This window comes from Streptomyces sp. SDT5-1 (genome assembly GCF_052245995.1).
In the GTDB taxonomy this organism is placed as follows: domain Bacteria; phylum Actinomycetota; class Actinomycetes; order Streptomycetales; family Streptomycetaceae; genus Streptomyces.
On the sequence record NZ_CM125963.1, the window covers coordinates 3532914 to 3644782 of the forward strand.

The 111869-nt window shown below is 71.3% G+C and carries 99 protein-coding genes, 1 tRNA gene, 1 other RNA gene and 2 pseudogenes (1 of these 103 only partly in view); 36 read left to right on the forward strand and 67 right to left on the reverse strand.

What is annotated here, in order from left to right:
* Positions 1 to 1383 carry the 5' portion of a transglycosylase domain-containing protein gene (locus ACTWJ8_RS16410; protein ID WP_356376321.1) on the reverse strand. 891 nt of this gene lie to the left of the window's left edge, so 1383 of the gene's 2274 nt are visible here — the first part of the coding sequence; it begins with the start codon at positions 1381 to 1383; the stop codon falls past the left edge of the window.
* Between the two features lie 167 nt (positions 1384 to 1550).
* On the opposite strand from ACTWJ8_RS16410, the gene ACTWJ8_RS16415 reads away from it, so the two are divergent.
* From ACTWJ8_RS16415 to ACTWJ8_RS16430, 4 genes are read left to right on the forward strand one after another with little or no spacing between them, the layout of a single operon-like run.
* Positions 1551 to 2354 (forward strand): ABC transporter permease, encoded by an 804-nt coding sequence (locus ACTWJ8_RS16415; protein ID WP_356376318.1) that lies wholly within the window; start codon positions 1551 to 1553, stop codon positions 2352 to 2354.
* 49 nt (positions 2355 to 2403) lie between these two features.
* Positions 2404 to 3168 (forward strand): ABC transporter permease, encoded by a 765-nt coding sequence (locus ACTWJ8_RS16420; protein ID WP_443264909.1) that lies wholly within the window; start codon positions 2404 to 2406, stop codon positions 3166 to 3168.
* Between the two features lies 1 nt (position 3169).
* Positions 3170 to 4162, forward strand: a complete 993-nt coding sequence (locus tag ACTWJ8_RS16425) for an ABC transporter ATP-binding protein (RefSeq protein WP_356376315.1) — start codon at positions 3170 to 3172, stop codon at positions 4160 to 4162.
* A 25-nt stretch (positions 4163 to 4187) separates the two neighbouring features.
* Positions 4188 to 4865, forward strand: a complete 678-nt coding sequence (locus ACTWJ8_RS16430; protein ID WP_356376312.1) for a DUF1707 SHOCT-like domain-containing protein — start codon at positions 4188 to 4190, stop codon at positions 4863 to 4865.
* Positions 4866 to 5735: 870 nt separating this feature from the next.
* Here ACTWJ8_RS16430 and rdgB read toward each other — a convergent pair.
* The 4 genes from rdgB to ACTWJ8_RS16450 form a co-directional block, all read right to left on the reverse strand.
* Positions 5736 to 6341: an RdgB/HAM1 family non-canonical purine NTP pyrophosphatase gene (gene rdgB, locus ACTWJ8_RS16435; protein ID WP_356376309.1), complete on the reverse strand. Its 606-nt coding sequence runs from the start codon at positions 6339 to 6341 to the stop codon at positions 5736 to 5738.
* Between the two features lie 25 nt (positions 6342 to 6366).
* Entirely contained in the window at positions 6367 to 6759 is a 393-nt protein-coding gene (locus tag ACTWJ8_RS16440; protein ID WP_443264278.1) for a hypothetical protein, read from the reverse strand.
* A 144-nt stretch (positions 6760 to 6903) separates the two neighbouring features.
* The gene (gene rph / locus ACTWJ8_RS16445) at positions 6904 to 7638 is read right to left on the reverse strand and encodes a ribonuclease PH (RefSeq protein ID WP_356376303.1); all 735 of its coding nucleotides are present in this window, start codon (positions 7636 to 7638) and stop codon (positions 6904 to 6906) included.
* A gap of 79 nt (positions 7639 to 7717) precedes the next feature.
* Complete coding sequence (locus tag ACTWJ8_RS16450) at positions 7718 to 7951, reverse strand: PTS glucose/sucrose transporter subunit IIB (RefSeq protein ID WP_356376300.1); 234 nt, start codon at positions 7949 to 7951, stop codon at positions 7718 to 7720.
* A 200-nt stretch (positions 7952 to 8151) separates the two neighbouring features.
* Here ACTWJ8_RS16450 and ACTWJ8_RS16455 point away from each other — a divergent pair, with 200 nt between their 5' ends.
* Both ACTWJ8_RS16455 and ACTWJ8_RS16460 read left to right on the forward strand, forming a co-directional pair.
* Positions 8152 to 9435 (forward strand): PTS transporter subunit EIIC, encoded by a 1284-nt coding sequence (locus ACTWJ8_RS16455; RefSeq protein ID WP_443264279.1) that lies wholly within the window; start codon positions 8152 to 8154, stop codon positions 9433 to 9435.
* 154 nt (positions 9436 to 9589) lie between these two features.
* On the forward strand, positions 9590 to 10840 hold the full coding sequence (locus ACTWJ8_RS16460) for a PTS transporter subunit EIIC (RefSeq protein WP_356376294.1): 1251 nt from the start codon (positions 9590 to 9592) through the stop codon (positions 10838 to 10840).
* A 92-nt stretch (positions 10841 to 10932) separates the two neighbouring features.
* Here the strand turns inward: ACTWJ8_RS16460 and ACTWJ8_RS16465 are convergent, their stop codons facing one another.
* Positions 10933 to 11685 carry an MBL fold metallo-hydrolase gene (locus tag ACTWJ8_RS16465; protein ID WP_356376291.1) on the reverse strand — a complete coding sequence of 251 codons (753 nt, stop codon included), beginning with the start codon at positions 11683 to 11685 and terminating at the stop codon, positions 10933 to 10935.
* Between the two features lie 211 nt (positions 11686 to 11896).
* Here ACTWJ8_RS16465 and ACTWJ8_RS16470 point away from each other — a divergent pair, with 211 nt between their 5' ends.
* Positions 11897 to 12340 (forward strand): type II toxin-antitoxin system PemK/MazF family toxin, encoded by a 444-nt coding sequence (locus ACTWJ8_RS16470; protein ID WP_356376288.1) that lies wholly within the window; start codon positions 11897 to 11899, stop codon positions 12338 to 12340.
* 38 nt (positions 12341 to 12378) lie between these two features.
* Here the strand turns inward: ACTWJ8_RS16470 and ACTWJ8_RS16475 are convergent, their stop codons facing one another.
* The 7 genes from ACTWJ8_RS16475 to clpS all read right to left on the reverse strand — a co-directional run bounded on the left by ACTWJ8_RS16475 (position 12379) and on the right by clpS (position 17089).
* Complete coding sequence (locus tag ACTWJ8_RS16475; RefSeq protein WP_356376285.1) at positions 12379 to 13329, reverse strand: PLP-dependent cysteine synthase family protein; 951 nt, start codon at positions 13327 to 13329, stop codon at positions 12379 to 12381.
* 8 nt (positions 13330 to 13337) lie between these two features.
* Positions 13338 to 13616, reverse strand: coding sequence for a MoaD/ThiS family protein (locus ACTWJ8_RS16480; protein WP_356376282.1), 279 nt, complete (start codon positions 13614 to 13616; stop codon positions 13338 to 13340).
* Positions 13617 to 13711: 95 nt separating this feature from the next.
* A complete protein-coding gene (locus ACTWJ8_RS16485; protein ID WP_317453331.1) occupies positions 13712 to 13813 on the reverse strand; it encodes a putative leader peptide in 102 nt (33 codons plus the stop codon).
* Positions 13814 to 13893: 80 nt separating this feature from the next.
* The gene (locus ACTWJ8_RS16490) at positions 13894 to 14310 is read right to left on the reverse strand and encodes a M67 family metallopeptidase (protein WP_356376279.1); all 417 of its coding nucleotides are present in this window, start codon (positions 14308 to 14310) and stop codon (positions 13894 to 13896) included.
* Positions 14311 to 14386: 76 nt separating this feature from the next.
* A complete protein-coding gene (locus tag ACTWJ8_RS16495; RefSeq protein WP_356376276.1) occupies positions 14387 to 15823 on the reverse strand; it encodes an amino acid permease in 1437 nt (478 codons plus the stop codon).
* Between the two features lie 332 nt (positions 15824 to 16155).
* The gene (locus ACTWJ8_RS16500; protein WP_356376273.1) at positions 16156 to 16761 is read right to left on the reverse strand and encodes a DUF2017 domain-containing protein; all 606 of its coding nucleotides are present in this window, start codon (positions 16759 to 16761) and stop codon (positions 16156 to 16158) included.
* 10 nt (positions 16762 to 16771) lie between these two features.
* Entirely contained in the window at positions 16772 to 17089 is a 318-nt protein-coding gene (clpS, locus tag ACTWJ8_RS16505; protein ID WP_356376271.1) for an ATP-dependent Clp protease adapter ClpS, read from the reverse strand.
* Between the two features lie 80 nt (positions 17090 to 17169).
* Here clpS and ACTWJ8_RS16510 point away from each other — a divergent pair, with 80 nt between their 5' ends.
* On the forward strand, positions 17170 to 18498 hold the full coding sequence (locus ACTWJ8_RS16510) for a nicotinate phosphoribosyltransferase (RefSeq protein ID WP_443264280.1): 1329 nt from the start codon (positions 17170 to 17172) through the stop codon (positions 18496 to 18498).
* A gap of 92 nt (positions 18499 to 18590) precedes the next feature.
* Entirely contained in the window at positions 18591 to 19181 is a 591-nt protein-coding gene (locus ACTWJ8_RS16515) for an isochorismatase family protein (protein ID WP_356376266.1), read from the forward strand.
* A gap of 4 nt (positions 19182 to 19185) precedes the next feature.
* Here ACTWJ8_RS16515 and ACTWJ8_RS16520 read toward each other — a convergent pair whose 3' ends face one another.
* Positions 19186 to 19503, reverse strand: a complete 318-nt coding sequence (locus ACTWJ8_RS16520) for a hypothetical protein (protein ID WP_356376263.1) — start codon at positions 19501 to 19503, stop codon at positions 19186 to 19188.
* 124 nt (positions 19504 to 19627) lie between these two features.
* Positions 19628 to 22033, reverse strand: coding sequence for an immune inhibitor A domain-containing protein (locus tag ACTWJ8_RS16525; protein WP_356376261.1), 2406 nt, complete (start codon positions 22031 to 22033; stop codon positions 19628 to 19630).
* Positions 22034 to 22348: 315 nt separating this feature from the next.
* Between ACTWJ8_RS16525 and ACTWJ8_RS16530 the strand changes: the two genes are divergently transcribed.
* Positions 22349 to 22636, forward strand: coding sequence for a hypothetical protein (locus ACTWJ8_RS16530; RefSeq protein WP_356376258.1), 288 nt, complete (start codon positions 22349 to 22351; stop codon positions 22634 to 22636).
* A 37-nt stretch (positions 22637 to 22673) separates the two neighbouring features.
* On the opposite strand, the gene ACTWJ8_RS16535 is transcribed toward ACTWJ8_RS16530, so the two are convergent.
* Positions 22674 to 23330, reverse strand: a complete 657-nt coding sequence (locus ACTWJ8_RS16535; RefSeq protein ID WP_356376256.1) for an RDD family protein — start codon at positions 23328 to 23330, stop codon at positions 22674 to 22676.
* Positions 23331 to 23396: 66 nt separating this feature from the next.
* Positions 23397 to 24800 carry an RDD family protein gene (locus ACTWJ8_RS16540; RefSeq protein ID WP_443264282.1) on the reverse strand — a complete coding sequence of 468 codons (1404 nt, stop codon included), beginning with the start codon at positions 24798 to 24800 and terminating at the stop codon, positions 23397 to 23399.
* A gap of 232 nt (positions 24801 to 25032) precedes the next feature.
* Between ACTWJ8_RS16540 and ACTWJ8_RS16545 the strand changes: the two genes are divergently transcribed.
* On the forward strand, positions 25033 to 25506 hold the full coding sequence (locus ACTWJ8_RS16545) for an SsgA family sporulation/cell division regulator (protein ID WP_356376250.1): 474 nt from the start codon (positions 25033 to 25035) through the stop codon (positions 25504 to 25506).
* A gap of 19 nt (positions 25507 to 25525) precedes the next feature.
* Here ACTWJ8_RS16545 and ACTWJ8_RS16550 read toward each other — a convergent pair whose 3' ends face one another.
* From ACTWJ8_RS16550 to hppD, 6 genes are all read right to left on the reverse strand, one after another.
* On the reverse strand, positions 25526 to 25720 hold the full coding sequence (locus tag ACTWJ8_RS16550) for a hypothetical protein (RefSeq protein WP_443264284.1): 195 nt from the start codon (positions 25718 to 25720) through the stop codon (positions 25526 to 25528).
* A 159-nt stretch (positions 25721 to 25879) separates the two neighbouring features.
* A complete protein-coding gene (locus tag ACTWJ8_RS16555; RefSeq protein WP_443264286.1) occupies positions 25880 to 27250 on the reverse strand; it encodes an FAD-binding oxidoreductase in 1371 nt (456 codons plus the stop codon).
* A gap of 58 nt (positions 27251 to 27308) precedes the next feature.
* Positions 27309 to 27896, reverse strand: a complete 588-nt coding sequence (gene nthA, locus ACTWJ8_RS16560) for a nitrile hydratase subunit alpha (RefSeq protein WP_356376242.1) — start codon at positions 27894 to 27896, stop codon at positions 27309 to 27311.
* Positions 27886 to 28179, reverse strand: a complete 294-nt coding sequence (locus ACTWJ8_RS16565) for an SH3-like domain-containing protein (protein ID WP_356376239.1) — start codon at positions 28177 to 28179, stop codon at positions 27886 to 27888. Before ACTWJ8_RS16565 ends, nthA begins: the two co-directional genes overlap by 11 nt.
* Positions 28172 to 28456: a hypothetical protein gene (locus ACTWJ8_RS16570; protein WP_356376236.1), complete on the reverse strand. Its 285-nt coding sequence runs from the start codon at positions 28454 to 28456 to the stop codon at positions 28172 to 28174. Before ACTWJ8_RS16570 ends, ACTWJ8_RS16565 begins: the two co-directional genes overlap by 8 nt.
* 22 nt (positions 28457 to 28478) lie before the next feature.
* The gene (gene hppD / locus ACTWJ8_RS16575) at positions 28479 to 29624 is read right to left on the reverse strand and encodes a 4-hydroxyphenylpyruvate dioxygenase (protein WP_356376233.1); all 1146 of its coding nucleotides are present in this window, start codon (positions 29622 to 29624) and stop codon (positions 28479 to 28481) included.
* 136 nt (positions 29625 to 29760) lie between these two features.
* Here hppD and ACTWJ8_RS16580 point away from each other — a divergent pair, with 136 nt between their 5' ends.
* Genes ACTWJ8_RS16580 through ACTWJ8_RS16600 form a run of 5 tightly spaced genes read left to right on the forward strand, consistent with a single transcriptional unit; the run spans position 29761 to position 34002 of the window.
* Positions 29761 to 30231, forward strand: a complete 471-nt coding sequence (locus ACTWJ8_RS16580; protein ID WP_443264288.1) for an Lrp/AsnC family transcriptional regulator — start codon at positions 29761 to 29763, stop codon at positions 30229 to 30231.
* A gap of 34 nt (positions 30232 to 30265) precedes the next feature.
* Complete coding sequence (locus ACTWJ8_RS16585; protein ID WP_356376228.1) at positions 30266 to 30913, forward strand: ABC transporter permease; 648 nt, start codon at positions 30266 to 30268, stop codon at positions 30911 to 30913.
* The gene (locus tag ACTWJ8_RS16590; RefSeq protein ID WP_356376225.1) at positions 30906 to 32171 is read left to right on the forward strand and encodes a betaine/proline/choline family ABC transporter ATP-binding protein; all 1266 of its coding nucleotides are present in this window, start codon (positions 30906 to 30908) and stop codon (positions 32169 to 32171) included. The genes ACTWJ8_RS16585 and ACTWJ8_RS16590 overlap by 8 nt, the downstream gene beginning before the upstream one ends.
* Positions 32168 to 33037 (forward strand): ABC transporter permease, encoded by an 870-nt coding sequence (locus ACTWJ8_RS16595; protein ID WP_356376222.1) that lies wholly within the window; start codon positions 32168 to 32170, stop codon positions 33035 to 33037. The genes ACTWJ8_RS16590 and ACTWJ8_RS16595 overlap by 4 nt, the downstream gene beginning before the upstream one ends.
* Positions 33034 to 34002: a glycine betaine ABC transporter substrate-binding protein gene (locus tag ACTWJ8_RS16600; RefSeq protein ID WP_356376219.1), complete on the forward strand. Its 969-nt coding sequence runs from the start codon at positions 33034 to 33036 to the stop codon at positions 34000 to 34002. Before ACTWJ8_RS16595 ends, ACTWJ8_RS16600 begins: the two co-directional genes overlap by 4 nt.
* A 21-nt stretch (positions 34003 to 34023) precedes the next feature.
* Here ACTWJ8_RS16600 and ACTWJ8_RS16605 read toward each other — a convergent pair whose 3' ends face one another.
* The 4 genes from ACTWJ8_RS16605 to ACTWJ8_RS16620 form a co-directional block, all read right to left on the reverse strand.
* Positions 34024 to 34815, reverse strand: coding sequence for a S16 family serine protease (locus ACTWJ8_RS16605; RefSeq protein ID WP_356376216.1), 792 nt, complete (start codon positions 34813 to 34815; stop codon positions 34024 to 34026).
* A 47-nt stretch (positions 34816 to 34862) separates the two neighbouring features.
* Positions 34863 to 35504 (reverse strand): IclR family transcriptional regulator, encoded by a 642-nt coding sequence (locus ACTWJ8_RS16610; RefSeq protein WP_356376214.1) that lies wholly within the window; start codon positions 35502 to 35504, stop codon positions 34863 to 34865.
* Positions 35505 to 35825: 321 nt separating this feature from the next.
* Positions 35826 to 37628: a DEAD/DEAH box helicase gene (locus tag ACTWJ8_RS16615; protein WP_356376211.1), complete on the reverse strand. Its 1803-nt coding sequence runs from the start codon at positions 37626 to 37628 to the stop codon at positions 35826 to 35828.
* Between the two features lie 147 nt (positions 37629 to 37775).
* Positions 37776 to 39218: an MFS transporter gene (locus tag ACTWJ8_RS16620; protein ID WP_443264290.1), complete on the reverse strand. Its 1443-nt coding sequence runs from the start codon at positions 39216 to 39218 to the stop codon at positions 37776 to 37778.
* A gap of 184 nt (positions 39219 to 39402) precedes the next feature.
* On the opposite strand from ACTWJ8_RS16620, the gene ACTWJ8_RS16625 reads away from it, so the two are divergent.
* A tRNA-Cys gene (locus ACTWJ8_RS16625) sits at positions 39403 to 39477 on the forward strand.
* A 57-nt stretch (positions 39478 to 39534) separates the two neighbouring features.
* On the opposite strand, the gene ACTWJ8_RS16630 is transcribed toward ACTWJ8_RS16625, so the two are convergent.
* The 6 genes from ACTWJ8_RS16630 to ACTWJ8_RS16655 all read right to left on the reverse strand — a co-directional run bounded on the left by ACTWJ8_RS16630 (position 39535) and on the right by ACTWJ8_RS16655 (position 47613).
* Complete coding sequence (locus tag ACTWJ8_RS16630; RefSeq protein WP_356376205.1) at positions 39535 to 41844, reverse strand: xanthine dehydrogenase family protein molybdopterin-binding subunit; 2310 nt, start codon at positions 41842 to 41844, stop codon at positions 39535 to 39537.
* Complete coding sequence (locus ACTWJ8_RS16635; protein ID WP_356376202.1) at positions 41841 to 43118, reverse strand: 2Fe-2S iron-sulfur cluster-binding protein; 1278 nt, start codon at positions 43116 to 43118, stop codon at positions 41841 to 41843. The genes ACTWJ8_RS16630 and ACTWJ8_RS16635 overlap by 4 nt, the downstream gene beginning before the upstream one ends.
* A complete protein-coding gene (locus ACTWJ8_RS16640) occupies positions 43115 to 44014 on the reverse strand; it encodes an FAD binding domain-containing protein (protein WP_356376200.1) in 900 nt (299 codons plus the stop codon). Before ACTWJ8_RS16640 ends, ACTWJ8_RS16635 begins: the two co-directional genes overlap by 4 nt.
* Positions 44015 to 44334: 320 nt before the next feature.
* On the reverse strand, positions 44335 to 45984 hold the full coding sequence (locus ACTWJ8_RS16645) for a beta-N-acetylhexosaminidase (RefSeq protein WP_356376198.1): 1650 nt from the start codon (positions 45982 to 45984) through the stop codon (positions 44335 to 44337).
* Positions 45985 to 46107: 123 nt separating this feature from the next.
* Positions 46108 to 46407, reverse strand: coding sequence for a DUF3039 domain-containing protein (locus ACTWJ8_RS16650; protein WP_356376195.1), 300 nt, complete (start codon positions 46405 to 46407; stop codon positions 46108 to 46110).
* A gap of 15 nt (positions 46408 to 46422) precedes the next feature.
* Positions 46423 to 47613, reverse strand: coding sequence for an MFS transporter (locus tag ACTWJ8_RS16655; protein ID WP_443264292.1), 1191 nt, complete (start codon positions 47611 to 47613; stop codon positions 46423 to 46425).
* 112 nt (positions 47614 to 47725) lie between these two features.
* Between ACTWJ8_RS16655 and ACTWJ8_RS16660 the strand changes: the two genes are divergently transcribed.
* The gene (locus ACTWJ8_RS16660) at positions 47726 to 48604 is read left to right on the forward strand and encodes a LysR family transcriptional regulator (protein ID WP_443264293.1); all 879 of its coding nucleotides are present in this window, start codon (positions 47726 to 47728) and stop codon (positions 48602 to 48604) included.
* Here the strand turns inward: ACTWJ8_RS16660 and ACTWJ8_RS16665 are convergent.
* Positions 48597 to 49166 carry a YqgE/AlgH family protein gene (locus ACTWJ8_RS16665; protein ID WP_356376188.1) on the reverse strand — a complete coding sequence of 190 codons (570 nt, stop codon included), beginning with the start codon at positions 49164 to 49166 and terminating at the stop codon, positions 48597 to 48599. The two genes, ACTWJ8_RS16660 and ACTWJ8_RS16665, sit on opposite strands and share 8 nt — an antisense overlap.
* Before the next feature lie 251 nt (positions 49167 to 49417).
* On the opposite strand from ACTWJ8_RS16665, the gene murA reads away from it, so the two are divergent.
* Positions 49418 to 50758, forward strand: coding sequence for a UDP-N-acetylglucosamine 1-carboxyvinyltransferase (murA, locus tag ACTWJ8_RS16670; protein WP_356376186.1), 1341 nt, complete (start codon positions 49418 to 49420; stop codon positions 50756 to 50758).
* A gap of 140 nt (positions 50759 to 50898) precedes the next feature.
* Here the strand turns inward: murA and ACTWJ8_RS16675 are convergent, their stop codons facing one another.
* The 8 genes and pseudogenes from ACTWJ8_RS16675 to ACTWJ8_RS16710 all read right to left on the reverse strand — a co-directional run bounded on the left by ACTWJ8_RS16675 (position 50899) and on the right by ACTWJ8_RS16710 (position 58572).
* Positions 50899 to 51180: an HU family DNA-binding protein gene (locus tag ACTWJ8_RS16675; RefSeq protein ID WP_016645140.1), complete on the reverse strand. Its 282-nt coding sequence runs from the start codon at positions 51178 to 51180 to the stop codon at positions 50899 to 50901.
* A gap of 298 nt (positions 51181 to 51478) precedes the next feature.
* A complete protein-coding gene (locus tag ACTWJ8_RS16680; RefSeq protein ID WP_356376184.1) occupies positions 51479 to 52912 on the reverse strand; it encodes an NAD-dependent malic enzyme in 1434 nt (477 codons plus the stop codon).
* A gap of 324 nt (positions 52913 to 53236) precedes the next feature.
* The gene (locus tag ACTWJ8_RS16685) at positions 53237 to 55600 is read right to left on the reverse strand and encodes a HelD family protein (protein ID WP_443264295.1); all 2364 of its coding nucleotides are present in this window, start codon (positions 55598 to 55600) and stop codon (positions 53237 to 53239) included.
* A gap of 80 nt (positions 55601 to 55680) precedes the next feature.
* Positions 55681 to 56487 carry an anti-sigma factor family protein gene (locus ACTWJ8_RS16690; RefSeq protein WP_443264297.1) on the reverse strand — a complete coding sequence of 269 codons (807 nt, stop codon included), beginning with the start codon at positions 56485 to 56487 and terminating at the stop codon, positions 55681 to 55683.
* Positions 56484 to 57059, reverse strand: a complete 576-nt coding sequence (locus ACTWJ8_RS16695; protein WP_207829144.1) for a sigma-70 family RNA polymerase sigma factor — start codon at positions 57057 to 57059, stop codon at positions 56484 to 56486. Before ACTWJ8_RS16695 ends, ACTWJ8_RS16690 begins: the two co-directional genes overlap by 4 nt.
* A 113-nt stretch (positions 57060 to 57172) precedes the next feature.
* Positions 57173 to 57283, reverse strand: a pseudogene (locus ACTWJ8_RS16700) (CGNR zinc finger domain-containing protein); the annotation flags it as partial.
* A gap of 72 nt (positions 57284 to 57355) precedes the next feature.
* A complete protein-coding gene (locus ACTWJ8_RS16705; protein WP_356376178.1) occupies positions 57356 to 57964 on the reverse strand; it encodes a CGNR zinc finger domain-containing protein in 609 nt (202 codons plus the stop codon).
* Positions 57965 to 58029: 65 nt separating this feature from the next.
* A complete protein-coding gene (locus ACTWJ8_RS16710) occupies positions 58030 to 58572 on the reverse strand; it encodes a GNAT family N-acetyltransferase (protein ID WP_443264299.1) in 543 nt (180 codons plus the stop codon).
* A gap of 92 nt (positions 58573 to 58664) precedes the next feature.
* On the opposite strand from ACTWJ8_RS16710, the gene ACTWJ8_RS16715 reads away from it, so the two are divergent.
* A complete protein-coding gene (locus tag ACTWJ8_RS16715; protein WP_443264300.1) occupies positions 58665 to 59168 on the forward strand; it encodes an anthrone oxygenase family protein in 504 nt (167 codons plus the stop codon).
* A gap of 14 nt (positions 59169 to 59182) precedes the next feature.
* Here the strand turns inward: ACTWJ8_RS16715 and ACTWJ8_RS16720 are convergent, their stop codons facing one another.
* The 7 genes from ACTWJ8_RS16720 to ACTWJ8_RS16750 all read right to left on the reverse strand — a co-directional run bounded on the left by ACTWJ8_RS16720 (position 59183) and on the right by ACTWJ8_RS16750 (position 68300).
* Positions 59183 to 60346, reverse strand: coding sequence for a uroporphyrinogen-III synthase (locus ACTWJ8_RS16720; protein WP_356376172.1), 1164 nt, complete (start codon positions 60344 to 60346; stop codon positions 59183 to 59185).
* A gap of 125 nt (positions 60347 to 60471) precedes the next feature.
* Entirely contained in the window at positions 60472 to 61830 is a 1359-nt protein-coding gene (locus tag ACTWJ8_RS16725) for a nitrate/nitrite transporter (protein ID WP_356376170.1), read from the reverse strand.
* Positions 61831 to 61984: 154 nt separating this feature from the next.
* A complete protein-coding gene (locus tag ACTWJ8_RS16730; protein WP_443264302.1) occupies positions 61985 to 62728 on the reverse strand; it encodes an MHYT domain-containing protein in 744 nt (247 codons plus the stop codon).
* Between the two features lie 134 nt (positions 62729 to 62862).
* Entirely contained in the window at positions 62863 to 64221 is a 1359-nt protein-coding gene (locus tag ACTWJ8_RS16735) for an acyltransferase family protein (protein WP_443264304.1), read from the reverse strand.
* The gene (locus tag ACTWJ8_RS16740; RefSeq protein ID WP_443264305.1) at positions 64218 to 66410 is read right to left on the reverse strand and encodes a polysaccharide deacetylase family protein; all 2193 of its coding nucleotides are present in this window, start codon (positions 66408 to 66410) and stop codon (positions 64218 to 64220) included. Before ACTWJ8_RS16740 ends, ACTWJ8_RS16735 begins: the two co-directional genes overlap by 4 nt.
* Positions 66411 to 67175, reverse strand: coding sequence for a hypothetical protein (locus ACTWJ8_RS16745; protein WP_443264307.1), 765 nt, complete (start codon positions 67173 to 67175; stop codon positions 66411 to 66413).
* A 159-nt stretch (positions 67176 to 67334) separates the two neighbouring features.
* Entirely contained in the window at positions 67335 to 68300 is a 966-nt protein-coding gene (locus ACTWJ8_RS16750) for a LysR family transcriptional regulator (RefSeq protein ID WP_356376155.1), read from the reverse strand.
* 83 nt (positions 68301 to 68383) lie between these two features.
* Between ACTWJ8_RS16750 and ACTWJ8_RS16755 the strand changes: the two genes are divergently transcribed.
* Positions 68384 to 69580, forward strand: a complete 1197-nt coding sequence (locus ACTWJ8_RS16755; protein WP_356376153.1) for an MFS transporter — start codon at positions 68384 to 68386, stop codon at positions 69578 to 69580.
* Between the two features lies 1 nt (position 69581).
* Here ACTWJ8_RS16755 and dacB read toward each other — a convergent pair whose 3' ends face one another.
* From dacB to ftsE, 6 genes are all read right to left on the reverse strand, one after another.
* Positions 69582 to 71165, reverse strand: coding sequence for a D-alanyl-D-alanine carboxypeptidase/D-alanyl-D-alanine endopeptidase (dacB, locus tag ACTWJ8_RS16760; protein WP_443264309.1), 1584 nt, complete (start codon positions 71163 to 71165; stop codon positions 69582 to 69584).
* A 181-nt stretch (positions 71166 to 71346) separates the two neighbouring features.
* Positions 71347 to 71735: a transfer-messenger RNA gene (gene ssrA / locus ACTWJ8_RS16765) on the reverse strand.
* Positions 71736 to 71839: 104 nt separating this feature from the next.
* Positions 71840 to 72382, reverse strand: coding sequence for an SsrA-binding protein SmpB (gene smpB, locus ACTWJ8_RS16770; RefSeq protein ID WP_356377886.1), 543 nt, complete (start codon positions 72380 to 72382; stop codon positions 71840 to 71842).
* Positions 72383 to 72413: 31 nt separating this feature from the next.
* Positions 72414 to 73586 (reverse strand): S41 family peptidase, encoded by a 1173-nt coding sequence (locus tag ACTWJ8_RS16775; RefSeq protein WP_356376150.1) that lies wholly within the window; start codon positions 73584 to 73586, stop codon positions 72414 to 72416.
* Positions 73587 to 73664: 78 nt separating this feature from the next.
* A complete protein-coding gene (gene ftsX / locus ACTWJ8_RS16780; protein ID WP_356376147.1) occupies positions 73665 to 74582 on the reverse strand; it encodes a permease-like cell division protein FtsX in 918 nt (305 codons plus the stop codon).
* A gap of 51 nt (positions 74583 to 74633) precedes the next feature.
* Entirely contained in the window at positions 74634 to 75323 is a 690-nt protein-coding gene (gene ftsE, locus ACTWJ8_RS16785) for a cell division ATP-binding protein FtsE (RefSeq protein ID WP_356376145.1), read from the reverse strand.
* Positions 75324 to 75624: 301 nt separating this feature from the next.
* Here ftsE and ACTWJ8_RS16790 point away from each other — a divergent pair, with 301 nt between their 5' ends.
* Positions 75625 to 75816: a hypothetical protein gene (locus ACTWJ8_RS16790; protein ID WP_306322396.1), complete on the forward strand. Its 192-nt coding sequence runs from the start codon at positions 75625 to 75627 to the stop codon at positions 75814 to 75816.
* A gap of 69 nt (positions 75817 to 75885) precedes the next feature.
* Here the strand turns inward: ACTWJ8_RS16790 and ACTWJ8_RS16795 are convergent, their stop codons facing one another.
* The 4 genes from ACTWJ8_RS16795 to ACTWJ8_RS16810 all read right to left on the reverse strand — a co-directional run bounded on the left by ACTWJ8_RS16795 (position 75886) and on the right by ACTWJ8_RS16810 (position 81214).
* Positions 75886 to 76695 carry a hypothetical protein gene (locus tag ACTWJ8_RS16795; protein ID WP_356376141.1) on the reverse strand — a complete coding sequence of 270 codons (810 nt, stop codon included), beginning with the start codon at positions 76693 to 76695 and terminating at the stop codon, positions 75886 to 75888.
* A 342-nt stretch (positions 76696 to 77037) separates the two neighbouring features.
* A complete protein-coding gene (gene prfB, locus ACTWJ8_RS16800) occupies positions 77038 to 78144 on the reverse strand; it encodes a peptide chain release factor 2 (RefSeq protein ID WP_356376138.1) in 1107 nt (368 codons plus the stop codon).
* Between the two features lie 57 nt (positions 78145 to 78201).
* Entirely contained in the window at positions 78202 to 79443 is a 1242-nt protein-coding gene (locus ACTWJ8_RS16805; RefSeq protein ID WP_356376135.1) for a serine/threonine-protein kinase, read from the reverse strand.
* 133 nt (positions 79444 to 79576) lie between these two features.
* Entirely contained in the window at positions 79577 to 81214 is a 1638-nt protein-coding gene (locus ACTWJ8_RS16810) for a serine/threonine-protein kinase (RefSeq protein ID WP_443264310.1), read from the reverse strand.
* A 427-nt stretch (positions 81215 to 81641) separates the two neighbouring features.
* Here ACTWJ8_RS16810 and ACTWJ8_RS16815 point away from each other — a divergent pair, with 427 nt between their 5' ends.
* The 6 genes from ACTWJ8_RS16815 to ACTWJ8_RS16840 all read left to right on the forward strand — a co-directional run bounded on the left by ACTWJ8_RS16815 (position 81642) and on the right by ACTWJ8_RS16840 (position 91246).
* Positions 81642 to 84728: an FHA domain-containing protein gene (locus tag ACTWJ8_RS16815; protein ID WP_356376129.1), complete on the forward strand. Its 3087-nt coding sequence runs from the start codon at positions 81642 to 81644 to the stop codon at positions 84726 to 84728.
* Between the two features lie 431 nt (positions 84729 to 85159).
* Entirely contained in the window at positions 85160 to 86545 is a 1386-nt protein-coding gene (locus ACTWJ8_RS16820; protein WP_356376126.1) for an ABC transporter substrate-binding protein, read from the forward strand.
* Between the two features lie 7 nt (positions 86546 to 86552).
* On the forward strand, positions 86553 to 87956 hold the full coding sequence (locus ACTWJ8_RS16825; RefSeq protein ID WP_443264312.1) for a carbohydrate ABC transporter permease: 1404 nt from the start codon (positions 86553 to 86555) through the stop codon (positions 87954 to 87956).
* Positions 87953 to 88834, forward strand: a complete 882-nt coding sequence (locus tag ACTWJ8_RS16830) for a carbohydrate ABC transporter permease (protein WP_356376124.1) — start codon at positions 87953 to 87955, stop codon at positions 88832 to 88834. Before ACTWJ8_RS16825 ends, ACTWJ8_RS16830 begins: the two co-directional genes overlap by 4 nt.
* 192 nt (positions 88835 to 89026) lie before the next feature.
* Entirely contained in the window at positions 89027 to 89869 is an 843-nt protein-coding gene (locus ACTWJ8_RS16835; RefSeq protein WP_356376121.1) for a class I SAM-dependent methyltransferase, read from the forward strand.
* 69 nt (positions 89870 to 89938) lie between these two features.
* Positions 89939 to 91246, forward strand: a complete 1308-nt coding sequence (locus ACTWJ8_RS16840) for a hypothetical protein (protein WP_443264314.1) — start codon at positions 89939 to 89941, stop codon at positions 91244 to 91246.
* A 10-nt stretch (positions 91247 to 91256) separates the two neighbouring features.
* Here the strand turns inward: ACTWJ8_RS16840 and ACTWJ8_RS16845 are convergent, their stop codons facing one another.
* Positions 91257 to 91670 carry an organic hydroperoxide resistance protein gene (locus ACTWJ8_RS16845; protein WP_443264316.1) on the reverse strand — a complete coding sequence of 138 codons (414 nt, stop codon included), beginning with the start codon at positions 91668 to 91670 and terminating at the stop codon, positions 91257 to 91259.
* 120 nt (positions 91671 to 91790) lie between these two features.
* Between ACTWJ8_RS16845 and ACTWJ8_RS16850 the strand changes: the two genes are divergently transcribed.
* A complete protein-coding gene (locus ACTWJ8_RS16850; RefSeq protein ID WP_443264317.1) occupies positions 91791 to 92276 on the forward strand; it encodes a MarR family winged helix-turn-helix transcriptional regulator in 486 nt (161 codons plus the stop codon).
* Between the two features lie 103 nt (positions 92277 to 92379).
* Here the strand turns inward: ACTWJ8_RS16850 and ACTWJ8_RS16855 are convergent.
* Positions 92380 to 93717: pseudogene (locus ACTWJ8_RS16855) on the reverse strand (threonine/serine ThrE exporter family protein); the annotation flags it as partial.
* A gap of 79 nt (positions 93718 to 93796) precedes the next feature.
* Here ACTWJ8_RS16855 and ACTWJ8_RS16860 point away from each other — a divergent pair.
* The 3 genes from ACTWJ8_RS16860 (at position 93797) to ACTWJ8_RS16870 (ending at position 95622) form a co-directional block, all read left to right on the forward strand.
* Positions 93797 to 94240 (forward strand): helix-turn-helix transcriptional regulator, encoded by a 444-nt coding sequence (locus tag ACTWJ8_RS16860; protein ID WP_443264319.1) that lies wholly within the window; start codon positions 93797 to 93799, stop codon positions 94238 to 94240.
* A 96-nt stretch (positions 94241 to 94336) separates the two neighbouring features.
* Positions 94337 to 94771, forward strand: a complete 435-nt coding sequence (locus ACTWJ8_RS16865) for a VOC family protein (protein ID WP_356376107.1) — start codon at positions 94337 to 94339, stop codon at positions 94769 to 94771.
* The gene (locus tag ACTWJ8_RS16870; protein ID WP_443264321.1) at positions 94768 to 95622 is read left to right on the forward strand and encodes a class I SAM-dependent methyltransferase; all 855 of its coding nucleotides are present in this window, start codon (positions 94768 to 94770) and stop codon (positions 95620 to 95622) included. The genes ACTWJ8_RS16865 and ACTWJ8_RS16870 overlap by 4 nt, the downstream gene beginning before the upstream one ends.
* A 16-nt stretch (positions 95623 to 95638) precedes the next feature.
* On the opposite strand, the gene ACTWJ8_RS16875 is transcribed toward ACTWJ8_RS16870, so the two are convergent.
* The gene (locus ACTWJ8_RS16875; RefSeq protein ID WP_356376101.1) at positions 95639 to 96262 is read right to left on the reverse strand and encodes a TetR/AcrR family transcriptional regulator; all 624 of its coding nucleotides are present in this window, start codon (positions 96260 to 96262) and stop codon (positions 95639 to 95641) included.
* Positions 96263 to 96420: 158 nt separating this feature from the next.
* Here ACTWJ8_RS16875 and ACTWJ8_RS16880 point away from each other — a divergent pair, with 158 nt between their 5' ends.
* Together ACTWJ8_RS16880 and ACTWJ8_RS16885 are read left to right on the forward strand one after the other, a co-directional pair.
* On the forward strand, positions 96421 to 97341 hold the full coding sequence (locus ACTWJ8_RS16880; protein WP_356376098.1) for an ABC transporter permease: 921 nt from the start codon (positions 96421 to 96423) through the stop codon (positions 97339 to 97341).
* Positions 97334 to 98188 carry an ABC transporter ATP-binding protein gene (locus ACTWJ8_RS16885; protein WP_356376095.1) on the forward strand — a complete coding sequence of 285 codons (855 nt, stop codon included), beginning with the start codon at positions 97334 to 97336 and terminating at the stop codon, positions 98186 to 98188. The genes ACTWJ8_RS16880 and ACTWJ8_RS16885 overlap by 8 nt, the downstream gene beginning before the upstream one ends.
* Positions 98189 to 98259: 71 nt before the next feature.
* On the opposite strand, the gene ACTWJ8_RS16890 is transcribed toward ACTWJ8_RS16885, so the two are convergent.
* On the reverse strand, positions 98260 to 103206 hold the full coding sequence (locus tag ACTWJ8_RS16890) for an NAD-glutamate dehydrogenase (RefSeq protein WP_443264323.1): 4947 nt from the start codon (positions 103204 to 103206) through the stop codon (positions 98260 to 98262).
* A gap of 461 nt (positions 103207 to 103667) precedes the next feature.
* Here ACTWJ8_RS16890 and ACTWJ8_RS16895 point away from each other — a divergent pair, with 461 nt between their 5' ends.
* Complete coding sequence (locus tag ACTWJ8_RS16895) at positions 103668 to 104237, forward strand: DJ-1/PfpI family protein (RefSeq protein ID WP_356376089.1); 570 nt, start codon at positions 103668 to 103670, stop codon at positions 104235 to 104237.
* A 284-nt stretch (positions 104238 to 104521) separates the two neighbouring features.
* On the opposite strand, the gene ACTWJ8_RS16900 is transcribed toward ACTWJ8_RS16895, so the two are convergent.
* The 3 genes from ACTWJ8_RS16900 to ACTWJ8_RS16910 form a co-directional block, all read right to left on the reverse strand.
* Entirely contained in the window at positions 104522 to 106819 is a 2298-nt protein-coding gene (locus tag ACTWJ8_RS16900; protein WP_443264325.1) for an ATP-binding protein, read from the reverse strand.
* Positions 106820 to 106963: 144 nt separating this feature from the next.
* Entirely contained in the window at positions 106964 to 107644 is a 681-nt protein-coding gene (locus tag ACTWJ8_RS16905; RefSeq protein ID WP_443264326.1) for an HAD family hydrolase, read from the reverse strand.
* Between the two features lie 34 nt (positions 107645 to 107678).
* A complete protein-coding gene (locus ACTWJ8_RS16910; RefSeq protein ID WP_356376080.1) occupies positions 107679 to 108194 on the reverse strand; it encodes a DUF6912 family protein in 516 nt (171 codons plus the stop codon).
* Between the two features lie 270 nt (positions 108195 to 108464).
* Between ACTWJ8_RS16910 and ACTWJ8_RS16915 the strand changes: the two genes are divergently transcribed.
* Complete coding sequence (locus tag ACTWJ8_RS16915) at positions 108465 to 108920, forward strand: Rv3235 family protein (protein ID WP_443264328.1); 456 nt, start codon at positions 108465 to 108467, stop codon at positions 108918 to 108920.
* Positions 108921 to 108973: 53 nt separating this feature from the next.
* Here ACTWJ8_RS16915 and secA read toward each other — a convergent pair whose 3' ends face one another.
* Positions 108974 to 111787, reverse strand: coding sequence for a preprotein translocase subunit SecA (secA, locus tag ACTWJ8_RS16920; RefSeq protein WP_356376075.1), 2814 nt, complete (start codon positions 111785 to 111787; stop codon positions 108974 to 108976).
* Between the last annotated feature and the right edge of the window lie 82 nt (positions 111788 to 111869).

Sequence of the window (111869 nt, forward strand, 5' to 3'; positions counted from 1 at the left end):
GTCCTCGTTGGCGGGGGCGTACGCGCCGCCGGACCAGCCCTGCACGGGGCGCTTGTTGGTGCCGTCGTAGATGGTGCTGGGGGTGATGCGGCGGCCGTCCTGGGTCTGCGAGGCGTTCTCGACGGCCGAGGTGAACACGAACGGCTTGAACGTGGAACCGACCTGGTAGTCGCGGCGCGTGGCGTTGTTGACGTACTGCTTCGTGTAGTCGACGCCGCCGTACATGGCGCGGACCTTGCCGTTGGACGGGTCGATGGCGGCGCCGCCCGCGCGGACGTTCTTGTCGATGTCGCGGGAGCCCTTGTCGAGTTTCGACATCAGCTGGTCGTCGACGGCTTTCTTGAAGGCGTCCTGTTTCTTCTTCTGGAGCGTGGTGGTGATGCGGTAGCCGCCGGACGCGAGCGTGTCCTCGTCGAGGATCTTGTTGTCGATGATGTAGTCCTTCACGGCCCGCACGATGTATCCGCGCTGCCCTGAGAGACCCGACGGTGCCTTCGCCTGATCGGGCGTCGGGAACTTCATGTTCTTCCGGTCGGAGGCGTCGAGCCAGCCCTCCTTGACCATTCCGTCGAGGACGTAGTTCCAGCGGGCGGTGGCCGCCGACTTGTTCTCCGGGTGGGCGACCACGTCGTACGCGCTGGGGGCGTTGACCAGGGCCGCGAGATAGGCGCCCTCGGCGGCCGAGAGGTCCTCGACGTCCTTTCCGTAGTACGCCTGGGCGGCGGCCTGGATGCCGTACGCGTTGCGCCCGAAGTAGCTGGTGTTGAGATAGCCCTCGAGGATCTCGTCCTTGGACTTCTCGCGGTCCAGCTTGATGGAGATGAAGAACTCCTTCACCTTCCGGGTGACGGTCTGCTCCTGGCCCAGGTAGTAGTTCTTCACGTACTGCTGGGTGATGGTGGAGCCGGACTGCTTGCCCTTTCCTGTGACCGTGTACCAGGCGGCGCGCAGCATGGCCTGCGGGTCGATCGCGGACTCGGAGTAGAAGTCGCGGTCCTCGGCGGCGAGCACGGCGTGCTGCACGGTCTTGGGGATCTGCGTGAGGCTCACGTTCTCCCGGTTGACCTCGCCGTCGCGGGCGATCTGGTCGCCGTTCGCGTACAGGTACACGTTGCTCTGCGCGGTGGCCGCCGAGTTGGCGGCGGGGATGTCGACGAGGACGTAGCCGAGCGCGAAGAGGCCGACGCACAGCAGGACGAAGCCGATGAGGCCGCCGAGCACCATCCGCCAGGTGGGGATCAGGCGGCGCCAGCCGGTGCGCCTGGGCCGCTTCGGGCGCTTTCCGTCGCCGGCCGCGGCGTCGGTGGAGGGCGCGGTGGCGGGGCCGGTCGTCCCCTCGGACGGCTCCGGCTGTTCGGACGGGTGCGGCTCGTCGCTGCTCATGTCCTGTGGAACTCCTGATCCGCGTCGTACGTCACGTACGCCTCGTATGACACATATGACCACCAAGACTGCTACATGACACCGAAAAACCGTGGCAGGCGACGCGCGGGCTGGCTAGGCTCCTGCGCTTCGGCCCATTCCGGTTCGGCGCGGCGGGGGGAGTCTTCGTGGGAGCGGTGCGGCTGTACGCGACGGTGGCCGCGGGCGGCTTTCGCAGATACGCCACCTATCGCGGGGCGACGCTCGCCGGGGTCTTCACGAACACCGTGTTCGGCCTGATCATCGCGTGCACGTACATCGCGCTGTGGGACGAGCGACCGCACCTGGGCGGGTACGACCAGGCGCAGGCGCTGACGTTCGTGTGGATCGGGCAGGCGATGTTCGCGGTGATGGTGCTCCAGATCGGGGGCGGTTTCGAGACCGATCTGATGGAGCGGATCCGCAGCGGGGACATCGCCGTCGATCTGTACCGTCCGGTGGATCTCCAGTGCTGGTGGCTGGCGCAGGATCTGGGGCGGGCCGCGTTCCAGTTCCTGGGGCGCGGGGTGGTGCCGATGGCCGTGGGGGCGCTGGTCTTCGAACTGGCGCTGCCCGCCGACCCGTTGCGCTGGGTGGCGTTCCTGCTGACGCTGATGGCGGGGGCGACGGTGAGCTTCGCGATCCGCTATCTGGTGGCGCTGTCCGCGTTCTGGCTGCTCGACGGCAGCGGGGTGGTGCAGATGTCGGGGCTGGTGTCGACGTTCCTTTCGGGGATGCTGCTGCCGCTGAACGTGTTCCCGGGCGGCTTCGGCGAGTTCGCCCGCGCGCTGCCGTGGTCGGCGCTGCTCCAGGTGCCGGCGGACGTGCTGCTCGGCGAGCGGGGCGTGGCGGGGGCGCTGCTGTTCCAGGGAGCGTGGGCGGTGGTGCTGCTCGGCGCGGGGCGGCTGCTTCAGGTCGCGGCGGCGCGGAGGGTGGTGGTGCAGGGTGGCTGAGCGGGGTGTGGTCGCGGAGGCGGCACGGACGTACCGGCTGGTCGGCGGGATGTGGATCAGGTCGACGATGGCGTACCGGGCGTCGTTCCTGATGACGGCGTTCGGGAACTTCGCGGTGACCGGCCTGGAGTTCGTCGGGATCCTGCTGATGTTCACCCAGGTGGACCGGCTCGGCGGCTACGGGCTGCCGGAGATCGCGTTCCTGTACGGGGCGGCGGGCACCTCGTTCGGGCTCGCCGACCTGGCGTTCGGCTCGGTGGGGCGGCTCGGGCAGCGGGTGCGGGACGGGACGCTCGACACGTTCCTGGTGCGGCCCGCGCCGGTGCTCGCGCAGGTGGCGGCGGACCGGTTCGCGCTGCGCAGGCTGGGGCGGGTGACGCAGGGCGTGGTGGTGCTCGGGTACGGGGTCGCGGCGGTCGACGTGGCGTGGACGCCGCTGAAGGTGCTCCTCGTGCCGGTCCTGGTGGTGAGCGGCGCGGCGATCTTCGCGGCGGTGTTCGTCGGGGGCGCGGCGTTCCAGATCGTGGCGCAGGACGCGTCGGAGGTGCAGAACGCGGCGACGTTCGGGGGCAACGCGATGCTCAGCTACCCGCCGACGGTGTTCGGGGACGCGCTGCTGCGCGGTGTCACGTTCGTGCTGCCGCTGGCGTTCGTGAACTGGCTGCCCGGCCTCTACATACTGGGCCGCCCCTATCCGCTCGACCTGCCGCGGTGGGTGGCGTTCGCGCCGCCTCTGGTCGCGGCGGGGTGCATGGCTCTCGCGCTGTTCGCCTGGCGGGCGGCGCTCCGTACGTATCGCAGCACGGGGAGTTGACGTGGAAGTGGCACCGGCCGGCGACGAGTTCATCCGGCTTGACGGCGTCGAGAAGGTCTTCGACGTGCGGCGCAAGACGGGGTTCATGCGGCGGGAGCGGCGCCGGGTGCGGGCCGTGGACGCGCTCAGCTTCACGGTGCGGCGCGGCGAGATGGTCGGGTACATCGGGCCGAACGGCGCGGGCAAGTCGACGACGATCAAGATGCTGACCGGCATCCTCACGCCGAGCGGCGGCCGTCTCCGCGTCGCCGGCATCGACCCCTCACGCGAACGGGCGCGGCTCGCCCGGCGCATGGGCGTGGTGTTCGGGCAGCGGACGACGCTGTGGTGGGACCTGCCGCTGATCGACTCGTACCGCCTGATGCGCCGCATGTACCGCATCGAGGAGGGTCGCTACGAGGAGAACCTGGCCCGCTGTGTCGAACTCCTGGAACTGGGCGACCTGTTGGAGACGCCGGTACGTCAGCTGTCGCTCGGGCAGCGGATGCGCGGGGACATCGCGGCGGCGCTCCTGCACGACCCGGAGGTGCTGTACCTGGACGAGCCGACGATCGGCCTCGACGTGGTGTCGAAGGTCAAAGTGCGGGAATTCCTGCGGAACTTGAACGCCGAGCACGGCACCACGGTCCTCCTCACGACGCACGACCTGACCGACATCGAGCAGCTGTGCCGCCGGGTGATGGTCATCGACCACGGGCGACTCATGTACGACGGCGAGCTGGAGGGCCTGCACGGGGTGGGCGGCGCGGCGGCGGAGCGGACGCTCGTCGTCGACCTGGAGCGGGAACTTCCGCCGCTGGACGTGGAGTTCGCGCGGGTCGTGAAGGTGGAGGGGGCGCGGCAGTGGCTGGCGTTCCCCGCGGGGCAGTCGGCGGCGCCGCTCGTCGCCGGGATCGCGGAACGGTATCCGCTCGTCGACCTCTCGGTGCGGGAGCCCGACATCGAGGCGGTCATCGCGCGGATGTATGCGCGGGACACGTCCGTAGCGCCGTGACGGCGACCTTCGTACGCTGACTGGCATGACGGACGAATCCGGCCTCCCGAGGCCCTCCGCCGAGTCCCAGCCCGAACTGCGCGCGTCCGACGCCGACCGTGAACGGGTCGCCGAGCGGCTGCGGGACGCCCTCGCGGAGGGGCGGCTCGACATGGAGGAGTTCGGGGAGCGGCTCGACGCGGTGTATCAGGCGCGTACGTACGGGGAGTTGGCGCCGCTCACGAAGGACCTGCCGGTGGTGAGCTTCGTGAAGGAGCCGCTGCCGGAGGGGGCCGTCGACTGGAGCGCGCGGATCCGGGGCGAGGCGACGTCCACGTGGGGCGTGGGGGTGATGTCCGGGTTCCAGCGCAAGGGTCGGTGGACGGTGCCGCGGCGGTTCAACTGTTTCGCGTTCTGGGGTGGCGGTGAGCTCGATCTGCGCGAGGCGGACTTCGAGGCGCGCGAGGTCGTGATCAACTGCGTGGCGCTCATGGGTGGCATGAACGTCGTCGTGCCGCCGGGCGTGGAGGTCGTGGTGCGCGGCATCGGCATCATGGGCGGCTTCGACCACAACCAGGAGGGCGTCCCCGGCGACCCGGGGGCGCCGCGCGTGGTCATCACGGGGTTCGCGTTCTGGGGCGGGGTGGGGGTGGAGCGCAAGCTGACGCGGGCGCAGAAGCGCGACCTCAAGGCGTCCCGCCGGCGCGGGCGGCTGGACGGCTGAGCTCCGCTCGGACTGGGGGTGTGGTGGCGGTCGACCGGGGGCGGTTGGGGTTGGCCGGGGTGGGGTGGCGTTGCTGGAGCGGGGTCGGCGCCTGCCGTGCCGCAGAACCCACAACGTGCGACTCCCGGGAGCCGAAACCAGCGCGGGTTTCGCCCCCGCTCATCTCCCAGCCGCCCTCTCCGAGGCCGTCGTCCGGGGCCGTTGAGGTTGGCCGACATGGCGTGACGCTACGGAGACGGGGGGGCGCCGCCTGCCACACCGCGGGGCCCGCAACATGCGGCTCCCGGGAGCCGAAACCAGCACGGTTCTCTCTCCCCCGGCCATCTCCCACCCACCCGCCCCCTCCGGGGGCGTCGGCCCCACGGGGTTGCGCCCTGGGGCTCCGCCCCAGACCCCGCTGCTCAATCGCCGCAGGGGCTTGATCTTGCCCAGCTTCCCGGACCGTGTCCGGTAACCGTTGAACGGCGCTCAGCGCCCGGTACTGGCCGCAGCAACGCCCCGGCACCGGGCCTGCCACGTCCGACCCACCGCCCCAGTGCAGCCCGCGACTCACGGGGGCCGAGCCCCTGGAGGGGGCGGGTGGGTGGGAGATTGGGCGGGTTCCGGGGCAGAGCCCCGCAGGGCCTGGGGCAGAGCACCGCAGGAGAGACGTGAGGCGTTGTCGCCCGGTGCGGATGAGGGCCCCGGCGCCGGGCGCTCAGCGGCCAACCCACGGCTTCAGCGCGGCCCGTCACCCCCGGGGCCCCGGAGGGCCGGGCGGGGCGGTGCAGGCGGGTGGATCGAGCCCCTGCGGCGATTGAGCAGCGGGGGCCGGGCGGGGCCCCGTGGCGTGAGAGCCGGTGGCCGTTGGCAGACGTGAGGCGGATGGACCTAGCCCAAGAGGTCCTGGATGGCCGGGACGAGGGCGCGGAAGGCCTTGCCGCGGTGGGAGATCGCGTTCTTCTCGGCCGCCGTGAGCTCCGCCGCGGTACGGGTGTCCCCCTCGACCTGAAGGATCGGGTCGTAGCCGAAACCGCCCGACCCCGCCGGGGCGTGCCGCAGGACGCCCCGGAGCTGCCCCTCCACCACCCGCTCCGTCCCGTCGGGAAGCGCGAGCGCCGCCGCACACGCGAAGTGGGCGCCACGGTGGACGTCGTCGTCGATGTCGGAGAGCTGCGCGAGCAGCAGGTCCAGGTTCGCCTTGTCGTCGCCGTGCTTTCCGGCCCAGCGGGCGGAGAAGATACCGGGCGCGCCCCCGAGGACGTCGACGCAGAGCCCGGAGTCGTCGGCGACGGCCGGAAGCCCGGTGGCCTTCGCGAGGGCGTGCGCCTTGAGCAGCGCGTTCTCGGCGAAGGTCACACCGGTCTCGCGGACGTCCGGCACCTCGGGGTACGCGTCGGCGCCGACCAGCTCGTGGGGCAGTCCGGCGTCGGCGAGGATGGAGCGGAGTTCGACGATCTTGCCGTTGTTACGGGTGGCGAGGATGAGGCGGGTCATGCCACCCAGTGTTCCAGGCGCCCCGCTACGACGACGTGCAGACCTTCGTCAGCTCGCCCGCGGCGTCGGTGACGGGGGTGACGTCGGGCGTCTCGTCCCCGTTCCTGATCGACGTACGGACGTTGTCCACCGCCTTGTTGAGGTCGTCGACGGCCTTGGACACATCCGCGTTGTCGGTCTTGTCGCCGATGGCGTCGAGGTTCTTGTCGATCTTGTCGAGCGACTCGTCGGCCTGCGTCGGATCGTTGGACGCGTTCTCCACGGCCTGCTGGAGGTCGGTCACGCTGTCGGCGATGGAGTCGGCGGTGCGGGCACAGTCGAGTGCCTTGTCGACGGCCGAGCAGCCGACAGTGACCGGGATCGCGACGAGCGCCGCGGTGGCGGCCAGGAGGGCGATACGGCGGTGGCGCGCGGGCATGGAAGGGTCCTCCCCCTGAAGTACGGACGGCGGACGGCCGTTGGTGTCGTTCGCCGTCCGCCCACCCGTAGTGACGCAGTCGGTGGCTGTGCGGTTGCTGTGCCCGGCCACCCTACTTGGGGAGTTCTTTACCTCCGCAAGCCGTTATCCGAGGGTCTCCTCGAGCGCCTTGCGCTGGATCGCCGCCAGCTCGTCGCAGCCCGCGACGGCCAGGTCGAGCAGGGAGTTGAGCTCGTCCCGGGCGAACGGCTCGGCCTCGGCGGTGCCCTGGATCTCGACGAAGCGGCCGTCGCCGGTGCACACGACGTTCATGTCGGTGTCGGCGCGCACATCCTCCTCGTAGGGGAGGTCGAGCATCGGCACGCCGTCGATGATGCCGACGGAGACCGCGCTCACGGACCCGGTCAGCGGCTTGCGGCCGGCCTTGATGATCTTCTTGCCCTGGGCCCACGCCACGGCGTCGGCGAGCGCCACGTACGCGCCGGTGATGGCGGCCGTACGCGTACCGCCGTCGGCCTGGAGGACGTCGCAGTCGAGGACGATCGTGTTCTCGCCGAGGGCCTTGTAGTCGATGACGGCGCGCAGCGAACGGCCGATGAGCCGGCTGATCTCGTGCGTGCGGCCGCCGATCTTCCCGCGCACGGCCTCGCGGTCGCCGCGGGTGTTCGTGGAGCGCGGCAGCATCGAGTACTCGGCGGTGACCCAGCCCTCTCCGCTGCCCTTGCGCCAGCGCGGGACGCCCTCAGTGAAGGAGGCGGTGCAGAAGACCTTGGTGTCTCCGAAGGAGACGAGGACGGAGCCTTCGGCGTGCTTGCTCCACCCTCGTTCGATGGTGATCGGGCGGAGCTGTTCGGGGGTGCGGCCGTCGATGCGAGACATGGGCACGAGCGTATCCGGTACGCCGAAGGCCCCGCCCCCGGCGTCGGGGGCGGGGCCTTCGGCGGCGGACCTCAGTGGGTCACATCATGTCTTCGATGTCGGCGGCGATGGGGTCGGCGTCGGTGCCGATGACGACCTGGATCGCGGTGCCCATCTTGACGACGCCGTGGGCGCCGGCGGCCTTCAGGGCGGCCTCGTCGACCAGGGCCGGGTCGACGACCTCGGTGCGCAGGCGGGTGATGCAGCCCTCGACCTCTTCGATGTTGTCGAGCCCGCCGAGGCCGGCGACGATCTTCTCAGCCTTCGTGGCCATTTCGTTCTCCCTGTGTTCTCCGGGCCCGCCTTTGGGCCGCTTTGTCACGGTAACCCACGGTTGGCCCATCTTCGCGAGCGGTGATCCCGCCCGTGACGAAAGATGACGAGCAACGGACCGACCCGTCCCCGTAACTGGTCTACACCAGTAGCCAGACTATCCGACGCCCGCCCACCGTGGTTTGTTCCTGGAGGACGCCCATGAGCGCCAATGCCGCTGCCGCGCCGAGGCCGAGCCCCTGGAGGAATTTCTTCCAGGGGCTCCAGAAAATGGGGCGCAGCCTCCAGCTCCCCATCGCGGTGCTTCCCGCGGCCGGCATCGTCAACCGTCTCGGGCAGCCCGATGTCTTCGGCGACGACGGCCTCGGCTGGACCAATGTCGCCAAGGTCTTCTCGGGTGCGGGCGGCGCGCTGCTCGACGCCGACCTCGGCCTGCCGCTGCTCTTCTGCATCGGTGTCGCGATCGGCATGGCCAAGAAGGCGGACGGGTCGACGGCCCTCGCGGCGGTGGCGGGATTCCTCGTCTACCGGGGCGTGCTGCACCAGTTCCCGATCGACTGCCCGGCCGGGTCGAAGACGGTGGCGACGGGCTGTCTGGCGGACGGGGCGGTGACCGCGGCGACGTACCAGAACCCCGGCGTGTTCGGCGGCATCATCATGGGGTTCCTGGCCTCGTTCTTCTGGGTCCGCTATCACCGCACCAAGCTGGTCTCCTGGCTCGGCTTCTTCAACGGCCGCCGGCTCGTCCCGATCATCATGGCCTTCGTCGGCATCGTCTTCGCGGCGCTGTGCCTGTGGATCTGGCCCGCGATCGGTGACGCGCTGGAGAGCTTCTCGAACTGGCTGGAGAGCCTGGGCGCCATCGGCTCCGGCATCTTCGGTGTCGCCAACCGCGCGCTGCTCGTGATCGGCCTGCACCAGTTCCTCAACGTCCCGCTGTGGTTCCAGTTCGGCTCGTACACGAAGCCCGACGGCACGACCGTGCACGGCGACATCAACATGTTCCTGAGCGGCGACCCGAGCGCGGGCATCTATCAGTCGGGCTTCTTCCCGATCATGATGTTCGCCCTCCCCGCGGCCTGTCTCGCGATGGTGCACTGCGCGCGGCCGGAGCGGCGCAAGGCGATCGCGGGCATGATGCTGTCGCTCGCGCTGACCTCGTTCGTCACCGGTATCACCGAGCCGATCGAGTACTCCTTCGTCTTCATCGCCCCGGCGCTGTACGCGGTGCACGCGGTGCTCACAGGTGTGTCGATGGCGGTGACCTGGGCGCTCGGCGTCAAGGACGGCTTCAGCTTCTCCGCGGGACTGATCGACTACTTGATCAACTGGAATCTGGCCACGAAGCCATGGATGATCATTCCGATCGGCCTCGTCTTCGCCGCCCTCTATTACGTGATCTTCCGTTTCGCGATCACGAAATGGGACATCAAGACTCCGGGGCGCGAGCCCGAGGAAGAGGTCGAGGACATCACCAAGGCATAACGCTTTTCGGCTCGGTCGCGAAGGGCCCCCGGACCACTCGGTCCGGGGGCCCTTTGGTGCGGGAATCGAGGGTTCCTTATCCCGCCTTCACCGTGCTACAACAGGTCTACACCACTGAGTGGTGTAGACCATCTGCTTTTCATGGAGGAAGTTGATGAGCACCGCCAGCGCTACGGCGGCCCCCGCGAAGAAGCGGGGATCCGGCCTGTTCCAGGGCCTCCAAAAGGTGGGCCGCAGCCTGCAGTTGCCGATCGCGGTGCTCCCTGCCGCCGGCATCATGGTGCGGCTCGGCGCCGACGACGTCTTCGGCAAGGACGGTCTGGGCTGGGGCACGGTCGCCACGGTCTTCGCCAACGCCGGTTCGGCGATCACCGACAACCTGCCCATTCTGTTCTGCATAGGCGTCGCCATCGGCTTCGCCAAGAAGTCCGATGGCTCGACGGCGCTCGCCGCCCTCGTCGGCTTCCTCGTCTACAACAAGGTCCTCGAGGCGTTCCCGGTCCACGAGGCCGTCGTCAAGAAGGGCGAGGACGTCGCCGCCGTCTACAACAACCCCGGTGTCCTCGGCGGCATCATCATGGGTCTGCTGGCGGCCGTGATCTGGCAGAAGTACCACCGCACCAAGCTGGTCGACTGGCTCGGCTTCTTCAACGGCCGCCGCCTCGTCCCGATCATCATGGCCTTCGTCGGCATCGTGGTCGGCGTCTTCTTCGGCCTGATCTGGGAGCCCATCGGCGACGGCATCACCAGCTTCGCGGAGTGGATGACCGGCCTCGGCGCCGGCGGCTCGGCCCTCTTCGGCCTGATCAACCGCGGCCTGATCCCGATCGGCATGCACCAGTTCGTCAACACGGTGGCCTGGTTCCAGCTCGGCGACTACACCAAGCCCGACGGCTCCGTCGTGCACGGCGACATCACCCGCTTCCTCGCGGGCGACCCGTCGGCCGGCATGTACCAGTCCGGCTTCTTCCCGATCATGATGTTCGGCCTGCCGGCCGCCGCCATCGCCATCGCGCACTGCGCGCGCCCCGAGCGCCGCAAGGCCGTGATGGGCATGATGGTCTCGCTCGCGCTGACCTCGTTCGTCACCGGTGTGACCGAGCCGATCGAGTTCACGTTCATGTTCATCGCGCCGCTGCTGTACGTGCTGCACGCGATCCTGACGGCCATCTCCATGGCGATCACCTGGGCCCTCGGCGTGCACGCCGGCTTCAACTTCTCGGCGGGCTTCATCGACTACGCCCTGAACTGGAACCTCGCGACCAAGCCCTGGCTGATCATCCCGATCGGCCTGGTCATGGCGGCCCTCTACTACGTGGTGTTCCGCTTCGCGATCACCAAGTTCAACCTCACCACCCCGGGCCGCGAGCCCGAGGAGGAGGTCGAGGACCTCACGAAGGCGTGAGCCCCTCCCCCGTACGCGAAGGGGCCCCGGAACCACTGCGGTTCCGGGGCCCCTTCGCGTGTGCCGTGCGGCTCGCGGAGCGGGTACGTCGCTCAGAGCGTGTACGTGCGTCCGGGCGCGGCCAGGTCGACAGGACCGTCGTACACCGCGCGCGCGTCCGCCAGGTTCACCTGCGGGTCGGTCCACGGCGGGATGTGCGTCAGGACGAGCTTGCGGGTGCCCGCGCGCTGCGCCGACTCCCCCGCCTCCCGGCCGTTGAGGTGCAGGGCCGGGATGTTCTCCTTGCCGTCCGTGAACGCGGCCTCGCACAGGAACAGGTCGCTGTCCTCGGCGAGTTCGTCCAGCGCGGCGCACGGCCCGGTGTCCCCGGAGTACGTCAGGGAGCGGCCCTCGTGCTCGACCCGGATCGCGTACGACTCCACCGGGTGGCAGACCTTCTCCATGCGGACGGAGAAGGGCCCGATCTCGTACGAGCCCGGCTTCACGGTGTGGAAGTCGAAGACCTCGCTGAACGCGGAGGCCGAGGGCGCGTCCGCGTGCGCGGTGGTCAGCCGCTGCTCGGTGCCCTCGGGGCCGTAGACGGGGATCGGGGCGCAACGGCCGCCGTCGTGGCGGTAGTAGCGCACGACGAAGTACGCGCACATGTCGATGCAGTGGTCCGCGTGCAGATGCGAGAGGAAGATCGCGTCGAGGTCGTACAGACCGATGTGGCGCTGCAACTCGCCCAGGGCGCCATTGCCCATGTCGAGGAGCAGCCGGAAGCCGTCGGCCTCGACGAGGTAGCTCGAGCAGGCCGAATCCGCGGACGGGAACGACCCCGAGCAGCCGACGACGGTGAGCTTCATAAGAGCCTTCAACCTCCGCGCTGGCGGTCGGAAATGCGTGGATGGAGCCATGGGCCATGGGCCAAGGGGGTCAGTCGAGCGTAAGGCGCAAAAGGTCGGGTGGCTCCTCCGTCACGGGCCGTTGTGGGCGAACTCACCTGCGCTGTCACCGGTTCGGACGGCTTCCGGTCCGCGTGCGCACCCCTGGCGCCCCACCGGTACCGTCGTCCCTATGGACACGTCCTGGTGGCTCGCGCTCGCTGCCGTCGTGCTGCTCGCGCTCGTCGCGACGCTGGTCGACGGGTGGGGGCGCGGCACGCGCCATCGCCGCCGTGACCGGCACGTACCTCGGGATGCGCACGCGCGGGGGCCCGAGCCCGGCGACATCTGGTGGGCGCTCGTGCCCTACGAGGACGGGCCCGGCGGGAAGGACCGGCCGTGCCTGGTCCTGTCGGTGCGGCGGGGTGTGGCGACCGTCGTCAAGATCACCAGCCGCTATCACGACGAGCGGCCGGGTGTGATCGCGCTGCCGCCGGGGGCCGTGGGCGATGCGCGGGGGCGGGCGAGCTTCCTGGAGACGGACGAGCTGCGCGAGGTCCCCTTGGGCGACTTCCGCCGCCGGGCGGGCGTCATCGATCCCGGTCTCTGGGACCAGGTCCGCCACTTGGGCCACTGAGAAGCCCCTCCGGCGTCGTGCCGGAGGGGCTCAGTTCATCAGGCCCACAGCTGGCCGTGCAGGACCTCGATGGCCTCTTCCGTGGTCGCGGCCGTGTAGACGCCCGTCGACAGGTACTTCCAGCCGCCGTCGGCGACCACGAACACGATGTCGGCGGACTCCCCCGCCTTCACCGCCTTCTTGCCGACGCCGATCGCGGCGTGCAGCGCGGCCCCCGTGGAGACCCCCGCGAAGATGCCCTCCTGCTGGAGGAGGTCGCGCGTGCGGGTCACGGCGTCGGCCGAGCCGACCGAGAACCGGGTCGTGAGCACGGACGCGTCGTACAGCTCGGGCACGAAGCCCTCGTCGAGGTTGCGCAGCCCGTAGACGAGGTCGTCGTAGCGCGGCTCCGCCGCGACGATCTTGACGTCGGGCTTGTGCTCGCGCAGGTACCGGCCGACGCCCATGAGGGTGCCGGTGGTGCCGAGCCCGGCCACGAAGTGCGTCACGGACGGGAGGTCCTCGAGGATCTCGGGGCCCGTCGTGGCGTAGTGCGCGCCCGCGTTGTCCGGGTTGCCGTACTGGTACAGCATCACCCAGTCCGGGTGCTGCTCGGCCAGCTCCTTGGCGATCCGGACCGCCGTGTTCGAGCCGCCCGCCGCGGGCGAGGAGATGATCTCCGCTCCCCACATGGCGAGCAGGTCACGGCGCTCCTGCGAGGTGTTCTCCGGCATGACGCAGACGATCCGGTAGCCCTTGAGGCGGGCGGCCATCGCGAGCGAGATGCCCGTGTTGCCGGAGGTCGGCTCGAGGATGGTGTCCCCGGCCTTGATCCGGCCCTCCTTCTCGGCCTGCTCGATCATGTGGAGCGCGGGGCGGTCCTTGATCGAGCCGGTCGGGTTGCGGTCCTCGAGCTTCGCCCAGATCCGTACGTCGTCGGAGAGCGAGAGCCGCGGCAGGCGCACCAGAGGGGTGTTGCCCACCGCGGCCAGCGGGCTGTCGTAGCGCATGGGCCGGCTCAGCGCATTCCGCCGGCCACGGCCGGCAGGATCGTGATGTTGTCGCCGTCGGCGACCTTGGTGTCGATGCCGTCGAGGAAGCGGACGTCCTCGTCGTTCAGGTACACGTTCACGAACCGGCGCAGCTGGCCGTTGTCCACGATGCGGTCGGCGATGCCCGCGTGCCGCGTGTCCAGGTCGGCGAAGAGCTCGCCGAGGTTGGCGCCGCTGCCCTGGACGGCCTTCTCGCCGTCGGTGTAGGTGCGGAGGATGGTCGGGATGCGGACCTCGATGGCCATGCTGGGCTCCTGTCAGGAGTCGGAAGTCTGGTGGGTGAGCGCGCGGCGGCGCTTCCGTACGGGCCGATGGGCGGCCTGCGGTACGGCGGTGCGGCTCAGCGCGGACAGATGGCGCTGGCGAGGCGGCACAGGTCGACGTGCAGCCGCGCAACGAGCAGCATGCCCGGCGTCTTTTCGCTCACGTCGTGGAAAACCATGGGCTCATCGTATCGATTCCCGTCCCGGATCCCGGAGTGTGATCTCATCATGCGGTCGTTTCGCGTCCGCCGATTGAGATTCAGGCCGTGACCTGGACTTCTTCCTCGGTGATCTCGCCCTCGACGATGCGGAAGGAGCGGAACTGGAAGGGGCCCGCGTCGTCGGTGTCGGCGGTGGAGACGAGGACGTAGTGGGCGTTCGGCTCGTTCGCGTACGTCACGTCGGTGCGCGAGGGATAGGCCTCGGTGGCGGTGTGCGAGTGGTAGATGACGACGGGCTCCTCGTCGCGGTCGTCCATCTCGCGGTAGAGCTTCAGCAGGTCGCCGGAGTCGAACTCGTAGAACGTGGGCGAGCGCGCGGCGTTCAGCATCGGGATGAAGCGCTCGGGGCGGCCCTCGCCGACCGGGCCCGCGATGACGCCGCAGGCCTCGTCGGGGTGGTCCTTGCGGGCGTGCTCGACGATCTGGTCGACCAGGGTCTGGGAAATCTTCAACATGCGGCCAGCATAAGCAAGTGGGCCTCCCCGTACCGGAGTGCGGTACGGGGAGGCCCACTTGGTGAGACGAGGTGCGTCAGCTGCGCTTCGAGAAGGCGGCGGCCTCCGGGTTGCGCTTCTTCAGGATGAAGTACGAGACGCCCAGGATCGCGGCCCACACCGGGGCGGCGTACAGGGAGACGCGCGCGTCCGGGTCGATGCCCATGAGGACGATGACGAGGAAGATGAAGCCGAGCGCGAGGGCGCTGACCCAGACGCCCCAGGGGGCGCGGAACTCGGACTTCGGCAGCTCGCCGCGGTCGGACTTGATCCGGTAGCGGATCTGGCAGATCAGGATGATGATCCAGGCCCACATGCCGGAGATGGTGGCGAAGGAGACGACGTAGTTGAACGCCTCGCCCGGCCACTGGTAGTTGATCCAGACGCCGACCAGCATCATCGCGGCGGAGAACGTGGTGCCGACGACCGGCAGGCCGTTCTTGCTCAGCTTGGTGAAGAACTGCGGGCCCTGGCTGTTCTGCGCGAGGTCGCGCAGCATGCGGCCGGTGGAGTACATGCCCGAGTTGCAGGAGGACAGCGCGGCGGTCAGCACGACGAAGTTGACGATGGCGGCGCCGATGCCGAGGCCCATCTTGTCGAAGGCGTGCACGAAGGGGCTCTCGCCGGCCTTGAAGGAGGTCCACGGCACGACCGAGAGGATCATGATCAGGGCGCCGACGTAGAAGACGGCGATGCGCCACGGCACGGTGTTGATCGCCTTCGGCAGGACCTTCTTGGCGTCCTTGGCCTCACCGGCGGTGACGCCGACGAGCTCGACCGCGAGGAAGGCGAACATCACCATCTGGAGGGTCATCAGCGTCGAGCCGATGCCGTTCTCGCCGGCGAAGAAGCCGCCGAGGTCCCACAGGTGCGTGAGCGACGCGGTGTCACCGGCGTCGGAGAAGCCGATGGTGAGGATGCCGGCGCAGATCAGGATCATGCCGATGATGGCGGTGACCTTGACGGTGGAGAACCAGAACTCGAGCTCACCGAAGAGCTTCACGGAGATCAGGTTGGCGCCGTAGAGGATGACGGTGAAGACCAGTGCGGACACCCATTGCGGGATGTCCCACCAGAAGGTCATGTAGGTGGCCGCCGCGGTGACCTCGGTCATGCCGGTGATGACCCAGAACAGCCAGTACGTCCAGCCGGTCGCGAAGCCCGCGAAGGGGCCGATGAACTCGCGCGCGTACTCCGAGAAGGAGCCGGACACGGGGCGGTACATGAGGAGCTCGCCGAGAGCCCGCATGATGCAGAAGATGACGACGCCGGCGACCGCGTACGCCAGGATCAGGCTGGGCCCCGCCTTGGAGATGCCCTTGCCCGCGCCGAGGAAGAGGCCGGTCCCGATGGCGCCGCCGATGGCGATCATCTGGATCTGGCGGGCCCCGAGTCCTCGCTGATAACCCTCGTCGGACTCGGCCTGCGCGGCCTCATTGCCGTCGTGCTGCTCGTCGACCTGCACTGAGGTCATGGTGTGCGCCTTTCTCCATGCCGATCCGTGCCGTACTCGGCTCGGATCGACTGTGACGATCCTTTGGGGTCAGGGCCCCTGGATGGATGGAGCTTGTGCCTACCGGCGGTCGGCCGGTCGGGGCGCCCCCTGGGAGGACAGGGGTGGCGTCCTTCAGGTGGTCGTGAAGATTTATCACGCGGTTCACGCGGGTTGGCCGAGGCACGTGTGGCGTACGCCACCAGCAAAACCGGACAAAACGATCACCGCGCCGCATTCCAGGGCGGCTCGGTGACGCGATCGTTATACGGATTTGAGGGCCCGCTGAGCGAACAGGACAACCTGACCGAAGGTCAGGGCATCAGGGTCTCGACGAGGGTCTCCTGGAGCCCGCCGAGCCACAGGTACGCCATCACCATCGGCTTGCGCGCGTCGTCGTCGGGGAGCCGGTACAGGAGGTCCGTGTCCTCCTCGGCCGTGATGTCGAGGCGGGTGCCGATCGCGAGCCGCAGATCGTTCAGGGCCCGCATCCACTGGACGGACTCGCTCTGGGACAGCTTGAGCACGGCGCCGCCGTCGCCCGCCGGGCTGAGCGTGTCGAGCGTGCGGATCACGACGAGGGCGTCCTCGCGCTTGCCCGCCCGCAGGTCGTTCTCGGTGAAGCGGCGGAACTCCGAGGAGTGGGCGCGCTGCTCGTCGGCCTCCTCCGGGCTCTCGGCCTCCGCACCGGGACCGCCGTACGCGTCGGGCAGCAGGCGGCGCAGCACCGCGTCGGTGGGCGGTTCGCTGGGGCCCTCGGCGAAGAGCTCCGCGAGCGGGTCGTCGTCCGCCTCGCCTCCCGGGCCCGGCCCGATCAGCTCGAGGAGCTGCACCGCGAGCGAGCGGATGATGGAGATCTCGACGTCGTCGAGGGCGACGGCCGCGCCGCCACCGGGGATCGGTTCGAAATGTCCTGGCATCGGGATGCTGTTACTTCCGATCCTGTTGAAGCGTGGCCCACAGGCCGTATCCGTGCATCGCCTGCACGTCGCGTTCCATCTCCTCACGGGTCCCCGTGGAGACGACAGCCCGGCCCTTCTGGTGCACGTCCATCATGAGTTTGGTGGCCTTGTCCTTGGAGTACCCGAAGTACGTCTGGAAGACATACGTCACGTAGCTCATGAGGTTCACCGGATCGTTGTGGACGAGCGTGATCCATGGCACGTCCGGCTCGGGCACGACGGACGCCTCCTCCGTCGTCTCGGGCCTTTCGATCTCAATGGGTGCTGGGGCCGTCACAGGGCCCATGCTGCCACCACCACCCGCCCCACGCACAAACGGACGCAGAAATCGTCACCTTGACGCTAATCCGGGGTAGCATCCATCCTATGAACACAGCGGACCTTGGCCTGCCGGTGGACGTCCCGTCGACAGCCCTCTTCACGGATCACTACGAGCTGACGATGCTGCAGGCCGCCCTGGCCGCGGGCACCGCCGACCGGCACTCGGTCTTCGAGGTCTACACCCGGCGGCTGCCCGAGGGCCGGCGCTACGGCGTCGTCGCGGGCACCGGGCGCGTCCTGGACGCCGTCGAGAACTTCCGCTTCGACGCGCAGGTGCTCGACTTCCTGCGCGAGCGCGGCGTCGTCGACGAGCCGACGCTCCAGTGGCTCGCGGACTACCGGTTCTCCGGCGACATCTGGGGCTACCCCGAGGGCGAGGTGTACTTCCCCGGCTCCCCCGTCCTGCGCGTCGAGGGCTCCTTCGCCGAGTGCGTGCTCCTGGAGACCGTGATCCTCTCGATCCTCAACCACGACTCGGCGATCGCCGCGGCGGCCTCCCGGATGTCGTCGGCCGCGGGCGACCGGCCGCTGATCGAGATGGGCGCGCGCCGCACGCACGAGCTGGCCGCCGTGGCCGCCTCGCGCGCCGCGTACGTGGGCGGCTTCGCGACGACGTCGGACCTCGCGGCCGGGTTCCGGTACGGGATCCCCACCGTGGGGACGAGCGCGCACGCCTTCACGCTGCTGCACGACTCCGAGCGGGACGCCTTCCGCGCCCAGGTCGACTCGCTCGGCGGCTCGACAACGCTGCTCGTCGACACGTACGACGTGAAGGAGGCCGTCGCGACGGCCGTCGAGATCGCGGGGCCCGAGCTGGGCGCGGTCCGGATCGACTCCGGCGACCTGCTGCTCGTCGCGCACCGGGTGCGGCAGCAGCTGGACGAGCTCGGCGCGAAGAACACCAAGATCGTCGTCACCTCCGACCTCGACGAGTACGCCATCGCCTCGCTCGCCGCCTCCCCCGTCGACGCGTACGGCGTCGGTACGCAGCTGGTGACCGGCTCCGGGCACCCGACGTGCTCGATGGTCTACAAGCTGGTGGCGCGCGCCGACTCCGCCGACCCGAAGGCCCCGCTGGTGCCGGTGGCGAAGAAGGCGGCCGGCGGCAAGACGTCCATCGGGGGCCGCAAGTGGGCGGCCCGCCGCCTCGACGCGGACGGGGTCGCGGAGGCCGAGGTCGTCGGCACCGGGGCCGTCCCGGCGGACCTCGCCGACCGGCAGCTCCTCGTCGAGCTGGTCAAGGGCGGCGAGGTGCTGTCCCGTGAACCGCTCGACGCGGTGCGCGAGCGGCACATCGCGGCGCGCGACGGGCTGCCGCTCTCGGCGACGCAGCTGTCCCGCGGCGAGGCGGTCATTCCGACCGAGTACGTCTGAGGCGCCGCGCTGCCGCGGGGCGCCTCATGCCCTCTCCCGCAACGCACGTGAAGCTTCTACGCTCGTAGTCTCCAAGCAGAAGGACAGCAATCATGCGCCGCGCCCTGATCGTCGTAGACGTGCAGAACGACTTCTGCGAGGGCGGCAGCCTCGCGGTGGCGGGAGGTGCCGACGTCGCTGCCGCGATCACCGACCTCGTCGGGCAGGCCGGTGGCGGCGGCTACCAGCACGTCGTCGCCACGCGTGACCACCACATCGACCCCGGTGACCACTTCTCGGACGCGCCGGACTTCGCGCACAGCTGGCCCCGGCACTGCGTGGCCGGGACAGAGGGCGTGGGGTTCCACCCGAACTTCGCCCCCGCGGTCGCCTCGGGCGCGATCGACGCGGTGTTCGACAAGGGCGCGCACTCGGCCGCGTACAGCGGGTTCGAGGGCACCGACGAGAACGGGGTGCCGCTCGCGGAGTGGCTGCGGCGGCGCGAGGTGTCCGAGGTCGACGTGGTCGGCATCGCCACGGATCACTGCGTGCGGGCCACGGCCGTGGACGCGGCGCGCGAGGGGTTCCGCACCCACGTGCTGCTCGACCTCACGGCCGGGGTGTCCGCCGCCTCCACGGAGGCGGCCCTCGAGGAGCTGCGCTCGGCCGGGGTCGAACTCAGCGGCAAGCCCGTGGTCGCCTAGGCCCCTAGGCCGCCGGGCTGGTCCGCAGCAGCGCCCTGATCGGGTGCCACAGCTCGCCCGATCTCGTGTCCGGGGCCGTGCGCCATATCAGGCCGTCGGGGTGGTGCAGGACCGCCGTTATCTCGTCCGGGGTCGGCGGCTGGGCGTTGCCCCGGAGATAGACCGCGCGCAGGCCCAGATTGCGCAGGCGGGTCAGGGCGCGGGGCCGGTTCGCGGCGTGCACCAGGACCCGTACGGCGCCGTCGGCCGAGCCCGGCGCGGGCAGGGTCAGGGCCACCACCACGGTGCCGCCCGGCAGCTTGCAGAACCCTCCTGCGGACATGACTGTCACACCCCCGTGAGACGTAGTGTCAATAAGGAACTCACAGGACGCACCTAAGCACGACCGGCCGCGACCCCGCTAGAGGGTCGCGGCCGAATCGCTTCTGACCTGGGCTTTTACCGTTTTACTTGCCCGAGGGGCCCACCTTGACCGTGATCGAGGAGCCGTCGAGCGGCTGCTTCACGATGCTGATCCTGGTGTTGGTGTCAGTTGTGCGCACGCTCCCCGTGGGGTTCTCGGGGTACCAGTACGTGCCCTTGTGATCGTCGAAGACCGGGACGCCGGCCTGCGCCGGGATCTTCGTCTCGACGCCCAGCTTGTGGAGCGTCATGCCGGGGACCGGGTAGCGGCCGAAGGCGGCGTCGTACGGCGTGATCTTGTTGGTGATCAACTTGCCGTCGGCCCACTTCAGCGGCTTCGCGTGCGCGTCGACCGGGAGGATCAGGCCCTGGCCCGGGTGCTGGCCGACGTTGTTGTTGCGCTGCGAGGTGTCCCACTGCCAGATCATGAGGCCGGGGCGGTACGCGTAGTGCTCGACCCAGTTCTGCTTGGCCCCGCCGTCGCGCCAGCCGAAGTTGTACGGGCCGACCTTCAGGGTCTTGTCGTACGACACGTACTGACGGTTCTCCGCGAGGTAGAACTGCGGGTAGTCGCCGGAGATGGACGCGCCGATGCGGGAGAAGCCGCGCGTGGTCCAACCGGACTGCTCGGACTCGGCGTTGTCGGTGAAGACCGCCGAACCGTCCGCCTTGACCGTGAAGTTGTCGAAGGCGAAGCCCATCTGGGCGACGCCGCCGTCGGTCTTGTAGCGGAAGCGGACGTCGATCTTCTGTCCGGCGTAGGCGTCCAGCGGGTAGACGAGGTGCTGGAACTTTCCGTTGGTGCCGGTGAGGGCGGGCTTGTCGCCGCCGTCGCGCGGGATCGGCTGACCGTCGGCGGTGCCGTCGATGGTCTTCCAGCTCGCGCCGCCGTCCGTCGACACCTGCGTGTACAGGTAGTCGTAGTCCTTCTCGATGTCGTACCAGCCGTCGAGTTCGAGCGAGCCGGACTTCTTGCCGGTCAGGTCGACCGTGCGCGACAGCGTGTTGTCGAGGTCGTCGCCGTAGTCCGACCACCACTGCTTCGTGCCCTCGGCGGGCTTCACGATGTCCGTGGTGACGTTCTTCTTCGGCAGTTCGACGACGAGCGCCTGCTTCAGCTTGGTGTTGTACTCGGCGACGCCCAGCTTGTGCGTCGACCGGGTCGCGGCCTTCGCCTTGTCATAGTTGAGCCAGCCGAGCTGGAGCTTGTCCCAGGCGGTCATGTCGCCCGGCATGTCGCCGATGGCGTCCTTGCCGGTGCCGAGCCAGGAGCCCGCCGACATCAGCGACCAGAAGCCGACCGAGTTCTCGCCGGTGTACGTGGTGTCGTACAGGTCGGGCAGGCCGAGGTCGTGGCCGTACTCGTGGGCGAAGACGCCGAGGCCGCCGTTCTCCGGCTGCATCGTGTAGTCGCCGACCCAGATGCCGGTGTCGCCGATCGGGGTGCCGCCCGCCTTGAAGCCGGCCGGGCCCGTCTCGCCGTCGTCGCGGGAGTAGGCGTAACCGCGGTGCGCCCACAGGGAGTCGCCGCCCTGCGCGCCGCCGCCCGCCGAGCCGTCCTCGCCCGCGTGCACGATCTGGAAGTGGTCGATGTAGCCGTCCGGCTCGTTGAAGTTGCCGTCGTTGTCGTGGTCCGTGCGGTCCCACTGGTCGTACTGGGCCATGTCGGCCTTGATGTCGGCGTCCGTCTTGCCGGCCGCCTTCTGCTGCGCGACCCAGGCGTTGACGCCGTCGCGGACCAGGTCCTCGACGTTCGGGCAGTTGTCGGCGCCGCAGTAGTTGGAGCCGTAACGGGCCTCGTTCCACTCGACCTTGACCCAGTCGGAGACCTCGCCCTCGACCGAGTAGCGGCCCGAGGAGGTCTTCTCGTAATAGGTCTTGAGGGAGTCGGCGCCCTTGCCGGATGCGGTCTTGCCGTCCCCGAAGTACAGGTCCTTGTAGTGCTGGGAGTTGTAGTCCTTCTGCCAGGCCGTGCTGTTGTCCTTCGCACGGTCCGGCTCGGCTATCTGGTTGTGCAGCGGGCCCGGCGTGCCGCCGTACTTGGGCTTCAGCTCGTCCGTGTCGTCGTCCGCGCGGTCCACCAGGGTCGTGTTGTCGACCTTGTCGCCGAACTCGGCCAGGATCGTGAAGATCTTGTCCGTGCGCTCGCGGCCCAGCTCGACGTACTTGCCCTTGGACAGCTCCACGACCTTGGAGCCGTGCTTCTCCTGGACCTTCGACGTGCCCTGGAGGACCTGCTGGAGTGCGGCCTGCCGCTGCTTCTCCTGCTGCTTGCTGAACGGGCCGTCGAAGACGTGGCCCTTGCCTCCGTAGGTCTTTCCGGAGGTCGCGCTCGTGGTGGCCGGGGTGTCGGCCTGGGCGGTGGTCGCCGCGAGCGAGCCGGTGGCCGCGGTGGCGGCGAGCGTCGCGATGACGGCGACGGATCTCAACGCCCGTCTCTTGGTGGTCACTTGAGTGGTCCCCTCCTCCGTGGCCTGACAGCCACGCGTCACAAGTGACGTCATTTGACCGGAAGTAGAGGAGAAATAACAGACCTTGACTGAGACCTTCACATTGCACTATGCAGAGCGCTCGGTTCGTATTCCGGACGCGCTGTGACGGCAGGCCCCACGAGCAACGGGCGCGCCGTCCCGTCCATTTGGTGGACCTGATGACTCCGTGCGCCCCCCATGCTCCGGCGGCAGTGCTTAGGGCATGCTTACCGGGCGCTCGCCTCGGGCACAGGTCCGAATAGTTCCCCCGATGTCACGAGGACGGATGTCGCCATGCCTCGCCCGACTGTCGCACAGCTCGCCTACGGATCGGCCACCGTCGTCTGCTCGACCATCGCCATGGTTCTGCTGTCCCGGACGGAATCGGGCCCCGGCATCCCGGTCATCGCCGTGTCGGCGCTCATCCTGGGGCTGTTCGTGGCGATGTCGGTGCCCACCCGCAGGCGGGAGACCGCCGCCGAGGAGCGGGTGCCCGCGCAGCGCCTCGGCGCCACGCTCCCCTCCCCCACGGCCCAGAGCCCCACCGAGCCCGCGCGCACGCGCGAACCGGCGGGCCCGTGAGGCACGGACCCGCCGGTTCGCCGGTGCGGTCTTCCGATCAGGCGGTGCTGACCACCACGGTCTTCGCCGCCTTGTCGTGCAGGCCCTGCTTGTAGGGCTTGTCGAAGAAGCTCCAGCCGCCGCTGATCGCCGTCCAGATGCAGGCGCAGCAGAACACGGCGGGCACCCACAGCACGATCGCGCGCAGCAGGCTGGTCTGGGTGCTCGGCGTCGCGCCGTCGCTCAGGTTCGCGACGCGCAGGTGCAGCCACTTCTTGCCGAGCGTCTGCCCGGTCCTCGCCGTCATCAGCGTGTCGTAGCCGACGTAGAGGATCGCGCCGAGCAGCGACTGGCCGAAGCGCTTGCCGTAGTCCATGTCGTCGGGGTCGACGTTCGCCTGGAGCAGGCCGAAGGCCCAGGAGAGCAGGCCGACGACGATCACGACGAGGATGATGTCGATGATCCGGGCGAGGACCCGCTTCCCGCTGTCGGCCAGCGGCGGCATCCCGGCGAGCGGATCGGCTGCGCCGTACCCGCCACCGTAGGGATCACCGCCGTACGGAGGCGGGGGCGGGGGCGGCGGGGGGCCCGAGCCGTAGGGGTTCTGCGGAGTGTCGTACGGCGAGCCGCCGCCCTGGTCGGAGGGCGGCGGCTTGCGGAACGGGTCGTCGTCCGGCGGCTGGCCGGACCCGGAGGGCGGCGGTTGGGTGCTCATGGCCCGAGTGGACCGCGAACACCGGGGCCACGCACGTGGCGGGCCGCCGTCCGGATGACCCGGTCGTCAGTCGGCGGCCACGAAGGTGCCCGCCGCCTTGTCGTGCAGGCACTGGCGCCACGGGCGGTCGAAGGCGCCCCACAGGATGCCGAGGAGCCCCACCGCGAAGACGGTCGGCACGCTGTAGACGAGCCAGCGCTTGAGGGCCGCGAGGAACGTCGGGGCGTCGTGCTCCTCGATGTCCTGGACCGTCAGGCCGAGCAGCTTCTTGCCGAGGGTGTGGCCCCACTTCGACGTCGGCAGCGCCTCGTAGAGCGTGCCGACCACGAGCAGCATGGCGAGCACGATGCCCAGGTAGGTGCCGGTCGTGCCGTCGAGCAGCCAGACCGTGACCTGGTGCCCGGAGGCCTTGGCCTCGTCGATCTTGCCGTTGATGTGGTCGACGGCCTTGGTGCCGAGCGGCACGGCGACGGTCGCGGTGACCCCGCCGACGATCACCGAGTCGATCAGCCGGGCCAGGAACCGCTTGCCGAGTCCTGCCGGGCGGGCGGCGGCAGCGGCCTGCGCGGCGGCGAGGAACGGGTCGGTGGAGACCGGCTTGAACGGGGTGACGGGACCGTTCGGATCCGCGGCGGGCGCGGGGGCCTGGCCCTGCGGCTGCCCCTGGCCCGCCAGTTGGTGCACCTGCTGCGGCCAGGACGGAGAACCACCGCCGGGGCCCTGCGTCATGGGCGTCTGGAGGGGCGCCTGCGCCTGCTGCGGCGGCTGCGGGGCCTGCTGCTGCGCCGGGGCGGGCTGCTGGGGCTGCTGCTGCGGGACGTTGGGCTGCGGCTGGGCCGGGGCGGGCGCGGGGGCCGGCTGCGGGTTCAGGCCGGCGCGCGCCTGCGCCTGGGACTGCGCACCGCTCTGACCCGTCCGACCGCTCTGGCCGCCCTGCTGCCCGTCCTGCTTCGGCAGCGCGCGGAACGCCATCGTGCCGTCGGAGTCCGGCTGTTGCATGGCGCGGAGCTTGACCGTGCCGTCCGGGCGCTCGGGCGGGGCGGACGCCTCCGCCTCCGGCGCCTGCGCGTTCGGATCCGCGCCCCAGGAGACGCGGCGGGCCTGCTCGGCGCCGAATCCGGACTGGTGCGCGGCGTCGGCGCCCCAGGCGGACGCGGGCTCGGGCGCCACGGGGGCGGTCTGCCCCGTCTGGTCGGGAGGCCCCATCTCCGTGCGGACGGACGGCTCCTCGTCGAGGAAGACGGGTCCCGTCTCCTCCGCGGGCGGGGGCTCGTGGGCCACGGCGGGGGCGGGCACGGCGCCCGCTCCGGCAGGGGTCGGCAGCGACTCTCCGTCGGCCGGGGCGGGGCGACTGGTGCCCGGCACCCACGCGGCCCCGTTCCAGTACCGGACATATCCGGGAATGGACGGATCGGGGTAGTAGCCTTCGCGGGGCCTGTCGTCGCCGGGGGCCGGGGTTGGGGCACTCATGTCCGTCGTCCCGTATCTGCTCGGGGGTCTTGTTGTGAGGTCCACATCTATCAGACGGCCGCGCCCGCCCGTGCCGCTCCGCCGTTACGGACCACTTTCCGGGGAACCTGACGCCCCCGCGCGAGGTCCGAAGAAATTCTTCTGGGAACTCGCGTAATGCTCCGGGCCGATCGTGCTCTCACCTTCCGACGGACCCGCTCCGGGTCCGCGCGGACGAGAGGAAACGCACGACATGAACACCGTGGTGGAACGCGAACTGGAGATGAAGCTGGTGCTCTCGCCGGAGCGCAGCATCCCCGTCCCCGCCCGGCTGACGTACCGCGTCGCCGACCCCTACGCCGTCCACATCACCTTCCACATCGGGTCGCACCACCCGGTCAACTGGACGTTCGCGCGCGAGCTGCTCGTGGAGGGCGTCTTCCGGCCCTGCGGGCACGGCGACGTGCGGGTGTGGCCGACGAAGGTGGACGGGCGCAGCGTGGTCCTGGTGGCGCTGAGCTCGCCGGACGGGGACGCGCTCCTGGAGGCGCCGACCGCGCAGGTCTCGGCCTGGCTGGAGCGCACGCTGCGGGCCGTGCCGCCCGGCACGGAGGCGGATCAACTCGGCCTCGACGACGCCCTGGCCGAACTGCTGACGCCGACCCCGGCGACCGACGACCTGTACCTGTGCGACCCGTGGCCGGGCGACGAGTCCGAGGACCTGTGAGCGGCCGCGCGGAGGCGGATCACTCGGCGGCGTTACCGGGCTGGACGGTCCCGGTGAGCGAGGTGCCCGCCGGGGCCGGGCCCGGGTCCGCGACCGCGGTGCCGACGGCGAGGCCGATGGAGGAGAGCGCGAGCGCGCCGACCAGCACGGCTGCGGTGGTCCTGCGGCGGCGGGCGGACTTGTCGTGGTGGCGGCCTGCGGTGCTGTGGCTCATCGGCGGGTTCTCATCTGGCTGCGGGATGCCGGCCGGCGCCCTGACGGCCGACCGCGCGACCTCTCAAGGGTGCCGCCGGAGCACCCCCGGCCACCTGAGGCTTTCGTCCTTTATGTGGGCGATACGTGACCGGGGACGCACTCCCCGCGACCGGTGCGGTCAGAACAGCTTGCCGGGGTTGAGCAGGCCCAGCGGGTCGAAGGCCGCCTTCACCGCCTGCTGCATCTCGACCCCGACCGGGCCGAGTTCGCGGGCGAGCCACTCCTTCTTGAGGACGCCGACGCCGTGTTCGCCGGTGATGGTGCCGCCGAGGTCGAGGCCGAGCGCCATGATCTCGTCGAAGGACTCGCGGGCCCTGCGCCCCTCGTCGGCGTTCTGGGCGTCGAAGCAGACGGTGGGGTGCGTGTTGCCGTCGCCCGCGTGCGCGCAGACACCGATGGTCAGGTCGTACTTCTCGGCGATCCGCTCGACGCCCTCGAGCAGTTCGCCCAGCTTGGAGCGGGGCACGCAGACGTCGTCGATCATCGTCGTGCCCTTGACCTCCTCCAGCGCGGTGAGCGAGAGGCGGCGCGCCTGGAGCAGCATCTCCGATTCGGCGGCGTCCTCGGCGGGCACCACCTGGGTCGCGCCCGCGGCCTCGCACAGCGCGCCGACGGCGGCGAGGTCGGCGGCCGGGTCCGGGGTGTCGAAAGCGGCGAGCAGCAGCGCCTCCGTGGTCTCCGGGAGGCCCATGTTGGCCATGTCGTTGACGGCCTTGACCGTCGTACGGTCCATGAGTTCGAGCAGGGACGGGACGTGCCCGCCCTCCATGATCCGGCAGACCGCGTCGCAGGCGGCGTCCGCGGTGGCGAACTCGGCGGCGAGCACGAGCTGCTGGGGCGGCTGGGGCTTGAGCGCGAGCGTCGCCTTCACGACCACGCCGAGGCTGCCCTCGGAGCCCACGAAGAGCCGCGTGAGGTCGTAGCCCGCGACGCCCTTCGCGGTGCGCTTGCCGGTCTGGAGCAGTCGGCCGTCGGCGAGGACGACGTCGAGCCCGAGCACGTACTCCGCCGTCACGCCGTACTTCACGCAGCACAGGCCGCCCGAGGCCGTGCCGATGTTTCCGCCGATGGTGCACATCTCCCAGCTGGACGGGTCCGGCGGGTAGTAGAGCCCGTGTTCGTTGACCGCGCGGGAGAGCGTGGCGTTGATGACGCCCGGTTCGACGACGGCGATCCGGTCGACCGGGTTGATCTCCAGGATGCGGTCCATCTTGACGAGCGAGAGGACGATGCAGCCCTCGCTCGCGTTGGCGCCGCCGGAAAGGCCCGTGCGGGCGCCCTGCGGGACGACCGGGACGCGCAGCGCGGTCGCCGTGCGCATCACGTGCTGGACCTCTTCGACGGTGCGCGGCAGGACGACGACGGCGGGGGCTCCGGCGTCGCAGAAGCTGGCCATGTCGTGGGCGTACGAGGCGGTGACGTCGGAATCGACGATGATCGCTTCCGCGGGCAGGCCCGCGCGGAGCTCTTCCATGAGTGTGCGGCTCATGATCACACCCTCGCACTCCGTGCGGACGGTGTGAACCCCTCGGTTCCGCCGCGACGCGTCACACCAGAGCGGTGCCGATCAGGCCGTTGCGGGTGACCAAGGCGGCCAAGTCCGGCTCGGTCAGACCCTCCGTTCCGGCGGGACGCCGCGGCAGGACCATGTAGCGGGTCTCGGCGCTGGAGTCCCAGACGGTGATCTTGACCTCGTCGGGGAGCGAGACGCCGAACTCGCCCAGGACCGCCCGTGGTTCGCGCACCACGCGGGAGCGGTACGCCTCGCTCTTGTACCAGCCGGGGGACGGGCCGAGGAGGCGCAGCGGGTAGCAGGAGCAGAGGGTGCACACGATGACGTTGTGCTCGTCCGCGGTGTTCTCGGCGACCCGCAGCCGCTGGGGCTGGACTCCCCCGGCGGCGAAGCCCAGTTCGGCGACGGCCGCCGAGCCGTCCGCGAGCAGCCGCTCCTTGAACGCCGGGTCGGTCCAGGCGCGGGCCACCACCTTCGCGCCGTTGACCGGTGACGCGCCCGCGAGGAAGCCGTCGATGACCTCGTCGACGGTCTCGCCGCCGACGATGCCCTTGGCCTCCAGGATGCTCTCCAGGGCCCGTACGCGGCGGGAGATCACCGCGTCGTCGTGGTTACCCGACATCGTCCGTCCCGGCCTTCCTGAGGTAGCTCTCGGACAGGTCGAGGACGACGTCGTGCCCGCCCTCGCCCCACAGTTCGCGGGCCGTGAACCGCACCGCGTAGATCATCTCGACGGGGGCGTCGTCGCGCCCCTGCGCGCGCACGTCGGCGAGCGGCGCCCTGCCCTCCGGCTCGACGACGACGCCGAGCTTTCCGCGGGCGTAGCGCGGGAGGCGGGTGTGGTGCGGCGGGTCGTGGCGGTAGGTGCGGACCCGGTCGCCGGGCGCGAAGGCCGGTTCAGACATGGTCGAGGGCGCCTTCCTCGATGACGCCCTTGCGTTCGAGGAGCACACGGATCGCGTGGAACCAGCGCTCGTAGTACGAGGCCGCGAGGTACTCCCGGGGCGGCATCGTCTCGATGGCGTCCCGGAACTCGTCGAGGTTGAAGACCTTCTGGACGAGCAGCGCGCGCTGGAGCGCGAAGACCCGCGCCTCCCAGTCCGCGTGGAAGGGTTCGGCGTCATCGCTGGTGTCGATGGCGCCGAACCCCGTTGTCCCGCCTACGTCGTTCATCCTGGCCATGCGGCCAGACTAGGCGCGGAGGCTACAGATTTCCGCGCTTCTCCTGCTCCCGCTCGATCGCCTCGAAGAGGGCCTTGAAGTTGCCCTTGCCGAAGCCCATCGAGCCGTGCCGCTCGATCATCTCGAAGAAGACGGTCGGCTTGTCCTGGACCGGCTTGGTGAAGATCTGCAGCAGGTAGCCGTCCTCGTCGCGGTCGACGAGGATCTTCAGCTCGCGCAGCGTCTCGACGGGCACCCGGGTCTCGCCCGCCCATTCGCCGAGGGTGTCGTAGTACGAGTCGGGGGTGTCGAGGAACTGGACTCCGGCCGCGCGCATGGTCCGTACGGACGCGACGATGTCGTTCGTGGCGAGCGCGATGTGCTGGACGCCCGCGCCGCCGTAGAACTCCAGGTACTCGTCGATCTGGGACTTCTTCTTGGCGACGGCCGGCTCGTTGATCGGGAACTTGACCTTGAGCGTGCCGTCGGCGACGACCTTCGACATCAGCGCGCTGTACTCGGTCGCGATGTCGTCGCCCACGAACTCCTTCATGTTCGTGAAGCCCATGACCTTGTTGTAGAACGCCACCCACTCGTTCATCCTGCCGAGTTCGACGTTGCCCACGCAGTGGTCGATGGCCTGGAAGGTGCGCTTGGCCGGGGGCTCGACGATCGGGTCCGCGGCGACGAATCCGGGCAGGTAGGGGCCGTCGTAGCCGGAGCGCTCGACGAGGGTGTGGCGGGTCTTGCCGTACGTGGCGATGGCGGCGCGCACGACGGTGCCGTGCTCGTCCTTCGTCTCGTACGGCTCCTCGATGCCGCGGGCGCCGTGCTCGACGGCGTACGCGTACGCGGCGCGGGCGTCCGGGACCTCGATGGCGAGGTCGACGACGCCGTCGCCGTGCGCGGCGACGTGGTCCTGGAGGAAGCTGCCCCACTCGGTGGAGGCCTTGATGACGGAGGTGAAGACGAAGCGGGCCGAGCCGTTGGTGAGGACGTAGGACGCCGTCTCGCGGCTGCCGTTCTCCGGTCCGGAGTAGGCGACGAGCTTCATGCCGAAGGCGGTCGAGTAGTAGTGCGCGGCCTGCTTGGCGTTGCCCACGGCGAAGACGACCGCGTCCATCCCCTTGACCGGGAAGGGGTCGGCCTGCCGTGCGGTGTCGGGGGTGTGGTGTGTGGTCTGCGTCATACGGTGAGGTTCCCGCCGCTCCGCAAGGTGCGCAATAGTTTGCGTTTTCGCTGGGCAATCTGACCAGTGGAAGCCGCGCTGTGGCGGGCTTTGTGTACAGGATGACCACCAGGAGACGCGAGAGACGGAGTCGCGCATGGCGATCGACGATCTGGACGGGCGGCTCATCGTGCTGCTCGCCCGCGAACCGCGCATCGGGGTCCTGGAGATGTCGCGCCGCCTCGGCGTCGCCCGCGGCACCGTGCAGGCCCGCCTCGACCGGCTTACCTCGAACGGAGTCATCCGCGGCTTCGGCCCCCAGGTGGACCCGGCCGCGCTCGGCTATCCGGTCACCGCGTTCGCGACGCTCCAGATCAGGCAGGGGCAAGGAGCCGATGTCAGGACCCATTTGGACGGCGTCCCCGAGGTCCTGGAGCTGCACACGACGACCGGCAGCGGCGACATGCTGTGCCGCCTCGTGGCCCGCTCGAACGCCGACCTTCAACGTGTGATCGACCGGGTTGTCGGCTTTGATGGCATCGTCCGGGCTTCCACGGCGATTGTCATCGAAAATCCTGTTCCGCTGCGCGTCATCCCTCTGGTGGAACAGGCGTCAGGAGATTCCTGACGGCTATCCGAGCACCGCCCGGAAGTGAGGTGCGATGAACTTCTGGGACTATCTGACGGCCCGGCACCAGCAGCTGCTCGCCGATGCCTACCAGCATGCGAGCGCCGTCTTCCAGTGCATGGTCCTCGCGACGCTGATCGGCATCGTCATCGGCGTCATCTCGTATCGCAGCGAATGGGCCGGGAACCTGGCGACGACCGCCACCTCGACCATTCTCACCATCCCCTCCCTCGCCATGATCGGTCTGCTGATCCCGATCGTGGGCCTCGGCGTCGCGCCGACCGTCATCGCGCTGACCCTGTACGGGCTGCTGCCGATCGTGCGGAACGCGATCGTGGGCCTGCGCGGCGTCGACCCCGCGCTGATCGACGCGGCGAAGGGCATCGGCATGTCCCGCACGGCCCGCCTGTTCCGGGTGGAGCTGCCGCTCGCCTGGCCGCCGATCCTCACCGGGATCCGGGTCTCCACGCAGATGCTGATGGGCATCGCCGCCATCGCCGCGTTCGCCTCGGGCCCCGGCCTCGGCAACGAGATCTTCCGCGGCATCGCCTCCCTGGGCAGCGCAAACGCGCTCAACCAGGTGCTCGCCGGAACGCTCGGCATCATCATTCTCGCCCTGCTCTTCGACGCCGCGTACGTCCTCATCGGACGGCTGACCATCCCGAGGGGGATCCGTGCCTGAGACCGCAACGACCGAAGACCCCCAGGCGTCCGGGGCCAGCATCGAGCTGGAGAACCTCACCAAGCGCTACCCGGGCTCGGCCACCCCCGCCGTGGACAGCGTCAACATGGAGATCAAGGCGGGCGAACTGATCATCTTCGTGGGCCCCTCCGGCTGTGGGAAGTCCACGACGCTGAAGATGATCAACCGGCTCATCGAGCCGACCGGCGGCCGGATCCGGATCGGCGGCGAGGACGTCACCGACATGGACCCGGTGAAGCTGCGCAGGAAGGTCGGGTACGCGATCCAGTCCTCCGGGCTCTTCCCGCACATGACGGTCGCCCAGAACATCGCGCTCGTGCCGAAGATGGTCGGCTGGTCCAAGTCGAGGATCAAGTCGCGGGTCGAGGAGATGCTCGACCTGGTCGGTCTCGACCCCGCCGAGTTCCACAACCGCTACCCGCGCCAGCTCTCCGGCGGCCAGCAGCAGCGCGTCGGCGTGGCACGGGCGCTCGCCGCCGACCCGCCCGTCCTCCTGATGGACGAGCCGTTCGGCGCGGTCGACCCGATCACCCGCGACCACCTCCAGGACGAGCTGATCCGGCTCCAGCACGAGCTGCACAAGACGATCGTCTTCGTCACCCACGACTTCGACGAGGCGATCAAGCTCGGCGACCGGATCGCCGTACTGCGCGAGAAGTCGCACATCGCGCAGTTCGACACCCCGGAGGCGATCCTCACCAACCCGGCGGACGACTTCGTGTCCGGGTTCGTGGGCGCGGGCGCCGCCCTCAAGCGCCTCAATCTGACCCGCGTACGCGACGTGGAGGTCACCGACTACCCGACGGTGCACGTCGACGACCCGCTCCAGGACATCTTCAACAAGCTGCGGGCGGCGGGCACGAACGAGCTGCTGCTGCTCGACAGGCGCGGCCGGCCCTACAAGTGGCTGCGGCGCGGCGACATGATGCGCGCCAAGGGCTCCCTGGCCCGCGCGGGCACCCTCGTGCACGACACCGTCACCCGCGACGCCACCCTCCGCGACGCCCTGGAGGCGGTCCTCACCGACAACGCGGGCCGCGTGGCGGTGACCGGGCGGCGCGGCGCGTACGAGGGCGTCGTCGACATGGAGACGCTGATGAACTCCGTGCACGAGCTCCTGGAGGCCGACCGGCTCGAAGCGGTCGAGCACCAGCACGAGCTGGAGGAGAAGCGCGCCGAGCAGACCCACCTGGAGCAGGAGGGCTCCCTGGGCACCGAGGGGGAGGCGAAGGCGTGAGCACTCCGTCCCGCAAAGCGCCCCCGAAGGGCGAGCGCCCCGAGGGCGAGCACGAGGTCAAGGGCCTCGCGTTCCGCGACGAGGGCGAGGCCGAGCAGGAGTCGCGCTCGCCCATCCAGAAGGAGCCGTCGCGGATCACCTGGAAGAAGCTGACGTTCCTGCCGGTCTTCCTGGTCCTGGTGCTGCTGATCACGTGGCTGTGGTTCCGCAACGCCGACCTCGACACGATCTCCCAGAACGCCATCTCCGGCGGCAATGTGGGCAAGGCGCTGCGCCAGCACATCAGCCTGACCGTGATCTCCACGTTCTTCGTGCTGATCATCGCGATTCCGCTGGGGATCCTGCTGACCCGCAAGATGTTCCGCAAGGCGACCCCGGTCGCCCTGGCGATCGCCAACATGGGGCAGGCGACCCCGGCGATCGGCCTGCTCGCCCTGCTCGTCATCTGGCTGGGCATCGGCGAGCGTTCGGCCCTGATCGGCATCATCATCTACGCGATCCTGCCGGTGCTCTCCAACACCATCGCGGGCCTCAAGGCCAACGACCCGACGCTCCTCGAAGCGGCGAAGGGCATCGGCATGTCGCCGATGGGCGTGCTCCGCAAGGTCGAACTCCCCCTCGCCGTACCGCTGATCCTCGCGGGCGTGCGCACGGCCCTCGTCCTCAACGTCGGCACGGCGACCCTCGCCACCTTCGGCGGGGGCGGTGGCCTCGGCGTCCTCATCACGACCGGCATCACCAACCAGCGGATGCCGGTCCTGATGCTCGGCTCGATCCTCACGATCGCGCTCGCCCTGCTCGTCGACTGGCTGGCCTCGCTGGCCGAACTGCTGCTGCGCCCGCGCGGGTTGGAGGTGCGCTCATGAAGTACCGCGTACGAGTGGCCGTGGCGGCGGGCTGCGGGGTCGCGCTCCTCGCGGGCTGCGGGCTGACCAGCGGCAGCCCGCTGGTCGACGACGTGCAGCCGGGGTCCATCGGCAAGGGCAAGCCGCTGGACGGGGCGAGCATCACCGTCACGTCCAAGGAGTTCACGGAGCAGCTGGTGCTCGGCGCGATCATGGGCATCGCGTTCAAGGCGGCGGGCGCGGACGTCCTCGACAGGACCGGCATCCAGGGCTCCATCGGCGCCCGCGAGGCCGTCAAGTCCGGGGACGCGGACGCCATGTACGAGTACACGGGCACGGCCTGGATCACGTATCTCGGCAACTCGGACCCGATCCCGGACCCGCAGAAGCAGTTCGAGGCGGTGCGCAAGGCCGACAAGAAGAACGGCCTCACGTGGCTGCCGCAGGCCGAGCTGAACAACACCTACGCGCTCGCCGCGAACAACGCCAACTTCAAGAAGTACGGCACCAAGACGCTCTCCGACGTCGCCGCGCTCGCCAAGAAGGACCCGAAGGCCGTCACGCTGTGCGTGGAGAGCGAGTTCGCCAACCGGGCCGACGGCCTGCCCGGCATGCAGAAGGCGTACGGGATGAGCCTGCCGCCCGGCAACATCACGCAGATGGACAGCGGCATCATCTACACGCAGGCGTCCAAGGGCAGTTGCACGTTCGGCGAGGTCTACACGACCGACGGCCGCATCAAGGCGATGCACCTGAACGTCATGGAGGACGACAAGAAGTTCTTCCCGAACTACAACGCGGCGCCCTCCATCAACACCAAGGCGCTCGAGAAGTACCCGAAGATGGCGGACATCCTGGAGCCGATCACCAAGAAGCTCAACAACACCGTCGCCCAGGACCTCAACGCGAAGGTGGACGTCGACGGGCAGGACCCGCACGACGTGGCCAAGGACTGGCTCGTCCAGGAGGGCTTCGTCAAGGAGTGACGCGGTGGGCGCGGGACCCGCTCAGCAGGTGGGGACCGTGCCCGAGCCCTTCTCCAGGTTCGTCAGCGCGGTCATGGTGCCCTTGAGCGTGCTCACCGAGATCAGCTTCATCGACTTCGGGGCCGACGCCTTCGCGTCCGAGCACTCGGCCTTCGGCACGAGGAAGACCGTGGCGCCGTCGCGGTCCGCGGCCTGCACCTTCAGCGAGACGCCGCCGACCGGGCCGACCTTGCCGTCGGCGTCGATGGTGCCGGTGCCGGCGATGGACCTGCCGCCGGTGAGGTCGCCGCCGCTGCCGTCGCCGTCCAGCTTGTCGATGATGCCGAGGGAGAAGAGCAGGCCCGCGCTCGGGCCGCCGACGTCGCCGAGCTGGAGGTCGACCCTGACCTTCTTCGACGACTCGCCGAGGTAGGAGAGGGCGGCCTCGGTGGCGGCGTCCTGCGAGCCCTTCATCTCCTGCTGGTTGTGCTGCTCGATCTCCTTCGTGGAGCCGCCCGACGGATACACCGAGTCGCGCGGCATCACGGCCCGGTTCTCGGCGAACCAGCCCTTGAACACGTCGCCCAGGTGCACGGAGGCGTCGGGCCCCGTCGCCACGATGGTCACCGCGCGCAGCTTGCCCTCCGTGGTGCGGGTGGGCGCGCCGCTGATGTCGATGACGGGTTCGCCGTCCGACGTCCCGAGCACGTTCGTCGTCGGCCCCGGCTGCGCCACGGAGAACGGCAGCGGAGCGAAGATCGCGGCCGCGAGCAGCGCGACGACGGGGGCGGCGCAGAGGGCCAGGGCAACGGGGCGGCTGAGGCGATTGAGCACGAGGTGACTCTAACGCGACGGTTGCCGGGCAGTATCAAGCGCGATGGCTACCTGAGCGCGTCCGCCACCTCGCGGGCCGCGTCGAGCACCCGCGCGCCGACCCGTTCCGGGACGGAGTCCGAGAGCATGACGACGCCGACGCTGCCCTCGAGGCCCGTCACGCCGAGGAGCGGGGCCGCCGCGCCGCTCGCGCCCGCCTCCAGCTCGCCGTGCGTGAGCGTGTACCCGGTCTCCGGGAGCACGCCCTGGCGGGCGCCGAGGATGGCGCGGCCCGCGGCTCCCCGGTCGAGCGGGTGGCGGAAGCCGGTGCGGTACGCCACGTGGTAGTCGGTCCAGGTCGGCTCGACGACAGCCACGGCGAGCGCCTCCGAGCCGTCCACCAGGGTCAGGTGCGCCGTCGCCCCGATGTCCTCGGCGAGGGCGCGCAGCGCGGGCAGCGCGGCCTCCCGCACCAGCGGGTGCACCTGCCGGCCGAGCCGCAGCACGCCGAGCCCGACGCGGGCGCGGCCGCCCAGGTCGCGGCGGACGAGGGCGTGCTGCTCGAGGGTGGCCAGCAGACGGTAGACCACGGTGCGGTTGACGCCGAGCTTGTTGGAGAGCTCGGTCACGGTCAGCCCGTGGTCGGTGTCGGCGAGCAGTTTGAGGACGCGCAGTCCCCTGTCGAGCGTCTGGGAGGTCTCCGCGGTCACGACGCCCACTCCTTAGTGGTGAGGGACGGCCGCCTCCTGCGCGGGGGTCGCGTCACCTGTCCCGTGGGCGACGCGCGTCAGAGGCCGCCGGTCGGTGATCAGGCGCTGGGCTGCTTACGGCTGTCTTTTGACGCACCGGCTGCGCTCCGCGGCGGCGCTGCCACGGGGCGTGTGCGTTGCCCGGAATGTAGCGAGGTCGTCCCGCTGAGCGGAAGACTCCGTCCAGAATCCGGGCAGTGATCGGCCTGAGTTGTGCCCGATTGCCCGCACTTGATCCCCGTGTCAGTTCATGATCCCCGTGTCACTTCATGACCCCGGGGGTCACTTCATGCGCGTGGCCCACTCCTGCACCTTGGCGATGCGCTGGCGCAGCTGTCCGCCGGTCGCCTCGGCGCTCGGCGGGCCGCCGCAGACCCGGCGCAGCTCGGTGTGGATGACGCCGTGCGGCTTGCCGCTCTGATGCACGTACGCGCCGACCATCGTGTTCAGCTGCTTGCGCAGCTCCATCAGCTCCTTGTGGGAGACGACGGGGCGGCGGTCGGCCGGCAGCTCCAGGAGGTCGGCCTCGCTGTCCGGCTTCTTCTTGCTGTGCGAGATCTGCCGCGCCTGCCGCTTCTGGAGCAGCAGCTGCACCTGGTCGGGTTCGAGCAGGCCCGGGATGCCGAGGTAGTCCTGCTCCTCCTCGCTGCCGGGGTGCGCCTGCATGCCGAACTCGGCGCCGTTGTACATGACCCGGTCGAAGGTGGCCTCGGACTCCAGGGCCTCGAAGGCGAACTGCTCCTGCTCGCCGGTGTCCTCGTCCTGCTCCTTGTTCGCCTCCTCCATCTCCTTCTCGGACTCGGCGTACGGGTCCTCCTCGCCGTCCTTCTTCGGCTTGTCGAGGACGTGGTCGCGCTCGACCTCCATCTCGTTGGCGAAGCCGAGCAGGTCCGGGACGGTGGGCAGGAAGACGGAGGCCGTCTCGCCGCGCCTGCGGGAGCGCACGAAGCGGCCGACGGCCTGCGCGAAGAAGAGCGGCGTGGAGATCGTCGTGGCGTACACGCCGACCGCGAGGCGCGGGACGTCGACGCCCTCGGACACCATGCGGACCGCGACCATCCACCGGTCCTCGCTCGCCGCGAAGTCGTCGATCCGCTTCGAGGCGCCCGCGTCGTCGGAGAGCACGACGGTGGCCTTGGTGCCGGTGATCTCGCGGATCAGCTTCGCGTACGCGCGGGCCGAGTCCTGATCGGACGCGATGACGAGGCCGCCCGCGTCCGGGATGCCCTTGCGGACCTCGGTGAGGCGCGCGTCGGCGGCCCGCAGCACGCTGGGCATCCACTCGCCGCGCGGGTCGAGGGCGGTGCGCCAGGCCTGGCTGATGGCGTCCTTGGTCATCGGCTCGCCGAGCCGCGCCGCGATCTCGTCCCCGGCCTTCGTGCGCCAGCGCATGTTGCCGCTGTACGAGAGGAAGATGACGGGCCGCACGACGTTGTCGGCGAGCGCGTTCCCGTAGCCGTACGTGTAGTCGGCCGCGGAGCGCCGGATGCCGTCGTTGCCCTCCTCGTACTGGACGAAGGGGATCGGGTTCGTGTCGGAGCGGAACGGCGTACCGGTCAGGGCGAGGCGGCGGGTGGCCGGCTCGAACGCCTCCAGGCAGGCCTCGCCCCACGACTTCGAGTCACCGGCGTGGTGGATCTCGTCGAGGATCACCAGGGTCTTGCGCTGCTCGGAGCGGTTGCGGTGCAGCATCGGCCGCACGCCCACACCCGCGTACGTGACGGCGACGCCCTGGTACTCCTTGCTGAGCGGGCCCGCGCTGTACTCCGGGTCCAGCTTGATCCCTATGCGCGCTGCGGCCTCGGCCCACTGCTTCTTCAGGTGCTCGGTCGGCGCGACCACGGTCACCTGCTGCACGACGTGGTGGTGCAGCATCCAGGAGGCGAGGGTGAGGGCGAAGGTGGTCTTGCCTGCGCCCGGGGTGGCGACCGCGAGGAAGTCGCGCGGCTGCTCCTGGATGTACTTGTCCATCGCCGCCTGCTGCCAGGCACGCAGCTTGTTGGCGGTGCCCCAGGGGGCGCGGCCGGGGAAGGCGGGCGACAGGTGGGCGGACGAAGCAGAGGGCGTGGCGGATGTAGTAGTCACGGTCTCCGGTTACTCAAAGCTGGACGGCACGGCTACGTATGACAACCGGGCCACCCTACCGGTGACGTGGTTGACGGGCGCGGTCGGCGAGGCCGGACGGGGGCCGGTTGGGACATGCGTCACAGATCAACTCGGCGGATCCCGCGTCTACTTCCGCAGCCGCGTCGCCACCCATACGCCGACGAGCGCGACGGCGGCCATCGGCAGGAACACGGCGGCGAACGCGGCCGGGTGCGAGCCTCCCGCACCGTCCGCGACCCCGTGTCCGGCCGCGCCCACCGCTCCCCCGCCGAGCGCGGCGAAGGCGGCGCCGCCCGCGGCGAGCAGCAGCGCGTTGGAGAGCCCGTCGGAGATCTGGAGCGCCGCCGAGTTCGTCCCGGCCTCCTCGGGCGCGGACAGCTGGAGCAGCAGCACGGACGTGGACGAGATCACCAGGCCCATGCCGAGGCAGCCGAAGGCCCAGGCGACCGCCACGGTCCACACCGGCACGGCCGCGATCAGCACGCTGGGCGCGACCGCGATCGCCGCGGCGACCAGCACCATGCCGACCGCGACCAGCCGCTCCCGGTACGGCTCCACGCGCGGCCTCGACTGGAGCCAGGAGCCGAGCGCCCAGGTGCCGCCGCCCGCCGCGAGCGAGAACCCGGCGAGGGTGGGGCTGAGCCCGCGCTGCGTGACCAGCATCAGCGGCACGAAGGACTCGGCCGCGATGAACGAACCGGCCGCGATGCCGCGCAGCAGCACCACCGACGGAAGGCCGCGCGCCGCCCGGTAGGTGCCGCGCGGCAGCAGCCCGAGCACGGACGGCACGAGGAGGGCGGCGCCGACGACCGCGGGCAGCAGGGACAGCGGGCGCAGGTCCTGGGCGGCGTACTGGAGGAGTCCCGCGCCGAGCGAGATGCCGAGGGCGAGGCGGATGCGCCGCCGGTCGAAGGCGGCCCGCGCGGCGCCCTCGGGCGGTCCGCCGGCCCGCCGCCGCACCTGCGGGAGCGCGAGGGCGAGCGGCAGTACGACGAGGATCGGGATGCCGAGGAACACCCAGCGCCAGCCGATGTGCTCGGTCACGGCCCCCGAAGCGAGCGAGCCGACGATCGAGGGCACGACCCAGCTCGCCGCGAACGCCGCCATGATCGCGGGCCGCAGGCGCTCCGGGTAGGCGCGGCTGACCACGACGTAGAGGCCGACGATCACCAGGCCGCCGCCGAGGCCCTGCACGGCCCGTCCGGCGACGAACATCCACATGTTGCCCGCGGTCCCGGCGAGCAGCAGGCCCGCGGCGAAGGCGGCGATCCCGGCGGTGACCGGGCCGAGCGGTCCGCTGCGGTCGGCCCACTGCCCGGCGAGCACCATCCCGAACAGGCTGGTCGTGAAGAACGCGGAGAACGCGAAGGCGTACAGCGACACCCCGTCGAGCTCCCGCGCGGCGACGGGCATCGCGGTGCCCACGGCGGTCGCCTCGAAGGCGATGAGGAGCACCACGGTGACGATGCCGATGCTGAGCGCGCGATAGGTGCGGCCGAGGACACCTTCGGACTCGGTGGGTACGGGGCGTGCGGGGGCGTCGGGTGCGACGTCTTCGAGGGCGGCCATGCGGTTCAGGGTAAGGGGCGTGGGGCTCACTGACCCCTGTCGGGAGGCGGGAACCGGGGTGGTCCCTTGGTCGTAGGTCCGGGCCGCCGCGCGCCGCATTGTGAACGGCGCATGGCAGTCGTATTGCGGGGCGCCGGGAACCCTTGAGGGGCGGCGGAACGGGCCCGTAGCTTCATGAGCGCACGGCCGTGTGCCCGAGTGGCTTAGGGGTTCGCCTGCAAAGCGGATTACACCGGTTCGATTCCGGTCACGGCCTCCACGACGAAGGGGCGTCCCGCATTCCGCGGGGCGCCCCTTCGTCGTGCGTGCGTGCCGCTCAGGCGGTCGGCTCGGCCACCGCCGCCTGCGGCCTGATCGGCAGCCGGTTCACCGGGCGGCCGGTCGCCGCGCGGACCGCCGACGCGACGGCCGCGGGGGACGCGACCACGGGGGCCGCGCTCGCGGACTTCGCGCCGAACGGGGCCACCACGTCGCGCTCCTCGACCAGGTTCACGATGTGGATGTCCGGGGTGTCGAGCGCGGTCGGCAGCGCGTAGCCGGTGAAGTCGGGGCGGCGGACGACGCCCTTCGGGGTGCGCAGGTTCTCGGTGAGGGCCGCGCCCACGCCCTGCGTGACGCCCGCCTCGATACGGGCGGCGAGCTGGGCGGGGTTGAGGATCCGGCCGACGTCCTGGGCGACCGCGAGTTCGACGACGCGCACCGAGCCGAGCTCCACGTCCACGTCCACCACGGCGCGGATCGCGCAGAAGGCCATGCCGACGAACGCGTCGCCCTGCCCCTCGGCGTCCAGTGGCTCCGTCGGGTGCGGGCGGCACTGGGCGGTGGCCCACAGCTCCTTGCCGTCCATCGCCTCCTCGACGGTCGTCGAGAGCACACCGTCGTACGAGGTGATCTTGCCGTCGGCGATCTGGAGCAGCTCCGTGGACATGCCGAACTTGTGGGCCAGCGGCTGGAGGAGCTGGGTGCGGACCATCTTCGCGGCCCGCTCGACCGCGCCGCCCGACACCCACGTGTGACGGCCGCGGCAGCCGGGTCCGGCGGGCGGCTGGTCGGTGTCGACCGGCGCGACGTGGACCTCCTCGATGCCGAGCGTCTCCTGGACGATCTGGCGGGCGAGCGTGGCGAAGCCCTGGCCCGTCTCCACGGCGGCGCACAGCACCGTCGCGACGCCGTCCTGGACCTTCACGGTCGCCGTCGAGACCTCGTCCGCGCCCTCCGCGCCGAGCATGTGCACCATGCCGATGCCGTAGCCGACACCGCGCCGGATCGCGCCCGGCTCGCCGACGCCCTCGGGGCCTCCCGGCAGCAGCCAGTCCTCCTCGGGCGAGTCCTTCGGCAGCGGCGGCAGCGGGAAGTCCCGTACGGAGGTGAGGAGTTCCGCCACGGGCGCGGGGCAGGTCACCGTCTGCCCGGTCGGCAGCACGTCGCCGGTCGCCAGGACGTTGCGCATCCGCAGCTCGGCCGGGTCCACGCCCAGCTTCTTCGCGAGCTTGTCCATCTGCGCCTCGTACGCGGCGCAGACCTGCATCGCGCCCTCTCCGCGTACGTGACCGGAGGGCGGGTTGTTCGTGCGGACCGCCCAGCCCTCGATGGAGGCGTGCGGCACCACGTACGGGCCGCAGGCGAAGGAGACGGCGGCGGCGAGCGCGTCGGACGACGTGTCCGCGTACGCCCCGGCGTCGAGCAGGATCTGCGCCTCGACCTTGACGAGACGGCCCTCCGCGTCCGCGTGGTGGCGGTAGCGCAGCAGGGTGGGGTGGCGGTGCGGGTGGCCGAGGAAGGACTCCTCGCGGGACACCGCCAGCTTCACCGGGCAGCCGGTGTGCAGCGAGAGCAGGCCGAGCGGGAGGTGGAAGCTCGGGTCCTCGCGGTCGGCCGTCGCGCCCGGCACCCCGGTGACCACGACCTTGACGCGCTCGCGCTCCAGGCCGTACCGGGCGGCGGCCAGGTCGCGGTCGCCGTGCGGGTCGGTGGAGGCGATGTAGAGCTCGACGCCGCCGTCGGGGCGCGGCACGGCGAGCCCGGCCTCCGCGCCGATCGGCGCCGGGTCCTGGCGCCCGATGCGGTACAGGCCCTCGACGATCACCTCGCCCGTCGCCTCGGCGTCGCCGTGCTGGAGCGGGATGTGGCGGATCAGGTTGCCCTCGGGGTGCAGGGGCTCCGCCGCGAACGACTGCTCGGGGTCCGTGACCGGTTCCAGGACCTCGTACTCGACGATGATCGCGGCGGCGGCCATCCGCGCGGTGTCCGGGTGGTCGGCGGCGACCGCGGCGATGGCCTCGCCGTGGTGGCGCACCACGTCCGAGGCGAACATCGGGCGGTCGGCGGCGCGATGGCCCGCCAACGAGCCACCGGGGACGTCCTCGTGGGTGACGACCGCGCGCACGCCGGGCATCTCGCGCGCGTGGGTCGTGTCGATGGACACCACGCGCGCGTGCGCGTGCGGGGAGCGCAGGATCGCCGCCCAGAGCAGCCCCTCGGCCCACAGGTCGGCGGCGTACGGGAACGTGCCCTCGGTCTTCGCCTGCGCGTCCTCCGACGGCAGGGACATGCCGATCCCGTGCGGGAAGCTCTCCGGCTCGGGGGCCGTGGGGGCCTCGGAGGTCGTGGCCGTCTCGTTCGTCATGCCTGGCCTCCGTCCGGGAAGTCCTGCGGGTCGGGCGCGACCGGGCCCGCCTGGCGCGGGATCAGCGGCTCCTCGCCGCCGTCGTCGGCGGGCGATGTCTCGGTCGCGGCGTCGGCCGCCGCGCGCCGCTCCTCGGCCACCTGGCGCACGGCCTCCACGACGCCCCGGTAGCCGGAGCATCGGCACAAGTTGCCGCACAGCGCCTGGCGGGTCTCCAGGGCGGTCGGGTTCGGGTTGCCCTCCAGGAGGTCGTGCGCGGTCATCGCCATGCCGGGCACGCAGAAACCGCACTGCACGGCGCCGCACTCGGTCAGCGCGCGCTGCACGTCGGAGGGCCGGCCGTCGCTCGCGAGGCCCTCGACCGTACGGACCTCACTGCCGGCCGTCGTCGCGGCGGGCACCAGGCAGGACGCCACGAGCCTGCCGTCCACCTGCACGTTGCACGCGCCGCACTCGCCCTGCGAGCAGCCGTCCTTGGCCCCCGCGAGCCCGAGGCGCTCGCGCAGCACGTACAGCAGCGACTCGCCGATCCAGGCGTCCGTGACGGGCCGGTCGACGCCGTTCACGCGCAGCACGTAGCTGGCGAGGGGGTGGTCGTCGTGCAGGGGCGGGGCGGCGACGGGCTGCTGCTCTTCCTCGGCGTCCTCGGATGCTTCAGGCGCGGCTTCCGGCGCGGGGTCCGGCACATCGAGCCCCGCCTGCGCCTGAGGCGCGGGGTCCGGGGCGGAATCCTGTGGCGCGGGCTCGGCCGACGCCTCAGGGACGGCTTCCGGCTCGGCGCCCGCCACATCGGGCTCCGCGGGAGCAGGCTCGGGGTCCGCCCACGGCGCGGGCGCGCCACCCGGCAGGGTGGCGGGCGGCGACGCCGGTCCGCCCCATTGCTGCCCCGCCACCACGGACGTGGTGAACTCGCCCGACTCGTCGGGAAGTTCCCCCTCCGCGAGCGGAATCGACCACTGCCCGGTCTGCCCGTGGTGGGGCGCCTGCTCCGCCGGAGCGGGTTCGGGAGCGGGCTCCGGCGCGGGCTCGGGCCCGGCCCCGACGAGCTCCTCCGGCAGCGTCCACACACCCGTGGCGGCCGGATCGGTCGCGGCGGCGCCCGTGGCCGGACTCACCGTTATCTGCGGCGGCACATACCCGTGCCCAGGCGCGGCCAGCGGCGCCGCGTCCGGGAACCCCTCGGGCGGCAGCTGCACGAAGGCCGTGGCGTCGGAGTCGTACTCCCCCTGCGGGACCGGCTCCCAGCCGTCGGATCCGGGGTACTCGTTGGTCACGACAGCGCCCTCCCAAGTGCACGTCGGGCCAGCACGGCGACGGTGCGCCGCAGATGCAGTACGGCCGGCGACAACTGCTGCTGCGTGCCGTCCGGTGCGGGCTCCGGGTCGGGGACGCACGCGGCGGCGACGTACTCGCCGAAGGCGTGCACGGCCTCCGGCACGAGGGCGCCGCGCTCACCGTCCCAGTCGATGAGCGAGGCCACCCACTGCTCGGCCTCCAGGGGCCGCAGCGGCATCGGCGCGATGGCCCCGACGGCGCAGCGCACACCGCGCCGCGCCGGGTCGAGGACGAGCGCGACGGATGCCATGGCGCGCCCGGGGCCCGTACGCCCGGTGGCCTTCAGGAAGACCTGCGGCGCGTGCAGCAGCGGAACCCGTACGAATCCGATCAACTCGGCAGGACCGAGCATCTCCATGCCGGCCAGCAGGTGCGAGACCGGCACCTCGCGGCGGGCGCCGCCCTGCCCCGCGATGATCAGCGTGGCCTCGAGCGCGGCCAGTACGGGCAGTGTGTCGTTGGCGGGCGCGCCGGAGGCGATGTTGCCGCCGAGCGTCGCCGCGTTGCGGATCTGGGGTGGTCCGGAGGCGCGCGCGGCGGCGGCGAGGCCGGGGATGAGCGCGGCGAAGTCGGGGCGGCCGATGCGCGCGTGCGTGAGGCCCGCACCGAGCAGCGCGTTCCCGTCCTGGTACTGCCAGCCGCGGATCTCGCTGATCCGGCCGAGGCCGACGAGCGCGGCCGGGCGCAGTCCGCCCGAGTTGACCTGGGCCATCAGGTCGGTCCCCCCGGCCACCGGAACGGCGGCGGGCATGGCGGCGAGCGCCGCGACGGCCTCGTCCAGCGAACCCGGAAGTACCGCGGCCTGTGTCGTCGCCTGCGGTGCGTGCGTGGTCAAACCGGCTGCCCCTTCCCGATGTCCGGCCGCGTGCCTGGGCGGCGGCCCGGTCCCCCGCAAGGTCACGCTGGTCCACGCGTGAGAGCCGTTCCCGCCGTTACGCCTGTTCCGCCGTACGGTACGTGCTGACAGGCCGGACGTGGCAACTCTGGCACATCTTCCCCTCGGGTCGGAGAGGGGGTCCGGTAGGAGGCATTCGCCCCTTCCGCCTCAGAGATGACCGATATCGCACCAGATCACCTGTGGGCGCGAATTGGCTCTCCCCGGCGACGATCACGATGGCGCCCGCGGTGCGGGACGGTCGTCGCCGGCCGCCAAGCTCACACGTTCGGGGGTTCCCCTTCGAAGGGACGTCCGAGCACTCCGGGTCGCCGCTGCCACGGCAACGGGCCGCCGGGCGGCCGGTGCTCGACACCGAGGGCGTCAAGTCGCGCGCGGTGCGGGCCCATTCGGCGTTCGAAGTCCGCGAAGTCGCGGGCGGCGGGCTCGGGCAGCTCGCTCCAGGCGACCTCGCTGAAGGCGCAGAGGCGGGGATACAGCTGGTAGTCGACGCGCCGCTCGTCCTCCGTGACCTCGGTCCACATGTTGGCCTGGGCGCCGATGACGTGCCGCGCCTCCGCCTCGCTCAGCTCCGGGGGAACCGGTTCGAAGCGGTAGACGTCCTCCAGGGTGCGCACGTATCCGATGGGGACCGGTTCGTCGTCGCCCGGGTCCTGTCGGTAGTTCAAGTAGACCTGCTGCTCGGGGCACATGACGACGTCGTGGCCCGCCTTGGCCGCGGTGATGCCGCCCGCGTAGCCGCGCCACGAGGAGACCGTCGCGCCGGGCGCGAGGCCGCCTTCGAGGATCTCGTCCCAGCCGACGAGCCGCCGGCCGCGCTCGCTCAGCCAGGTGTCGAAGTGCCGGATGAACCAGGACTGGAGCTCGTCCTCGTCCTTCAACCCCAGTTCCGCGATGCGGGCCTGGGCGGTCGGCGACGCCCGCCACTGCTCCTTGGGGCACTCGTCGCCGCCGACGTGGATGAACGTGGAGGGGAACAGGTCGAGGAGTTCCTCGAAGACGCCCTCGTAGAAGCGGAGGGTGTTGTCAGTGGGGGCGAGTACGTTCGGGTTGATGCCCCAGGTGTCCCAGACGGGGAGGGAGGACGTGTCGACGACGTCGGTGTTGCCGAGTTCCGGATACGCGTGGATGGCGGCCTGCGAGTGCCCCGGCAGGTCGATCTCGGGGACGACGGCGATGTGCAGCGCGTGCGCGTACGCGACGATTTCGCGGATGTCGTCCTGGGTGTAGTAGCCGCCGTGCGGCCGGTCGTCCCACAGCGGCGAGTCGCGGTGGCCGAGCTTCGTCCGTGACCGCCAGGAGCCGACCTCCGTCAGCCTCGGGTGGCGCTTGATCTCGACGCGCCAGCCCTGGTCGTCGGTGAGGTGGAGGTGCAGGACGTTGAGCTTGTGCGCGGCCATCAGGTCGAGTTGGCGCAGCACCCCGGCCTTGGGCATGAAGTGGCGGGCGACGTCGAGCATCATGCCGCGCCAGCGGAACCGGGGCGCGTCCTCGATCTCGACGTGCGGGAGCGTCCAGGTGCGGCCGGGGAGCGGGGCCCTGCGGTACGCGTCGGGGCCCAGGAGTTGACGCAGTGTCTGAGCGCCGCGGAAGACACCGGCGGGCGACCCGCCGTCGATGCTGACGCCCGCACCGCTCACCCGCAGCCGATACCCCTCCGCCTCGAGCCCCGCGTCGACACACAGCCGCACGACATCTCCGTCGTCGGTCGCAGCGGTGTCCTTGGGAGGCAGGGCGAGACCGGTCGCCGCGCCGACGCCCGCGCGCAGCCAGCGCGCGGTGTCCTCGGTCCCCTCCCCCGCGGCGATGCCGGTGCGCTCGCCGAGGACGCGGTGGCCGTCGTCGGCGCGCGTCAGTCGGCGGGGTGCGGGGACGAGCCCCAGGGCGTCAGGTGCTTCGGTGCGCGACACGCGAGGAGGCTAAGTGGACTGGACCAATTCCCGCAATGGTGCGTCCGGTTCCGACGGCAGGAGACACGAAACCCCGGGCATGCGTCACCGCACGCCCGGGGTACACCGGGAAAGGGGCGCGGCCTACTTGCCCTTGCCGCCGCCGTCCTTGCCGCCGTTGTCCTTGTCGCCGCCGGCGCCCATGGACTCGTAGATCTCCTTGCACATGGGACACACGGGGTACTTCTTCGGGTCGCGGCCCGGCACCCACACCTTGCCGCAGAGCGCGACGACAGGCGTGCCGTCGAGCGCGCTCGCCATGATCTTGTCCTTCTGGACATAGTGGGCGTAGCGCTCGTGGTCGCCGTCGCCGTGCGACGTCTGCGGCGTCGGCTCTACGAGGGTCCCCGTACCTGTCCCGCGCTCGGGCTCAAGAGTGCTCATAACCGCCAAGGGTACTTAAGCCCGCCCGCTCCCGGAACGGGCCTGGTCCGGGCCGCGGGCGTGTCCCGACGAAGGGCTCGCGGGCCGCCGCCCCACGAGGTGCAGCGCGAGTCCCGCCGCCGCGACGACGGCCGCCGCCCACGGCAGGGCGCGCGCCGCGAGGCCCGCCGCGAGCGCGAGCCCCGCGAGGGCGGAGCCGACCGCGCTGCCCAGGTAGAGCGCGGAGTTGTTGAGGGCGAGGGCGACGGTGCCGCGTTCGGCGCGCAGCGCGAGCAGCCGGTGCTGCTGCGGCACCTGGAGCGCCCATCCGGCGGCGCCCCACACGACGAGCGCGGGGAACGCGGCGGCGCCGAGCAGCGGCAGCCCCGCCAGGGCCAGCGCGAGCACGGCCATGACACCGCCGACGAGCGCGAAGGCCCGCCCAGTACGGTCCACGAGCGGTCCCGCGGCGACGCTGCCGAGCACCCCGCCGACGCCCCACGCCCACAGGTACGCGGTGACGTCCCCCTCCCCCACACCGCCCGCCGACGCGAGCACCGGGGCGAGATACGTGTAGAGGCCGAGGCTCGCGACGGCCGCGAGGAAGGAGACGCCGACGACCGGCAGGACGGCCCGGTCGGTGAGCGCGCCGATCCGGGCCCTGACGCCCACCGGCGGATCGGCCGGCACGGCGGGCAGCCCCGCGGCGAGCCCGGCGAGCGCGAGCGCCCCGAGCCCGGTGACGGCCCACATCGTGGCGCGCCACCCGGCCTGCCCCGCGAGCAGCACGCCGAGCGGCACCCCGAGCACCGTGCCCGCGCTCATGCCGCCCATGACGAGCGCGAGCGCCCGGCCCCGCCGCTCCCCCGGCACGAGGGCCGCGGCGGCCGCCGTCGACAGCGCCGAGTACACGCCCGCGCCGACGCCCGCCACGGCGCGGGCGAGCAGCAGCACGGCGAGCGAGGGCGCGAGCGCGGTCAGCGCGTTGCCGAGCGTGAAGACGCCGAGCGCCGCGAGGATCAGCGTCCGGGGCCGCACCCCGGAGACGAGCCCCGCGACCAGCGGCGCGCTCACCGCGTACGCGAGGGTGAACACGGTGACCATCTGGCCCGCCGCCGAGACGGTGGTCCGCAGATCACCGGCGACGACCGGCAGCAGCCCCGCCATCACATAGGCGTCGAGGCCGAGGGTGAAGGCCCCCACCATCAGCAACCAGACCCTGCGCACGCGCTTCAGCTCCCTCGTCGGACCGGTCGGTTCTTCCGTGGACGAGGGGGAACGTAGGCAGCCTCCCGACCGCCGGGGAAATGCCTCCGACGCGCATTTATGCTCGGTGGGCATGGATCACGTACGGGACGCCGCGGCCGGTGTGGAACTGCGTCAGCTGCGCGGATTCCTCGCGCTCGCCGACGAGTTGAACTTCACGCACGCCGCCGACCGGCTCGGCGTCGGGCAGCCCGCGCTCACCCGCTCGCTGCGCGCCCTGGAGGCGGGCCTCGGAGTGCGGCTCGTGGAGCGCACCACCCGCCGGGTCGCCCTCACCGACGCCGGGCTCCGCCTGCGGGACGAGCTCGCGCCCCTGATCGGCCGCCTCGACGACACCCTGCGCGCCGCGGCGGGCAGCGGCCCCGCCCTGCTGCGGCTCGGCTTCCCCTCGCTGCTGCCCGAGGCGTGTGCGCGGCTCAACGCGGAGTTCGAGGCGGCGACCGGGGCCGGTATCCGGCTGGTGCGCCGCGACGCCGAGCTGGCCGGGCTCGCGTCAGGGGCCTGCGACATCGCCGTGGTCCGCGGCGAGCTGCCGCCCGGCGCGGCGGTACGTTCCCTGGTCCTGCTGCACGAGCCCCGTACGGCGGTCGTGGCGCGCGGCGCGGCCGAACTCGCGGGGCGCCGGGTCGTCGACTGGGCGGACCTCGCGGACCTGCCGCTCGTCGTCAACACGGTCACCGGCACCACCCGCCCCGACCTGTGGCCCGCCGCCCGCAGACCGCGGCTCGCCTGCACGGCGGACAACCTCGACGAGTGGCTGGAGGCGGTCGCGGCCGGGCACGGGGTGGGCGTGGTGCCCGAACCGGTGGCCCGCAGGCACGACCACCCGGGCCTGCGCCGCGTACGCCTGAAGCACGCGCCGCCGGTCGCGGTGCGCCTCGTCGTTCCGGCGCGGGACGCCCACCCGCTGGCCGAGCGCTACTTCGCTGCGGCGGCCGGGGAGGTCAGTTGAGGGACGGATCGTCCGGGTAGGTGGCGACCATGGCCAGTTCGCCGCGCTGGCGGCGCAGGACCGCGCGCCAGAGGTTCTCGGGGCGGGTGGCCGAGACGTCGCCGGGCTCCGACTCGACGACGTACCAGGCACCCTCGGTCAGTTCGTCCTCCAGCTGCCCCGGGCCCCAGCCCGAGTAGCCGGCGAAGATCCGCAGGGAGCCGAGGGCCGCCGCGAGCAGCTCCGGCGGGGCCTCCAGGTCGACGAGGCCGATCGCCCCGTGCACCCGGCGCCAGCCCAGCGGCGTCTCCCGCTCGCCGTCCCCGGGGATGACCGCGACGCCGAGCGCCGAGTCGAGCGAGACCGGGCCGCCCTGGAAGACGACGCCCGGCTCACCGGCGAGATCGCCCCAGCCCTCCAGGATGTCGCCGACGTCCACCGGCGTCGGCCGGTTCAGTACGACGCCGAGCGAGCCCTCCTCGTCGTGGTCGAGGAGCAGCACGACCGCCCGGTCGAAATTCGGGTCCGCGAGGGCGGGTGTGGCCACGAGCAGCCGCCCTGTGAGCGAGGACACCTCGGTCATGCGTGACATGATCCCGCATCTGCGCGCCGTAGGGGGAGCCAAGCGCAACAACCGCGTGAACGCAGCTCAGCGTGCATGGAAGCGGAAGCCCTCCCACTTCACAGAACCGTCACGCTTTGTGCCCTTTCCTGCGCGCTTCGTGTTGTAGCGAACTCATGACGCTCCAAGGCGCCCGTGGGCATACGAATAAGGGGCAACACCCCCTTACCCTTGAGGCTTGGCCCTGCCCTTCTCTTCGGAACGCGAGATTCATGACCGTCACCGACGATGTCCTCCTTGTCCACGGCGGAACCCCGCTGGAGGGCGAGATCCGTGTCCGCGGCGCGAAGAACCTCGTGCCCAAGGCCATGGTCGCCGCGCTGCTCGGCAGCGCTCCGAGCCGGCTGCGCAATGTCCCGGACATCCGTGACGTCCGCGTCGTACGCGGACTGCTCCAGCTGCACGGTGTGACGGTCCGCTCCGGCGAGGAGCCGGGCGAGCTGGTGATGGACCCCTCGCACGTGGAGTCGGCCAACGTCGCCGACATCGACGCGCACGCGGGCTCCTCCCGCATCCCGATCCTGCTGTGCGGCCCGCTCCTGCACCGCCTCGGCCACGCCTTCATCCCCGGCCTCGGCGGCTGCGACATCGGCGGCCGGCCCATCGACTTCCACTTCGAGGTGCTCCGCCAGTTCGGCGCCACCATCGAGAAGCGCGCGGACGGCCAGTACCTGGAGGCCCCGCAGCGGCTGCGCGGCACCAAGATCCGGCTGCCGTACCCGTCCGTGGGCGCCACCGAGCAGGTGCTGCTCACGGCCGTCCTCGCGGAGGGCGTCACGGAGCTCTCGAACGCGGCGGTCGAGCCGGAGATCGAGGACCTGATCTGCGTCCTGCAGAAAATGGGCGCGATCATCGCCATGGACACCGACCGCACCATCCGCGTCACCGGCGTCGACAAGCTCGGCGGCTACACGCACCGCGCGCTCTCGGACCGCCTCGAGGCGGCGTCCTGGGCGTCCGCGGCGCTCGCCACGCACGGCGACGTGTACGTCCGCGGGGCGCAGCAGCGCTCGATGATGACGTTCCTCAACACGTACCGGAAGGTCGGCGGCGCCTTCGAGATCGACGACGACGGCATCCGCTTCTGGCACCCCGGCGGCCAGCTGAAGTCGATCGCCCTGGAGACGGACGTCCACCCCGGTTTCCAGACCGACTGGCAGCAGCCGCTGGTCGTCGCCCTGACGCAGGCCACGGGCCTCTCCATCGTCCACGAGACGGTGTACGAGTCCCGTCTGGGCTTCACCTCGGCGCTGAACCAGATGGGCGCGCACATCCAGCTCTACCGGGAGTGCCTGGGCGGCTCCGACTGCCGCTTCGGCCAGCGCAACTTCCTGCACTCCGCGGTCGTCTCAGGCCCGACCAAGCTCGAGGGCGCCGACCTGGTCATCCCCGACCTGCGCGGCGGCTTCTCGTACCTCATCGCGGCGCTGGCGGCCCAGGGCACGTCCCGCGTCCACGGCATCGACCTGATCAACCGCGGCTACGAGAACTTCATGGAGAAGCTCGTCGAGCTCGGCGCCAAGGTCGAGCTGCCTGGCAAGGCGCTCGGCTAGCCGCCGCGTATACCCGTCGGGCCCCACCGGAAGGTTCCGGTGGGGCCCGGTCTTTGGGGGCGCGGGGAACTGCGCGCCCCCCAAAAGCAATAAGAACGGCCTCCCGGATGGATCCGGGAGGCCGTTCTTGCGCCTAAGACTTACTTGCCCTTGGCGGCTTCCTTGAGCTTCGAGCCCGCGGAGACCTTCACGCTGTAACCGGCGGGGATGTTGATCGGCTCGCCGGTCTGCGGGTTGCGAGCGGTGCGAGCGGCACGGTGGGTGCGCTCGAAGGTCAGGAAGCCGGGGATGGTGACCTTCTCGTCGCCCTTGGCAACGATCTCGCCGACGGTCTCGGCGAACGCGGCCAGCACGGCGTCGGCGTCCTTGCGGGTCACCTCGGCGCGGTCGGCCAGCGCGGCCACCAGCTCACTGCGGTTCATGTTTGTACTCCCGTGTTCTTCTTGCCGTTGAGGCGTGCCACGCGGCCAGGCCGCGTGTTGGGCAACAGCGAAGCCGATGCTGCCAGGGTCTCGGTCAGGCCCAGGACCCGGGTCCGTCTTCCAGACCCATGCGCCTGAAGAGGCATCCTGCCCCTACCCACGGCGGTAAAGCCAATCCGGCACCCCTTGGGGTCACACGGAAAGCGCCACCGCGCCGGTTGCAGGGGCGGGCCGGGGGGCCTGTTTCCCGGCCAGCCTATGGGGCTCGGAGGCCCCGTAAACCGCGACGCGCCGGTAATCAGGCGGTCGTGGCCCCCGTCACAGCCTCCCCGGCCGCCTTCGCGGCGTCGCGGACGGCGCCCGCGACCGCGCCCGCGACCTTGTCGTTGAAGACGCTGGGGATGATGTAGTTCGGGTTGAGCTCGTCCTCGGTGACCACGTCGGCCAGGGCCGTGGCGGCCGCGAGCATCATCTCCGTGTTGACCGTGCGCGACTGGGCGTCGAGCAGGCCGCGGAAGACGCCGGGGAAGACCAGCACGTTGTTGATCTGGTTCGGGAAGTCGGAGCGGCCGGTGGCCACCACGGCGGCCGTCTGACGGGCGATCGCCGGGTCGACCTCGGGGTCCGGGTTCGCGAGCGCGAACACGATGCCGCCGTCGGCCATCGCGGCCACGTCGTCGCCGTTCAGCACGTTCGGGGCCGAGACGCCGATGAAGACGTCGGCGCCGACGACGGCCTCCTTGAGCGTGCCGGTGAGGCCCTCGGGGTTGGTGTTGTCGGCGATCCAGCGCAGCGGCGAGTCGCTGTCGGCGTCCTTGAGGTCCTCGCGGCCCGCGTGCACGACACCGTGGATGTCGGCGACGACGGCGTTCTTGACCCCCGCCGCGAGCAGCAGCTTGAGGATGGCCGTGCCGGCGGCGCCGGCGCCCGACATGACGACGCGGATGTCGCCCATGTCCTTGTTCGTGACGCGCAGCGCGTTGGTGAGCGCGGCGAGCACCACGATGGCGGTGCCGTGCTGGTCGTCGTGGAAGACCGGGATGTCGACGGCCTCGCGCAGCCGGGCCTCGATCTCGAAGCAGCGGGGCGCCGAGATGTCCTCGAGGTTGATGCCGGCGAAGCCGGGGGCGATGGCCTTGACGATCTCGACGATGGCGTCGGTGTCCTGGGTGTCCAGGCAGATCGGCCAGGCGTCGATGCCCGCGAAGCGCTTGAAGAGGGCCGCCTTGCCCTCCATGACCGGCAGCGCGGCCTTCGGGCCGATGTTGCCGAGGCCGAGCACCGCGGAGCCGTCGGTGACGACCGCGACGGAGTTGCGCTTGATGGTCAGACGCCGGGCGTCCTCGGGGTTCTCCGCGATCGCCATGCACACGCGAGCCACGCCCGGCGTGTAGACCATGGACAGGTCGTCACGGTTGCGGATGGGATGCTTCGACGCCATCTCGATCTTGCCGCCGAGGTGCATCAGGAACGTACGGTCGGAGACCTTTCCGAGCGTGACGCCTTCGATGCCGCGGAGCTTCTCGACGATCTCGTCCGCGTGGGACGTCGACGTGGCCGCGATGGTGACGTCGATCCGGAGCTTCTCGTGACCGGAGGCGGTGACGTCGAGGCCGGTCACCGAGCCGCCGGAGGACTCCACGGCGGTGGTCAGCTGCGAGACGGCGTTACCGCCCGCGGGGACCTCCAACCGGACCGTCATCGAGTAGGAGACGCTGGGCGCCGTTGCCATGGCCGACTTCCTCTGCTTTCACCGTGTAGCTGTTGCCGTCCGATGGTCCCACCTACCGGTGAGTACGTGGTAGTCGCATCGGGTTTTGAAGCTAACGTTCATTCATGTTTTGGAAAGTAGTTTCCACCATACGAGAACTTGGGCGCAACAGAAAGAGGCCCACGTCATCGAAATGACGTGGGCCTCGTCTCACGCTTATGACACCGACCCGCCATGCTCGCCTCGCGGCAAGTGGTCCCTCTAAGGGACGATGGTTGGGCCCGGGGGCTTGGATCGAGCCGGTGCCGTCATCAACGGTAACACCGGAGACAGCAGGGGCAAGGGTCAGTCGCGGAGCAGATCCGGCACCCCGTCCGCGTCCGGTTCGTCCCGTTCCCCCGAGACCACCGTGAGCTGCTGGGTGGCGCGGGTCAGGGCGACGTACAGGACGCGCAGGCCCGCGGGCGACTCGTCGGCGATCTCCGCGGGCGAGACCACGATCGTGGCGTCGTACTCCAGGCCCTTGGCCTCCAGGGAGCCGAGCGCCACCACCCGCTCGCCGAGCCCGGAGAGCCAGCGCGCGGCCTCCTCGCGGCGGTTCATGGCCACGACGACGCCGACCGTCCCGTCGACCCGCTCCAGAAGCCGGGTGGCCTCCTCTCGGACGGTGTCCCCGAGCCGGTCCCGTACGACGACGAAGCGGGGCTCCACGCCCGTCGAGCGGACCGCCGAGGGGGACTCCGAGCCCGGCATCGCGAGCGCGAGGACCTTCGAGGCCAGCTCGGCGATCTCCGACGGGTTGCGGTAGTTCACGGTCAGGGTGAAGCGGCGGCGGGGCCGGGAGCCGAGCGCCTCGTCGCGGGCCGCGCCCGCCTCGTCCGGGTCGGACCAGGAGGACTGCGCGGGGTCGCCGACGATCGTCCACGTCGCGTGCCGGCCGCGGCGGCCCACCATGCGCCACTGCATCGGCGTGAGGTCCTGCGCCTCGTCGACGATGACGTGCGCGTACTCGGTGCGCTCCTGGGCGAGGCGCTCGGCGCGCTCGCGCTGGGTCTCCTCGCGCTGCGGCATCAGCTCCTCGAGGCCCGTGAGCTGGTCCAGCGGGTCGTACTCGCGCTTCTTCTTCGGGCGGGCCGGGGCGCCGAGCACGGCGTTCAGCTCGTCGAGCAGGGCCACGTCGTGGACCGAGAGGGCGTCGCGGCGCAACGATTTGGCGAGCCTGCGGACCTCGCCCGGGTTGAGGACCCGGCGGGCCCAGCGGCCGAGGCGCTTCTCGTCGGACATGGCGGTCAGCACGGCGCGCGGGGTCAGTTCCGGCCACCACGCGTCGAGGAACCGGATGAACTCGTCCTCGCTCGTGATGTCGTCGTCGAAGGAGGAGCGCAGCTCGGCGGCGAGCTCCGGGTCGGAGTGCCGGCTCCCGGCGCCCGACTGGTCCCACAGCGCGTCGAGCAGCAGCTTGCGGGCGCGCGGGCGCAGGTGGTTGACGGGGGCGGTGCCGCCGAGCGCGGCCTGCCGGATCCGGTCGAGCTGGTCCGCCTCCAGCTCCAGGCGGCGGCCGAACGCGACGACGCGCAGGCGCGTGGGGGTCGCGGTGGCCGTGTCCTCGGCCTCCTCGTCGCCGAAGGCGAGCTGTTCCTGAGCGGCGGCGGCCGGGCGTCCCGTCTCCAGCGCGCCGCGTGCCGCCTTGCGCAGCACCTTCAGCATCCGCGACGAGCCCTTGACGCGGGCCACCGCCGGGGAGTCGTAGACCGTGGCCTCCGCGCCGTCGACGAGCGAGCCGACCGCGCGGATCGCGACCTGGCCCTCCTCGCCGAGCGACGGCAGCACGCCCTCGGTGTACGCGACGAGCAGCGGCGTCGGCGAGACGATCAGGATGCCGCCCGCGTACCGCCGCCGGTCCTGGTACAGCAGGTACGCGGCGCGGTGCAGGGCCACCGCCGTCTTTCCGGTGCCGGGACCGCCCTCGACGTACGTCACCGAGGCGGCGGGGGCCCGGATGACCTGGTCCTGCTCGGCCTGGATGGAGGCGACGATGTCGCGCATCGAGTGGCTGCGGGCCTGGCCGAGCGCGGCCATCAGGGCGCCGTCGCCGATCGCGGGCAGTCGCTCCCCGTCGAGGTACGCGGTCAGCTCGGGGCGCATCAGGTCGTCCTCGACGCCGAGCACCTTGCGGCCCTTGGAGCGGATGACGCGGCGGCGGACCACGCGGCCGGGGTCGACCGGCGTGGAGCGGTAGAAGGGGGCGGCGGCCGGGGCGCGCCAGTCGATGACGAGCGGCGAGTAGTCCGCGTCGAGCACGCCGATGCGGCCGATGTGCAGCGTCTCGGCGATGTCGGCCGTGTTGTCCTCGCGGACGGCGCCCTCGGCGGGCTCCACCGCCGTGTACGCGCCGTCCGGACCCTTCTTGCCGTCCTTGCCCTGGAGCAGGTCGATGCGGCCGAAGAGGAAGTCCTCGAACTCGTTGTTGAGGCGGTTGAGGTGGATGCCCGCGCGGAAGACCTGCGCGTCGCGCTCGGCGAGCGCGCCGGGCGTGCCGACCTGGCCGCGGCGGGTGGCGTCCTCCATCAGGAACTCGGCCTCGTGGATCTTCTCCTCGAGGCGGCGGTAGACGGCGTCGAGATGGTCCTGCTCGACGCCTAGCTCGCGCTCGCGTACCGAGTCCGTATCCGATTTCACCGCTGAATCGTGCTGAGCCTGAGCGGCCACCGGGCCCCCTTCTGACGTGCTGGGCAGCCGTCAAAGGTACGCGAAAGGGGCCCCGCGGGGCTACGTGCTGCGCGGCCGGGTCAGGCGTTCACCTCCACGAGCCGCTTTCCGTCGAGCGTCTCGACCTCGAAGTGGTCGATCTGGTTCCGGTCGAAGGCGGCGCCGCCGTGCACGTACAGCGGGTTCTTGGCGTTCGCGTGCGTGCTGTCGTCGATGCCGTAGCCCCACTTCGGGACGGACCAGGTGGTGACGGTCTCGCGCTCGCCGTTCTTGCCGACGGCGACGAGGGAGCACTTCAGCGGGCCCTTCACGTTCTTCAGCTCCAGGACGGTGTGGGTGCCCCAGGCCTTCTTCTCCATGCCGATCGTCGCCGTCACGTTCGTCCGCGCGTCGGTGGCCCTCACCTTCTCCGGCATGTGGTGGAAGAACGCGTCCTCGGCGGGGCTGGTGGGGTGCGGGTCGGCGAGGGTGCGGGGGCCTCCGTCGTCGGTCACTGCCATGACCGTCAGCGGGCCGCCGATGATCAGGGCGGCGGCCGCGGCCGCGAGAAAGAGGCCGCGCCTGCGCTTCTTCGCGCGGCGGCGGCCCAGTTCGTCGGCGAGGGACTCCGCGAGGCGGGGGCTCGGCCGTGCGGCGAGGGAGTCGCCGATCTGCGGGGTCGGCGCGCGGGGCGCTCCGCGCTCGGCGGGCAGGTCGGCGAGGGCTGCGAGCATCGGCTCCATGCCCGCGAACTCCTCCAGGTTCCGGGCGCAGCGCTCGCAGGTCGCCAGGTGTGCCTCGAACGCGCTCGCCTCGACGTCGTCGAGGATGCCGAGCGCGTAGGCGCCGACGGTCTCGTGCACGTCGCCCGTCGGCTCGTGGCCGAACGGGCCGTACGTCGATGTCATGCGGTCACCCCCCGCTCCTCGAGCGCCAGCTTCATCGAGCGCAGCGCGTAGAAGACCCGCGAGCGCACCGTTCCGCTGGGTATGCCGAGCGTCTCGGCCGCCTCGTTGACCGTACGTCCTTTGAAGTACGTCTCCACGAGTACTTCCCGGTGGGCCGGGGTCAAGTCCTCCAGGGCGTCGGAAAGGGTCATCAGCCAGAGCGCCTTGTCGATCTCGTCCTCCGCGGGGATGACCTCAAGGGGCGACGGGTCGACCTCCTGCGGCCGGGCCTGCCGGCTGCGGTGGCCGTCGATGACGATGCGCCGGGCGACCGTCACCAGCCAGGGGCGTACCGAGCCGGTCGCCCGGTTGAGCTGCCCGGCGTTCTTCCAGGCGCGGATGAGCGTCTCCTGCACGACGTCCTCCGCGCGCTGCCGGTCCCCCGCCACGAGCCGCAGCACGTAGGCGAGCAGCGGCCGCGCGTGCTCGGCGTACAGCGCGCGCATCAGCTCCTCGTCCGGCTCGGGCGGCCGGGGAGCACGATGTCGGGCCCGGGGCGGGCGTTCATCGGCCACGGCGGAATCCTTGCGCACGCCTACCTCCGGTGTCCCCAGTTCGACGTTTCGGCCGTCTCTTCTCGGCTGGGCTCACGGGAGGGATACGCACACGAACTCACGGATGTTCAACGGGAGTTACGACTCCCTCCTCACGCCCTGGCCAGAGCCGCCGCCCTGCGCCGATGCCGGGCCACGCGTTCGCGGTTGCCGCAGGTCTCGCTGGAGCACCAGCGGCGTCTGCGGCCCCGGGAGGTGTCGAGGCCGCATCCCCCGGGGGACAACCCCCGGACCCCCGGCCGGACAAGACGCCGCGCCGGACATCGGGACCGCCGTCAGGCCCGGGACAAGGCCGCCGCTCGGCGGCGGTGGCGGGCCACGCGTTCGCGGTTGCCGCAGGTTTCGCTGGAGCACCAGCGGCGTCTGCGGCCCCGGGAGGTGTCGAGGTAGATGATGGGGCAGTTGTCGCCTTCGCAGGGGCGGAGGGCGTCGCGGGTGGTCGGGGTCGTGAGGAGGTCGACCGTGTCGCGGGCCACGGCGGCGAGGAGGGCGGGGCAGCCGGGTTCGGTGTGCAGGGCGCGGACGAGGGTGCCGTCGGAGGCGCGGACGGCGCGGGGTGCGGGCGGGGCCGCGCGGGCGAGCAGGTTGACCCGTTCCAGGGCGCCGGGCGCCGGCCGTCCGGAGAGTTCGCCGCGCACCAACTGGGCGATGTGGCCGCGCAGTTCGCGGAACGCGGCGACCCACGCGGCCGAGCGGTCCGTCAGCGCGGCGGACTCGGGCACGAGGCCCGCGCCGACCAGCCAGGCGCGCAACCGGTCGGGGGTGGTGAGGCGTTCGTCGGGGTGCGCCGTGGCGAGGAGGTCCAGGCAGAGGCGGCCGGAGTCGAAGCGCCATTCGTAGGGGGCGGGGGCAGACGGGCGTGGCCCTGTGGGTACTGCTGCCATGCCCTCTACAGTGCCCGCCCGCGCCCGGGGCCGGAACCCCTGCTGCCGGAACGCGCCCCGCCGGTCTACGGACGCGCGTACGCCGGCGGCTCGTCGTGCAGGAGCCGCTGGAACAGCACGTGGTCCCGCCACTCCCCGTTGATGTGCAGATACTTGGGCGCGAGCCCGTAGCGGACGAAGCCGCATTTGGCGAGGACGCGCTGGGACGCCACGTTGTCGACGAGCGTGCCCGCCTCGACGCGGTGCAGGCCCAGTTCGTCGCGGGCGGCGCGGCAGACCTCCTCGACGGCGGCGGGCACCAGCCCGCGGCCCCGGTACTCGGCATCGACCCAGTACCCGAGGTTGGCGCTGCACAGGGGCCCGAGGTGGATCCCGTTGAGCGCGACGCGTCCGACCACGCGCCCGACGGAGGACCGGTCGAACAGCAGCCACATGGCCCCGCCCGGCTCCGCGATCCGCGCGGCCTGCTCCCGCTCCGTGTAGTACTCCTCGGCCCTGTACGGCTCCCAGGGCGCCATGAACTCCCGGTTGCGGACCACGGCTTCGGCGAGCGCCCGCGCATCGTCGGCTACGGCGCGGCGCAGTTCTGTGTCGGGGGTGATCAGCATGTCCGTACGGTACGCGGGCCCTGGACGCTCGCGTATGGGAGCGCGCGGATCGACGATGTCCGGCGGCACGGCACGCGGCTTGACTGGCGGCCATGACGACAACGACGCGGGTCACGGGATGGGTACTGGGGTCGGCCACGGTCGCGACGGGCCTGACGGCCGGGTCGTTCTACGTGTTCGCGTGCGGCGTGATGCCCGCCCTGGCGCGCAGCGGCGACCGTACGTACATCGAGGTGATGCGGAACATCAACGACGTCATCCAGAACCCGGTGTTCTTCCTCGCCTTCGTCGGCGCGCTGCTGCTCACCGGGTGGGCGGCCTGGCGGGTGCGGCGGCAACAGGGGCCGCGCGGCTGGGTGTTCGCGGCGCTGGCGTGTTACGCGGTGGCGTTCCTGCTGACGTCCGCGGTGAACGTGCCGCTGAACGACGCGCTGGCCGCCGCCGGGCCCCGCGCGGGGATCGCCGATCCGGCGCGGGTGCGCGCGGCCTTCGAGGGGCCGTGGGTGGCGTGGAACGTGGTGCGGGCCGTGCTGTGCACCGGCGCGCTCGGGTGCCTGGTGCGGGGCCTCATGATGTGGGGGCGGCGGGTGCGGTGAGCCGCCGCCGGGCCTCACCCGTCCGCGTACTTCGCGTCCGCCGCCGGGTCGAGGGCGAGGCGGTAGCCGCGTTTGACGACCGTCTGGATCAGCTTGGGGGTGCCCAGGGAGACGCGGAGGCGGGCCATCGCCGTCTCCACCGCGTGCTCGTCGCGGCCCGCGCCGGGGAGCGCGCGCAGCAGTTCCGCGCGGGAGACCACCCAGCCGGGGCGGCGGGCGAGGGTGCGCAGCAGGGACATGCCTGCGGGCGGCACGGGCCGCAGCTCGCCGTCCACGAGCACGGCCTGCCCGCGGATCTGCACCTGGTGTCCGGCGACCGGCAGCGCCCTGGCGCGGGCCGGCAGCTCGGTGCACAGCAGCTGCACCAGCGGCCCGAGCCGGAAGCGCTCCGGCTGCACCGTGTCCACGCCGCGCGCCTGGAGCGGCACCGCCGTGACGGGCCCGACGCACGCCGGCACCACGTCGTGCTGGAGGGCCGCCAGCAGCTCCGTGGCGAGGCCGCGCTCCTCCGCCCGGTTGAGCAGCGCCGTCGCGGCGGGCGCGGAGGTGAACGTCAGCGCGTCCACGCCGCGCGCCACGGTGGCGTCGAGGAGGCGGTCGACGGGGGCGATGTCCTCCGGCGGCAGCCACCGGTAGACGGGGACGCCGACGACCTCGGCGCCCGCCTCGCGCAGCGCCTCGACGAAGCCGGGCAGCGGCTCCCCGTGCAGCTGCACGGCGACGCGCCGCCCCTGGACGCCCTCGTCGAGCAGCCGGTCGAGCACCTCGGCCATCGACTCGGACGAGGGCGACCACTCCTCGGTGAGGCCCGCCGCGCGCACCGCGCCCTTCACCTTCGGGCCGCGCGCGAGGAGCTCCACGCCGCGCAGCCGCGCGAGCAGGTCCTCGCCGAGGCCCCAGCCGTCGGCGGCCTCGACCCAGCCGCGGAAGCCGATGGCGGTGGTGGCGACCACCACGTCCGGCGCGTTGTCGATCAACTCCTTCGTGGCGACGAGGAGTTCGGTGTCGTCGGCGAGCGGCACGATGCGCAGGGCGGGCGCGTGCAGCACCGCGGCGCCGCGCCGCTGGAGCAGCGCGCCGAGTTCGTCGGCGCGGCGCGCCGCGGTCACGCCCACGGTGAAGCCCGCGAGCGGCCCGTGGGTCCGCTCAGGGCGCGTGGCCTGCTGTTGCTCGTCCATGCTGGTTCTCGCCCCGCTCGACGTCCGTCCCGTGCACCGGGTCCACCGGTGCGTCGTACGAGCCTGTCAACGCTCCGTGTCGGCCCCGGATCCACGTTATTGCGTCCGTGTTACGTGCTCCAAGCTCACACCTCGGCGTAGCTGAGCTGCGGCTTCGTCTCCGCCGTCGATCCGGCGACGGTGCGCGAGGCGGAGCGGCGAAGGTATACGGCCCAGGTGACCGCGAAGCACACGGCGTAGAAGGCGAGGAAGGCGACGAAGGCGCCGGTGCCGGTGCCCGCCGTCTGGAAGGACTGCCGGAACGCCAGGTTGATGCCGAGCCCGCCGAGCGCGCCCACGGCGCCGATGAGGCCCATGGAGGCGCCCGAGAGCCGCCTGCCGTGCGCGGCGGCGGCCTCACCGGTGAGCCCCTGGGCCAGCGCCTTCGCCTGGAAGATGCCGGGGATCATCTTGTACGTCGACCCGTTGCCGATCCCGCTCAGCACGAACAGGGCGATGAACGCGACGGTGAACAGGGTGAGGGACTTCTCGACCGAGGCCAGGGCGACGACGGCCGTGGCGGCGGCCATGCCGACGAAGTTCCACAGCGTGATCCGGGCGCCGCCGTACATGTCGGCGAGCTTGCCGCCGACGGGCCGGATCAGCGAGCCGAGCAGCGGGCCGATGAAGGTGACGCCTGCGGCCTGGAGCGGCGTGCGGCCGAACTGGGTCTGGAGGACGAGCCCGAAGGCGAAGGAGTAGCCGATGAAGGACCCGAACGTGCCGATGTAGAGGAACGACATGATCCACGTGTGGGCGTCGCGCACGGCCTCCTTGGCGGCCCCGGTGTCGTTCTTCACGGTCGCCAGGTTGTCCATGAACAGCGCGGAGCAGACGGCCGCGACGACGATCAGCGGGATGTAGATGCCGAGCAGCACGCGCGGTCCGCCGCTCGCGCCGATCACGGCGAGCGCGACGAGCTGCACGACGGGGACGCCGACGTTGCCGCCGCCCGCGTTCAGGCCGAGCGCCCAGCCCTTCTTGCGCAGCGGGAAGAAGGAGTTGATGTTGGTCATGGAGGAGGCGAAGTTGCCGCCGCCCACGCCGGTGAGCGCCGCGCACCACATGAAGGTGGAGTACGAGGTGCCCGGCTCCATGACGACGAACGCGGCGACCGACGGCACGAGCAGCAGGCTCGCCGAGACGATCGTCCAGTTCCGGCCGCCGAAGACGGCGACGGCGAAGGTGTAGGGCACGCGCGCGAAGGCGCCCACCAGCGTCGCCATCGACACGAGGAAGAACTTTCCGGCCGGGTCGATGCCGTACTCGGGCCCCATGAACAGGACCATCACCGACCACAGCGTCCAGATGGAGAAGCCGATGTGCTCGGAGAGGATCGAGAAGGCGAGGTTGCGGCGGGCGACCTTCGCGCCCGTCTCCTCCCAGAACGCTTCGTCCTCGGGGTCCCACCGCTCGATCCAGCTCCGGCGGCGGGTCTGTTCCATGGGGCCGGGCATCTCACGCCTCCAGGTCACGGTTCGCAGCTGACGCGACCGAAGGTAGGGAGGCGGGATTTCCGCTTCGTGGCCTGACGTGACCGCCGGGGAACGTTGCTCTCACCCGGCCCGCGCGCGGACGGTGAGGCCCGCGCGCGGAGCCTCAGGAGCGCGCCGCCGGCTCGCCCTCCAGCGTCTGCGGGTCGAAGAGCAGCACGGCGCCCGCGAAGAACAGCGTGAGGAACGGGCCAATGAGATACGGGACGAGGACCGTGAACACCGCGGAACTCGTGCCGCTCGCCGGCGCCATCAGCTCGACGGTGAGCGCCTCCATGCCCAGGTAGTGCATGGCGCAGACGGCCACGCCCATGAGCAGGCTGGCGCCGAGGCTGACGAGGAACCCGCGTACGTTCATGATCAGCCACAGGGCGGCGGTGGCGGCCACCACGGCCACGGCCACCGACGCGGCGACGATGGGCGGGCTGTAGTGCAGGGACCCGGCGAACTGCATGGCGGCCATGCCCAGGTAGTGCATGGCGGCGACGCCGAGCCCCATGAAGAGGCCCGCGCCGAGCAGGACCGGCGTGCGCCGGCCTCCGTAGCCCGCGGTGAAGACCCCGACGCCGACGACGAGGATCGCGACGGCGAGGCTGAGGAAGGTCAGCCGGGCGTCGTAGTCCATGTGCGTGCCCTGGACCTGGAAGCCCATCATCGCGATGAAGTGCATGGACCAGATGCCGACGCCGAGCGAGAGCGCGCTGTACGCGAGCCACTTGGGGCGCCCCGAGTCGAGCTGACGGGCCCGCACGGTGCAGCGCAGCCCGATCCCGCCTCCCAGACTCGCCACCAAGAACGCCGCGACCGGGGTCACCGCCCCGTAGCTGAACCCGTCCACCGTCGCCTGCACGTCAACACCTTCTGGTCGCCCCGTCGGCGCTCGTCCGTCGCGGGCGCCCCGGGGGCAACGTAGCGACCCCCTCCATCACTTGGATGCGGAAAATCCACATCGCCATCACATCGTGACCCGGCGGGCGCGAACGGTCAGGAGTGCCGCGCCCGCGGCCGCTCCTTCCGCGAACCGTCGGGCCACAGCCGCGGTCTGCGCTTCGCGGCCAGGTCCTCGATCCAGCCGGTGGCGACGATGGCGAGCCCGATGAGCGGCCAGACGAGGACGAACGACCAGAGCATGTACGTGGAGTCGAGCGCGGAGCTCAACCGATCGTCCATGAAAGGGAGTTCGTACAGCTTGTCGATCAGCGGGAACGTGGCCATGATCAGCAGGTTGTGCCACAGGTAGATCGTGACGGCCCGGTTGTTCGCGAGGGTCACCAGGCGGTCCCAGCGGGCGAGCCTGCCGGGCAGCTTCTGCCACGACGGGGCGTACTGGAGCAGGATGACGACGAAGCCGAGGGACCACGTGGCCTGCGCCAGCGGGATCTCGTTCAGGTCCCAGCCCTCTTCGGAGAGGTGCCCCGAGGCCCACCACAGGCCGAAGCCCATGAGCATCGCGGCGACGGACACCGCCGCGTAGCGCGGCACCTTCTGGAGCACGCCCTCCTGGTGCGCGAAGCCGAGCACCCAGCAACTGCCGTACACGGCGAAGTCGGTGACGGCCTCGCCGGTGCGGCCGGGGATCTCCACGAGGCCCGTGCCGATCACCGCGGTCAGGGCGAGCGGCGCGCACAGCGTCGCCCACGGCAGCTTGCGGAACGCCTTGAGCAGCAGCGGCGAGGCGAGCACGAACCACAGGTAGGCGCGCAGGTACCAGAGCGGTCCGATGCCCTGCTCGGCCCAGGTGGTCTCCAGGAAGCCCGGCGGGTTGGCGAACTCCCACGGGTAGGAGGGGGCCGCGAACGGGATCACGTAGTCGACGAGGTCGAGCCAGCCCCAGGTGCCGCCCCCGGTGTCGGGATCGCTGCCCGGGTTCCAGCCGCTGAGGAAGAGCAGCGGCACCACCAGCGCGCTGAACGCCCACATCGGCGGCAGCAGGCGCCGCAGCCGGCCGCGGACGACGCTCAGGGCGGGCCTGCTCAGTGAGCGCGCCATGAGCGAGCCGGCGAGCGCGAACATCACGCCCATGGAGGGGAAGACGATCGACAGCCAGACCCAGCCGAACAGGTGGTAGGCGACGACGCGCACGAGCGCGACGGACCGCAGCAGGTCGAGATACCGGTCGCGTCCGGGCTTCTTGGGCGCGGACTCGGCCTCGGCCGCCGGGGCGGGCGGCGCGGTCTGCGGCGGGACCGCGGGGAACCGGGCGGTCGCCTCGGCCGCCACGTCCCCGGTGGCCACGGCGTTCGTGAGCGTCGGACCGCCGCCGGGGCCGCGCTCGGGCCGGGCGAACCAACTGCCCTGATCGGACGGCTCGTTCACGCCGCCCTTGTTCGTCGGATACGTCATGCCACCGGCCTCCGCTGGTCGTCGGAGACCGAGGTCGTCCGTTGGCGCGGCATCCGGGCGCCCGCGTCCGCGCCGACCACGCCCGTGCGGCGCAGCTTCTGCCAGCGCAGCCGGCCACCGGTGAGCGCGGTGATCCAGGACTGGAGCAGCACGACGTACATCAGCTGCCGGTACAGGAGTTGCTGGAGCGGCAGGGATATCAGGTGGGTCATGCGCTCCCGGTCGAGCCGGAAGGCGTACGCCGCGCAGACCGCCTGCACCGCGAGCACGCCGAACCACGCGCCGACCGTCTTCTCCGTCGGACCGAACACGAGCCCGTACAGGAGGAAGACGTCGATCAGCGGGGCGAGCAGCGGGGCCAGGACCATGAAGAGCGAGACCAGCGGGAGGCCGACCCGGCCGAAGCGGCCCGAAGGGCCCTTGTCGACGACGGCCCTGCGGTGCTTCCAGATCGCCTGCATCGTGCCGTACGACCACCGGTAGCGCTGCGACCACAGCTGCTGGACGCTCTCCGGGGCCTCGGTCCAGGCGCGCGCCTTCTCCGCGTAGACGACGCGCCAGCCGTCGCGGTGCAGCGCCATCGTGACGTCGGTGTCCTCGGCGAGCGTGTCGTCGCTCATGCCGCCGACGCGCTCCAGGGCGCTGCGCCGGAACGCCCCGACGGCGCCGGGGATCGTCGGCATGCAGCGCAGGATGTCGTACATGCGGCGGTCGAGGTTGAAGCCCATCACGTACTCGATGTGCTGCCAGGCGCCGATGAGCGAGTCGCGGTTGCCGACCTTCGCGTTGCCCGCGACGGCGCCGACCTGGGGGTCGCCGAACGGCTGGACGAGTTCACGGACGGTGGCCGGTTCGAAGACGGTGTCGCCGTCCATCATCACGACGAGGTCGTAACGGGCGTTCGCCAGGCCCCTGTTGAGGGCGGCGGGCTTGCCCGCGTTGTGCTGGCGGATGACGCGGACGCCGGGCAGCCGCAGGCTCTCGACGATGCGGGCGGTGCCGTCGGTGGAGCCGTCGTCGATGACGATCACTTCGATCGGCTGCTCGCTCTGCATCAGCGAACGGACCGTGTTCTCGATGCACTTGGCCTCGTTGAACGCCGGCACGAGGACGGAGACCGGTTCCGTGACGGGCGGCCCCCAGGCGAAGCCCTTGCGGCGGACCCTGCGCGCGTGCGCGGCGGACAGGACGAGCATCAGGCCGAAGCGGGTCATGACGAGGACGCCGATCACGGCGAGCCCGACGACGAGCACGCCCGTGATGTTGTCGGAGGCCTCCACGGCGTAGACCCAGGCCTTGCCCTTCCACAGCTCCACGCCGCTGACCGGCGTGTGCGCGCTGGGCATGCCGAGGGCCTCGGTGAGGTTCGCGAACGTGTAGCCGTCGTGCTGGAGCTGCGGCAGGAAGCGGTCGAGCGCGGCGACGGTCTGCGAGCGGTTGCCCCCGGAGTCGTGCATGAGGACGATGGCGCCCTTGCCGTCCTTGGGCGTGGCGCGGCGGATGATCTCGTCGACGCCGGGGCGCTTCCAGTCCTCGCTGTCCGTGTTGTTGACGACCGTGATGTAGCCGCGCGAGCCGATGTACTGGGTGACGGGCCACGACGCGTTGTCCATGGCGTCCGCGAACGAGGAGTACGGCGGGCGGAACAGCGACGTGCGGACGCCCGCCGCGCCTTCGAGCGCCAGCTGGTTCTGCGACAGCTCCCAGTCGATGCGCTTCTTGGACTGGTACGACAGGTCGGGGTGGTTGAAGGTGTGCAGGCCCACCTCGTGCCCCTCGTCGACCATGCGGCGCACGAGGTCGGGGTAGCGGGACGCCATGGTGCCGGTGACGAAGAAGACGGCGTGCGCGTCGTGCTCCTTGAGGACGTCGAGGACCTTCGGGGTCCACTCCGGGTCGGGGCCGTCGTCGAAGGTGAGCACGAGCTTGTGCGCGCCGACCCGGTGGCTGGTCTCCTGACCGCCCCGGGTGTCGATGACGGGCCCGCCGTCGAGGATCTTCTCCGGCACCTTGCTGGTGGCGGCCTCGGGGCGGATGCGGTGGTCGGCGAGGATCTCGCTGTGCACGTAACCGCGCAGCATGAGCATCGCGATCACGGCGACGAGCAGCAGTGAGGGCAGCAGATAGCGCAGCGGAAGGCGGCGCCTGCGGGCAGCGGCCGGTGCGCGGCGTGGGCGGCGATGGGACATCTACAGGACGCTGCTTTCCAGGGGCGGGACGAGGGACGCTGCGATGCGGTGCGCGAGGCCGTCGAGCGCGACCGTCCCCGAGCCGTCGGTGCCGGGGTCCTGCGCGGGGCCGCTGGGCTCGCCGCCGGGGTCGGTCGACGGGTCGGCGGGGTCGTCGTCCGTCGGGTCCGTCGTGGGCCTGCCGGTGTCGCTGGGCTTCGTCGGCCGCGGGGACGTCGAGGTCTTGCCGCCGGACGGCTTCCCGGACGGCGAGGTCCCGGTGGCCGGGCCGCCCGACGTGCTGCCGCCGACCGAGGGCGAGGCGCTCGCGCCGGGCGCCGGGGAGGTGCCGGGCAGGGCGCTGCCGGAGGCGCTGGGGCTCGGGGTGGCGTCCGGCGAACCGGACGTCGACAGGGAGGGCGTGGGCTCGGACGGGCTGGTGTCGACCCTGCCCGAACCCTTGCCCTCGGCGGGCATCGGCAGCCACGGCGCGTCGGAGTTGCCCGAGAAGACGGTGACCACGATGACGACCGCGTAGACCGCGATGGCCAGGCCCGCGGCCACGCCGACGCGACGGAAGGTGCGGCCGCGCCGCCCCGAGTCGTCGACGAAGACGGGGAGTTCCTTGTCGCCCGCGTCCGCGGCGTCCTTGCCGCGGATCCCGGACGCGCCAGGTCTCGCGCCGAGGGCGCCACCCAACTCACGTCCCGTGAAGTCGAGTTGGACCGTCACCTCGTGCGGGTCATGGGTCGGCCCCGACAGGCCGTCCTCTCGCGAGTTCTCCACCGTACGCACATCCCCCCAAGGACACGTTCACGGGTGCGCGGGCGGCTTCACGGACCTCCGTAGACCGAACCGGGCCCCCACCCGATCCGAGCGCCCCCACTATCACACCGCACCCGAGTCCTGAATGTAGCGCACACCAGTGACACGCACGCACACACCTCATTCACGACTCAACATAATCTGCACATCTGGGTCCGGAATCCACGACTCCGGGGGCCGTTCCAGCCACCCGTGCTCCGCCGCGAGGGCCCTCGCGGCGGCCCGCAGCGCCCGGATTCCGGGGTGCTCACGCCCCTTCCGCCACACCAGCGACACGGGTGACAGCGGCACCGGATCGACCAGCGGACGGAGCACCGACCCCGGCATGGCCGGAAAATCCACGCCGGTGAGGACCGGGTTCCGGTACTTGGTCATGATCCGGCGGAACTCCTCCCTGCCGACGGCGAGCGGGGCGGGCGGCGCGACCCGGATGCCCCGGCCCTCGAACAACCGCCGGGCGAGATCGGTCCATTCGGGCGTCCGCGGGTTTCCGGCGCCCGCGTAGACGGCCTCCCCGGCCAGCCGGTCGAGCGGCACGGCGTCGAGCTCCGCCAGCGGATGGTCCTGCGGCAGCACGACCGCCATCGGCTCGTAGCGCACCGGTTGCTGGGCGAGGCGCCCGCGCACGGCCGGGTCGAGCCCGGCGAACCGGCCGAAGGACGCGTCGAGGCGCCCCGCGAGGAGCTCCACGGCGGCGCCGGTCAGACCGCTCTCGTAGCGGGCCATCAGCTCGTGCTCGGGAGCCAGTTCGCGGGCCCGCGCGAGCACCCGCTCGTGCAGGAGCCCCGGGCTGTTGACGTCGACGAGGAGCGGCGCGGGCGCGGCGAAGGCCGCGAGCAGCTCGTCCTGCGCCTCGATCACCCGCCGGGCGTGCGGCAGCAGCCTGACCCCTTCGTCGGTGAGCGTCACCTGGCGGGTGGTGCGGCCGAAGAGGTCGACGCCCAACTCCCGCTCCAGACGCCGGATGTCCCGGCTGAGCGCCTGCTGGGCGACGTACAGGCGGGCGGCGGCGCGGGTGAAGTGCAGTTCGTCGGCGACGGCGAGGAAGGCGCGCAGCAGGCGGGGTTCCACATTCGCTGGGGGCACCGGGCGAACTTACAACGCGGGCGCGTGAATCGGCACCGAGTAAGTGTTGGACCCCGTACGTGACCTGCGGCGACGCTCATGGCATGTCCACCGCCACGTCCTACGCCCGGCTGTTCACGATCCCCGGCGCCCGCGCCTTCACCCTCGGCAACCTCATCGCCCGCTTCCCGCAGGGCATGTTCGGCATCAGCGCCGTCATCATGATCTCCGGCGCCCGCGGCTCGTACGCGCTCGCGGGCGCGGTCACCGCCACGGGCCTGGTCGCCAACGCGCTGGTCGGCCCGTGGACCGCGCGCCTCGTGGACCGCCACGGGCAGGCGCGGGTCGCGGTGCCCGCCACGATCGTGTCGGCCTGCGGCTCGCTCGCGCTGCTGCTGTGCGTGCACTTCGGGGCGCCGGACTGGACGTTGTTCGCCGCCTACCTGGCGTCCGCGACGACCCCGAACACGGGCGGCATGTCCCGGGCCCGCTGGGCGCACCTCCTGAAGGAGACCCCGGACGCCCTGCACACGGCGAACTCCTTCGAACAGGCGGCGGACGAACTCTGCTACATGCTCGGCCCCGTAGTGGCCGCGTTCCTCTGCGGCTCGCTCTTCCCGGAGGCCGGCACGCTGGTCAGCGCGGTGCTCATGGTGACCGGCGTGCTGATCTTCGCCGCCCAGCGCGCGACGGAACCCCCGCCCCACGCGCGTACGAAGGCGACGAAAACGCCGCTACGCGCGCGTGGCATGCCGCCCCTGCTGCTCGCCTTCCTCGCCACGGGCGCGATCTTCGGCTCGCTCGAGGTCGTCACGGTCGCCTTCTCCGACGCGCAGGGCCACAAGGTGTGGGCGGGCGGCATCCTCGCCCTCCAGGCGGCGGGCTCCTGCGCGGCGGGACTGCTCTACGGGGCGTGGAAGCCGAGCGGCCCCGCGGCCCGGCGCCACCCGCTGTGCGTCGCCGCGATGGCGGCCCTGATGACGCTGCCGCTGCTCGCGGCCTGGCTGACGGGCTCCCTGTACGTCCTCGGGGGCGCGCTCCTGGTCGCGGGCATGGCGACGGCGCCGACGATGGTGACGGGCATGACCCTGATCCAGGAGCGCACGCCGGCGGGCCAGTTGAACGAGGGCATGACGCTCGCCGTGACCGGACTGCTCGCCGGCATCGCGGGCGGCTCGGCATCGGGCGGCGCCGCGGTGGAGCACTGGGGCCCCACCGCGGCGTACGCGGTCCCCGTCACGGCGGCGACGTGCGCGCTGCTGCTCGCGCTGTACGCCTACGTGCGCGCGGGCCGCGGGTGACTCAGCACCTGGCCGGCTTGCGCCACGCGCACTCCAGGGCGCCGTCCCGCTCGACGCTCGGCACGGCGCGCGTGGACTTCGGCGCGACGGCCTTCGCCGCGTCGGACGTCGACCCTGCGAGGGTCACGACGATGGCGTCCTCCAGGGGCTTCACGGAGTCGACCAGGTAGTTGTTCTGCACCACGCTGTAGACCAGCAGCCGCCCGTCGGCGTCCTTCACGTAGCCCGAGAGCGCCGAAGCCCCCGTCAACGAACCCGTCTTCCCTACGGCGTTGCGGGCGGCGGGCGTGCCGCACATCCGGCTGCGCAGGGTCCCGCCGACGAACCGGTCCGGGTCGCAGGCCACGGGCAGCGAGCGGTACCAGTCGGCGTACCAGGGCTCGTCCCGCACGGTGAGCAGCAGATCGGCGATCTGCCGTGCGGCGAAGTTGTCCTTGCGGGAGAGCCCGGAGCCGTCGACCTGGCGCACCTTGGTCGCGTCGACGCCCGCGCCCTTCAGGTAGTCGGCGATGGCGTCGATGCCGGCGCCCCAGCTCCCCGGCTTTCCGGTCGCCTCGTACCCCATGGCCTTGGTGAGCGACTCGGCGTGCATGTTGTTGGAGAGCTTCATGAACGGGACGAGCAGGTCCTTGAGCGCCATCGACTCGTGCGCCGCGAGCCGCTTCGCGCCCGCGGGCGTCGCCCGGCCGAGCCGGGTGCCCCCGTCGACCTTGACGCCGTGCGCGGCGAGCGCGTCCCGGAACACGGAGGCCGCGTACCCGGTGGGCTCCCACACCGTCACCCACTCCTTGGTGGTGTCCCCACCCACGGGGACGGTGCCGCTGACGGTGATCGTGTTGGTCCCGTGCTGCCGTTCGACGGCGACGGTGTCGTCTCCCCCGGCGCCCACGGTGGACGCTTTCAGATCGATGTCGACGTAATGGTTCTCGGGCGTGACGCTCACGGCGGGCCTGTCGCCCGCCTTGGCCCCGGGCTTCACCTCGACGATCACGGTCCCGGTGTCGTAGTCGGTGTCGGGGGCCACGCTCAGCGCGCTGATCTGGGCGGCGTAGTACGAGGACTCGTCGTCGCCGCCCCAGGTGTCGCCGATCCGGCGGTCGTCGAACCGGGTGTCGTCGGCGACGAGCCGCCCGCTCACCCGCTTCACCCCGGCAGCGGCGACGTCGGCCGCCAGCTTGTCGTAGTCGGCGGCGAGGGTCGTCGGGTCGCCGGTGCCGCGCAGATACAGGTCCCCTTCGAGCACCCCGCCGCGCACCCGCCCGGCGGCCAGCGCGTCGGTGTCGAAGCGGTAGCCGGGGCCGAGGGTGTCCATGGCGGCGGCGGAGGTGGCGAGCTTGGTGTTGGAGGCGGGCATCAGTCGCCCGGTCGGATGGTGCTGGTACAGGGTCTCGCCGGTCTTCGCGTCGGCCACGACGACGCTCGCGGCGCCGCCCTCCATCCGCGGGTCCCCGAGAATCGTGTCGATGGCCTCGGGCAGCCCGCTGGGACTGGAGTCGGCGCCGGCGGGGGCGCTCCAGCTGAGCGTGGCGGCCACGACGACGGCCACGGCGGACAGGGCCCATCTCGATCCCTTGCGTCTCCTCATGGCACAGGAGCATCCCGGACGCACGGGGCCCCGCCAAGACCGCATGACAAAGGCCCGGCGACCGAAACGGTCACCGGGCCTTCGCCCACATGGGATGAGGGGGTCTGGGGGTCATGCCCCCAGAATTCCCGACGGGACGGACAGGGCTCGCGCTTTCTGCGAGCACGGTCCGGGCACCGTCTCGTGGAGATGGCGGGAATCGAACCCGCGTCCAACGGTGAAGGAACAGGGCTTCTCCGTGTGCAGTCTGGTGCGATTTTCTCGGCCCTCCGGATCACCCAGACAAGTCCGGAACGGGCCCAGTCACTGTTTGATTTCCTCTTCCGCCCCGTGACCGGGCGGAAGAGTTTAGTTCCCTAGATTATGCCAGGATCCGGGTCGGGAACTTCCCCGGGCTGACACCCATTTAGGGTCCCTCACTCACTGCTTATTAGGCAGCGAGGGCGAAGGACTGGGAATCGCGCTTAGAATTGGCGATTATTGGTTGCGACATATGGTTAACGAGATCATTGCCGCTTCCTCGACACGCTTCCCCTGCTTCGACATCCGCTGTCGAAACCGATCATCCCCATGTTGATTTTTCAAAGTGGGCCTTTCGACCCGTGCCCCTGCTTGAGGAGCACTGCCATCGTACGTGACCAACGCACGACGATGCCAGCCTATTCCCGGAGGGTTCAGCGCTCCCGCGCCCGCTGCCGCCGCTTCGCCGCGGCGATCGCCCGGTCCGAGTCCCTGCGGTCCTGCTTCTCCCGCAGCGCCTGCCGCTTGTCGTACTCCTTCTTGCCCTTGGCGAGCGCGATCTCGGCCTTCGCCCGGCCGTCCTTGAAGTAGATCGCCAGGGCCACGATCGTGTGACCCGTCTCGTCGGACTTCGACTCCAGCTTGTCGATCTCGTCGCGGTGCAGGAGCAGCTTGCGCTTGCGGCGCACCGCGTGGTTCGTCCACGTGCCCTGGTTGTACTCGGGGATGTGCGCGTTGTGCAGCCACGCCTCGCCCCCGTCGATCTGGACGAACGCGTCGGCCAGCGAGGTGCGGCCCTCACGCAGCGACTTGACCTCCGTGCCGGTCAGCACGATGCCGGCCTCGTAGGTGTCGAGGATCAGGTAGTCGTGGCGCGCCTTCTTGTTCTGCGCGACCAGCTTGCGCTTGCCGTCCTTCTTGTCGGACGACGCCCCCTTCTTGCCCTGCTTGGGCTGGGACTCCTTCGGTACATACATTGCCTTGGCCATAGTGCTGGCCATTTTCGCACTACGAGGGGTCCCCGAGGCCAGTCAATACTGTCTCCGCCCTCCGCAGGGTGTCCGCACCGGTCTCCAGATCGGGCGTGATGCCGCGGCCGTCGACGGCGCGGCCCGAGGGGGTGCGGTAGTGCCCGACGGTCAGCTCCGCCACGGAGCCGTCGGGCAGCCGGCTCGGCATCTGGACCGAGCCCTTGCCGAAGGTCCTGGAGCCCACGACGACCGCTCTGCCGCGGTCCTGGAGGGCGCCGGTGAGCAGCTCGGCCGCGCTCATCGTCCCGCTGTCGACGAGCACGACCACCGGTCTCGACGTGTCGGCGCCGCGCTGCGCGTGCAGGGCCCGCTGCGCCCCGCGCACGTCGTACGTCGCCACGAGCCCGCCGTCGAGGAACGCGGAGGACGCCCTGACCGCCTCGGTGACCAGGCCCCCCGAGTTGCCCCGCAGGTCGAGCACGACGCCCGCGCGCGCGGGTGCGGCGGCGACCGCCGTGCGCACCTGGTCGCCGACGCCCTTGGTGAAGGCGCTCACCTTCACGAGCGTCGCCCCGTCGGCGAGCCGCGTGGAAGAGACGGAGTCCGTCGTCAGGTTGGCGCGGCGCAGCGTCTCGCTCCACGCGCGCGTACCGCGCTGGAGTCCTACGTGGACGGGCGTTCCGGCGTACTTGCCGCGCAGCAGGGCGAGGACCTCGGTGACGGGCCGTCCGGTGACCGGCTCGCCGTCCACCGCGGCGATGGTGTCGCCCGCGCGGATCCCGGCGAGCTGGGCGGGCGAGCCCTCGCGCACCTTGGAGACCCGGACCCGGCCCTCGGCGGTGCGGCGGGCGCGCAGGCCGATGCCGGTGTACTCGCCGTCGAGGGCCTGCTCGAACTCCTTGTACTCGCCCTGGGAGTACACCGAGCCCCAGCGGTCGCCGCTGCGGCTGACGGCGTCCTCCGCGGCCTTCTCGGGCGACTTCCCGTCGGCCATCGCCTCGGCGGCGGCGGCGCGCGGGTCGGTCGGCCCCGCGATCGGCCGCTCATGGGCCGCGACCAGCGAACTGTCCGTGTTCTCCGCGTCCTTCCGGCCCTCTCCGGGCCATGATCCGGTCGCGGCGCCCGCCGCGAGGACGGTCACGAAGATCAATGTCAGGGTCGCCCCGCGACCGATGCGGCGGGGCCTGGAGTACAGATCCGTACCTGACATGTCGGTGAGTCTAGGACAACAAAGGGCGTCGTACGGGCCGTTGACCCGCACGACGCCCTGTGGCGCGAAGGACTCTCGTCACACCTTCAGGTACTTGCGCAACGCGACGAACGCGGCAAGCGCGGGCATCAGCACGCTCACGGCCAGGATGAGCGGCAGCTTCGTCAACACCGAGTCCCAGCCGATGAAGTTGATGAGCTGGAGCTTGTCGGAGAGCGCCACGCCGTTGTCGATCACGAAGTACTGGCCGGCCGCGAGGAAGACGCAGGCGATGCCGCCGCCGATGAGCCCGGCGACCGCGGCCTCCATGATGAACGGCGCCTGGATGTAGAAGCCGGACGCGCCGACGAGCCGCATGATGCCGGTCTCGCGGCGGCGGCTGAAGGCGGACACCCGGACGGTGTTCACGATCAGCAGCAGGGCGACCACGAGCATCACGGCCATCACCGCGCCCGCCGCGTAGTTCAGATAGCCGAGCAGCCGGAAGAGGTTGTCGAGCACGCCCTTCTGGTCCTGCACGGACTGCACGCCGGGCCTGCCGTTGAACGCGGTCGCGATGACCTCGTACTTCTCCGGGTCCTTCAGCTTGATCCGGTACGACTCCTGGAGCTGGTCGGGCGTGAGCGAGCTGGCCAGCGGGGAGTCGCCGAACTGCTCCTTGTAGTGCTTGTACGCCTGGTCCTGCGACTCGTGCGCCACCTTGTCGACGACCGGCAGTTTCTTCAGGTCGCTGAGGATGTCCTTCTTCTGCTCGGTCGTGACCGGGCCCTTGGCGCAGTTCGGGTCGGAGTCGGCGTCCCCCTTGTTGCACAGGAAGATCGAGACGTTGACCTTGTCGTACCAGTAGCCCTTCATCTGGTTGACCTGGTCGCTCATGAGCAGCGAGCCGCCGAACAGCGCGAGCGAGAGGGCAACCGAGATGATCACGGCGAAGGTCATCGTGAGGTTGCGGCGGAGACCTACGCCGATCTCCGACAGAACGAATTGGGCACGCATAGCGTCACTAACGCCTTTCGCAGCTTTCTTGCTCGGTACTTCTCGCGGTTCTCAGTGCTGATAGCCGTAGACGCCACGCGACTGGTCGCGCACGAGACGGCCGTGCTCCAGCTCGATGACGCGCTTGCGCATCTGGTCCACGATGTTCTGGTCGTGGGTGGCCATGACCACCGTGGTGCCCGTCCGGTTGATCCGGTCGAGCAGCTTCATGATGCCGACCGAGGTCTGCGGGTCGAGGTTGCCCGTCGGCTCGTCCGCGATCAGCAGCTTGGGCCGGTTGACGAACGCGCGCGCGATCGCCACGCGCTGCTGCTCACCACCGGAGAGCTCGCCGGGCATGCGGTCGTCCTTGCCGCCGAGGCCGACGAGGTCGAGGACCTGCGGCACGGACTTGCGGATCTCACCGCGGGACTTGCCGATGACCTCCTGGGCGAAGGCCACGTTCTCCCCCACCGTCTTGTTGGGCAGGAGACGGAAGTCCTGGAAGACCGTGCCGAGCTGGCGCCGGATCTGCGGGACCTTCCAGTTGGATACGCGACCCAGGTCCTTGCCAAGGACGTGCACCTGGCCGTGGCTGGCCCGCTCCTCACGCAGGATGAGGCGCAGGAACGTCGACTTGCCGGAGCCGGACGAGCCGACCAGGAAGACGAACTCACCACGCTCGACCTCCAGGGAGACATCCCTGAGGGCGGGCCGGGTCTGCTTGGGGTAGACCTTGGAGACGTTGTCGAATCGGATCACGGGTGCGCCTCGGTGCATCGGGGGGCGTCGGAGCTAGGTGTGCGTGACCATACGCGAAGGGGCGCACGGAGCGCAGGCGCCGTCCCTCGTTGAGCGTTTTGTCCCGCTGTGATGCCGGATACGGCGCCGGAATTGTCCGCCCCGTACCTGGTCAGGGGCGGTACTCCGAGGGGGACGCGCCGAAATTCCGGGAAACTGGCACAGTGGTAGGGGGAACGGTTGCGTTTCCCGGAGCGTTGAGCGGAGAGAACCAGTGGGTACCCCGGTGGCAGGCTCCGCCGCGCGGGAGGAGGAGAAGCGCATGACCTACGACCGACTGGTGTGCGCGAACTGCGCGGCCCCCGTCAGTGAGGGCCGCTGCCCGGTGTGCCGGGCCAATCGCGAGCGGATGCAGCAGCAGAACCCGCTGTCCGCGCTGAGCCCCATGGCGCTGGTGGCCCTGGTGGCGGTACTCGTGGCGGCGATGGCGCTGCTCGCGCACCAGACGGTGTAGCCGCCGCGCGTCAGACCCGCGAAAGGGCCCGGAGCCGATCGGCTCCGGGCCCTTTGCGTGTGCGCAGCGTTACGCGGCGGCGCCGCGGTTGCCGACCACGCGCGGCAGGAGTCGGAAGCCGACACCGCCCGCGATCATCGTGGCGGCGCCGATCACCAGGAAGGTGGTGCCGGAGGAACCGGTCTCGGCGAGCTCGCCGGTGGCCTGGGCCTTGCCGGAGCCGGTGCCGGTCTGCTGGGCGGGCGCGGAGCCGGTGTCGTTCAGGCCCTCCTTGCCCTGGCCCTGCTCGACGGGGTTGTTGTTCCCGTCAGGGGTGGTGTTGTCGCCACCGCCGGTGGACGAGCCGCCACCGGTCGAGGAGGAACCGCCGGTGGACTGGTCGCCGCCGCCGGTGGAGCCACCGGAGTTGCCGTTGCCGCCACCGTTGCCGTTGCCGCCGGAGTTGCCGTTGCCACCGGTGGAGTCGTCGCCGCCGGTGGTGCCGCCGGTCGAGTCGTCGCCACCCGTGGTGCCACCGGTGGAGTCGTCGCCACCGGTACCGCCCGTGGTGTCGTCGCCGCCGCTGGAGCCGCCGGTGACCACACCGGCGACCGAGCCGCCGTCGTCGCCGCCGCTGCCGCCGGTGGTCACACCGGCGACAGAGCCGCCGTCGCCGCCGCCTGCGACGCCGGCGATCGAGCCGCCGGTCTCACCCTCGTCGCCGCCGCCGTTCTCGTCCTCGGTGGGCCAGCAAATCAGGCCGAGCGGGCCGCAGGTCTCGCCGCTCTTCTCGTCGACGGTGGCGGCGGAAGCCGCACCCGCGGCGGTCAGCGAGGCACCGGCCGCGATCACCGCACCGGCCGCTATCCGCGCAACGCGGATCCGCGTCTTCTTGGTCATCAGTCTGCTACCCCCAGTAGCCAATCGTCAGTGGAGCAGCGCCAGGGACTGCACTCAACAGGAGGTAACAGAGGTCTCGTTCGCCCCTCCCCCGTTCACACGCGTCCCACTAATGCGCATGCCGCGCGCCAGCCTTTCCACTTTTGGGATCAACGTCAAGGGCGTTCCCGCACGTGATGTCCACGATTGGGCGACTTGCCCGCCCTACGGACATGTGACTGTGACGTAAATGCCCGGCCAGTCTTCACGATTGGCACACAAGTGAGATCGGCGGTGCCCCAAAAAGTAGGGCAACTGCCGTTCGGTGAACGGCAGTTGCCCGCTTTTCGTTGAAACCCGGAGTTACTTCTCCTGCTGCTTGCGCCAGCGAATTCCGGCCTCGAGGAAGCCGTCGATCTCGCCGTCGAGCACGGACTGCGGGTTGCCGACCTCGAACTCGGTGCGCAGGTCCTTCACCATCTGGTACGGGTGCAGGACGTACGAACGCATCTGGTTGCCCCAGGAGTTGCCGCCGTCGCCCTTGAGCGCGTCCATCTTGGCCTGCTCCTCCTGGCGGCGCCGCTCGAGCAACTTGGCCTGGAGGACGTTCATGGCCGTGGCCTTGTTCTGGATCTGCGAGCGCTCGTTCTGGCAGGAGACCACGATGCCGGTCGGGATGTGCGTCAGGCGGACCGCGGAGTCCGTCGTGTTGACGCCCTGGCCGCCGGGGCCGGACGAACGGTAGACGTCGACGCGCAGCTCGGACTCGTCGATGTCGATGTGGTCGGTCTGCTCGACCACCGGGAGCACCTCGACGCCCGCGAAGGACGTCTGACGGCGGCCCTGGTTGTCGAAGGGCGAGATGCGCACGAGGCGGTGCGTGCCCTGCTCGACGGAGAGCGTGCCGTACGCGTACGGCACCTGCACGGAGAAGGAGGTCGACTTGATGCCGGCCTCTTCCGCGTACGACGTCTCGTAGACCTCGGTCTTGTAGCCGTGCCGCTCGGCCCAGCGCAGGTACATGCGCTGGAGCTGCTCGGCGAAGTCGGCCGCGTCGACGCCGCCGGCCTCCGCGCGGATGTTGACGATGGCCTCACGGGCGTCGTACTCGCCGGACAGGAGGGTGCGGACCTCCATCTCGTCGAGCGCCTTCTTGACGGCCGTGAGCTCGGACTCGGCCTCGGCGCGGGTGTCCGGGTCGTCCTCCTCCTCGGCCATCTCGAACAGCACACTGAGATCGTCGATACGACCGCGCAGCGCCTCGGCCTTGCGGACCTCCGCCTGGAGGTGGCTCAGCTTGCTGGTGATCTTCTGCGCCGCCTCCGGGTCGTCCCACAGGGACGGCGCGGCCGCCTGCTCCTCGAGCACGGCGATATCTGCCCTCATCTTGTCGAGGTCCAGGACGGCCTCGATCGACTCCATGGTCGAGGAGAGGGACTTCAGCTCTTCGGATACATCGACGACTGCCACAGGACCAGCCTAACGGCTGGTGCAAGTGATCCGCCCCGGCCGCCCCCGTCGCCCGCCCTACGGCTGATCGGGCGCGGAATTGTTGCTGTCCGCGGGCGGGGCCTCGTCCGAGCCCGACGACGTGGCCGCCCAGACGCCGCCGCCGACCGCGGCCGCCAGGACGATCCCGGCCACGCCGAAGGTGACGCGTCTGCGGCGCGCCGAGTGCCGGTTGCGGGCCGACCCCGGCCGGGGCGAACCGGAGGCCCGGGGGGCGCGCGCCGTGCCGCGCGCGCCGCCGGCCAGCTCGTCGGGTGCCGGGACCCTCATCGAGGTATGGGTGTCGCGGTTGGAGTCCTTCGGGGCGGAGCCGGGGATCAGGGAGACGGCGCCGCGGCGGGGGCGCTCCGGCGGGTCCTGGGGCGCTTCGGAGCCGGGCTCCGGCTCGTCGGGCGCGGGCTCCGTCTCCGGCTCGTCCACGTCGAGCGGGGGCAGGCCCGCGAGCATCGGCTGCAGCTCGCGGAGGCGCGCGGCCAGCTCGGAGGCGCGCAGCCGGGACGCGGGCGCCTTGGCGAGGCACTGGATGAGCAGCTGCCACAGCTCGTCGGGGATGCCCGGCAGCGGCACCACGGTCTCCGTGACGTGCCGCCGCAGGATGGCGCCGGGGTGACCGCCGCCGAACGGGGTGAAGCCCGCGAGCAGTTCGTACAGGACCGTCGCGAGCGCGTAGATGTCCACGGCCGCGCGCGCGGGCAGGCCCTCGATGACCTCGGGGGCGAGGTAGTCGGGCGTACCGATGATCTTCGTGGCGCGGCTGCGGCGCGGGGTGTCGATCAGCTTGGCGATGCCGAAGTCGGTGAGCAGCGCGGGGTGGGAGCCGCCGGGGCCGAGCTCGCCCTGCATGTCGAGCAGCACGTTCTCCGGCTTGACGTCGCGGTGCACGATGCCGGCCGCGTGTGCGGCGGCGAGGCCCTCGGCGATGTCCGCGACGACGGCGACGGCGGCCTCGGGCGGCATCCGCCGCTCGCGGTCGAGCCGCGTGCGCAGGTCGGTGCCGCGGACGAGGTCCATGACGAGCGCCAGATCGTTCCCGTCGACCACGAGGTCGCGCACGCCCACCACGCGCGCGTGGTCGAGGCTCAGCAGGGCGGTGCGCTCCTGGACGAAGCGGCCGACCAGCTCCTGGTCGGCGGCGAGGTCCTCGCGCAGCAGTTTGATGGCGACCGGACCCTCGGGTCCCTCGCCCAGCCACACCGTGCCCGCACTGCCGCGACCCAGGATCTGGTGTGCGGTGTACCGGCTGCCGATCTTCCGTGCCAAGGCTGCTCCTACAGACGCGTGTTGGCGCCCAAGCTACGCGGCTCGGACGCCAACCATCGCATCAGAGGGGGAATTCACCCGCTGGATGTCGACAAATCTCCAACGTCACCGACGAGTTGCCGTCGGTTGCTGGTCAGTTGCCGGTTTTGCTCCCCAGGTCGCCGATCCAGCCGGTCACCGTGGAGAACCAGTCGGAGATCTGCGCCCAGTAGCCCTTGCCGGTGCCGATCCAGTCCTGGAGCGGCGTGAACTCCCAGACCAGCCAGCTCACGACGAAGAGCATCACGATCATGAACAGGCAGCCCTTGAGGCAGCCGAGGCCCGGGATCCGCATCCGGTTCGGGCTACGGCGGCGCGGCTCGCGCGGCTCCGGCTCCCGGCGCGGGGCCTGGCGGGGCGGCGGCTGCTGCGGCGGCGCGTACTGCTGGGGGCGCTGCTGCGGCTGCGGGGGCTGCTGGCGCGGCTGCTGGTACTGCTGCGGCTGTTGCTGCTGCGGGCGCGCCACCTGGCGCTGCGGGCGGCGGCGCAGCGGGTCCTCGTTCGGGTCGAGGTACTGGATCTGCGTCTGCTCGTTGCGGTCGCGGGCCGCGCGCAGCTGGTCGCCCCAGGCGTCCGGCATCTGCTGCGGCGGACCCTGCGGCATCGGCGGCATGACGGCCGTCGGGTCGGCCTCTCCGCCGTTCTGGTCGTTGCCCTGCTGCTGCATGACGCTCGTCGCCGCGTTCGGGTCGTACGAGCCCGCGGCGGCGCCGGCTGCCGCGCCCGCGGCTCCGGCGAGGCCCGCGGCCGCCGCGTTGTTCGGCAGCACCTGCGTCGGGTCGGCGTCGGACGCACCCGGGGTGTCGGGGACCTGGGCCGGGGTCGGGTCCGGCATCAGGAGGGCGCCGACGCCCTCGGCGGCGGCGATCTGCGCGCTGCTCGCGTGCACGCCGATGCCCTCGGCGACGGTGCGCAGCCCGCGCGCGAGGTTCTCCGCGCTGGGCCGCTCGTCCGGGTTCTTGCGCAGGCAGCGCTCGATGACCGTCCACAGCGGGTCGGGGACCGTCGAGGGGCGGCGCGGTTCGGCGCTGAGGTGCTGGTGCAGGACCTCGAGCGCGGAGCCGCCGGAGAACGGCGGCCTGCCCGTGACCAGCTCGTACAGCAGGATGCCCGCGCCGTAGATGTCGACCGCGCTGGTCTGCGGGCGGCCCTCGGCGGACTCGGGCGCCACGTACGCGGGCGTACCGACGAACTCGTGCGTGCGGGTCAGGCCCGGGGAGTCGGCGAGGCGGGCGATGCCGAAGTCGGTCAGCATCGGCGCCATGCCGCCGTCCTCCTGCTTGAGCAGGACGTTCGCCGGCTTGAGGTCGCGGTGCACGACCCCGTCCGCGTGCGAGGCGGCGAGCGCGTCGGCGATCTGGGCCGTCAGGAGCGCGGCGCCGACCGGCGAGAACGGGCCGTTCTCCCGCAGGTAGCGGTGCAGGTCGGGGCCCTCGACGAGGTCCATGACGAGGGCGAGCAGCTCGCCCTCGACGACCAGGTCGCGGGTGCGCACGATGTTCGGGTGGGTGAGCCGCAGCAGGACGGAGCGCTCCCTCAGGAAACGCATCACGACGTCCGCGTCGTTGGCGAGCTCTTCCTTGAGGACCTTGATCGCGACGGTCTCGCCGGGCTGGCCGGCGACCGCCGCCTCCGCGCCCGCCGTCTCGCGCTGGCGGGCTCGCCAGACGGTGCCCGTGGCGCCGCGGCCCAGCGGCTCCTCGAGCAGGTACTTGCTGCCTACCGGCCGCACGTCATGCGCTCCCTGCATCGGTACTTGCTTGGTCGGACCCGGTTCCGGGTGTTCCGACCCACTCTAGTGGCGGATCCCCCGGTCCCGACTGTCGATCTTCTGTGGCTTCCGCGGCGTCGCCGAGGCGTCCTCACCCGGGTACGGCCCGGGAGCCACCGGTGTTCGACGGAAAGACGCACGGTTGGGGCCGTTGGTTGCCGAGGGACGACGTGACCGATCTCAAGCGGGCAGCGAGCAGGCACTTTTACGGGCAGAGCCGACCAATCAAGATCACTTACGGGTGGCTGGCGGGCGTGTTGTCAGCGGCAAGTGCAAGGATGCCTCCAGCACTGGCTGATGTGCCCGTGGCGGTGGGGGATCTGCGGTGGGGGACCGCGGGGCAGCCCCTCGTTTCCGGGCGCCCGCGCAGAAGGGACCGCAGGCGGCGATGCAGATCCGGCTTACCGTCGTAGACCCCCTGGGCACGCGCCCCGACACGCTCGCACGTGGTGACGACACACTCGCGCGCGGTGTTGACGTGCTGGTCACGGCGCCCGCGGGCACCGCGCTCGCGGCGGTCGCCTCCGGCCTCGCCACGGCCGTCGCGGGCGGCGACGCCGGGACGACGACCCTGTACGCGGGCACCGAGCGGCTCGACGCCCAGCGCTGCGTCCTCGGCGAGCCGCCACTGATCGACGGCGCGGTGGTCGCGCTCGGCGCCCCCGTCGACCCGGGCCCCGAGCCGGACGGGGCGGCGGCCCAGCTGCACGTGGTGGCGGGGCCCGACGCGGGCGGGGTGCACCTGCTGCACGGCGGGCAGATCCGCGTCGGCCGCTCCGCCGACGCCGACGTCTCGCTCGACGACCCGGACGTGTCGCGGCTGCACTGCGCGGTGACGCTCGGCGCCGACGGCCGGATCACCGTGGAGGACCTGGAGTCGACAAACGGGACGTCGGTGGACGGCCGCCCCCTCGACTCCCGTCCCGTGCGGCTCTCCCCCGGTTCGCTGGTGCGACTGGGCGAATCGGCGCTGCGGGTCTCCGTCGCGGGCGATGCGGCCCGCCCCAGGCCGCTGCGGACGGCGCCGGACGGCGAGGGGCACGTCCGCGTGCTCTTCTCCGAGCAGCCCGTCGACGAGCCCGCGCCCGCCCCCGCAGGCGACCCCGACCAGGAGACGCGGCACGCGTACGGGGACTCCGCCTGGGGCGCCGCGTCGCACGGCGGCGCGCGGCCCGTCGTGCCGGAGCCCGAGACGGACGAGGAGGACGACGCCGCGCCCCAGGGCACTCCCGCGCGCGGCACCACGCTGCCGCGCGCCCCGCGCAAGCGCGGGCTCTCGCGCCTGCTGCGGCGCGGCAAGCGGGGCGAGCGCGACGGGTACGACGGCGACGACCAGCAGCACGAGATCCACGAGCCGCACGTGCTGCGCGCCCCGCAGCGCTCCGAGCCGACCGCGGCCCCTGAGACACCTTCGTACGAAGAGGAGCCCCGGCCGCTCGCGGGCGCCGCGGAGACCTGGCCCGACGCCGCCGCGCTGCTGCTCACCGCGCTCGGCCCCGGCCCCCGGCTGTGGGAGCGCGGGCCCGGCCACCCCGAGGCGCTCGCGGTGCGGCTCGGCAGTGTCGACCGGCCGGGCCCCGGCGGGGTCGGGCTGCTGCCCGCCGTGCCGGTGACCGTGGGCCTCGCCGAGGCCGGGGCGCTGGGGCTCGCGGGGCCGCGCGCGCGGCTCGCCGGTCTCGCCCGGTGCGCCCTCGCCCAGCTCGCGACGCTGCACGCGCCGGAGCGCCTTGAATTCGTACTGATCTCGACGGACCGGGCGCGCACCCTGGAGGAGCGGGTCGCGGAGTGGTCCTGGCTCGGCTGGCTGCCGCAGGTGCGGCCCGCGCACGGCCAGGACTGCCGACTGCTGCTCGCGTACGACCGGGAGCAGGCGACGGCCCGTACGGACGAGCTGCTGCGGCGGCTCGACGACCACGCGGCGGGGTACCGGCCCTCCACGCGCGGCGCCGACGAGCCGGTCGCCGCCACGGTCGTCGTGATCGACGGCGACCCCGGCAGCGCCTCGCTGCGGGAGGCCACGGTGCGGCTCGCCGCCGAGGGCGCGGAGGCCGGGATCCACGTGCTGTGCCTCGCCGAGGCGCCCGCGGCCTCGCCCGCCTCGCCCGCCACGCAGAGCTACGAGGCGGCGTGCGCGGAGAGCCCGGCGTTCCGGGCGTGCGGGGCGGTGGCGCTGCTCAGCGGTGACGTGGCGACGACGCTGCGGCTTCACCGGGCGGCGCAGGGGCAGCTCGTCGGGCACGGGACGGTCGGCACGGCCGACGCGGTGTCGCTGGCCTGGGCGGAGCGGTTCGCGCGGGCGCTCGCGCCGTTGCGCACGGACGAGGTGGGCGGCGGGGACCGGCCGGGGGCGCGGGTGTCGGCGCCACTGCCCCAATCGGCCCGACTTCTGGACGAGTTGGGGCTCGCGCGGGCCACGCCTGCGTCCCTCATGGCGCGGTGGGCCGCGGCCGGGGACGATCCGGACTCGCTCGGCGGGCGGGTCTGGGCGGTGCTCGGCGCGGGGCCGCGCGGGCCGCTCACCGTGGATCTCGCGGCCGAGGGGCCGCATCTGCTCATCGAGGGGCCCTCGGGCAGCGGCCGTACGGAGCTGCTGCGTTCGATCGCGGCGTCGCTCGCGGCGGCCGAGCGTCCGGACCGGCTCGGCATGGTGCTCGTCGACGGTACGTCGGGCGGGGAGCGGGCCGAGGGCCTGCGCGTCTGCACGGACCTCCCGCATGTGACCACGCATCTCGCGGCCAACGACCCCGTACGCATGCGGGAGTTCGCCCAGGCGCTCAGCACCGAACTGAAGCGGCGGGCCGAGCTGATCGGGCGGACACACTTCTCCGAGTGGCACACGCAGCGGGCCGTGTCCGAGCGGGTCGTCTCCCAGCGCGGGGCGCCGCTCGCCGAGGGGACCGGGGACGTGGACGCGCCGCCGAGTTCGACGATGCGGTTGCGGCCGGGGGCCGTACGGGAGCGGGCCGAGGCGGGGCCGCCGTTGCCGCGGCTCGTGGTGGTCGTGGACGACCTGGACGCGTTGCTGTCGCCGCCGCTCGGGTCGCCGGGGCGGCCTGCCGCGGGGTCCGTGGTGCGGGCGCTGGAGGCCGTGGCGCGGGACGGTGAGCGGCTCGGGGTGCATCTCGTCGCGGCGTTCGCCTCCGGCGGGGCCGGGGGGTGGACCGCGCGGCCGCGGGTGGTGCTCGACGTTCCGGGGACCGGGGCCGAGGACCCGGCGCCCGGGCGTGGGGTGTTGCACGGGGCGGACGGGCGTGACGTGGAAGTTCAGGCGGGCCGGGTGACCGGGCGCATTCCTCGTACGGCTACGCAGCGGCCCACGGTCGTGGCGCTGGAGTGGGCCCGGATGGGCGATCCGCCGGACCGCCGCCCGGTCCGCGAACTGGGCAACGGCCCCACGGACCTGGCCCTCCTGGCCAGCGCCCTGGACCGCGCGGCCCGCTCCGTCTCAGCGACCGAGGTCCCTTCCTTGCTGTGACGGTCCCGCCCCGCCGTCCGGCCCCGGAGGGCCGGAGTCCGGGGCGGGTGGGTGGGAAACTGGGCGGAGACAGCGGGCTGCCCGGCAACGGGAGGCCTGGCGGGGACGGTGCAGGTGCGCACATCAAGCCCCTGCGGCGATTGAGCAGCGGGGTTTGGGGCGGAGCCCCAAGGCGTAACGACGGTGCGGCAGGACAGCCCCGCCGGCGATTGAGGCGCGGGGTCCGGGGCGGAGCCCCGTGGCCTCGACCACGTCGGGCCGAAACTCAACTGCCCACGCCCACCGCCCCCTTGACGCATCACGACCCCGTCACGATCAACGGGTTTACAGCACAGGCACCCTTGCCGGTTGTCCGTGGCCGGGCGTAGACCAGTGCCCACGGGACCGCGCTCAGTACGTACGTTCGGCGTCAGGACGAGAACGGGGCAGTGATGGGCAGCACACGTCGCACCACCCACCGGAGCCACACCTTCCGCACCGCCCTCACGGGCATCGCCATCGGCTCCCTCGCACTCACGCTCACCGCCTGCGGAGGCGACGACGACAACGGCAAGGGCGGCGGCGGAGACGGCACCAAGTCCCCCGCCTCCTCCCTCAAGCTGCCGAAACTGAACGGCGAGTCGCTGGAGATCGCCGCCGTCTGGACCGGCGACGAGCAGAAGAACTTCAAGCAGGTGCTCTCGGAGTTCGAGAAGCGCACGGGCGCGAAGGTCACCTTCGTCCCCGCCCAGGACCCGATCATCAACTTCCTGGGTTCGAAGGTCGCCGGCGGCGCCCCGCCGGACGTCGCGATGCTGCCGCAGCCCGGCGCCATCAAGCAGGCGGTCGACAAGAAGTGGGCGAAGCCGCTCGGCAAGGACGTCCAGGAGCAGCTGAGCAAGAACTACGCCACGGGCTGGCAGGACCTCGGCAAGGTCGGCGGCAAGCAGTACGGCGCGTACTACAAGGCCGCCAACAAGTCCCTGATCTGGTACAACTCCAAGGTTTTCGAGAACGCCGCCGCCAAGGAGCCGAAGACCTGGAAGGAGCTGCTCAGCACCTCGCAGGCGATCTACGACTCGGGCGTCACCCCGTTCTCCGTGGGCGGCGCCGACGGCTGGCCGCTCACCGACTGGTTCGAGAACATCTACCTCTCCCAGGCGGGCCCGGAGAAGTACGACCAGCTCGCCCAGCACAACATCAAGTGGACCGACCCGTCCGTGAAGGACGCGCTCACCACGCTCGCCCAGCTGTGGGGCAAGAAGGACTTCCTCGCCGGCGGCAACAAGGGCGCCGTGCAGACCGAGTTCACGAAGTCGGTCGAGCAGACCTTCACGGGCGGCGAGCAGCCGAAGGGCGCGATGGTCTACGAGGGCGACTTCGTGCAGGTCAACATCCAGCAGACGAAGGCGAAGGTCGGCACGGACGCGAAGGTGTTCCCGTTCCCCGCGGTCGGCTCCGGTGACCGCCCCGTGGTCAGCGGCGGTGACGCCGCGGTGATCCTCAAGGACTCGAAGGCGTCGCAGGCCCTGGTGACCTGGCTGGCCTCGCCCGAGGCGGCCACCATCCAGGCCAAGCTGGGCGGTTACCTCTCGCCGAACAAGAACGTGGACCTCGCCTCGTACCCGAACGCCGTGCAGCGCGAGATCGCCAAGCAGCTCGTGGACGTCGGCAACGACTTCCGCTTCGACATGTCGGACCAGACCCCGCAGGCCTTCGGCGGCACGCCGGGCAAGGGCGAGTGGAAGGCGCTCCAGGACTTCCTGATGAACCCCAAGGACGTCGCGGGCACCCAGAAGACCCTGGAGGCCGAAGCGGTCAAGGCGTACAAGGACTGACGCGGCGATGACCTCCGCCGACGGCGGCGGCGCCCCGGTCACCGGGGCTGCCGTCTCGCCACCGCCACGTACCCGTAGGAGCGTGACCGGCACCCGCAGGTCCATCGCCGCGCTCTTCCTGCTGCCCGCGTTGATCCTGCTCGGCGCCCTGGTCGTGTACCCGATCGGGTACTCGGTCGTCCGCAGCTTCTTCGACGCGTCAGGTGGCTCGTTCATCGGGCTCGACAACTACGAGACGCTGTTCACGCGCGCCGACACCAAGGCCGCGATCAACAACAACATCTGGTGGGTGGTGCTCGCCCCCACGGTGGCCACGGCGCTCGGCCTGATCTTCGCCGTGCTCACCGAGCGGATCCGCTGGGCCACCGCGTTCAAGCTGGTGGTCTTCATGCCGATGGCCATCTCGATGCTGGCCGCGGGCATCATCTTCCGGCTCGTCTACGACCAGGACCCGGAGAAGGGCGCCGTGAACGCCGTCATGGTGTCGGTGCACGACACGTTCGCCGACTCCTCCGCGTTCCCGAAGGCGCATCCGCGGGGGCCCGAGACGCTCACCGGGAAGAGCGGCGGCCCGTTCCTCACCAAGGAGCCGGTGCGGGCCGGAACTCCCGTGCTGCTCCCGCTGGTCGGTGTCGCCGCCGACCAGATGCCCGAGGGCGCCAAGCCCGCGAAGGAGCCGACCGCCGGAGCCTCCGGCGTCACCGGCACCGTCTGGCAGGACTTCACCCTCGGCAAGGGCGCGGGCAAGCGGGACGGGATCGACGCGAGCGAGGTCGGCTACCCCGGCATGCGCGTCGAGGCGGTCAAGAACGGCAAGGTCGTGGCCTCCACGACGGCCGCCGCCGACGGCACCTTCGCCCTCCCGGCCGCGGCCGACGGGGCCCAACTGCGGTTGCCCGCAGCGAACTTCAAGGAGCCGTACAACGGCGTCGACTGGCTCGGCGACAAGAAGTACTTCACGCTCCACATCGGCGGCTTCGACCTGTACCTCAACATCGTGACGACCTCGATCATGGTCGCGTACGTGTGGATGTGGGCGGGCTTCGCGATGGTGCTGATCGGGGCCGGGCTCGCCGGCATCCCGCGCGAACTCCTGGAGGCGGCGCGGGTGGACGGGGCCTCGGAGTGGCAGGTGTTCCGCCGGGTCACGGTGCCGCTCCTGGCGCCGGTGCTCGCGGTCGTCCTGGTCACGCTGATGATCAACGTACTCAAGATCTTCGACCTGATCTTCATCATCGCCCCCGGCTCCTCCCAGGACGACGCCAACGTGCTGGCGCTCCAGCTGTACCGCTCGGCGTTCAGCGAGGACAACGAGGGGCTGGCCAGCGCCATCGCGGTGCTGCTCCTGCTGCTCGTGATCCCCGTGATGTGGTTCAACATGCGCAGGCTGCGGCGGGAGGTGCGGCGATGAGCACCATCGACGAGACGGTCAAGGCCCCGCGCTCGCTCGCGGGCCGGATCGGCGACAGGCTCGGCGGCGGAATCATCCAGTTCGTGCTGCTCCTGGTCGGCGCGCTGTGGCTGGTGCCGACGATCGGGCTGCTCTTCTCCTCGCTGCGCTCGCCCGAGGACATGGCGGACAGCGGCTGGTGGACGGTGTTCAGCAAGCCCGCGCAGCTGACGTTCGAGAGCTACAGCAGCCTGCTCGAGAACTCCGACATCACGCGGTCCCTGGTGAACACGGCCCTGATCACGGTCCCCGCGACGCTCCTCGTGATCGTGATCGGTTCGCTGGCCGGGTACGCGTTCGCGTGGATGGAGTTCCCGGGCCGCGACTGGTGGTTCCTGATCGTGGTCGGTCTCCTTGTGGTTCCCGTGCAGGTCGCGCTGGTGCCGATCGCGCGGCTCTTCGGCGACATCGGCATCTTCGGCTCGATCCTGGGCGTGATCCTCTTCCATGTCGGGTTCGGGCTGCCGTTCGCGGTGTTCCTGCTGCGGAACTTCTTCGCGGAGATCCCGCGCGAGCTCCTGGAGGCGGCGCGCCTGGACGGCTCGGGCGAACTCCGCCTGTTCCTGCGGGTGGTGCTGCCGCTCGGCGCGCCCGCGATCGCCTCGCTCGGCATCTTCCAGTTCCTGTGGGTGTGGAACGACATGCTGGTCGCGCTGATCTTCACGGACACCGACAGCCAGCCGATCACGGTCGCGCTCCAGACCCAGGTGCGGCAGTTCGGCAACAACGTCGACGTGCTCGGGCCCGGCGCGTTCATTTCGATGGTGATCCCGCTGGCCGTGTTCTTCGCGTTCCAGCGCCAGTTCGTCTCCGGTGTGATGGCGGGCGCCGTGAAGTAAGGGGTTTGTGACCGGGAAGTATCGGAACAAGGCGTACAACCGGGATTTATCGAGCGGGAGGGCCTTTCGTTCCCTCCCGGCCACCGCGCGGACATCCCGCGCACCTACCCAGTGCTGATGGCCTCCCGGACCCGGTGGGCGAGCGCGTCCCCCGCCGGGTCCCGTACCCACGTCATCCGTACTGGAGCTGACATGCAGCACGAGACCCGCACCGCGCCCGCCGAGCCGCCCCGCCCGGCCGCACTCGACGACGTCAAAGGCTGGTTCCACAACATTGATCAGGTGCTCTTCGACTGGTTCCTGAGCCGCCAGCGCGCGCTGGGCCAGCGCGGCGACCTCCTCGAACTCGGCGTCTATCTCGGCAAGAGCGCCATCTTCATGGGCCAGTACCTGGAGGCGGAGGAGACCTTCACGGTCTGCGACCTGTTCGACTCGCCGGCCGACGACGCGGCGAACGACAAGGAGATGAACAAGTCGTACAGCACCCTGACGCGCACCGCCTTCGAGGCCAACTACCGGGCGTTCCACGACGAGTTGCCGAAGGTCGTGCAGGGCCCTTCGAACGTGATCACGTCCGAGGTGGCCCCCGACACCTGCCGCTTCGTGCACGTCGACGCCTCGCATCTGTACGAGCACGTGCACGGCGACATCGCGGCGGCCCGCGAGCTGCTCGGCGATGACGGCATCGTGGTGCTCGACGACTTCCGCGCCGAGCACTGTCCGGGGGTCGCGGCGGCGACGTGGGGCGCCGTGGCCACGACGGGCCTGAAGCCGCTGTGCATCACGGCGACGAAGTTCTACGGGACGTGGGGCGCGTTCGAGCCGGTGCGCACCGAGCTGGGCGGGATGCTCGCGGGGCGCAAGGACTTCTGGCACGGCGCGGAGGAGGTCGCGGGGCACTCGATGATCCGCATCGACGGCCGGAAGGCGAAGCGCCCTGCGCAGCCGGTGTCGCGCTACGAGTCGACGGCGTCCGCCGTGCCGTCGCAGGCCGCGGGCGCCAAGGGCCTGCTGCGCTCGCTGCTCGGCCGCTGACGGCCCCGGCTCACCCGCACGGCCCACGCAAAGGCGGGGCGGGGCGCCCGCGCGGGGCACAGAGTACGCATGCCGTACCTGACGAGCACCGCACTGGCGAGGGGAGCCGTGCGCGGCGCGACGGCGCTGCGCGGCGGCCGCTTCTGGCGCCCCACCCCGTACTTCGTCATCGGCGGCGCGTGCTGGCTGCTGCTGACGCTCGCGTACTGGTGGGTGCCGATGGCCGAGGACTACGGGCTGCACGCGGCCGTGATCGACCGGCTGAAGGAGAGCATGGCGCACCCGCGCCACCCGTTGGTCGACCTGCCGGGCGCGGGCAGCCCGTATCTGTCGTCCCCGTACGCGAGGGTGGAGGGGCTGTTCGCGCGAGCGACCAGCCTGACGGGCTGGGAGGTCATGAAGCTCGCGGGCCCGGCCAATCTGCTGGTGCTGGTCACGGGCCTCGGCGCCGCGGTCCGCGCGCTGACGGCCCGTCAATGGGCCCCGGTCGCCGCGCTGTCGGCGCTGCTCCTCCTGTGGGGCACGACCACCGGCCGGCGCACCGAGCCGCTCGCGCTGCGCTCGCTGCTGCTCGACCTGGGCTACCCGTCGACGTTCGCGATCGGCCTCGCGTTCTGGGTGTGGGCGGCGGCGTGGCGGCTGCGCAGGGAGTGGGCGGGACGGGCCCTGACGGCGGCCTCGGCCGTGGGCCTGGTGTGGGCGTGGCCGGACGCGGACCCCGCGACGCCGCACGTCCCCTGGCTCGCGCTGCTCGGCGTGCCGGCCCTGTGGGCCCGCTTCCGCCGCGCTCCTTGGGACCCCCTGGCCGTCCTCTGCGGGCTGGGGCTCGCGGCCCTGGCCTACGCGGCTCTGGCCCGCCCCTCCGCGTACGGGGCGGCGATGGTGCTCACCGTCGTGCCGCTCCAGTGCGCGCTCGCGATCGCCGTCGCGGCACCCCGGCCGTGGGCGCGACCCCGCCGGGTCGTCGGCGCGCTGGCGGCGGCGGGCGCGGCGGTCGGCCTCCTGGCCACCGTCCTCGACCCGCCGCCGTCCTGGCCCGGCTACAGCTGGGCGACGCGGCACATGGCCCCCGGCGACGTGGTCCTGACCGACGGCCACCGCCCGATCCGCTCACTGCCGGGCCACGGCGCGGCGCTCGTCGCTCCGGCCCGCCCCGACCCGGTCGTCGACGACGCCGAGTGGCACCGGCGCCGCGCGGCGGTCCACGCCTACCTCTCCCCCACGGCCACCCGCGCCGACCGCCGGGCCGTCGCCGACCGCTACCGGGTGCGCTGGCTGCTGCTCGACCGGGGCGAACGGCTGCCGCCGGAAGCGGTGCTGGTGGCGTGGAGCCCGCGCACGGGCGAGGCGCTGGCGCGGGTGCCGCACAGCGGCTGAGCCCGCGGTCCTACTCGACGACGAGCTGGACGTCGATGTTGCCGCGGGTCGCGTTCGAGTACGGGCACACCTGGTGCGCCTGCTCGACGAGCTTGCGGCCGGTCTCGGCGTCGACCGAGTCGGGCAGCTCGACGCGGAGCACGACGGCGAGCCCGAAGCCCTCGCCCTCCTTGCCGATGGAGACCTCGGCGGTGACGGCGGCGTCGGAGACGTCCACCTTGGCGCCCCGCCCGACGAGGCCGAGCGCGCTGCCGAAGCAGGCCGCGTAACCGGCGGCGAAGAGCTGCTCCGGGTTCGAGCCCTGGCCGTTCCCGCCCATCGCCGTGGGCACGCCGAGCTGGAGGTCGATCACGCCGTCGGAGGAGACGGCGCGGCCGTCCCTGCCGTGGGTGGCGGTGGCGACGGCGGTGTAGATGGCGTCCATGGGGGACCTGCCTCTCGGATCCGTGGATCTGTCCGTGAACCTCTTCTTCGTACCCCACAATAAGAGCACACAATTAAATTGCGCACAACTAAATCGCGCGGCGACGGTTACCCTGGACCCATGGCCAGCACCTCAAGCACCGACGAGTACCTCCGGCTCGACCGCCAGATCTGCTTCTCGCTCAACGCGGCGTCGCGCGCCTTCGGCGGCGTCTACCGGGTGCTGCTCAAGGACCTGGGCCTCACCTACCCCCAGTACCTGGTCATGCTGGTGCTCTGGGAGGCCGCCGACACCGAGGGCCCGGTCCCGGTCAAGCGCCTCGGCGAACGCCTCCGCCTCGACTCCGGCACCCTCTCGCCGCTCCTCAAGCGCCTGGAGGCGAACGGCCTCGTCCACCGCGAACGCAGCGCCACCGACGAGCGCTCGGTGACGATCGCCCTCACGGACGCCGGTGCGTCCCTGAAGACCGCCGCGGCCGAGGTCCCGCGACAGATCGCCGCCGCGACGGACTTCGACCTGGAGGAGATCGAAACGCTGAGGGTGCAGCTCGAGAAGCTGACGAACGCGCTGGACGGGTGGGCAGGTTCAAGCCCCGCCGGCGATTGAGGCGCGGGGCCCTGGGCAGCGCCCCGCGACGCCCGCCCCGCTCCGGCGAGCCGCTCCCCCGCACCCTCCGGAAGAGCTGCGCCGCCTCCCCGGCGAGCCCCACCCCCACGGCGATCGCCAGCGTGACCGCGGCGGCGTGCACAAGCCCCCCGATCCCCGCCGTCGTCCGCCCCGACGCGAGCGCCGCCAGCGCCACGTAGAGCACGCTGCCCGGCAGCAGCGGCGCGATTCCGGGCACGACGAGCGGCAGCACCGACTCCCGCCGCCGCCTGGCCAGCAGGTGCGCCGCGCACCCGACCCCGGCCGCCACCACCGCCGTACCGACGAGCGAGGGCAGCCCCAGCAGGGCGAACTCGGCCGCGACCACGAAGCCGCCGAGCCCGAGCAGCCCCGCCGGCAGCCAGTCGCGCCGGGGCGTGCGCGCCCGCGCCGCGACCGCCACCGAGAACACGGCCGCGCCCACCGCGGGCGCCCCCAGGTACTCAACCCGCGCCGCCGTCGGCACGACCGGCGCCTCGAACCCGACGAGCCGACCCAGACCGAGCACGGCGACCACGCCCGTGACCACCGCGGCGAACACCAGCATCGCGTCGAAGAGCCGCCCGAGCGCGGTCAGATAGTGCCCGGTCAGCGCGTCCTGCACGGCGCTGACGAAGGTCACGGTCGGCAGCAGCCCGAGGACCCCCGCCACGACGACGGACTGCACCGTCGCGGGCGGCGCGCTGTGGCTGATCGCGACGGCGAGCACGGCGGTCGGCATCGCGGCGACCGCCGACCGGTAGAACGCGGGCACCCCGTGCCGCCCGAGCCAGCCGCTCACCAGCGCCCCGAAGAGACCGGCGAGGAACGCGCACACCGAGGTCAGCGCGCCACCGCCGAACGCGATGCCGCCGCCCGCCGCCACCAGTCCCGTCTGCGCGGGCCCGCACCACGCCGCCCACCGCCCGCGCTCGGGCGGCGCGTCGAGGATCCGGGCGGTCGCGGCCCGCGCCTCGTCGAGCCCGAGCTGCCGCGCGCTGATCCGCTCGACGAGCGCGTGGATGCGCCCCAGCGTCCGGAAGTCGGTGGCGTGCCTGCGTATCACCCGGTTCGCGTGCAGGGGCGTGAGTTCACCGGGCGCGTGCGCGGACAGCGACACGGAGGCGAGCGTGACGCTCGGCTCGCAGTAGCTGAGCCCGTACGTCTCGGCGACGACCAGCATCCCGGCGACGGCCTCCTCCGCGGACGCCCCGTACGACAGGAGCGCCTCCCCGAGCCGTGTGGCGAGTTCGGCGACGCGCGTGCCGTAGGCCTCCATGTCGGCCCGCCCGTCGTCGTGCAGCAACTCCCCGCCGTAGCCGTAACTTCGGATCGGCTCGATGCCGCGCAGCCGGGGCAGCGCTTTGGTCAGCCAAGGGTCGGTGCGGTCGAAGGCGGGGGCGGGGCGGATCCTCGAAGCCATACAAAAGGAGCGTAACGGACATCACACTTGAACGACTTAAGAGTTTCGCGCCGGCCCCGGAACTGCCAGCATCGAACCAATGAACACAGCCGCCGACGGCCACCTCGCCCACCTGCGCCAGTTGCGCGCCGCCAAGGACGTCATGGACCGCAACTGGGCCGACGAGACCCTCGACCTGGACGCCGTGGCGGCCCGCGCCGGCTACTCGCGCTCGCACTTCGTCCGGGTGTTCAGGGCCGCGTACGGGCAGACCCCCGGCCAGTACCTCTCGCGGCGGCGCATCGAGCGCGCGGCGGAGATGCTGCGCACCTGCGATCTGACCAGCACCGAGATCTGCCACCTCGTCGGCTTCACGAGCCTCGGCACCTTCTCCACCCGCTTCAAGCAGCACACCGGCCTCACCCCCGGCGCGTACCGCCGCGAGAAGCTCGGCCGCGGCGCCGCCCTCATCCCCGGCTGCTACGCCCTGCTGTGGGCGGGCGGCTTCAGCACGACGAAGAGCGATCACGAAGCAGAGCAATGAAACAGGGCAATGCAGCAGAGCAATTCTGAAGAAGCCCCCTGAGCGCCCCGCTGCCTACGGTGGAACGACCGGAACAAGCACACCGTGGGAGCCACCATGATCAAAGGCGTCGGCATCACGACGATCTGGACACTCGACCAGGAGCGCACGAAGAACTTCTTCACCGAGAAGCTCGGCATGGAGCTGCGCACCGACATGTCCATGGGCGACTCCCGCTGGATCACCGTCGGCGCCAAGGACCAGCCCGAGTTCGAGTTCGCCCTGATGCGCCCGGACGGCCACGGCGTGGACCCCGAGTCCGCCCGCGCCCTCACCGAGCTCGTCGCCAAGGGCGTCATCGGCGGCGGCGCGCTGCGCACGGACGACTGCCGCGGCGACTACGAGACCTTCAAGGCGCGCGGCGTCGAATTCCTCCAGGAACCGAAGGAGCGCCCGTACGGCATCGAGGCCGTCTTCCGCGACGACAACGGCAACTGGTACTCGCTGACCGAGCGCAACGAGGAGCTCGACCTCTCCAAGGACTGGGCATGACCGCCCCCGCGTCCGGCCCCGACAACACCGCCGAGCGCTGCGCCCTGTGGCGGGCGCTGCACGTCGAGGTCGACGAGGCGCCGCACGTGCTCGTGGACGAGGTGGGCCTGCGCCTGCTCTCCCCCGCCGCCGACTGGCGCGAGCGCCCCGACATGGCGCCCGACACCACCCGCGGCTTCCGCGCGGCCATGGTGTCGCGGGCCCGTTTCGTCGAGGACCTGGTGGAGTCGGAGTCGGCGCGCGGCGTCGACCAGTACGTGATCCTCGGCGCGGGCCTCGACACCCTCGCGCAGCGCCGCCCCGACCTCGCCGGCCGCCTCGACGTCTACGAGGTCGACCAGCCGGGCCCGCAGTCCTGGAAGCGCGAGCGCCTCGACGCGCTCGGTTACGGGGTGCCGGAGTACCTGCACCTGGTCCCCGTCGACTTCGAGGCCCGCGAGTCCTGGTGGGACGGGCTCACGGCGGCCGGTTTCGACCCGCGCCGCCCGGCGCTCGTCGTCTCGACCGGCGTCGCCATGTACCTCACGCGCGAGGCCACGGCTGCCACCCTGGAGCAGGTCGCGAAGCTGGCCCCCGGCTCGACGCTCGCGCTCTCCTTCATCCTCCCGGCCGACCGGATCGACGCGGCGGACCGCGCGGGCATGGAGACGAGCCGCAAGGGCGCGAGCGCCGCGGGCACCCCCTTCCGCAGCTTCTACGCTCCCGAGGACATGCTCGCCCTGGCCCGCGAGGCCGGATTCCGCACGGTCGAGCACGTGCCCGGCACGGAGCTCGCGACCCGCTACTTCTCCACGCGCACGGACGGTCTGCGCCCGTCGAGCGGCGAGGACTTCCTGGTGGCCACCACCTGAGAGCCGGTGGCCGGACTCAGAGCGCCTTCAGCGCCGCCGTCGTCGCGGCGGCCAGGCGCTTCAGGTGGCCCTTCGGGAGCTTCGGCGTGCGGACCACCACCGTGCGCCAGTACAGCGGGCCCGAGATGAGGTCGAGGGCCAGCTCCTCGTCGAGGTCCGGGCTCAGCTCTCCGCGCTCCGCCGCCGCCCGCACGATCCCGCTCGCCACCCCGTGCTGCCCCTCGCGCAGCGCCTTCTGCAGGGCCTCGGCGATCTCCGGGTTGCGGGCGGCCTCGGCCTGCAGGTCGGGGATGATCTGGCCGGCCACGGGGTGCCGCAGGGCGCGTGACGTGACCTCGTAGAGGAGCCGGAGGTCGCCCTCCAGGGTGCCGGTGTCCGGGGCGGGCAGGCCCTGCACGGCGATCGCCGACACCAGGTCGAGGACCAGGTGGAGCTTGGACTTCCAGCGGCGGTACACGGCCGTCTTGCCGACGCCCGCGCGGCGGGCGATGCCCTCGATGGACATCCGCGCGTAGCCGACCGAGGCCAGCTCCTCGAAGACGGCCGTGCGGATGGCCTCCGTCACGTCCTCGCGCAGCACGGCCGCGCCGGCGGGGGCCCTGCGGCGCGTCGGCTTGGGGGTGTCGGCGTTGGTCGGCATATGGCGAATCATAAGGCCGCAGCCGCGCGACGACGAAACGGTTGCGTTCCGACGTCGATCCGCCCTACTCTCACGTCACGACGATACGGGCCCGTCCCGACGTGAACGGCGGATGAACGACAGCCGTCTTCCCGCACCCCCGACCGAAAGCAGCGGATGTGAGCCAGGTCCTGGAGACGCCTCCCCCGCGTGAGGCACCGCGGTCCACCCCCGAGGATCCGGCGGCGCTCGCCGCCCGGTACGGGCTGAGCGTCAGCGGCGCCCGGCCCTCCCTGCCCGGGTACGTGCGCCGGCTGTGGCAGCGGCGGCACTTCATCACGTCCTTCTCGACCGCCAAGCTCACCGCCCAGTACAGCCAGGCGAAGCTCGGGCAGGTCTGGCAGGTGCTGACGCCGCTGCTGAACGCGGCCGTGTACTACCTGATCTTCGGCAAGCTCATGGGCACCAGCAAGGGCGTGCCCGACTACATCCCGTTCCTGGTCACGGGCGTGTTCGTGTGGACGTTCACTCAGTCGTCGGTGATGGCGGGGACGCGGGCGATCTCCGGGAACCTCGGGCTCGTACGGGCGCTGCACTTCCCGCGGGCCTCGCTGCCGATCTCGTTCTGCCTCCAGCAGCTCCAGCAGCTGCTGTTCTCGATGTGCGCGCTGGTGGTCATCCTGCTGGCGACGGGCGTGCCGCCCGCGCCGTCCTGGGTGCTCGTCGTGCCCGCCCTGACGCTGCAGTTCGTGTTCAACACCGGGCTCGCGCTGATCATGGCGCGGCTCGGCGCGAAGACCCCCGACCTCGCGCAGCTGATGCCGTTCCTGCTGCGCACGTGGATGTACACGTCCGGCGTGATGTGGAGCCTGACCCGGCTCACGGACGGGCGGGACATCCCGTCGTTCGTGCAGACGCTGCTGCGGGCCAACCCGGCCGCCGTCTACATCGACCTGATGCGCTTCGCGCTCATCGACAGCTTCACCGCGGACCAGCTGCCGCCGCACATCTGGGCCCTCGCGGCCGGCTGGGCACTGCTCGCCGGGGTCGGCGGATTCATCTACTTCTGGAAGGCCGAGGAGACGTACGGTCGTGGCTGACACTCTTTCCGAAACGAACGGCGAACGGGTCCCCACCGTCATCGCCGACGGCGTCGACATCGTCTACCGGGTCAACGGGACGGGGGCCGGCCGCGGCGCCGCCACCGCCGCCCTGAGCCGGATCCTCGGCGGCCGGAAGAAGGCCGAGAGGCGGGCGGGCGTGCGGAAGGTGCACGCCGTGAAGAACGTGTCGTTCACCGCCTACCGCGGCGAGGCCATCGGGCTCATCGGCACCAACGGGTCGGGGAAGTCCACCCTGTTGAAGGCCGTCGCCGGGCTGCTCCCGACCGAGAACGGGGCGATCTACACCGACGGCCAGCCCTCCCTGCTCGGCGTGAACGCCGCCCTGATGAACGACCTCACCGGCGAGCGCAACGTGCGGCTCGGCGGGCTCGCGATGGGCATGTCCCGCGAGCAGGTGCGCGACCGCTACGACGAGATCGTCGACTTCTCCGGGATCAACGAGAAGGGCGACTTCGTGACGCTCCCGATGCGGACGTACTCCTCCGGCATGGCGGCCCGGCTGCGGTTCTCGATCGCCGTCGCCAAGGAGCACGACGTACTGCTGATCGACGAGGCGCTCGCCACCGGCGACCGGTCCTTCCAGAAGCGGTCCGAGCAGCGCATCAAGGAGCTCCGCAAGCGCGCGGGCACCGTCTTCCTCGTCAGCCACAGCAACAAGTCGATCCGGGACACCTGCGACCGGGTGCTGTGGCTGGAGCGCGGCGAGCTGCGCATGGACGGGCCGACCGAGGACGTCCTCAAGGAGTACGAGGCGTTCACCAACGCCGCGGGCCCCGCCAAGCCCAAGCCGAAGCCCAAGCCCAAGGCGCCCGTCGCCGCGTAGCCGCTTCCCGTACGACGAAGGGGGCACCCCGAACCGGAATCCGGCTCGGGGCGCCCCCTTTCGCGTATCCGCTACGAGTGCGTGCGCAGCAGCGTGCGCATCGTGCGCATGGCGACCGAGAGGTTCGCGAGGTCGAACGAGTCGGAGCCCTGGATCTCCTCGAGGGTCGAGCGCGCCCGGCCCAGGATCGCCGCGTTCTTCTCCTCCCACGCCTTGAACCGCTGCTCAGGCGTCGAGGTCCCGTTGCCCGCCGACAGCACGTCGGCGGTGAGCGCGGCGTGCGCCGCGTACAGGTCCTCGCGGATGGACGCGCGGGCCATCGACTGCCAGCGGTCGGAGCGCGGCAGTTCGATGATGCGGTCCATCAGCTGCGTGATGGAGAGGCGGTCGGCGAGGTCGTAGTAGACCTCGGCGACGGCGAGCGCGTCCTTGCCCGTACGGTCGGCGATCTGGACGATGTCGAGCGTCGGGAAGGCCGAGGAGAACCCGGCGACCCGCTCCGCCAGCTCCTCCGGGACACCGGCCCCGGTCAGCTCGTCGAGGATGCCCTGGTACCACTCGGCGTCCGCGCCGCGCAGCATCTTCGGCATCGCGGCCCAGACCTCGGTGACCCCTTCCTTGAAGAAGTCGATGGTCTCCGCGAGCTGGAGCGGCTGCGGGCGGTTGTTGAGCAGCCAGCGGGTGCCGCGCTCCACGAGCCGCCGCGAGTGCAGCCGGATCCGGGTCTGGACATCGGCCGCCACGACGTTGTCGAGCGCCTCGACCGCGTCCCAGACCTCGCTGAGGCCGAAGATCTCGCGCGCGGCGAGCTGCGCCCGCACGATCTCCTCCAGGGACGCGCCCGTCTCCTCGCGGAGGCGGTGCAGGAACGTCGAACCGCCCGTGTTCACCGTGTCGTTGACGAGCATCGTCGTGATGATCTCGCGGCGCAGCGCGTGCGCGTCGATCGCGTCGAGGTACTTGTCGCGCAGCGCCTGCGGGAAGTAGGCGTGCAGCAGTCGGCGCAGGTACGGGTCGTCCGGCAGCGAGGTCTGGATCAGCTCGTCGGAGGCCGTGATCTTCGTGTACGCGAGGAGGACGGCCAGCTCCGGCTGACTCAGGCCGCGGCCCGAGTTGAGGAGTTCGCGGATCTGCCGGTCGTTCGGCAGGAACTCCAGGGCCCGGTCGAGGTGGCCCTGCTTGCCCAGGCGGCGCATGAACCGCTGGTGGGCGTGGAGCAGGGACGGCGCCTGCGCGCAGGAGTTGGCGAGCGCCGTGTTCTGCGCGTAGTTGTTGCGCAGCACCAGGTGGCCGACCTCGTCGGTCATGGCGGCGAGCAGCTTGTTGCGCTGCTTGACCGTCATGTCGCCGTCGGAGACGAGCCCGTTGAGCAGGATCTTGATGTTCACCTCGACGTCCGAGGTGTTGACGCCCGCGCTGTTGTCGATGGCGTCGGTGTTCACGCGGCCGCCGCTGCGGGCGAACTCGATGCGGCCCAGCTGCGTCGCGCCGAGGTTGCCGCCCTCGCCGATGACCTTGGCGCGGACGTCCTTGCCGTCGACGCGGATCGGGTCGTTGGCCTTGTCGCCGACATCCGCGTTCGACTCGACCGACGACTTGACGTACGTGCCGATGCCGCCGTTCCACAGCAGGTCGACCGGCGCCTGGAGGATGGCCTTCATCAGCTCGGCCGGCGTCATCTTCGCCTGGCCGGACTCGATGCCGAGGGCCTCGCGGATATGGGCGTTGAGCTGGATCGACTTGGCGGAGCGCGGGAAGACGCCGCCGCCCGCCGAGATCAGCTCCTTGTTGTAGTCCGCCCACGACGAGCGCGGCAGCTCGAACATCCGGCGGCGCTCGGCGTAGCCGGTGGCCGCGTCGGGCTTCGGGTCGATGAAGATGTGCCGGTGGTCGAAGGCGGCGACCAGGCGGATGTGCTCGGAGAGCAGCATGCCGTTGCCGAACACGTCACCGGACATGTCGCCGACGCCGACGACCGTGAAGTCCTCGGACTGGGTGTCGACGCCCAGCTCCCGGAAGTGCCGCTTGACGGACTCCCAGGCGCCGCGGGCGGTGATGCCCATGCCCTTGTGGTCGTAGCCGGCCGAGCCTCCGGAGGCGAAGGCGTCGCCGAGCCAGAAGTTGTAGCTGTTCGCGACCTCGTTGGCGATGTCGGAGAACGACGCGGTGCCCTTGTCGGCCGCGACCACGAGGTACGTGTCGTCCTCGTCGTGCCGCACGACGTCGGCGGGCGGCACGACCTCGCCGCCGACCAGGTTGTCGGTGATGTCGAGCAGCGCCGAGATGAAGGTCTTGTACGACGCGATGCCCTCGGCCATCCAGGCGTCGCGGTCCACCGACGGGTCGGGCAGCTGCTTCGCGACGAAGCCGCCCTTCGCGCCGACCGGCACGATGACGGTGTTCTTCACCATCTGCGCCTTCACCAGGCCGAGGATCTCCGTACGGAAGTCCTCGCGCCGGTCCGACCAGCGCAGACCGCCGCGCGCGACCTTGCCGAAGCGCAGGTGCACGCCCTCGACGCGCGGCGAGTACACCCAGATCTCGTACGCGGGCCGGGGCTCGGGCAGGTCGGGGATCGCCTGCGGGTCGAGCTTCATGGAGACGTACGCGTGCGGCTTGCCGCCCTGCGCCTCCTGGAAGAAGTTCGTCCGCAGCGTCGCCTTGATGACGGTGAGGAAGGAGCGCAGGATGCGGTCCTCGTCGAGCGAGGCGACCTGGTCGAGCGCGCCGTCGACCTCCTCGAGCAGCCCGTCGATCAGCTCGGTGCCGGCGCGCTGCCGGTCCGGCGACATCCGCGCCTCGAACAGCGAGACGAGCAGCCGCGTGGTGTGGACGTTGTTGCGGAGGGTGTCCTCCATGTAGTCCTGCGAGAACGTGGAGCCCGCCTGCCGCAGGTACTTGGCGTACGCGCGGAGCACCATCGCCTGACGCCAGGTCAGACCGGCGCCGAGGACCAGGGAGTTGAAGCCGTCGTTCTCGGCGAGCCCGGTCCAGGTGGCGGCGAAGGCGTCCTGGAAGCGCTCGCGGCCGTCGGCCCCGAGGTCGTCGCCGTTGCCGTTCGCCGGCTTCGGCATGCGCAGCCCGAAGTCGTAGATCCACGCGTTCGTACGGTCGCTGCACCGCAGCTCGTACGGGCGCTCGTCGGTGACCTCGACGCCCAGGCGCTGGAGCACCGGCAGGACGGCGGAGAGCGAGACGGGCGCGCCGATCCGGTAGATCTTGAAGCGGCGCTCGCCGGGGGCCGCGCCCACCGGCTCGTACAGGGAGAGCGCGAAGTCCTGGCCGTCCTGCGTCAACTGCTCGAGGTGGACCAGGTCGGCGACGGCGGCGCGCGGCGAGTGGTCGGCCTTGAAGCCCTCGGGGAACGCCTGGCCGTAGCGGCGCAGCAGTTCGGCGGCGCGCTCCTCGCCGCACTCGGCGTTCAGGGCCTCCCCGAAGCCGTCGGCCCAGGAGCGGGCGGCCTCGACGAGGCGGGCCTCGATGCGGTCCTTGTCGGCGTCGGAGAGCTGCGGCAGCTCGGTGCCCGGCGGGACGCGGACGACGAAGTGCAGCCGGGAGAGGATCGACTCGGTGTTCCAGGCGGTGAAGTCGACGCTGGTGCCGCCGAGCTCCTCCTTGAGGATGTCGATGATCCGCAGGCGCACACCCGTGGTGTAGCGGTCGCGCGGCAGGTAGACGAGGGCCGAGTAGTAGCGCCCGTACTCGTCCTGGCGCAGGTAGAGCCGCAGCCGGCGGCGCTCCTGGAGGTACAGGACGGAGGTGACGATGGAGCGCAGCTCGTCGGCGGGCGTCTGGAACAGCTCGTCGCGCGGGTACGTCTCCAGGATCTGGAGCAGGTCGCGGCCGTCGTGGCTGTTGGGCGTGAACCCAGCGCCCTTGAGGACCTCCTGGACCTTGCGGCGGATGACCGGGACGCGGCGCACGGACTCGGTGTACGCGGCGGAGGAGAACAGGCCGAGGAAGCGGCGCTCCCCGATGACGTTGCCCTCGGCGTCGAACTTCTTCACGCCGACGTAGTCGAGGTAGCTCGGCCGGTGCACGGTGGCGCGGCTGTTGGCCTTGGTGAGGACCAGCAGGCGGTGCTCGCGGGCCTTGGCGCGGGCGTCGGCGGGGAGCCGGTTGAAGGACGGCGAGACGGGGTGGTGCTCGTCGCGCTCGTGGTGCGGGTCGGAGCGCAGGATGCCGAGTCCGGTGCCGGGCACGGCGGCCAGCGAGTCGTCGTCGGCGAGGTCGTACTCGCGGTACCCGAGGAACGTGAAGTGGTCGGCGGCCAGCCAGCGGAGCAGCTCGCGGGCCTCCTCGACCTCCTGGTCGGGCAGGTCGCCCGCGGTCGGCTCGCTCGGCAGCTCCTCGGCGATGCGCAGCGCCGAGTCGCGCATCTTCTCCCAGTCCTCGACGCACTCCCGTACGTCGGACAGGATCCGCAGCAGGTCGGAGGTGATCTGCTTGAGGTCGGCGCGGTCGGTCTCGCGGTCCATCTCGACGTGGATCCACGACTCGGTGAGCACGTCGTGGCCCTCGGCGGACGCGCCGTCGGGCAGCACTTCGAGGAGCTTGCCGGCGACGTCGCGGCGGACGGTGATCTGCGGGTGGATCACGACGTGGATGCCGCGGCCCTGGCGGGACAGCTCGTTGGTGACCGAGTCGACCAGGAACGGCATGTCGTCGGTGACGACCTCGACGACGGAGTGGCTGCACGTCCAGCCGTTCTCCTCGACGGTCGGCGTGTGGACCTTCACGTTGGCCGTGCCCTGCGGGCGGTTCTCCGCGAGCCGGTAGTGCGAGTGTGCGGCGCCGAAGACGTCGACCGGGTCGCGGTCGCTCAGGTCCTCCGGTGCGGTGTGCAGGTAGTAGCGCTGGAGGAACGCGAGCACGCTGTCGGTGTTCGTGACGGTCCCGGCCTGCGTGCCCTCGCCCGTCGCCCCAGTCGGTAGGTTCCCCCCTACCGGGCTGTTCTCAGCTACCCGGGCGGCCCTGGTGAGCAGCTCGGCTTTGGCTTCGTCCAGCTTGGTCTGCATTGTCCTCTGGCTCCTGTCGCGCGCCGTTGCGAGACGTAGACGTGGCGTAGATGAATCGCCCGGCACAACGTCTCGACGCGGGGTGTCCGGTCTGAGACGACGTTATGCCGGGATCGGTGATGGGTGGACGACAATGCGCCGTTTTCAACGAAGAGGCCATCCGCCCGAAATGATCAGCGGCTGAGCGCCGGGCCGGACCGCTGTGGCAGGTCCTGATCTCCCGGCGCGGGCAGGGGGCGACGATGCCCCCGCGAGATATCGCGCTGATCACGGGACAAGGCTATCGCTCCCCGAGGGGGCCACGTCATGAGCCGTATGTGTACAAAACCGCGGGTCGAACTTTGACACTCTGCACAGAAGCCCTGGAGCCCTTGCGTAGTACGGGCTCTTGCCAGCCGGGCGGCCCGGCGGCACGTTGAGCACACGACACGGCGGATCCCGGCGAAGGGAACGTGTGACCAATGGCACCCAAAATCCTGATCGTCACCGGCGACGCGGCGGAGTCGCTGGAAGTCCTCTACCCGTACCAGCGGCTGCGCGAGGAGGGGTACGAGGTCGACATCGCGGCCCCGACCCGCAAGAAGCTCCGGTTCGTCGTCCACGACTTCGAGCCCGGTTTCGACACGTACACGGAGAAGCCCGGCTACACCTGGCCGGCCGATCTGGCCTTCGCGGAAGTCGATCCCGGCCAGTACGCCGCACTGGTGATCCCGGGCGGCCGGGCGCCCGAGTACCTGCGCGGGGACGCGGAGCTCCGCAAGATCGTGAAGTCCTTCTTCGACACCGACAAGCCCGTCGCCCAGATCTGCCACGGGCCGCTCCTGACGGCGGCGGTGGACGCGCTGCGCGGGCGGCGGGTCACGGCGTACCCGGCGCTCGAGACGGACATGCAGGCGGCGGGCGCCACGTTCCAGGACGCTGAGGCCGTCGTCGACGGCACGCTCGTCTCCTCCCGGGCCTGGCCCGACCACTCGCGGTGGATGCGGGAGTTCCTGACGGTGCTGCGGGCGAAGGCACCGGCGGTGGGCTGACGTGAAGGTGCGGTGGCTGCCCCGCCGACGAGGGCAGCCACCGAAACGCGCCGTGGTCCGGACGCAGCGACGAGGGGCCGATGCCACGACAGCCGTGGGGAGTTGACCAATGCCGTCCGGCGCCCCGCCACGCGTTCCTCCAGACCACGCGACACCTCTACAGCGTGCCGTCCCGCCCCTGCCCCCGACATCGGTATCGCCGCGGACCCGTATACGCATCTACGCGAGTGATCACGGAATCCGTATACCTAGCGCGGGCGTGATGTCCGCTGCCACCGCGCGGCTCAGCCGCCCGCGCCGGCGATGCCCGCCTCCGTCACCGCCGCGATCTCCGTACGGGACCCCACCCCGAGCTTCGCCAGGATGTGCTCCACGTGCGCGTCCGCCGTGCGCTTGGAAATCACCAACCGCTCCGCGATCTCCCGGTTGGACAACCCCTCCGCCACCAGCGCCGCGACCTCCCGCTCCCGCCGGGTGAGCGCGTCGACCCCGGCACCGCGCGCCGCCGGCACCGGAGCGACGGGCGGCGCGTCCGCCCCACCCCGTACCGCTTCCAGCACCTGCGCCCCCGACAGCCGCGCCCCCACACCCCACCAGCGCCCGAACTCCTCCTCGCCCAGCGCGTCCCGCACCGCCGCCCGCACCGCCTCCTGCTCCTCGAAGAGCGACGGCAGCATCCCGACGGGGTCCCCGCCGCCGAGCCGCCGCGCGTTCTCCGCGTACCCGAGCAGCCACGCCGCCCGCACATGCCGCTCCTCGTGCGCGGCGGACCACGCGAGCCCGAGGCAGCACAGCGCCGCGACCAGCACCTCGTCGATCTCCGCCGCGGCCTCAAGACCCCGGCACAGCGAGGCGACGGCGTCCTTGCGCTCCCCGGCGAGCCAGAGGATCACGCCCTGCACCATGAGCGTCGAACCGAACAGCTGCCGCTCCCCCGTGTCCTCCAGGTGCGCGAGCCCCGTACGGCACAGGTCGAGCGCCCCCGCCGTGTCGCCGAGGACACCGAGCAGCAGCGCGCCCTCGTAGTGGATGACGCCTATGCCGAGTCCGTCGCCGCGCGCGAGGATCCGCTGCCGCGCGTCCTCCAGCGCGGCGAGCCCGTCCGGCTCCCCGCACAGCGCGCCGAGCCCGCCAAGGTACCCGTCGCAGAACAGCTTCACCCGGTCGTTCCCGGCACGGCGCGCGATGTCGACGGCCCGGTGAAACAGTTCGAGCGCGCCCGGCAGATCCCCCTGCCACACGGAGAACAGGGCGGTCATGAACCGCCCCCACGCCTGCTCCTCGCCCACCTCCTCGAGGAGGGCGAGCCCCTTCTCGATCCAGTACCGCCCCTCGGACAGCAGCCCGACCGCACGCCAGTACGGCCCGAGCTGCGCGGCGAACCAGACGCCCGCGGCCACCGACTCGGGGCTCGTGTACGCGTATTCGAGCGCGGCCCGCACGTCGTCCCGCGCCGCCCGCAGCACCCGGTAGTGCCCGACCTGCCGCGCGGTCAGGAACTCGTCCCAGTACCGCTGCCCGAGCTCCCGGTGGTACTGGGAGTGGCGCCGGCGCACGGCGTCCGCCTGCCCCGTCTCCTCCAGCCATTCGGTGCCGTACTCGCGGATGGTGTCGAGCATCCGGTACCGCCCGCCGTCCTCCCCGACGCGCTGCACCACGGACTTGTCGACGAGCCCGATGAGCTGCTCCAGCACGTCGCCGCCCGCCAGCTCGCCGCCCGCGCCCACGAACTCGGCCGCCGCCAGATCGAACGAGCCCGCGAAGACGGAGAGCCGCGCCCACAGCAGCCGCTCCTCAGGCGTGCACAGCTCGTGCGACCAGCCGATCGCCGTACGCAGCGTCTGGTGTCTGGTGAGCGCGGTGCGCCGGCCGCCCGTGAGCACCTCGAAGCGCTGCCCGAGCCGCTCCACCAGATGTTCGAGCGGCACGGCGCGCAGCCGCACCGCCGCCAGTTCGATGGCGAGCGGAATCCCGTCGAGGCGCTGGGCGAGCGCCGCGAGCTGCTCCCGGTTCGCGTCGTCCACCGCGAACCCGGGCACCACGGCGGAGGCCCGCTGCACGAACAGTTCCAGAGCATCGTCCGGGGCGAGCGGCGCGATGGCGCAGCAGCGCTCCCCCGGCACGTCGAGCGGCTGCCTGCTGGTCGCGAGCACACAGACGCCCGCAGCCTCCCGCAGCAGTACGTCGGTGAGCATGGCGCAGGCGTCGACGAGGTGCTCGCAGGTGTCGAGCACGATGAGCAGCCGCCGCCCCTGAAGGTGCGCGACGACGGCGTCGAGCGGCTCCATGCCCGCCTGCTCGGGCAGTTCGAGGACGGCGGCGAGGGTGACGGGGATCAGCTCGGGGTCGCGCAGCGCGCTCAGCTCGACGAGCCACACCCCGTCGGGGAACCGCCCCGACATGGCGGCCGCCGCCCGCAGCGCGGTGCGGCTCTTTCCGACGCCGCCCGGCCCCACCAGGGTGACGAGCCGTGCGCGCTCGAAACCGGCCCGCACCTCCGCCAGTTCGGCCGACCTGCCGACGAACGTGGTGACCTCGACCGGGAGTTGACCGCCTCGTCGCTGACCGAACCCGAATCCCATGATGACTCCTGCCCCCGTCGCCTCGTCTCCCATGGCCCCAGCACAGCGTACGCAGCCGGAAGCGGAGGGTGAACTGAGTCGATGCAAATGGCGACGGATGCGGGACAGTTCGACCGATCCGGTTGACCGGACCGGAGCCGGGGATCAGGCCGTCGCGGCGATCCGCTCGGCCTCGCGCACCGCGTCCGCGAGGGTGTCGACGACGGGCGCACCGACGCCTTCGAGGCTGGCCCTGCTGTGCGAGCCCCCGGTGTAGAGCACGGCCCGCGCACCCGCGGCGAGCGCGGCCACCGCGTCGTCGGCCGCGTCCCCGATCACCACGGTCCGCTCCGGATCCACTCCGTCGAGGACGCCGAGGTGGCGCACCATGTGCTCGGCCTTGCTGCCTCCGGAGGGGCCCGTGCGCCCGTCGACGCGCAGGAAGCGGTCGGCGATCCCGAACTGCCGCACCAGCGGCACGAGTTCCTCGTGCCCGTACATGCTGAGGATGGACTGGCTGCGCCCGGCGGCCTGCCAGTCGGCGAGCAGCAGTTCGACGCCCTCGGCGAGCCCGCACTCCACCGCGTGCCGCGCGTAGTGCTGGTGGAACGCCTCGTCCATCGCGCTCCACTCGTGCTCGGTGGGCAGCCGGCCCATCAGGCGCTCGTAGAACTTGGGGATGGGTATGCAGTACAGCTCGCGGTACTTCTCCAGGGTGATCGGGGCGAGCCCGACCGCCGCGAAGGCCGCGTTGCTGGCGCGGATGACGGCGTCGATGTCGTGGAACAGCGTGCCGTTCCAGTCCCAGACGATGTGTGCGGCGTGATTCCCGGTGCGCTTCCCCATGACAAGAAACTACCCACTCCCCCGGGTGGGTCCTTCAGCGGTCCTCGCCGACGAGACCCGGGATCTCCTGCGTGGCGAACCACAGCAGCTCGTGGTCCTCGGCGCCGTCCACGACGAACTGCGCGTCCGCGTCGCCCTTGTCCGCGGCGGCGAGGGCCTCGGCGGCGGCGGTGACGTCCGCGTCGGCGTCACCGGAGTCGACGTGCACGGCGGCGGCCTTCGCCAGCGGCACGCTCTCGCGCACGGTCAGTTCGCCGAGCGCGGCCGGCTCGCCCCCGCGGTCCGGGTCGGCGACGGCGGCCTTGTCGGGTACGTCGACGGCGACGACGACCCGGCGGCGCGCGGCGTCGGGGTCGGCGGCGACGAGCCGGAGCGAGGCGTGCGCGGCGCGGTTGAGGGCGGCGTACTCCAGCTCCTCGACGTCGTCCGACCGGTACCACTCGCGCAGCGCGGGCGTCACGGCGAACGCGGTGACGGGCGCGGGCCCGATCTCGCCTGCCTTGTACGCCTCTGCGAGTCGAGGCAGGGACAGAGGTACGTACACGCGCATGGTGCGGCTGCTTTCTGGTCTGCGTCGGGGGCTTCAGGATACGTGGGAGTGTCCCCCTTCGGGCCGCCGCCCGTGCCCCGCCGCACGTCAACGCCCCCGCGCGCCGGATGCCGTACGTGCCCGTGTTCCCGGCCCGCGCGCCGCCCCGGCCACCCTGATGAGCGAACCGCGGGCGGCACCCCTGCGCCGCCCTTCGGGCCTTGCCGCCGCACCTCCGGGCCTCGTACAAGATCCCCCACGAGGAGTTACCGGTCGGTATCTGGAGGCGGCATGCAGAAGGTCATGAACAGGCGGGCACCCCGGGCGAACAACCGGCCGCCCACCCGCCGCGACAGCCGCCGCCCCGGCGCGGTCCCGCGCCGCGTCCCGCCCCAGGTCCCGCCGCACCCCACCGAGCTGTTCACGCAGCGGCTGCTCCTGGTGCTGAGCGGGGACCGGCCCCTGCACTGGTTCGCCCGGCACGCCGCGCACCAGGCGTTCGACGACCTGGTGTGGCTGGTCGACCGCCGCGTCCTGCTGCCCGGCGCGGGCCCTGGCCCCCGGCCGACCGTCCGCGGCATCGGCCACTTCGAACCGGCCCCCGGCAGCTACGAGGTGTTCGCCCGCATCGCCGTGGGCCCCCGCCTGCACGCCCTGGCCTTCCGCCTGACCCGCTCCGCCGACCACCGCTGGCGCTGCACGGCCGTGGAACTGGACGGCAGGCCGCCCCGGGACACCGACCGCTGACATGCGACGAGGGGCCGGGCACACGGTGCCCGGCCCCTCGTCAACGCCTCACGTCACTTCTTGCGACGGCGGCCCTTCTGCTGCTTGCGGCGCTCGGCCCGGGTGAGGCCGTCGGCCGCGGACCGCGTGGGGCCACCGCTCTCGGTCACGAAGTCGCCCTCGTCGACACCGCCCTCGGCGTTCGGCGCCTGGAAGTGCAGGCGGTCGGGGCGCTGCGGGGTGTCCAGGCCCTTGGCCCGGATCTCCGGACGGCCACCGGCCTGCGCGGGCACCGCGTCCTGCTTCTCCAGGTTCGCCGCGGGCGCCGCGTCCTCCACCGGGACCTCCTCGACCTGCTGCTCGACCTGGACCTCCAGGTTGAACAGGTAGCCGACGGACTCCTCCTTGATGCCCTCCATCATGGCGGTGAACATGTCGAAGCCCTCGCGCTGGTACTCGACCAGCGGGTCCTTCTGCGCCATGGCGCGCAGGCCGATGCCCTCCTGGAGGTAGTCCATCTCGTAGAGGTGCTCGCGCCACTTGCGGTCGAGGACCGACAGCACGACGCGGCGCTCGAGCTCACGCATGATCTCGGAGCCGAGCTGCTCCTCGCGCGCCTCGTACTGCGCGTGGATGTCGTCCTTGACGGCCTCTCCGATGAACTCGGCGGTGAGCCCGGCGCGGTCGCCGACCTCGTCCTCGAGCTCCTCCACGGTGACCTTGATCGGGTAGAGCTGCTTGAAGGCGCCCCACAGCCGGTCGAGGTCCCACTCCTCGGCGAAGCCCTCGGCGGTCTCGGCGCCGATGTACGCGTCGATGGTGTCGTCCATGAAGTGCTGCACCTGCTCGTGCAGGTCCTCGCCCTCCAGGACGCGGCGGCGCTCGCCGTAGATGACCTCGCGCTGCCGGTTGAGCACCTCGTCGTACTTCAGGACGTTCTTGCGCGTCTCGAAGTTCTGCTGCTCGACCTGCGACTGGGCGGAGGCGATGGCGCGGGTCACCATCTTGTTCTCGATCGGCACGTCGTCCGGCACGTTCGCCATCGACATCACGCGCTCGACCATCTGCGCCTTGAAGAGCCGCATCAGGTCGTCGCCGAGCGACAGGTAGAAGCGGGACTCGCCGGGGTCGCCCTGACGGCCGGAACGACCGCGCAGCTGGTTGTCGATACGCCGCGACTCGTGCCGCTCCGTACCGAGGACGTAGAGGCCGCCGAGCTCCTTGACCTCCTCGAACTCCGCCTTGACGGCCTGCTCGGCCTTCTCCAGGGCGGCGGGCAGCGCGGCCGCCCACTCCTCGACGTGCTCGACCGGGTCGAGGCCCATCTGGCGCAGCTCGGCCTCGGCGAGGTCGTCCGGGTTGCCGCCGAGCTTGATGTCGGTACCACGACCGGCCATGTTCGTCGCGACGGTGACGGCGCCCTTGCGGCCGGCCTGGGCGACGATCGTCGCCTCCCGGTCGTGCTGCTTCGCGTTCAGCACCTCGTGCTGAACACCGCGCTTGGAGAGCTGCTGCGACAGGTACTCGGACTTCTCCACGGAGGTCGTGCCGACGAGGATCGGCTGGCCCTTCGCGTGCTTCTCGACGATGTCGTCGACCACGGCGTCGAACTTGGCGACCTCGGTGCGGTAGATCAGGTCGGCCTGGTCCGCACGGATCATCGGCTTGTTCGTCGGGATCGGGACGACGCCGAGCTTGTAGATCTGGTGGAACTCGGCGGCCTCGGTCATCGCCGTACCGGTCATGCCGGAGAGCTTGTCGTAGAGGCGGAAGAAGTTCTGCAGGGTGATCGTGGCGAGGGTCTGGTTCTCGTCCTTGATGTCCACCCCTTCCTTCGCCTCGATCGCCTGGTGCATGCCCTCGTTGTAGCGGCGGCCGGCGAGGATACGACCGGTGTGCTCGTCGACGATCATGACCTCGCCGTCGATGACGACGTAGTCCTTGTCCTTCTTGAAGAGTTCCTTGGCCTTGATGGCGTTGTTCAGGTACCCGACGAGCGGCGTGTTGACCGACTCGTAGAGGTTCTCGATCCCGAGCCAGTCCTCGACCTTGGCGACACCCGACTCGTGGATGGCGACGGTGCGCTTCTTCTCGTCGACCTCGTAGTCGCCGGTCTCCTCGATGCCCTTCAGCGTGTTGCCCGCCTCGCCCTTCTTCAGGCGCGTGACGAGCTTCGCGAAATCGCCGTACCACTTGGTGGCCTGGTCGGCGGGGCCGGAGATGATCAGCGGCGTACGGGCCTCGTCGACGAGGATGGAGTCGACCTCGTCGACCACCGCGAAGTTGTGACCGCGCTGGACGAGCTCGTCCTTGGACCACGCCATGTTGTCGCGGAGGTAGTCGAAGCCGAACTCGTTGTTCGTGCCGTACGTGATGTCGCAGTTGTACATCTCACGGCGCTGCGCCGGGTTCATGTTCGCGAGGATGCAGCCGACGGTCAGGCCGAGGAACTTGTGGACGCGGCCCATCATCTCGGAGTCGCGCTCGGCCAGGTAGTCGTTCACCGTGATCAGGTGGACGCCCTTGCCGGACAGCGCGTTCAGATACGTCGGCAGCGTGCCGACCAGGGTCTTGCCCTCACCGGTCTTCATCTCCGCCACGTAGCCGAGGTGGAGCGCGGCGCCACCCATCAGCTGCACGTCGTAGTGCCGCTGGCCGAGCACGCGCTTGGCGGCCTCACGGACGGTGGCGAACGCCTCGGGCAGCAGGTCGTCCAGGCTCTCGCCGTCCTCGTACCGCTGCTTGTACTCGTCCGTGAGGGCGCGCAGCTCGGCGTCGGAGAGGCTGACGAAGTCCTCTTCGATGGAGTTGACCTGGTCCGCGATGCGGTGCAGCTTGCGCAGGATCTTGCCTTCGCCTGCACGCATGAGCTTCTGGAGGACGGACACGGGGGTTGGTCTCCTTGCCGGTCGGGCCTGGCACGGTCGGTTTTCTCTGAAAACTTCTCGGTATTACTGGGAACTACTAAGG

What these genes read in the sequence shown, in the direction of transcription:
- ACTWJ8_RS16550 (WP_443264284.1), bottom strand. Translation starts at nt 25,720, where the DNA reads ATGAGCCACAGCACCGCAGGCCGCCACCACGACAAGTCCGCCCGCCGC.
- ACTWJ8_RS16530 (WP_356376258.1), top strand. Translation starts at nt 22,349, where the DNA reads ATGCCTCGCCCGACTGTCGCACAGCTCGCCTACGGATCGGCCACCGTC.
- ACTWJ8_RS16910 (WP_356376080.1), bottom strand. Translation starts at nt 108,194, where the DNA reads ATGCGCGTGTACGTACCTCTGTCCCTGCCTCGACTCGCAGAGGCGTAC.
- ftsX (WP_356376147.1), bottom strand. Translation starts at nt 74,582, where the DNA reads ATGCGTGCCCAATTCGTTCTGTCGGAGATCGGCGTAGGTCTCCGCCGC.
- hppD (WP_356376233.1), bottom strand. Translation starts at nt 29,624, where the DNA reads ATGACGCAGACCACACACCACACCCCCGACACCGCACGGCAGGCCGAC.
- ACTWJ8_RS16705 (WP_356376178.1), bottom strand. Translation starts at nt 57,964, where the DNA reads ATGGCAGCAGTACCCACAGGGCCACGCCCGTCTGCCCCCGCCCCCTAC.
- ACTWJ8_RS16775 (WP_356376150.1), bottom strand. Translation starts at nt 73,586, where the DNA reads ATGTCAGGTACGGATCTGTACTCCAGGCCCCGCCGCATCGGTCGCGGG.
- ACTWJ8_RS16465 (WP_356376291.1), bottom strand. Translation starts at nt 11,685, where the DNA reads ATGAAGCTCACCGTCGTCGGCTGCTCGGGGTCGTTCCCGTCCGCGGAT.
- ACTWJ8_RS16710 (WP_443264299.1), bottom strand. Translation starts at nt 58,572, where the DNA reads ATGCTGATCACCCCCGACACAGAACTGCGCCGCGCCGTAGCCGACGAT.
- ACTWJ8_RS16460 (WP_356376294.1), top strand. Translation starts at nt 9,590, where the DNA reads ATGAGCACCGCCAGCGCTACGGCGGCCCCCGCGAAGAAGCGGGGATCC.
- ACTWJ8_RS16520 (WP_356376263.1), bottom strand. Translation starts at nt 19,503, where the DNA reads ATGTCCGCAGGAGGGTTCTGCAAGCTGCCGGGCGGCACCGTGGTGGTG.
- ACTWJ8_RS16915 (WP_443264328.1), top strand. Translation starts at nt 108,465, where the DNA reads ATGCAGAAGGTCATGAACAGGCGGGCACCCCGGGCGAACAACCGGCCG.
- ACTWJ8_RS16905 (WP_443264326.1), bottom strand. Translation starts at nt 107,644, where the DNA reads ATGGGGAAGCGCACCGGGAATCACGCCGCACACATCGTCTGGGACTGG.
- ACTWJ8_RS16580 (WP_443264288.1), top strand. Translation starts at nt 29,761, where the DNA reads ATGGCGATCGACGATCTGGACGGGCGGCTCATCGTGCTGCTCGCCCGC.
- clpS (WP_356376271.1), bottom strand. Translation starts at nt 17,089, where the DNA reads ATGGGCCCTGTGACGGCCCCAGCACCCATTGAGATCGAAAGGCCCGAG.
- ACTWJ8_RS16870 (WP_443264321.1), top strand. Translation starts at nt 94,768, where the DNA reads ATGACCGCCCCCGCGTCCGGCCCCGACAACACCGCCGAGCGCTGCGCC.
- murA (WP_356376186.1), top strand. Translation starts at nt 49,418, where the DNA reads ATGACCGTCACCGACGATGTCCTCCTTGTCCACGGCGGAACCCCGCTG.
- ACTWJ8_RS16900 (WP_443264325.1), bottom strand. Translation starts at nt 106,819, where the DNA reads ATGGGATTCGGGTTCGGTCAGCGACGAGGCGGTCAACTCCCGGTCGAG.
- ACTWJ8_RS16690 (WP_443264297.1), bottom strand. Translation starts at nt 56,487, where the DNA reads ATGACATCGACGTACGGCCCGTTCGGCCACGAGCCGACGGGCGACGTG.
- ACTWJ8_RS16860 (WP_443264319.1), top strand. Translation starts at nt 93,797, where the DNA reads ATGAACACAGCCGCCGACGGCCACCTCGCCCACCTGCGCCAGTTGCGC.
- smpB (WP_356377886.1), bottom strand. Translation starts at nt 72,382, where the DNA reads ATGTATGTACCGAAGGAGTCCCAGCCCAAGCAGGGCAAGAAGGGGGCG.
- ACTWJ8_RS16430 (WP_356376312.1), top strand. Translation starts at nt 4,188, where the DNA reads ATGACGGACGAATCCGGCCTCCCGAGGCCCTCCGCCGAGTCCCAGCCC.
- ACTWJ8_RS16850 (WP_443264317.1), top strand. Translation starts at nt 91,791, where the DNA reads ATGGCCAGCACCTCAAGCACCGACGAGTACCTCCGGCTCGACCGCCAG.
- rph (WP_356376303.1), bottom strand. Translation starts at nt 7,638, where the DNA reads ATGTCTCGCATCGACGGCCGCACCCCCGAACAGCTCCGCCCGATCACC.
- ACTWJ8_RS16455 (WP_443264279.1), top strand. Translation starts at nt 8,152, where the DNA reads ATGAGCGCCAATGCCGCTGCCGCGCCGAGGCCGAGCCCCTGGAGGAAT.
- ACTWJ8_RS16515 (WP_356376266.1), top strand. Translation starts at nt 18,591, where the DNA reads ATGCGCCGCGCCCTGATCGTCGTAGACGTGCAGAACGACTTCTGCGAG.
- ACTWJ8_RS16450 (WP_356376300.1), bottom strand. Translation starts at nt 7,951, where the DNA reads ATGGCCACGAAGGCTGAGAAGATCGTCGCCGGCCTCGGCGGGCTCGAC.
- ACTWJ8_RS16740 (WP_443264305.1), bottom strand. Translation starts at nt 66,410, where the DNA reads ATGTCCCATCGCCGCCCACGCCGCGCACCGGCCGCTGCCCGCAGGCGC.
- ACTWJ8_RS16835 (WP_356376121.1), top strand. Translation starts at nt 89,027, where the DNA reads ATGCAGCACGAGACCCGCACCGCGCCCGCCGAGCCGCCCCGCCCGGCC.
- ACTWJ8_RS16845 (WP_443264316.1), bottom strand. Translation starts at nt 91,670, where the DNA reads ATGGACGCCATCTACACCGCCGTCGCCACCGCCACCCACGGCAGGGAC.
- ACTWJ8_RS16680 (WP_356376184.1), bottom strand. Translation starts at nt 52,912, where the DNA reads ATGGCAACGGCGCCCAGCGTCTCCTACTCGATGACGGTCCGGTTGGAG.
- ACTWJ8_RS16500 (WP_356376273.1), bottom strand. Translation starts at nt 16,761, where the DNA reads ATGCCAGGACATTTCGAACCGATCCCCGGTGGCGGCGCGGCCGTCGCC.
- ACTWJ8_RS16545 (WP_356376250.1), top strand. Translation starts at nt 25,033, where the DNA reads ATGAACACCGTGGTGGAACGCGAACTGGAGATGAAGCTGGTGCTCTCG.
- ACTWJ8_RS16510 (WP_443264280.1), top strand. Translation starts at nt 17,170, where the DNA reads ATGAACACAGCGGACCTTGGCCTGCCGGTGGACGTCCCGTCGACAGCC.
- ACTWJ8_RS16485 (WP_317453331.1), bottom strand. Translation starts at nt 13,813, where the DNA reads ATGGTTTTCCACGACGTGAGCGAAAAGACGCCGGGCATGCTGCTCGTT.
- ACTWJ8_RS16715 (WP_443264300.1), top strand. Translation starts at nt 58,665, where the DNA reads ATGACGACAACGACGCGGGTCACGGGATGGGTACTGGGGTCGGCCACG.
- ACTWJ8_RS16480 (WP_356376282.1), bottom strand. Translation starts at nt 13,616, where the DNA reads ATGGCCATCGAGGTCCGCATCCCGACCATCCTCCGCACCTACACCGAC.
- ACTWJ8_RS16490 (WP_356376279.1), bottom strand. Translation starts at nt 14,310, where the DNA reads ATGTTGAAGATTTCCCAGACCCTGGTCGACCAGATCGTCGAGCACGCC.
- ACTWJ8_RS16540 (WP_443264282.1), bottom strand. Translation starts at nt 24,800, where the DNA reads ATGAGTGCCCCAACCCCGGCCCCCGGCGACGACAGGCCCCGCGAAGGC.
- ACTWJ8_RS16725 (WP_356376170.1), bottom strand. Translation starts at nt 61,830, where the DNA reads ATGGAACAGACCCGCCGCCGGAGCTGGATCGAGCGGTGGGACCCCGAG.
- ACTWJ8_RS16735 (WP_443264304.1), bottom strand. Translation starts at nt 64,221, where the DNA reads ATGACGTATCCGACGAACAAGGGCGGCGTGAACGAGCCGTCCGATCAG.
- ACTWJ8_RS16535 (WP_356376256.1), bottom strand. Translation starts at nt 23,330, where the DNA reads ATGAGCACCCAACCGCCGCCCTCCGGGTCCGGCCAGCCGCCGGACGAC.
- ACTWJ8_RS16675 (WP_016645140.1), bottom strand. Translation starts at nt 51,180, where the DNA reads ATGAACCGCAGTGAGCTGGTGGCCGCGCTGGCCGACCGCGCCGAGGTG.
- ACTWJ8_RS16875 (WP_356376101.1), bottom strand. Translation starts at nt 96,262, where the DNA reads ATGCCGACCAACGCCGACACCCCCAAGCCGACGCGCCGCAGGGCCCCC.
- ACTWJ8_RS16475 (WP_356376285.1), bottom strand. Translation starts at nt 13,329, where the DNA reads ATGCGCTACGACAGCCCGCTGGCCGCGGTGGGCAACACCCCTCTGGTG.
- ACTWJ8_RS16720 (WP_356376172.1), bottom strand. Translation starts at nt 60,346, where the DNA reads ATGGACGAGCAACAGCAGGCCACGCGCCCTGAGCGGACCCACGGGCCG.
- ACTWJ8_RS16830 (WP_356376124.1), top strand. Translation starts at nt 87,953, where the DNA reads ATGAGCACCATCGACGAGACGGTCAAGGCCCCGCGCTCGCTCGCGGGC.
- ACTWJ8_RS16895 (WP_356376089.1), top strand. Translation starts at nt 103,668, where the DNA reads ATGGCACCCAAAATCCTGATCGTCACCGGCGACGCGGCGGAGTCGCTG.
- ACTWJ8_RS16840 (WP_443264314.1), top strand. Translation starts at nt 89,939, where the DNA reads ATGCCGTACCTGACGAGCACCGCACTGGCGAGGGGAGCCGTGCGCGGC.
- ACTWJ8_RS16570 (WP_356376236.1), bottom strand. Translation starts at nt 28,456, where the DNA reads ATGGCCAGGATGAACGACGTAGGCGGGACAACGGGGTTCGGCGCCATC.
- nthA (WP_356376242.1), bottom strand. Translation starts at nt 27,896, where the DNA reads ATGTCGGGTAACCACGACGACGCGGTGATCTCCCGCCGCGTACGGGCC.
- ACTWJ8_RS16600 (WP_356376219.1), top strand. Translation starts at nt 33,034, where the DNA reads ATGAAGTACCGCGTACGAGTGGCCGTGGCGGCGGGCTGCGGGGTCGCG.
- ACTWJ8_RS16665 (WP_356376188.1), bottom strand. Translation starts at nt 49,166, where the DNA reads ATGACCGAGGTGTCCTCGCTCACAGGGCGGCTGCTCGTGGCCACACCC.
- ACTWJ8_RS16825 (WP_443264312.1), top strand. Translation starts at nt 86,553, where the DNA reads ATGACCTCCGCCGACGGCGGCGGCGCCCCGGTCACCGGGGCTGCCGTC.
- ACTWJ8_RS16555 (WP_443264286.1), bottom strand. Translation starts at nt 27,250, where the DNA reads ATGAGCCGCACACTCATGGAAGAGCTCCGCGCGGGCCTGCCCGCGGAA.
- ACTWJ8_RS16495 (WP_356376276.1), bottom strand. Translation starts at nt 15,823, where the DNA reads ATGACCTCAGTGCAGGTCGACGAGCAGCACGACGGCAATGAGGCCGCG.
- ACTWJ8_RS16630 (WP_356376205.1), bottom strand. Translation starts at nt 41,844, where the DNA reads ATGACGAACGAGACGGCCACGACCTCCGAGGCCCCCACGGCCCCCGAG.
- rdgB (WP_356376309.1), bottom strand. Translation starts at nt 6,341, where the DNA reads ATGACCCGCCTCATCCTCGCCACCCGTAACAACGGCAAGATCGTCGAA.
- ACTWJ8_RS16650 (WP_356376195.1), bottom strand. Translation starts at nt 46,407, where the DNA reads ATGAGCACTCTTGAGCCCGAGCGCGGGACAGGTACGGGGACCCTCGTA.
- ACTWJ8_RS16565 (WP_356376239.1), bottom strand. Translation starts at nt 28,179, where the DNA reads ATGTCTGAACCGGCCTTCGCGCCCGGCGACCGGGTCCGCACCTACCGC.
- ACTWJ8_RS16865 (WP_356376107.1), top strand. Translation starts at nt 94,337, where the DNA reads ATGATCAAAGGCGTCGGCATCACGACGATCTGGACACTCGACCAGGAG.
- ACTWJ8_RS16470 (WP_356376288.1), top strand. Translation starts at nt 11,897, where the DNA reads ATGGACACGTCCTGGTGGCTCGCGCTCGCTGCCGTCGTGCTGCTCGCG.
- ACTWJ8_RS16585 (WP_356376228.1), top strand. Translation starts at nt 30,266, where the DNA reads ATGAACTTCTGGGACTATCTGACGGCCCGGCACCAGCAGCTGCTCGCC.
- ACTWJ8_RS16795 (WP_356376141.1), bottom strand. Translation starts at nt 76,695, where the DNA reads ATGACCAAGAAGACGCGGATCCGCGTTGCGCGGATAGCGGCCGGTGCG.
- ACTWJ8_RS16790 (WP_306322396.1), top strand. Translation starts at nt 75,625, where the DNA reads ATGACCTACGACCGACTGGTGTGCGCGAACTGCGCGGCCCCCGTCAGT.
- ACTWJ8_RS16820 (WP_356376126.1), top strand. Translation starts at nt 85,160, where the DNA reads ATGGGCAGCACACGTCGCACCACCCACCGGAGCCACACCTTCCGCACC.
- ACTWJ8_RS16755 (WP_356376153.1), top strand. Translation starts at nt 68,384, where the DNA reads ATGTCCACCGCCACGTCCTACGCCCGGCTGTTCACGATCCCCGGCGCC.
- ACTWJ8_RS16620 (WP_443264290.1), bottom strand. Translation starts at nt 39,218, where the DNA reads ATGGCCGCCCTCGAAGACGTCGCACCCGACGCCCCCGCACGCCCCGTA.
- ACTWJ8_RS16890 (WP_443264323.1), bottom strand. Translation starts at nt 103,206, where the DNA reads ATGCAGACCAAGCTGGACGAAGCCAAAGCCGAGCTGCTCACCAGGGCC.
- ACTWJ8_RS16660 (WP_443264293.1), top strand. Translation starts at nt 47,726, where the DNA reads ATGGATCACGTACGGGACGCCGCGGCCGGTGTGGAACTGCGTCAGCTG.
- dacB (WP_443264309.1), bottom strand. Translation starts at nt 71,165, where the DNA reads ATGAGGAGACGCAAGGGATCGAGATGGGCCCTGTCCGCCGTGGCCGTC.
- ACTWJ8_RS16440 (WP_443264278.1), bottom strand. Translation starts at nt 6,759, where the DNA reads ATGCCCGCGCGCCACCGCCGTATCGCCCTCCTGGCCGCCACCGCGGCG.
- ACTWJ8_RS16815 (WP_356376129.1), top strand. Translation starts at nt 81,642, where the DNA reads ATGCAGATCCGGCTTACCGTCGTAGACCCCCTGGGCACGCGCCCCGAC.
- ACTWJ8_RS16420 (WP_443264909.1), top strand. Translation starts at nt 2,404, where the DNA reads ATGTGGATCAGGTCGACGATGGCGTACCGGGCGTCGTTCCTGATGACG.